The organism is Streptomyces sp. NPDC002734 (genome assembly GCF_040295685.1).
Taxonomy (GTDB): domain Bacteria; phylum Actinomycetota; class Actinomycetes; order Streptomycetales; family Streptomycetaceae; genus Streptomyces.
Genome location: NZ_JBEOVU010000018.1, coordinates 57,672 through 155,252 on the forward strand (window position 1 = coordinate 57,672; position 97,581 = coordinate 155,252).

Consider the following 97,581-nt stretch of genomic DNA (forward strand, 5'->3'; position numbering starts at 1 on the left):
AACTTGCACTTCCCGTGTCTGTCGTCAGGTCTGGCTGCCGATGGCTCACGACGAGGGGTGATCGGCGGCCAGACCCTTAACTGGAGATCGTTGCCGCATAGCAGACGAGATCCCATCCCGTCTGCTCTTTCCGCTGCCCTCCACCCGAAAGGGTGGCTATGCCCGTTCTGGCTGGAAATCCGGCGCGTCCTACTTCCACTCTCTTCCCGTCCCCGGTCAACCGTCGTCGCGGCCCGGGGGGAACAAGAACAAGATCAACGACAGACACGGGAAAGCACATGCAGATCATCAAGCCTCCTTGGTGGGGGCTGGGGCCGCAGACGCGATATGCGCTGCTGGCCCTCTCGCTGGGCGGGTGCGTTCTGGTCCAGCAGGCTGCTCCGGAGTGGAGCTCGGCCGCGGTGAAGACCCAGCTGGCGATCATCAGCTCCGCACTGATCCACGTCCTCTGGCTGATCATCCAGCGGTGCTGGACGGCCCTGCGGCTGCGCTGGGTGTCCCTGCAGCAGTTCTGGTCGGACCTCCGGCAACTGGCCGCCCGAGCACGCGACCCCCAGCATGAGCGGCCCGAGACCCTGCGGGGGACCAACGGCACTACGGATGACAGCGGCTCGTTTTAAGGACGGACAGCGGGGCGAGGTCGGCGGCGGTGAGGACACCTCCCCGGCCTCGCCGGCGTGTTTCGAGGCGTTCGCGCGAAGCGCCATTCCCGCACTCATACGGGTGGCGCGGCAATACGTCCCTGATCACACCGCTGAAGACGTCGCGCAGGCCGCTCTGGAGGTGGTCCTCCGAAAATGGGACCGGGTGCTGACGATGGACAACCCCATGGGCTACGCCATGACAGTCGCGAAGCACCGGTCAATCGACCTATGGCGAAAGCAACGGCGAGAGTTCCCTGTCGACAGCGAACTGCTCGCGCCGCTCCTTGAGCAACAGTCAGACGCAGCAGCGAACGACGACGCCGATGCCCGCATGGAACTGCTGGCCCTAGTGACGGCAATGTCAGGGCGAGCGGGAGAGGTCTTGCGCCTGAGTCTCGCCGGCTTTACGAACCAGGAGATCGCTGAGCTCCTCGGCATTTCACAGAGCACGGTCAGAGTGCTGATGCATCGCGCTCGGCTCCACATCGTGGCCTCCCTGACCCCCGCAGCTCGGACCAGAGAACCCGCCCCTCCGCCGACGAGGCGACACCCTTCAAAGCGACGGGCCTCATGACGACCCGATGCAACATCCCTGTTGCTTGGCTAGCCAGGGGTCCGAATACTTTGAGCAGAACAGAGGCTCAGCATGAGAGTGCAGCATCCACGGAACCCCTGGCAGACGGTCGCGCGATGGTCTCGCCGCGATGCCCTGTGGAGGGCTGCGGGCGGCGACTGGCTTACGAGGCGCTGCTTTCGACGATGAGGTCGGCGAGCGGCTGCTTCTCGAGGTAGCGCACGGCAGTATGCGGATCGGTGATGCCGTTGCGGACGAGTTCGTCACGGACGGCCGGAGCGACGGCCCCCAGTCCGCTCTGGGCGACCAGGTCACCGGCGGCGTGGAGGTTCAGCCAGTCGATGCCGTCGGGCAGTGCAAGGGCGCCGTCCTGGCCCAGCGAATGACGGATGGTGGGCCAGGCCAGGGGGGATCCGCAGGTGACGAGTGCGGTCAGGCCGTCAGGGCCGGGGCCGGTGTCCTCGCGGGTGAGCATGTCGAAGGCGATGACGCTGCCCAGGGAGTGTGCGATGACCAAGCGGGGCCCGGGGCGGTGCAGTTCGGTGCGGACCTCGGCGCGGATGCCCTCACCGATGTCGTGGTGCAGGTAGCGGTATACCTGACGGACGAAGACCAGCAGGCGCCGCCCCATGTCACGGCCGATCTTGTGGTCGACGGCGACCAGGGCCTGGGCGACGGGTCGGGGGATATAGGGGATGCCCGGGCCGAGGGTTTCGGTCTGGAGCTGCTCGGGATCGAGGCCGGGTGGGGCGTACAGGGCGAGAGTGTCGAGGACGAACGCCTCTTCCTGGTCGGTGAAGGGGTCGGTGTCATCGACGAGCGGGGTGGCGTCCTGTGCGCCCAGGCGTTTGCTCGGGGTGCGGAAGAGGTTGCCGTAGTAGGCCACCGTCAGCGGGGGGACGGGGCAGGCGGGCCCGTGGTGGGTGCGCAGGCCCTTGGTCAGGGCGCCAGCCCACTCAGCCGAGAGTTTCACGGCGTTGGTGTTGCCCTGCCAGATGCCGTGGATACCGACGATGTGCACGCTGATCCTTCCCCCTGGGCCTGCGCCCCGCAGGATGCGGGGCTGGTGGCTGCCGGGATCCTATCCGGCCGTGTCGCGGCCGCGGTCTGGCTGGGGTGGTTAGAGTTCTGGGCAACGTGTGCGTGAGGGGGCGTAGTTGAACGGGGTGACGCCGTGGCCTCGGCGGCTGGTGGTCGTGGCGGTCGACGAGTACTTCACCGAGGATGAGGCCTTCACCGCGGGGATCCAGCAGCAGGTGGAGACAATCACTGGCTGGCTGGCCGACCCCGCGATGGAGGCAGAGCGGCGGTTCGAGGTTGCACAGCCCAAGGAGCTGACGCAGCCGGAGGACTTGCGGCTGTTTTTGACCGAGCAGGAACTCGCGCAGGCGCAGTGGGACCAGGCGCTGGTCGTCTACATCACCGGGCACGGCCTGCGCGGCCAGACCCGGCGCCATTACCTGACCTTCGGCCACACCTCCCCCGACCGGCTGCTGGGCACCGCGTTTCCCACCAGCGAACTGATCACGCAGGTCATGGACAGCGAGGCGGAGCACGTGCTGGTGCTCGTCGACTCGTGCTTCGCCGGCAGCCTCAAAAGCGAACTGGGCGTGCTGTTTGAGGAGTTGTGCACGCAGCGGCGCGACCTGAAGACCCTCGCTGTGATCACCAGCGGTAATTTCGAGCAGGAGCCCCGCCAGGGCGAGTTCACGCAGCTGCTGAATCTTGCGCTGGACAAGGCCAGGGATGAGTCGGCCGGCTTCACTGCGCCCCATCTGTCGTTCGAGGAATGGGAGAAGCTCCTCAACACGGTCGGGGATGAAAACCCCGGCCTGCTGCGGGCGCTGTGGGTGTGGCCGGACTCGCGCCGCCATGAGCCGAGCCTGTGCCTGCCCAACCCGCACTATCAGCCGCGGGAACAGGTCGTGGAGGCGTCCCGGCAGCCGGTGTCGCTATCGGCATCCACTCTGGAGCAGTACTGGCTGGCCCGTGCCTCGGGCCGTACCGATGACGATGATCCGGGCTGGTATTTCAGCGGTCGCCAGACGCTGATGCAGGCCCTGGTGGAGTTCGTCCGCACAGGGGCTGGGGTGCTGGCGGTGACCGGGGCGGCCGGCTCGGGCAAGTCGGCACTGCTGGCCCGGCTGGTCACGCTGAGCGATCCGCTGTTCATCTCCCGGTTCGCGGACATGGTCGAGACGGTCCCCGCACCCCTGCGGCCGCGGCCGCGTGCGGTGGACGCGGCCGTGCTAGCGCGGGGAAAGTCGTCCCTGGCGTTGATCGAGGATCTTCTGGCTGCCCTCGGCACCGAAGGCGCTGGTGACGAACTCCCTCTGCAGGCACTGCTGGACCAGGTTGCCGCTGCCTGCGCCGATGCGCCGGAGCCGGTAACCCTCGTGGTCGACGGACTGGATGAGGCGCAGGAGCCCACCGCGTGCCTGTCCGACGTGATCGCCCCGCTGGCCCGGCTGCGTGCCGCGAACGGGGAGCCGGCGGTGCGGTTGGTGCTGGGGATGCGTAGTTCGGCCCAGGACGATGGGGACGGCACGCTGCAGGATGCGGCCGCCGACCAGTTGCTGGGGTTCCTGCACACCGTGTTGCAAGCGGGGCTGGGCGAGAGCCGCGTGCCGCTGGACCTGCTGCGCACGGACGGGCGGCAGACCGCCGCCGACATCACCGCCTATGTGGAGATGGTGCTGCAGGCGGTTGAGGACAGCCCGTATGCCGGCCACGGCGCGGCGGCAGCCGAGGTGGCGGCGGTGATCGCGCAGGCCGTGAAGCCGTCGTTCCTCGATGCTCGGTTGGCCGCCGCTCAGCTGAGGTCCGCAATCGGTCGGCAGGACGTACACGATCCCTTCTGGCGCGGCCGGTTGCAGGCCGGAACGACGGCACTGCTCAGCAACGACCTGCGGCAAGTGGCCAAGGACCAGGACATCAGCCTTGGGCTGCTGCTGGCGGTACTGCGTGCCACCGCGTTCGCCCAGGGCGCGGGGCTGCCGTGGGCGGAGGTATGGCCAGCGGTGGCGGCTGCGGTCATCGGCCCGGATGCACCGTCCGCCGGGGAAATCGATGCGGTGATCCGCATGGTGCGCCACAGCCGCCTCGTCGGTTACCTCGCCGTTGGCGAGGAGGACGGCCGGGTCACCTACCGGCCCGCCCACCAGCGGGTGGTGGAGGTGCTCCTCTCCGAACCCGAATCACTTCTCACGATTGAACCCCATGGAGGCGCAGCTATCTTGGATGCGCCTGCAGGAGGTGCCTTGCGGTCACCGGAGGAGGTCCATCGAGCGATCGCCGGGGCATGCGCCCAACTCGCCCGCGCGGCCGATCCCCTGACGCCGCACCCCTATGTCCGGCGTCACACCGCAGCCCACGCCCAAGCCGGTCACGCGCTCGACGACGCGATCATGCCGCTGTCCCTCGCCGCCCGGGAGACCTCCGGAACACTGCGCACCCGGCTGGGACTCCCACTCCCCGTGGACGATCCGTCCCGTCGTGTTCTGACCGCAGCGGGGCTCATCGAGCCGTACGTGGACGACTCTACGGACGTGGCCTCGCGCGCGGCCAGCATCCGCTTCCAGCTCGCCGCGCTCACCCGCCATGGGCTCTCCGACGGTGCTCGCGTGCCCCAGCCACCCGAGACGTGGGAGGAAGCCCCGGCGCTGACTGCGACGGCCGTCCTCTGGAGGCCAGGCGGCAATGTCGTGGGATTCCCCGCAGGACACGTGCACACACTGTGCACGTGGAACACCCGGGACGAGCGCGGGCTGATCGCGGCCGGCACCCGGCACGGCATCGACATTTGGGACAGCAGCGGGCAGCGACTGGTGCAGATCAGCTGCCCCAGCGTCTGGGATTTGACCGTTCTGGCCGGGAATAGCGGCCGGGCCTTCCTCGCTGCTGCCACCTCGCAAGGTGCAGGCATCTTCGACCCTGTCTCAGGACAGCGGCTGGCCTGGCTGCCCCTGGCGCAGGCCCGCGAAGTACACGTGCTGCGAGAGGGGTTCGACCGCTGGCTGCTGGCCATTGCCACCTCGCGCGAGATGCTGGCCTGGGCCCCGTCGGAGCAGACACACGAGCGTATTCGCCTGCCCGAAGACCGGCTCGTCTTCACGGGAGGTGCCTGGGTGCGGGACGCGGCTGGGGAAAGCTGGAGACTGTTCAGGCGGTTCAAGGGCGCCCCGCTCCTATTCAACCCACGCACCCGGCAGGCCCGGCCCGTCGCGCTCAAGCCCACAACCGTGCGTTCGCTGGCAGCCGTTGCCGGCCCAGAGGGGGGTGGTGACGTTCTTGCCGTGGTCCGCAAAACCCAGGAAGTCGATCTACTCGATCCCTTCGGCGGCAGGCTGATCTCCAGCGGGTTTTCCCCAGGAGGCAAGGTGCTGCAGGTCCCGGTTCCCGGTGGCCGGAGCCTCCTCGGAGTCTGGGACGGCGCAATGATCACCGTGTGGGATGCCTCGGGCCCACGGCCTCGGCAGGTATCGCAATTTCTCTCCCGCGCCGGATCTCGGGCGGCGGGCGTGCGCGTGCAGGGCGATTCCGTGGCGTTGGTCGCCAGTAGCGACGAAGGCATCCTCCTGCACCAGGTTGAGCCCACCTCCACGCGCCCGGACGTTTTCGGAGTTACGGTGACCACGCCCGGCATGGCGATCGCGCAGACGGCTGACGGCCGTCAGCTGGTGGCCGTTTCCACGCTCATGGACCTCACGCTCCTGGATCCGGTCAGTCATCAGCCGCTGTACCGTCTGGGAACACAAGGCCCTCTTGGCGTCTTGGAGGTCGTCCCCGGCCAGGGCGACATCCCCGCCCTCGTCTTCAGCCAGCGTGGCCGTATCTGCCGGTGGGAACCGCAGTTCGACACCGTCCAGCACATCGCGGACAACTCCCGCTACCACGCCAGTGTCACCGTGCGACTTCCCAATGGACAAACCTGTCTGGTCCTGGCCCACTCCCGGGGGATCAACACGCTCGCCCTGCAGTCGAAGCAGATCACCGCGCTGTCGACGAGCACTCCCGTCACACACCTGCTGATGCTGCCCTCTCCCCCAGGTCAATGCCTCGTGGCAGGTCTGGGGCGAGGGAAAGTCACCGTGTGGGACGTTGTCACCGGGAAGATCATGCAGGAAGTTCCTCTGATGGCGCCGACTGCCGTCGTGCGTGCCGTCTGCCTGCTTCCCCTGCCTTCCACTCCGACAGCGGTGGCCATCGCCACCTCCGGACGAGTGTCTGTGTGGGACTCGGGCAGCTGGGAGTGTCTGCATGAGTTCGAGGTTCCATCGACGTACGCCATGATTCCCCTCTCACGGGACAACGGTGCGAGTCTGCTGGTCACCGCGACCGCAACTGGCTTGCGCCTGTGGGAACCCGATACGGGACGACTTGCCCGCTCCCTCATCACAGCAGCACCGGTCACCAGCGTGGTGCACACCACCACGGCCGGCCACCGACTGCACATCGGCGGTCCCGCAGGACTGGCTGCCCTGACATGGTCGCCCAACGCACAATTCGATTGACGCCCCCAACGATCACCGGAGCCTCGCGCCATAGCCCATCAGACACCGCCATGCCGCACAGGCATCCAACGCAGACAGTTGGAACGAGTGCGCCGCGGTCGATGAACTGGGACATCGCCTGGCGGACGGCCCTGGTTCGTACAGGCACGGCGTTGGCGTTGAAAGCCAGGTAGCGGATTCCAGGCCGGGCGCTGGCGGGGCCGCCTCAGGCCGTCACGATGGCCGTTCAACGGCACCACGACCATCGGTGTCAGTGGCATCGACGACTTTGGCCCCACCCGGCACCACACCGCCCCTGGTCTGAGAGGAATCCGTGGCTCAATCCTTCACCGTGCACCTGGACTTCGGCAGCCACCACATCGAAAACGTCGCCTTGCACTGGGGACTTGGACCGGGCAGGGATACGCGAAGAGACGCTCCCAGCTCGGGCACTGACATCGAGGTCCCGGCCGTGGTTGAGCTCCTCGATCGGATTGCTGCTGGAGCGATCACTGCCGAGCAGGCCCGAGACAAGCTGAACCATCTGGCGGTCGCGATCAAGGAGCGGATGGATCGCGAGTATGAGGAAATGATCGAGCTGATGGAGCAGCCCCTGCCTCGTTCAGTGCGCCAAGAGGTTCGCTTCGATGACCGGTGGGTGTATGCCGTGTCGACCGACGCCATCCCCGACTCAATCAAGATCGGCGTTGCGAAGGACATAGCGCAGCGGATCAAGTCGTTGCAGTCAGGCTCCGCTACCACACTGGAACTTCGCTGGAGCGCTCGCGGCGGGTTCCCTCTCGAGCGCTACCTGCATGAGCAATTCGATGCCAGGCGCACTCACGGGGAGTGGTTCGACTTCCAGGGCCGCCCCGACCCCGTCCAAGATATCAACGAGGCCGCTCACGTCTTTCTCCAGCGGTACGCCGAGAGAGGGCCCACACACCTGTAAGGGTTGTGAACAAATGGCCCAGCCGCGGTGGTCGCCGCCGCCAACTGTCGCCATCCGGTTGTGGTCTTGGCCGTGAGCCGCTGCACCCCGGACGCCGTGCCGTCCGGCTCCACGACGGCTGGCGCCCGTGCTCCACACGGGCCGTTTCCAGCAGGCGCCGCCAGGAAGTGACCGTCGGCCGGCGCCGCAGCAGAGCCCGGCGCTCTCGCTCGGTCATGCCTCCCCACACACCGAATTCAATGCGCTGGTCCAGGGCGCAGGAGAGGCACTCGGTCCGGACGTTGCAGCCGCTGCACAGCGCTTTGGCGCGGTTTTGTGCGGCGCCTTCGACGAACAGGGCGTCGGGGTCAGCCGTCCTGCACAGCCCTTGCTCACTCCGGTCCGTCTCCGCCATCCCGTGATGCCGTCCTCTCGCCTGTTCTGCCCTGTGAGTTGCCCACTGCACAGGTCAAAAGGCATATGACACTACGTTGTTGAGGCAACCATTCCAGCATCTACCTCACGGCGTCACACCTTCGGGTGAGCGGTGCTTGCTTCCTGCGCGCGGTGGCGCTACGAGATGCCCTGAAGGCGGCGCCACCAGGAGGAAATCACCCGAAGCCTGGCAGGCGTCATGATCACAGGCCCTTTCGTGTCCATTCCACGGACCTGGACCGAGGCTAGCTCTGTGGCCTGGCTTCCTGTTGCTCAGCGGTCGGTGAGGGCGGGGTGCTCGGTTGACCCCACCGATGCACGCACCGCTTGTACTTGCGGCCGCTGCCGCACGGGCAGGTGTCACTGCGCTGGGGTGACCGGTCGCTGCCGCCGGCGTAGGAGAGGCGGTTAAGGCCGTGGATCTCTGCCGTCAGGCCGATGTCGTCCATGGTCCACTTCACGAGCGAAAGACTGCTGTCGACCACTTCGGCGGCCAGGACGAGGGCGTCGGCGGCGGCGTGGGCGACGGTCGGCTGCATGACGTAGCCGGAAGCGGCGAGCGGCTTCAAGGGGCGGCGTGCGTAGTGCTCGATTGCGTGGGTTTTGGGCCGGTCCGAGGCCCGTAGCACGGTGTGGGTGGTGGCGGAGCCGAAGCTGGGGTGGACTGCGTCGCACAGCCATTCGTACAGGTCGAGCACGTCGACGGTGGTGGTGTTCTTGGCCAGTTTGTTGATGTAGGTCATCACGTTGGTGCTCTGGAGCACGGGCGGCCGGCCGGCGCTTTGTCCGACGCGTGAGGCGTACTGGAGTTTGGCCAGGCGGTTGTTGAGGTCGGCGCTGAACCGCGTGAGGGAGTCGGTGGTGGGCGGGCCGGCTTTCTTGAACGTGTCCCATGCCTCGTGGAGGAGGGTCGTTTCGTGAGTGAGGGCGGCCGCGCCCTCCAGCAGGGAGCGGGAGCATGCGGCCGCGACGAGCAGCCGCCAGCGGCCCAGGGCTTCCACAGTCTGCTCGGCGAGTTCGGCGGCACGCCACAGCTGGGTCAGCCGCCAGGCCGCCATCCTCATGTGCAGGTCGGACAGGGCGAAATGGGCAATCCAGTCCCGTGAGCCGAGCGCGGTGGTGTCCTGCATGAACGGGCTCGCCTTGCCCGACCACGTGCCGTCGGGATGGGAGACGGTGACGAACGTCCAGGTCTCCTCCGGTGCGGCCGCGTTGAGCAGGTCGGTGAGCTCGGCTGTCGCGTCATGGGCATTGTGGGCGTGCAGCGGCACATTGATGTGGACCACGGCCTGCGTGCTTTGGGCATCGTCGTCGGCCAACGTCATCAACTGCCGGGCTGCCGCCTGAACACGGTCAGCCCGGTCCCTGCCGAGAGCCTGAACGACTTCTTCCTCGAAGCTCACACATCCCCCAACTGCACGCTCCATTGGCGGGGCGCCACGCGCCCAGAGTACTGGTGTACTCCCGAGGCGGTACCGCTGGTCAATGACCGGATGCCGAGCGTGGCGAACCGTTCGTTTCCTGCGTCATGGCGCGGCGCAAGGGTCGTTGATCGGTGGCGGAAAGAGCGCAGTTGGCGGGCGAGAGAATCGTCGGACGGCCGGCCAACCCCGGTGCGCCCGGTCCGCTCTCGCCTCACGGACGTGGCGCACCGGGCGCCGCCCTCCGGTCCGGGCCATCCCGGCGATGACCGACGCAGGCGGCAGCCGCACGGACTCGAGCCGCAAAGAGGCAGCGGCGTGCCGCGATGCTCACCTCGGACAAGGATGACCGCGTGGTCCGTAGCACGGTGGAGCGGGATATGCGGCCTGTTCGCGTCCAGGTGGCGCGCTGCGCACAGCTATCGATGTGCTCTGGAAAATCTGACGACTAGAGTGACGCAAGGAGCAGCATGTACGGGACCTCACACGGGTGTTGAACGGCGATGGACACGCCCGGGTGGGAGTGAGAACGGCAAGGACGGCACCGGTTGAAACTAGTTGAGCTCGGCGTGAAGGGCTTCCGTTCCCTTGTCGACATCCAGGGAATCCCCATCCGCAAGCAGACGGTTCTCACCGGGCACAACGACTGCGGTAAGACCGCTGTGCTGGATGCCATCGCCTTCCTTCTCGACGAGCCTGCGGTCGAGATCCACTTCGGCGACCTGTCGCATTTCGGGGACTGCGAAGCGGACGAGGTGCAGCCCCGTCCAGAAGCCCAGGAGATCTGCGTCGAAGGAGCCTTCGAGCTGTCCGACCAGGAGGCGCAACAGCACGCTCTCGCCTCGCCCCTGCTGATCCGGCGCCGCTTCACGCCGGACGGCAAGACCGGCCTGGAGGCCAAACTGCCGGTATGCGGGGATGCCCGTCTGCGGGCACTGGACTGCATGAACCTGGCCGACCTCAAGGAGCTCGCCTTGAGCGTGGGAGTGGAGGCCACGGGCCGAACCACCGCGAAGGCAAGCTGGCTTGAGCCCTTGCAGCAGTACGCGGCGGGCCTGGATACGGTGATGGAGTGGGTCTCCGCGCCGGCCGAGATCCAGGACATCATGCCCGGCATGGTCTACTTCCGCGGTGACGCGGCAGAGTCCCCCGAGACGGTCGTGCGCAGCATCCTCACCGCCAAGCTGCGCGACTACGCCAAGAACGAGTCCACGCTCAAGAAGATCACCGAGCTGGAGGACGAGTTCGGTGAGCTCCTCAAGGCGGATGCGGACAGACTGCGCCGGCAGGTCGAGAAGCGCTGCGGCCTGGACAGCCTGAGCCTGCAACCGCGCATCCAGTTCAAGCCCTCGGTGGGCGCCATCGAGATGACGGCGTCCATCAACGGGCAGCGGGAGGTACCGCTCAAGTCAGCGGGAGCGGGCCGCTCCCGGCGCATCGCCCTGGCACTGTGGGAGAGCACGCGAGATCTGCTGGAGACCGCGGAAGCCATCCCGAACGAGGAGGCTCCGCCCCGGCGCGACATCGTGATCGCCTACGACGAGCCGGACACCCATCTGGACTACGAGCACCAGCGGCGCATCATGAAGATGATCGAGACGTCGTCCCGGGCCTCCCACTCCTCGGTGATCGTGGCGACGCACTCGCTGAACCTGATCGACGGGGTGGACATCCAGGATGTGGTTCACCTCGGCAGCAGCGACGGGCAGGCAGAGATCCAGTCCTTGACGGCGCAGGGCACGGACAAGGAGGTGCGCCGTTTCATGTCCAACATGGCCGCCTCGCTCGGGTTCCGCAACAGCGTGCTGCTGCACGAGAAGTGCTTCATCGGCGTGGAGGGGCCCACCGAGTACGCGGCCTTCCCTCGTCTCTTCCGCATCGCGATGGGCTATCCGATCCAGTCCGCCGGCATCGCCTTGTGGTCCTGCGGCGGCAACGACGGTTCCCTCAAGTTCGCCAAGTTCCTCAAGGAACACAAGCGGACCGTTGCCTTCATCGTCGACCGGGACTCCAAGCGCGACAAGCAGAAGTTCTTCAACGACGACCGTCTCAGCATCAACGGCTTCCAGCCCGCCGAGTGCATCTACCTGGGGAACCCGAACGAGTTCGAGGACATCTTCAGCGGAGAACTGTGGGCACGCGTCGCCAACGACAAGTGGCCCCACAAGGAGGCCACGCAAGGCCGGGTGTGGACGGCGCAGGAGATCGACGCTCTGCGCAGGGAGCCCAAGTTCAGTCACAGCCTGCACGCCCTGTTCAGGAACGGGTCCGAGGATGCCCCGCCGAAGAAGGAGCAGCTTGTCGGCTTCCTGATGGAGTACATCGAGAAGCCTTCCGATGTCCCCGAAGCCCTGCACAGCGTATTCAAAAAGGCGATCTCCATCGCCGAAGACGCCGGCCCGCACCCGTGGGACGAGGACGACTGAAAGGTCAGGCCCGCGCCGCCGAACGCCGGGCCCGCATCCTTTGCAGACGCTGCTCCCGTGTGGGTTCGGCCCAGGTGTGCATGCCGACCGATGCGATCCACTGCGAGCCGTGGCTGTCCTGCGGGTCGCCGCACCAGCGGCAGCCGCTGGGCGGGGGTGAGGTGGCATGCCGAACGCGCACGATGGGGGTCCGCATCGCCTTCCGCCTTCCTATGTCCGACTCAGTGAACTCAGCCTCGCACACCCCTCTGACAATGCGGAATCAAGCATTCCGATCGCCCGTGAGGCACAGAGGCGGCGGGCTCGCCCTCGCCCCGTTCTCCAACCGCCAGTCTCCTTTGACACGGCCTGTTCCTGGCTTTCCCCCGGCCCGCAGGAACAACCCTGCCGAAATCCTGAGTGCAGGTCGCTCCAGTTGGCCACCAGGACGCCGCCACTGGACGCATCCGTCCCCCGCCCAGGCGAGGGGTGACGACTCTCGGGCCTCAGTCGCTCGGTGTCCAGCGTGGGGCAGCACGTGTGCGGGCCACGGAGGTGACAGTTCCAGCGGCCCTGCGAAGCCAGACGTCATATGTCCCGGCGGGCTCGTCCCCGCTCACTGGCCTATCGCCGCACTGACCCCACCCGCGACCACCTCGGCGCCGTGGGAACTGGTGTTCCTTCTGATCATCTGGCGGCTCGCAGACAGGGCTGCGGAGCATGTCGCTGTTGTGCCGACGGGCCGCGACATCACCATGGGGGGAGCAGGGCGCCGTCGGCGTCGAGGCCGTAGAGAACCTCATCCTCGTTCGGCGGTGTTCCCTGGTGCAGCGCTTGTAGGAGGGAGGGGAACATCTCGTAGTCGCCGACGTCGATGGCCTGGCGGTACCAGTCGGCGGCCTGCGTGTAGTTGTCCTCCTGCTCGGCCAGCCGACCCAGGAGACTGCGGGCTTCACGGTGGCCTGGGGCTGCTTGCCGCAGCAGTTGGTGCGCCTCGTCGCGTTTGCGGGCAATGAGGTCGTGGTGTGGTGTCTTCTCCCGTTCGAGTTCGTGCGCCTCGGCCAGCAGGGTTCGGGCGAGCTGGACCTGGGCGGGCTCGTAGCCGAGCCGGGCCAGCACGCGGATGGCGGTGATAGCGAAGCGGCGATCACGGGGAAGGCGTCCGCCGTAGGTCAGGGGCCGCAGCACAGTGAGGACGTTCAGGATGTGGCCCGCCTGCGCGGCCTCGGTGAGGACCTCCCGGGCGGTCCGGGGGCGGTGGGGCCACAGGCGGTGGAACAGGGTGTTGAGGGCGTAAATGTCGGTGGCGGAGACGGCACGGAGCACGTCATCAGCCTCATGGGTGCGTTCCTGGTCATCGAGGAGGCTCACCAGCCGTTGCCGGGCCTGCCGGTCGCCGCTGTCGGTCGCGGCGCGTAGCAGCGGTTCGACCAGTTCTGCGGCGCCCGCACGGGCGAGTTTGGTGGGCCAACTCCACAATGCGGGGCTGTCGGTGAAGGCGGCGGCCGCGATCTGGTGGAAAGTCTCGTTCCGTCTGTCCGCAACCTTCCGCAGTCGTTCCAGGGCGGTCGCGTCGCCTGCGGCAGCATCGTGCAGGAGCTGAGCGGGGTCGTGCGGTGCCGGGGGCTCGGGCGGCGGGCTGAGAGCTTCGGCTTCGCCGTGGCGGCCCTGGGCGTGCAGGAAGTGCTCCAGGGCCAGGTGGGCGTCTCGGTTGCCTTCGCGGCAGGACCGGGTCAGGAGTTCTTCGGTGAGCGGTTGGAGGGTGTCGGCGTACTCGACGGTTTCGCTGGCGAGGGCGAGTTGCATGAGGGCGGTGCCCAGGTCGGCGAGGCCGGTGCCGCCGTCGCAGAGGCGGTCGACCTGGTCGCACAGTTCCTTCAGGCCTTGGCTGGTGCGCATGCGTTGGGTCTCGGTGTAGGAGAAGCACAGGCCTTCGAAGGCGGAGAAGGTTCCGCGGTCGAGGGCGGCGACGTACAGGTCCCGGGCGATGCGGAAGCGGGCGAAGGCGAACGCCTGCAGGGCGAGGGCTTCGAGGTCACCGCCGTCGGTCAGGTCTGACTGGGCGGCCTGCCAGAGTGCGGCCGGGGGTTTTATGCCCCAGCGCTCGGGGGCGATCTGCTGCTCGATGATGTCGCTGAGGTCGACTAGGTCCGCTGCCTCGCCGATGCCGTCAGGCGCGAGGACGCCCTGCAGGCATGAGACGACGTCTTTGACCGGGGTCCGCGCCCAGGCGAGGGCGTCGGTGAACCAGGTCTGCCGGTCCAGCTTGCGGCGGTGGTCGGGGCTGAGATAGCCGAGGGCGGCGTGCTCGAGGAAGGCCAGGGGAAGCGGTCCGCGTACGCCCAGGCGGCGGGCTTCGACGGCTGCGGTCACCACCGCTTTGCCGGGTGTGTGGTCGGCATGGCGGTAGCGGTCCAGGAGTTCGGGGGCGGCCGCCAGGCGCTGGCACAGTTCACCGTTCGCGCGTGCCTGGGCGGCTGCCTGGGTCCACTGGCCGTCGCTGCGGGCCTGGGTCTCGAACCGGTCGAGCCCGAGGGTGTCGAAAGCGCTGGGCTGGTGGACGGTGCGGGCCAGATCGAACAGGGAGTGAATGTGCCGGGTCCGGCCCCTCTTCTTGGGGTTGGTTCCGGGGGCGTCGAGGGGGGTGGGCCACATGGTGGCCAGGACGATGACCGGGGCGGGCGGCTGTTCCAGCAGTGCGAGCAGGTCTTCGGCAGCGCGGTTGCCGTCCGCCTCGGCGAACAGATGGTGGGCGTTGTCCAGCCAGATCACCGTGGGACCGGTGAACACGTTGGTCTGCAGGCACGAGCGCAGTCCGGCGGCGGACTTCGGGTACAGCAGCTGCCAGTCGGGCACGCAGGCCGTGACCGCTTCCCAGGCCGAGCGGGTCTTGCCGGTGCAGGAGTCCCCGCGCACGACAACCATGCCTGTGCCCGCGCTGGCCACCATGTGCAAGTGGCGGCGCAGTACGCCGTCGTGGTCCCGTTCGATGTAAGGGGGCAGCTTCATGCCGTCGTGCTCCTGGACGGCCCGGTGCACGCCCATGCGGTCCGGCTGCCAGGCGGTGACCGGGCGGGGCCTTGCGATCAGCGCCTCGCCGCACCGGTGGGTGTCGGGCCCAGCCGAGCGACTGGCCAGCAGGCCGAATTCACTGACCGCCGCGCGGATGTCGGTGAGGGACAGCTCGCGCTTGCCGCCAATGACCTGCTGGGTGACCCACTGGATGCCGGTCATGATCGCCTGTTCGTCGTGCTGCAGGCTGGCGGCTTGCATCAGGCGGGAGACGAGGGTGCGCTGGAGCGGCTCGTCGCGCCCCAGATGGAACTCCAACACATCCAGGAGTTTGAGGAGTTGGGCCTCGTCGAGCCCGGCGTGAGCGGCCCAGCGGGCGCGCGCCTGTCCCCGCTCTGAGCGGGGTCCCTGCTGATCTGCCCGGGGCCGCAGCAGACCGGTTCGCGTGTCCCGGCCTTTGAACAGGACGTCTGCGGGATCCGGCGACCGATTGGTCAGCAGGGCCAGTTGGACCTGCTCCCCGTTCCGGGTCAGGGTCTGCCAGGAGCTGGTGATCTTTTGCAGGATCGACGGTCCGCCGTCGGCGCTCGGTTTGAACAGGTACTCCTCCCCCACCGCGGTCGACGCGTCCGCAGCGTACTTGACCTGCGCGTAGCGGGTCGGTTTCCCATCCGCGTAGTAGTAGACGACATCGTCCACATTGCCGGCGCCCGTGACCTCGACACCGACCGCCACCACCGCGCCCCGGGCACCGTCCATCGAGTCCTTGTAGGCCTGGACGCACCCCTCCCACACGTACAGCCACTGATAGGTGTCCCCAGCCACGCGCACACCCGTAGCGCTGGGAGGAGGAAGAGCCGGCACCCGCACCCCTTGTGAAGGAATCCGCCCCTACAGCGGAACCCTCAAAGCCTACGGGGCCGCACCGACATACGGCCTCAACTCACACCATCGCCCCTCCCCCGCAGCGACACCGCCGGACCGCCCTAGCAGCCTGGCCGCTGCCACCGTCCACGTTCCGCCGGCCGCCAAGGCTAACCCGCGCTCGCCACACCGCAGTTCCGCACCACCAACCGGACCGGGTACCCTCACAGTCTGGCTGCCACGTCTCTGACCAGCGCAAACTCTGCACCCGCTATAGCAGTCGGCGTGAAAATGACCTGGCCTTTCGTCACTCACGTCAGCAACAGGTGAGCATCACCCGTCAGTGCCAATCACCAGGTCGCTGAGGCAGCGCCACTGACACTCAGATGACGATGTCCACCTGACACTCTCCCGCCGACCATCAACATCACCGGCGAGCGGGGAGTCGACTCGATCTGCTTCGCGGACACCCGCGGGTCCCAGGTGGAGATCGTGCAGAACATCGGCCGGGCGCTCCGGCTGAACAAGGACGGTTCCACCAAGGTGGCCAGGATCATCGTGCCGGTGTTCCTGGAGCCCGGTGAGGACCCGACCGACATGGTCGCCAGCGCCTCGTTCCGCCCCCTTGTTGCGGTCCTCCAGGGTCTGCGCTCGCATGACGAACGACTCGTCGAGCAGCTCGCTTCCGGCGCGCTCACGAGCGGCAGGCGCAAGGTCCACGTACGGCGCGACGAGGACGGGCAGATCGTCGGGGCCGGCGGCAAGGGCGACGGCGAGGACCAGGAGAACGACACGCAGGCCGCCGCCGAAGCCGCCCTGCTCCACTTCTCCAGCCCGCGCGACGCCGCCACGATCGCCGCTTTCCTGCGCACCCGGGTCTACCGGCCCGAGTCCCTGGTGTGGCTGGAGGGCTACCAAGCCCTCATCCGGTGGCGGGCGGAGAACGAGATCACCGGGCTCTACGCCGTGCCCTACGACGTTGAGACCCCCGTGGGTACGACGAAGGATTTTCCCCTCGGGCGATGGGTCCACCAGCAGCGGAAGGCCCTGCGAGCAGGTGAGCTGGAGGATCGGCGCAAGAGCCTGCTGGATGCGCCGGAGGCCGGGATGGTCTGGGAGCCGGGCGAGGAAGCCTGGGAGAACAAACTCGCCGCACTCCGCTCCTACCGGCGGGCCACCGGGCACCTCGCGCCCCGCCAGGACACTGTGTGGGGCGAAGGCGAGGCGATGGTGCCCGTCGGACAGCACATGGCCAACCTGCGCCGCAAAGGCGGACTCGGCAAGAACGTGGAACGGGCGGAACGGCGCGCGCAGCAGCTGACCGCCATCGACCCCGACTGGAACTGCCCATGGCCCCTGGACTGGCAACGCCACTACCGCGTCCTCGCGGACCTCGTCGACGCTGACGGCGCCCTGCCCGACATCGCACCCGGCGTGCTGATGGACGGCGACGACATCGGGCGGTGGCTCCGACAACAACGCAAGCCGAGCATCTGGACGCAACTGTCGACCGAACAGCGGGAGCGGCTGACCGCGCTGGGCATCACACCGCTGGATGCCCCGTCTCCCGCACCGGTAGCCGCGCCTGCGAGAAAGGGACCGAACAAGGCGCAGCAGGCATTCCAGCGGGGCCTGGCGGCCCTCACGCAGTGGGTCGAGCGGGAAGGCGCGGACCGGCCCGTGCCGAGGGGCCATAGCGAACAGATCACGGTCGACGGCGAGGCGGAGCCGGTAGTCGTGAAGCTGGGCGTGTGGGTCTCGAACACTCGCGCCAGGCGAGACAGGCTGTCCGCGGAGCAGCTCGGCACGCTACGGGAGCTGGGCATGCAGTGGGCGAAGTGATCAGGCAGTAGGAGCCACTGTCAATCGGGGGGGGTGAGGGCTGCGAGTGCTGCCAGTCAGGGTTGCTCGTTGTGCACCGTCTTCACGAGCGCATCCAGGTGGCGAAGGCTTCGGTAAGGCCGGTGTGGAACTGCTCGCCCGGCACCGGTCCCGGGTTCTTGGTGGCGTCGTAGAGGGCGACGCATCCGGGCGTCGCCGCCAGCGGGTCGGATCTTGTGGAGGACACGGTCGTCGCGCTGGTCGTCAGGAGATGCGCACTCCCATGCAAGTCGGTCTGGCGCCGACGGCGAGCTCGGTGATGACGGCCAAGCCGTCGTCGCTGTGGGTGGTGGGGCTCTGGCCTCGGCTCGTATGTGCTAGCGGTTCGCTGCGAGAGTCTCACGGCATGCCTGGGCGTCGGCCATGTCAACCTGCCGCGAAGCCCGGACGTTGCTGATCTCTCAGGCGGACGCCATCTGCTGCTGCCCGTCACCGCCCACAGCGGCAAGGCCTGGTGCCCCGCCGACAACGAGGGCGATGCGGATGGGGGTGCTGGAGGCCTTTACCCTGGGGCGCTCCTGGCCGGACGACGTCGAGGTCTGCTACCGGGACTTGCGGGATTTCTGTGAGCGCTTCCTCTACGGCTACGGCGTACTGCGGGTCCAGCCCTGGGTGGGTGCCTTCCGCTCCTTGAGCGGGCCGGAGGAGGCGGTGGTGTCGGTCCGTGGCGGCTATCCGGTGGGGCTGGTCGTCCGGGCCGACGGCGATCCGATGGATTACTACGACGGCGGAGTCGCGGTGGCCGGCCGGTTCGGCCACCGGCTGTTGACGGTGGCCGACTCGGGCGATCACGAGGTCTTTGCGTTCGGCGGCGACAAGCAGCTGGATTTCCTGGTCGACCGGTACCTGGTGGAGGGCGGGCTGCCGCTGCCCGGTGCCGTCGTGCCGGGCACCGCCGCAGGACGGGGGTCTCAGTCGAGCTTTGCCGACCAGTACCGGGCCGGGTCCGGGATGTCGTGGCGCACGGTCCGGCGGCGGGTCAGCAGTTCGCCGTCGCGGCGCACCAGTTCGTCGTGGATGGTGGCGCTGGGTTCGAAGGTCACCTGTCCCTGCTCGTCGGTGACGCTCACCAGGGAGCGGAAGGCGACCGCCACGGTGCCGTCGGGGCGTTCCTCGATCACCAGTTTGTCGAACCAGTGGCGGAAGATGGAGGTGCCGTAGTGCGGCAGTGCCTTGCGCATTTCGGTGACCAGTTGCTCGCGTCCCGTCAGCTCCCAGCCGTCCTTGGCGTGCGCATAGACACCGTCCTCGGTGAAGGTGAGCGCGAACTCCTCCACCTTCCGGTCCTCCAGCAGCGGCAGTTGGTAGGCGTAGAACGCCTGCACCTCCACATAGAGTCCGGCCGGCACCCGGGGCCGGGTGGTACCCAATGTCTGTGACACGGTGACTCCTTTTGACCGCTCGTTGTCCGCTGCCGACGGGCGCGGGGCGCCCAGGATCCCGGGGCGGGCTCGACGGTGGATCGCGGTCGGCTGGATTCGGGCCGGCGGTGTCCGGTCGACCCGTGGTGCAGCGGACCTCGAGGGGAGCGCGCCACGCTGGCCACACCGGAAGTCTCGTCACCACAGGAGGCCACGAGGATGCCTGCCGACATGCAGCTGGACCCGGGTTTGGCGGGGGCCGCGGAGAGGGTCCGTATCCTCGCCTCGCGTCACGCGGGCGAGGCCGATCGAACGCGGAAGTTGTCGCCCGAGGTGGTGGCGGCGATCCGTGAGGCGGGATTCGCCCGCCATTTCGTGGCTGCCCGTTGGGGTGGTAGCGAGGGCTCCTTCGCCGAGCTCACCCGTGCGGTCATGGCGGTGGGCGAGGGCTGCCCGGCGACCGCCTGGTGCGCGTCGCTGAGCGCCTATTCCGCGCGCTTCGCCTCGCACCTGCCCGCCGAAGGGCACCATGCGCTCTGGGGCGCCGGGCCGGACGTGGTGGTGGCGACCGCGTTGATACCGTCGGGCAAGGCCGTGCGCACCGGCGGTGGCTGGCGGCTCAGCGGCACCTGGCACTATGTCAGCGGCGTCGATTTCGCCGACTGGACGCTGGTGTGCGCCGCCGTCCCGGGCCCCGAGGGCCCGCCGGAGCTGCGCTTCTTCGCGCTTCCCAGCGGCACCTATGGCGTCCAGGAGACCTGGGACAGCGTGGGCATGCGGGCGACCGGCAGCCACACCCTGGTGGCGGACGGCGTCCTGGTGCCCGAGCACCTGTCCTTCGCCCGCGCGGACATGCTGACCGGCCGCAACCGGGACTCCGACGTGCCCTCGCACAATGTGCCGTTCCAGGCGGTCGGCGGGCTGACTTTCGTGGCCCCGGTGGCCGGCGCGGCCGCCGGGGCGATGAACGCCGCGGTGGCGGTGCTGACCGGCAAGCGCCGCACCCACTCCGTGGAGCTCCAGGTGACCCGGGCGGCGGCGATGGTGGACGCGGCCCGGCATCTGGTCGAGCAGAACGCGCGCACCATCGACGAGCGGGGTCTGACTGCGGAGCTGATGGCCCGCAACGAGCGCAATGCGGTCTTCGCCGCGGAGCTGCTGGTGGAGTCGGTCGGCCTGGCGGTCGCCGCGTCCGGCTCGGGGGGTTTGGGTGAGGGCCTGCCGCTGCAGCGGTTCTGGCGCGATGTCACGTCGGCGGCCAGCCATGTGGCGCTCAAGTACGACACGGCTGCCCGGAAGAACTACGCCGCCGTCCTGCTCGGCCCGGAGGCATGACCATGGTCCCCATCGAGGCGCCCGCGGCGGAGGCCGAGGTGCAGGCGTTCCCCTTCAGTGGCTCCAGCTACCGCGGTCCCGCGCCGGGTTACGACCGGCTGCGCGTCGAGGAGCCGGTGGCGCGGGTCCCGGTCCGCGGCGGCGGTCACACCTGGGTGGTCACCGGCTACGAGGAGGCGCGGGAGGCGCTGACCCACCCGGGCCTCAGCCGGGCGGCCATGTACGGGCCGGGTGCCCCGGAGTTCGAGGGGTTCCTGAAGGCGCCGCCGGAGATGATCGCCTCCATGGACCCGCCGGAGCACACCCGGCTGCGCAAGTTGGTGACCAAGGCGTTCACGGTGCGGCGGATCGAGCTGATGCGGCCGCGGATCCAGGAGTTGGTGGACGGGCTGCTGGACCGGATGGCTGCCGGCGGCACATCCGCCGATCTGGTGGCGGACTTCGCGTCGCCGCTGCCGCTCACGGTGATCTGCGAGCTGCTCGGCGTGCCTGTGGGCGACCAGGAGAAGTTTCATCTGTGGGCCCGTCAGTTCGCCTCCGTCTCCGGGCCGCCCGAGGTGGCCCGGGAGGGGGCCGCGATGTTGGGGATGTACATGACCCAGCTGATCGCCGCCAAGCGCGAGGAGCCCTCCGACGACCTGCTGTCGGCGCTGATCGCGGCCCGGGACGAGGACGACCGTCTCACCGAGCAGGAGCTGGTCGTCTTCGGCTATGCCCTGCTGGGCGCCGGTTTCGACACCACCGCCTGCCAGCTCGCCAACTCGGTGCTGGCCCTGGTCGAGCACCACCCCGGGCAGTGGCGGCGGCTGGGCGAGCACCCGGAGGAGGTCCCCGACGCGGTGGAGGAGCTGTTGCGCGGCGTCAATCTCTTCGCCACGGACACCTCCGGCTTCCCCCGGCTCGCTGTCGAGGACGTGACGATCGGCGAGGTGACCGTCCCCAAGGGTGACCCGGTCTTCATCATCCTGTCGTCGGCCAATCACGACCGTACGGTCTTCGTCGACCCTGGGCGGCTGGACTTCGACCGGCAGAAGGGCGACCGTGAGGACCGCCGCGGCCATATCGCCTTCGGTCACGGCATCCACCGTTGCCTGGGTGCCCCGCTGGCCCGGTTGGAGCTGGCCGTGGCCATCGGCGGGCTGGCCCGGCGGTTTCCGTCGCTGCGGCTGTCGGTGCCGGAGAGCGCGCTGGGCTGGCATCCGGGCGATGTGAACCACAGTCTGACGGCGCTGCCGGTGCGCTGGGACGACCCCAGCTGACCGCTTGGCCGCAGCAGCCGGCGCACAGTGACGGCCCGGACCTCCGCGGGGGTCCGGGCCGTCGTGGTCTCCGGGCGGGCACCCCGGTCCCCGGGGGCGCGAGGGTCCGCGTCGTACGGGTGTCAGGCCGTCTGCGGGCGGCGGGCGCGGGCCTTGAGGCCGAAGGCGGGGGCGGCGGCCTCCTCGGGGGTCAGGTCCGCGTCGCCCGCCGGCAGCCGGCGGCTGATCATGTGGTCGGCGGGCCGGTTCACCGACTCCACCGCGACCAGCCGGCCGGCGCGGAAGCAGAACACCGCGCCCCGCGTGCGGGCTGGGGAAGCGGGCGCAGTCACCGATCGCGTGGATGGCGCTGTCGCTGGTGCGCAGGTACTCGTCGGCCACGATGCTGTCCCCGACCGCAGCCCGGCGGCGACCGCCAGTTCGGCGTTGGGTAGTACGCCGACGCCGACCGCGACCAGGTCGGCGGGCAGCCGCTCCCCGGCGTCCAGCTCGACCACTCGCGCCTGGCCGCGCCCGTCGCCGCGCAGGGCCACCAGCTTGCGCTGGAGGTCCACCCTGACCCCCTGGTCGCGGTGGGCCGCGACCAGGGGGTCGGACATCTCGGGGGTGGCCGCTCGGGCCATCACCCGGGGCAGCGCCTCCACCACGGTGACGCGGTGGCCCGCCTCCCGGGCGGTGGCGGCCAGCTCCATGCCGATGAACCCGGCGCCGACCACCACCACGTCGAGCGGGCCGCGGGCAGGGGCCGGGCGCCGGGCGCCGGTACCGCGTGGTCGTAGCGGAGTCGGCGGGCGGATGCCGGGCCGAGGCTTCTGCCTTCGCGGTCCAGCTGCACGGTGCGGTCGGCGCGCACCGGCTCGATCTGCTGGTCGGTGAGCCACGAGGCGGGGTGCGGTTCCAGCTGGGTCGCCTCCAGCCGGGCGGCCAGGAAGGCCTTGGACAGTGGCGGCCGCTGGTGGGGCAGGTCGGGCTCGTCGGCGGACGGGGGTGATCCGGCCGTTGAAGCCATGGGTGGGCAGGGCGGGCGCGGTGTCGGTGCCGGCCTGCCCGGTACCGACGACGACCGCGGTCGGGGCGGCCGTCAGACCTGGGTCTGCGGCAGATGGACCAGCAGTCCGTCGATCTCGTCCGAGATCGGGATCTGGCAGCTGAGCCTGCTGGTCCAGGGGGTCTCGAAACGGCAGGGGGCGCCCCGGTCACCCGGGGCGCCTCCTGCTCGGTCGTACGGTGTCAGCTGAGGTCCATGCCGCCGTCGAGGGTAATGATCTGACCGGTCACCAGTTCGCTGGCCGGTTCGGCGAGGTGGGTGATCCAGGGGGTGATGTCGGCGACGTCCCCGACCCGGCCGAGCGGGATCTCGCTCTTCACGTGTTCGAAGAGCCCGGCGACCTGCTCCGGGCCCAGTCCGTTGGCCGCATAGGCGTCGGTGCGGACGAAGCCCGGGGCGACCGCGTTGACGCGGATGCCCCGGGGGGCGAGCTCCGCCGCCCAGCTGCGGGTCAGGCTGTGCACCGCGGCCTTGCTGGCCGCGTACACCGAGCTGCCGGGTGACGGGTTGTGGCCCGCCCGGCTGGAGACCAGCACGATGGAGCCGCCGGGTGCCCGCAGCAGTGGCAGCAGCCGCCCGGTGAGCAGGAGCGGACCGGTCAGGTTGATGTCCAGTACCTCGCGGACGACGTCCGCGTCCAGCGCGTCCAGCGGGCTGAAGCGGAAGACGCCGGCGTTGTGCACCAGGACGTCCAGGGTGCCGCCGTGGGCCTGGACGGCCTCGGCGACCGCGTCGGCGCCGGCGGCCAGGGTGACGTCCGCGGTCACCGGGACCACGGCGGGGTGCAGCGCGGCGACCTCGGCCAGCCGCTCGGGGCGGCGGCCGGTGACGATCACGGTGGAGGCGCCGAGTTCGGCGAAGGCCAGGGCGGTGGCCCGGCCGATGCCGGTGCCGCCGCCGGTGACCACCACGGTCTGCTCGGCGAAGGTCTTGTCGGACATGGGGGAACGCCTCTCTGTCAGGTCAGCCGGGCGACGACGGTGCCGCTGAAGCGGCGGTCGAGCAGGGCCAGGAAGTTGTCGGGCAGGGCGGCCGTGCCGCCTTCGACGGCGGTGTGCGGGAAGACGATGCGCTCCTCACGCAGCCAGCGGCCGAAGTGCTCGTTCCAGTCGGCGATCTGCTCGGGGGTGTGCAGGGTGGCGAAGGGGCGGAGCACCAGTTCCTTGGGGAAGGCCGCCATCAGGTCCAGCCGGGGCCGGCCGCCGTCCCCGGTGCCGAGCTGTCCGGACAGCGCCCCGCAGAGCGCGAACCGGGCGCCGGGGGCGGCTGCCTTGACCGCTCCTTCGAACTGCTCGCCGCCGACGTTGTCGAAGAAGACGTCGATGCCGTCGGGGGCCAGTTCCTTGAGCTGCTCCGCCACGGGGCCCTCGTGGTAGTCGAAGGCGGCGTCGAAGCCCAGGTCCTGCACCAGGTAGTCGATCTTCTCCTTGGAGCCGGTGCTGCCGATCACTCGTTTGGCGCCGCGCAGCCGGGCGATCTGGCCGGCCAGCGAGCCGACGCCGCTGGTGGCCCCGGAGACGAAGACGGTGTCTCCGTCTCCGACGTGGGCCATGTCCACCATGCCGCGCCAGGCGGTGGGGCCCTGGGAGAGGAAGTACTCCGGGGAGGGCAGCAGTTCGCGGTCGCGGCGGAAGAAGGCCTGCGCGTAGTTGACGGCGTAGTCCCGCCAGCCGAAGAAGTGTTCCACCAGGTCACCGACGGCCAGGTCGGGGCTCTGTGAGGCGACCACGGTGCCGACGGTGCGGCCCCACATGGCCTCGCCGGGCTGGAAGACGGGGATCGGCAGGTCGGTGCCGGGGATCATCTGGTCGCGGTAGACGGCGCCCAGCGACATCCACTCGTTGCGGACGACCACCTGGCCGCCGGTGGGCTCCGGCAGTTCGGCCTCGGCCACGGTGAAGTGCTCCGGCCCCACCTTGTCGTCCGGGTAGGAGGCGAGCCGCACCTCGCGGCTCACGGCGGGGATGGACTCATGGGTCATGGGTGACTCCTCGGTTGTCTCGGGCGGTTCACCAGACGACGGGCAGGGCGAGCAGGCCGGTGTTGACGTCGCCGGTCCGCCAGCGCAGGTCGCTCTCCGGTACGGCGAGGCGTAGCCCCGGGAGCCGGCGTGCCAGGCCCTCGAGGGCGGCGGCGATCTCCAGGCGCGCCAGGGGCGCGCCCATGCAGTGGTGGATGCCGGCGCCGAAGGCCAGATGGGGGTTGTCGGCGCGGGTGAAGTCCAGTTGGTCGGGGTCGGTGAAGACTTCGGTGTCGTGGTTGGCGGAGGCGAAGGCCAGGAACACGGCGTCCCCGGCGGGGATGGTGACCCCGCCGACGGTGACGTCCTGGGTGGCGATGCGGGGCAGGCCCGAGGTGTCGGTGGCGAAGAGGTTCACTGCCCGCAGCAGTTCCTCCATGGCGGTGGGGACCAGCGACGGGTCCTGCCCCAGCGCGCGCCAGGTGTCGGGGTGGTCGGTGATCAGGGTGAGCACGGAGAGGGCCAGCTGGCTGGCGGTGGAGTCGAAGCCCGCGCCGAGCAGGGTGTAGCCGAAGACCACCAGTTCCTGTTCGTCGAGCCGGTCGTCGCCGATGCGGGCGGCGATCAGTGCGGAGAGGACGTCGTCGGCGGGGTGCTCGCGTTTGTCCGCGACCAGGCCGGCGATGTAGCCGCCGAGCTGCTCACGGGCGGCGATCGCCTCCTCTTCCGGGCCGCCTACGGCGGCGAACTGCCGTACCCAGGCGTGGAAGCGGTCGCGGTCGGTCTGCGGGACGCCGAGCAGTTCGCAGATCACGGTGAGCGCCAGGGGGGTGGCGAAGCCGTCCAGCAGGTCGGCGGGGGCTGTGTCGGATGCCCCCTTGGCGACCAGCTCGTCCAGCAGCCCGTCGACCAGCTCGGTCACCCGGGGTCCGATGGAGCGTACCCGCGCGGCGTCGAACGCCTGCTCCGCGAGGCGGCGCAGCCGGGTGTGGTCCGGCGGGTCCAGCGAGACGATCATTCCGGGTGGCGCCTGGAACAGGCCGCCGAACTGCGGTGCCCCGGGGGCGTACACCGCTGCCCGGCTGAAGCGGTGGTCGGCGGCCACCGACCGGATGTCCTCGTACCTGGTGACCAGCCAGGCGGAGCCGCCCCCCGCCACCGCGACCCGGGCGACCGGCCGTTGCGCCCGCAGCTGGGCGAACCGGGGGTCGGGTCCTCGGAAGGTCGAACCGGGGAAGGGGAAGGGGGAGGGATCCTCAGCGGGCACGGTGCCACCTTCGCGTCGCGGGCCGTCGGTGTCTGCAGGTCCGCGGCCGGGGGGATGCGGACCTGCCGCACGCTAGGCGGGCGGACTCGAAGCCTGATCGCCTCAGCCTCGAAGCGGGCCGCCGGGCCGTAGTGCCAGCTCGGCGAAGCGCTCGCCGATGAGCCGGTGGGTGGCGGCGTCGGGGTGCAGGGCGTCGGGCAGCGGCAGTTCGGCGGCGTCCTTCTCGCCGTAGAGGGTGCGCCCGTCCAGGTAGTGCAGCTGGTGGTCCTGCGCCGCGCGTTCGGCCACGATGCGGGCGAGTTCGGCGCGGACGACCTGGAGGGTGAGCCGGCCGGCGGGCACCTCGGCGGGGTCGCCCAGGGCGCGGAAGCCGAAGGAGCCGGATTCCCAGGAGGGCACCAGTGGTCCGGGGCGCTCCTCGGCCTCGGGGCACAGGATCGGCGAGACCACCAGCAGCGGAGTGTCCGGGTGGCCTTCGCGGACGGTGTCCAGGAAGCCGTGCACGGCGGGGGTGAAGGTCCGCAGCCGCATGCTGTCGGTCCCCACGATGTTGATGCCGACCTTGATGCTGATCAGGTCGGCGGGGGTGTCGCGGATGGCCCGGGCGGTGAAGGGGTCGAGCATGCAGTGGCCGGCGAGCCCCAGGTTGACCGGCCGGACGCCCGCCCGGGCCGCGGCCACGCTGGGCCAGATGCCGGTGGGGCTGAGCTGGTCGGCGCCATGGCTGATGGAGCTGCCGTGGTGCAGCCAGACCGGTTGCCGGGACGGGGCGGGCGGCTCCACCGGCGCGTCGCTGCGCAGGGCCAGCAGCTCGGTCATCTCCCCTTGGGGGAGCCACAGTTCGATGTCCTTGTGGCGGTCCGGCAGGTTGTCGAAGCGCACGGTGCCGGGCCGCCCGGGGACGGTGCGGGCCTGCCCGGTGGCGGGGTCGACATGGATCCGGTTCCCGTCGCGGACGACGGTCCAGCCGGCCGGCGCTCCGTCGACCAGCAGCTCGTAGCGCCCGTCGGGGAAGGCGGCGTCGCCCGGCAGCACGGTCTTGGTGGCCCGCACGTCCAGCTCCAGTACGGTGGCCGCGGTGCGGAACGCCAGCCGTACGCCGGCCGGCTGGGCGACCACCATGCGGAAGTGGGCGTCGTCCAGTTGCGCCCGGGCGCCGGCGGGGAGCCGCTGCGGGCGCAGCCCGGTGGCGGTCCGCTCCAGCTCCAGGGCGCCGAGGATCGCCACCGGGCCGCCGTCGAGGGGGACGGGCGTCAGTTCCGTCATGGTTCACTTCCTGTGGGGGTGGGGGTGGAGAGCCGGACGTCGTGGTCGGCGTCGGGTTCGGCGAACGCCAGCAGCCGGGCGGCTTCCGCGGAGACCGCCGACCGCTCGGCCCGGTTCAGCGGGCGGAAGGGGTCCACCAGCAGGGTTGCGGTGGAGCGCTGCCGGGTGAGTTTCCAGGCGCCGCGCACCGCGCCGTCGACCATGAAGGTGGGCCGCATCCCGTTGCGGGTCATCACCAGGCGGCGGTCCTCGTCGGAGATCACCCGGGTGCGGTCGGCGTGCGAGGCCAGCAGGTTGTCGTACTCGGGCAGGAAGCGCACCGGGGCGGGGGTGTCCGGGTCCGGGCGGGGGGCGTCGGGCAGGTCGAACAGTTCGCGGCCGCCCTCGGTGCGGAAGGTGCGCAGCTGGGGTCGCAGCCGCTCCAGGAGCGGGCGCAGCCGGACCAGCCCGGCCCAGGTCTGGATGTCCTGTACGGACGCGGGGCCGAAGGCCGCCAGATAGCGCAGTACCAGTGTCTCGGGGGTCGGTAGCGCGTCGGGGTCGGGGCCGGGGCCGGCCCAGGAGTCGGCGGTGGCGTAGCGGGTGGTGCCGCCGACGCCCCAGATCGCTCGTGGTGGGACCTGTACCAGGGGCACCAGGTTGCGGACCACGTAGGTGAGGGCCCGGGCGTCGCGGTCGGGCCACAGTTTGTGCAGCCGCTCGCCCAGTTCTTTGGTGGTGAGCGCCTCGGTGTCGAGGAGTTCCCGGCCGGCGGCGGCCACTGCGGCCCGGTCCAGTCCGTGGGTGGCCTGGCGGAAGGCGGTGTCCAGTTCCCGGTCGAGGGCGGGCTGCACCCAGGGGCGCAGTGCCCGGCTGTCGTGCGGGGTGACCAGGTGGATGGTGCTGCGCATCAGTCCGATGCGTAGCAGCCGCCGTTCGTTGAGCGCGTCGGCCAGGTGCTCGGTGCGGAAGTCCCGCAGCCGCGTCCAGAGTCCGAAGTAGGGGGCGTACGGTGCTTGGGCCTGCATGCCCACCAGCAGTTCGACCGCGGGTACCACGCCCAGCTCGGCCCGGGAGAGCAGCAGTTGGCGGGCCAGGGTGGCGCGCCCCAGGGCGCGGGGGCCGAGTACGGGCTGGTCCGGCATGTGGCTCCTTGGTGGTTCCGTGTTCGTCCGGTCGAGTCTGTCAGCGCAGCTCGCGGAAGAACGAACGGAGTTCACCGGCGAGCAGTTCCGGCTGCTCCATGGCGGGGAAGTGGCCGCCGTGTTCGTGGTCGGTCCAGCGGCGCAGGTCGGTGAAGCGCCGCTCGATCCACGGTCGGGGCATCCGTCCGTCCTTGGGGAAGATGGAGATCCCGGTGGGGACGTCGACCTGACCCAGTGCCATCTTGTTCTGGCTCTCCCAGTAGAGCCGGCCGGAGGAGGCGGCGGTGGCGGCGAACCAGCCCACGGAGACGGCGTCCAGCAGGCGGTCGCGGGAGATTGCCTTCTCCAGTTCCCCGTCGTGGTCGCTCCAGGACCAGTACTTCTCCGCCATCCAGGCCAGTTGCCCGGCCGGTGAGTCGGTGAGGCCGTAGGCGAGGGTCTGCGGGCGGGTGGTCTGGATCACGGAGTAGCCGCCCTCGGTCTGCTGGAACTCCTTGAGGGCGGCCAGGCCCGCCAGGTCCCGCTGGGACAGTTCGACCTGTTCCTGCGGTGGGCGGGCGAAGGGCATCGCCAGGTAGATGCCGGCGAGGCGTCCGGTGTCGGTCTCGCCGAGGATGCCGGTGATGAACGAGCCCCAGTCCACGCCGTGGGCGCCGTAGCGGTGGTAGCCCAGCCTGGTCATCAGCTCCGTCCAGGCCGCGGCGGTGCGCTCGGCCGTCCAGCCGGTGCCGGACGGCTTGTCGCTGAATCCGTAGCCGGGCAGCGAGGGGCAGACCACGTGGAAGGCGTCGGCGGGGTCCTCGGGGTGGGTCAGTGTCCCGATGAGGTCCAGGAACTCCACCACCGAGCCGGGCCAGCCGTGGGTGATCAGCAGCGGCAGTGCGTCCGGGTGCGGGGAGCGGGCGTGCAGGAAGTGGATGCCGAGGCCGTCGATCTCGGTGCGGAACTGCGGCACGGCGTTCAGCCGGGCTTCGGCGGCCCGCCAGTCGTAGCCGGTGGCCCAGTACTCGCACAGCTCCTGTGCCCAGGCCAGCGGGACGCCCTGGGACCAGTCGGCGACGGTCTCGGCCTCGGGCCAGCGGGTCATGGCCAGGCGCCGCCGCAGGTCGTCGAGGTCCGCCTGGGGGATCTCCACCTGGAAGGGCGTGATCGCGGTGCTCATGCGACGTTCCTCCTGAAGCGCTGCGGCGTTGCGGTCTGGGCCGACGCTACGGGCGGCCTCTGGAGCGGAGGTCGAGCAGCCGTGGTGCGGTCAGAGGTTCGAGTCCGCTTCCGGTTCGTCTCCAGAGCGCGGTGCCACCCTTCCCGCGAAGGACGAGAAAGGGAGTCGTCGTGACATCAAGCATCAGCGAGGCCGCACCGAGCGGGCTCGACTCACCGTTCCCCTGGGACCGGAAGTGCCCGTTCTCGCCGCCGGACCAGTACGCGCAGCTGGTGGCGGAGCAGCCGATCGGCAAGACCATGCTGGCCACCGGCCGTGAGGCCTGGCTGGTCACCGGGTACCACAACATCCGGCAGCTGCTCACCGATCCCCGGGTCAGCTCTTCCCGCCGGGAGGAGAACTTCCCGTTCTACTTCCCGATCCCCGAGGTTTTCCGCACCGAGACCTCGTTCATCGGGTACGACCCGCCGGAGCACACCCGGACCCGCCGCAAGGCGGCCATCACCTTCACCAACCGCCAGACCCAGAAGCTCCGCCCGCAGATCGAGAAGATCGTGGACGAGACCATCGACCGGCTGATCGCCAAGGGCTCCCCGGTCGACCTGCACCACGAGTTGTCGCTGCCGATTCCGATGACCGTCATCTGCCTGCTGCTGGGTATCCCCTACGAGGATCACGAGTTCTTCCAGAAGCACGGTGCGGTGCTGCTGGCCGGCGACAGCACGACGCAGCAGCGGCAGGCCGCCATGGTGGAGGTGGGGGCGTACCTGGAGAACCTCATCGCCGTCAAGGAGAAGACCCCGGGCGACGATCTGCTGAGCCGGGCCATCGACGAGTACCGCAGCTCCGGCGAGGAGTACGAGACCCGCGACCTGGTCAACCTGTGCCGGCTGCTGATGAACGGCGGCCACGAGACCACCGCCAGCATGATCTCCATCGGTACCGCCTGTCTGCTGGAGCACCCCGAGGAGCTGGCCAAGCTCAAGGCCGACCCGTCGCTGGTGCCCACGGCGCTCGAGGAGGTGATCCGCTTCCTGACCATCGGGGACGCGGCCATCGCCCGGGTCGCCATGGAGGACATCGAGATCGGCGGGGTGACCATCCCCAAGGGTGACGGCATCCTCTGCGTGGCTTTCACCGGCAACCGCGACCCGGAGGTCTACGAGAACCCGGACCAGCTGATCCTGGAGCGCGGCAACCGCAAGCACCTGGGCTTCGGCTACGGACTGCACCACTGCATCGGTGCGGACCTGGCCCGTCTGGAGCTGGAGATCGTCTGGAGCAAGCTCTTCCAGCGGCTGCCGAACCTGCGGCTCGCCATCCCCTACAAGGACATCAGGACCAAGGAGGGCGCGGTCATCTACGGCGTGTGGGAGCTGCCGGTCGAGTTCTGAGCCGTCCGCGGCGGCCGGGAGGGGTGGGTCTCATGGGCCCTGCGCGGGGTCTGTGGGTCGTGGAGCCGGCGGCGATCGGGCCGGTGCCGTTCGCCTGCATGATGCCGGCCGGCCTCGGCGCCGACGTGGTGCGGGTGGACCGCGCCGAGCGCGCCCGTCCGTTCGCGCCCGGGCACCGGGTGCTGGATCGGGGGCGCCGGTCGGTCGCCCTGGACCTGAGGTCGGGGCCGGTCGTCGAGGCGCTGCTGCGTCTGGTCGAGCGGTCCGACGTCCTGGTCGGGGGTTTCCGGCCGGGCGTCGCCGAACGGCTCGGGGTCGGCCCCGAGCAGTGCGCGGCGCGCAATCCGGGTCTGGTCCATGTCCGGGTGACCGGCTGGGGGCAGGACGGTCCGCTGTCCGGCGCCCGCGGACACGACATCAATGACATCGCCCTGTCCGGTGCGTTGCACGCGTTCGGCGGGGTGGGCGGGCCCCTGGTGGGGCCGGTCGATCTGCTGGGTGACTTCGCCGGCGGCGGGCTGCTGCTCGTCGTCGGCGTCTTCGTGGTGCTCCACGAGGGGCAGCGGTCCGGGCTCGGGCAGGTCGTCGACGCGGCCGTCGCGGACGGTTCGGCGGCCGTGTTCGGCATGCTCATGGGCATGGCCGGGGCCGGGCAGTGGCCCGAGGGGCGCGGCCGCAACCTGCTGGACGGCGGCGCCCTTTTCTACGGCGTCTGCGCCTGCGCGGACGGCGGTCATGTGGCCGTGGGTGCGCTGGAGGAGCGCTTCTCCCGGGCGCTGCTGGCCGGGCTGGGCCTGGACGGCGAGGCGCTGGGCGACCGCGGCGACCCGGCGCGGTGGCCGGGGCTGCGGGCGCGGTTCGCCGAGCGCTTCGCGTCCCGGACCCGCGACCGGTGGGCGGAGGCCCTTCGCGGGCACCGAGGCCTGTGTGTCCCCGGTGCTCACCACCGCGGAGGCCGCCGCCCATGCGCACCACGTGGCGCGGGGCACCTACCGCCGGGTGGGGAGTGTGCTGGGGCCCGCCCCGCACCAAGGTTCACCCGGACCGCGGCCGTGTTCCCGGGGCCTGCGCCGCAGCCGGGCGGCCACGCCCGGGAGGTGCCGGCCGGGTGCGGGCGGGCGCCGGAGGAGATCGTCGGCCGGCCCCGCGGCCTGCTGACGGCGGCCGGCTGACCCCGGCCGCCGCGCACCACGGCACCACGGAGCCCCTGCACATCCGGCGTGCAGGGGCTCCGTGGTGTGTGTGCCGGGTCGCGGCTCAGGCGACCTTGACCAGTCTGGACTCCACCGCGGGCTCGACGACGGCCTGCCGGGCGTCTCGGGGGCTGCCCCAGCGCTTCATGATGGGGCGCTCCACATAGGTGTACAGCACCCAGGAGACGGCCAGGCTGACCACCAGGTTCAGCGCGATCAGTCCGGTGGTCGCCCAGCTGCCCAGGGCGCCCTGGGTGATCAGCCTGCCGAACGCGGCCATCACCACGCTGTGCACCATGTAGAAGGCGAAGGAGATCTCGCCCAGCAGCACCAGCACCCGGTTCTGCAGGAAGGAGCTCCGGCCGCCGATGTCCAGGGCCGCCGTCGCCGGGATCACCAGCGCCACCGGGACGATGGTGACGGCCACCAGGCTGAAGCCGTAGGGGGCGTGCAGCGCACCGGCGTACGCGCCGGCGGCCAGCACCAGCGGCACCCAGAGCGGCAGCCGCACCCAGCGGCCGTTGAGCACGATCAGCGCCATCAGGATGCCGAGCACGAACTCCAGCATGCGCACCGGCGGGAAGGCGTAGACGAACCAGGTCTCCCACTGCGAGACCGGGTTGCCGACCGGGCCGCCGATCGGCGGCATCAGCGGGGCGCCGGGGAGCAGCCGTGCTGCCAGCGGCACCAGGGCGATCGCCGCGGTCACGCCGATGGCCCAGCGCCACAGGTGCTGGGCGCGGATCCGGCGCAGCCCGCTGAAGAGCAGCGGGAAGGAGAGGTAGAAGAAGAGCTCGCAGGACAGCGACCAGCTGGGGATGTTGACCATGTTGGCGATGTCCGCGCGGGGCAGCCAGGTCTGCACCAGGAACAGGTTGAGCAGCGAGGTGTCCCAGGCCGCGGTGGCCCAGGCGGTGATCGCCATGGCCAGAGCGAAGGTGACCAGGTGCATCGGGTAGATCTTGAACAGCCGGCGGCGCCAGAACCGTGGCGTGGTGTCGTCCCGGCGGGCCGACCAGGCCAGGACGAAGCCGCTGAGGACGAAGAAGAAGGAGACGCCGACGGCGCCGGACTTGTTGACGAGCGAGGTGAAGTCGTCGCGGTACGAGGGCTGGTTGAAGAAGGCCACGAAGCCCGCGTGGCAGAAGAAGACGAGCAGGGCGGCGAAGAATCTCATGCTGGTGAGCGAGGAGAGCCGGGCGCGTGGGCCTCTGGACTCCTGGATCTGGGTCGGCGCGGGCATCGCGCTCCTCCCTTGGCAGGCGGGCTGGCAGGACTTGGCGGACGGCTCCGCTGTGTCGCGGAGCACCGTGGAGCGTCGGGGATCGGGCTGGAGCTGCGATCGCGGGCCGCTGGACCGTGGCCGCGAGGGGGAGTCGACCGGTGCTCCAGACCGCGCGGCCACGGTGGCCGGGCACACGCGATCCCGCGCTCGCTTTCCGAGAGGAACGCCTATGTCCAGCCCGCTCGCTCTCGACACCGCCGCCCAGGACCTGCTGTTCCGGGATGCCCGCACCGCCAACACCTTCACCGACGAGCCGGTCTCCGACGAGACCGTGCAGGCCGTCTACGACCTGGTGAAGTACGCCCCCACCGCGTTCAACCTGCAGTCCCTGCGGGTGCTGCTGGTCCGCAGCGACGACGCCCGGGCGCGCCTGGTCTCTCACATGGCCGAGCCCAACCGGGAGAAGACCCAGGCCGCCCCGCTGGTCGCGGTGCTCGCCGCGGACCTGGACTTCCACGAGGAGCTGCCGCGGATCTTCCCGGTCTTCCCCGAGCTGAAGGACGCCGTCTTCTCCGACTTCGAGATCCGGGAGCGGGCGGCCAAGTCCAACGCCACCCTGCAGCTGGGCTACTTCATCCTCGGTCTGCGCGCGGCGGGGCTGTCCGCCGGCCCGATGGTCGGCTTCGACGGCGAGGCCATCGACAAGGAGTTCTTCGGGGACGGCAAGCACAACGTCATCGCCGTGGTGAACATCGGCAAGCCGGGCAAGGACGCCTGGTTCCCGCGACTGCCGCGTCTCGAGTACGACGAGGTCTTCACCACCGTCTGATACCGGGCCCCGTCCGCGGGGGCGCCGCCTGCCGAGGAGATGGTTCATGAAAGCCCTGGTGTTGTCCGGAGGCGCGGGTACCCGGCTGCGTCCGTTCAGCTATTCCATGCCCAAGCAGCTCATCCCGATCGCCAACCGGCCGGTGCTGGTCCATGTCGTGGACAACCTCCGCGCCGTGGGCATCAGCGAGATCGGCATCGTGGTCGGTGACCGCGCCGAGGAGATCCGCAGCGTCCTGGGGGACGGCTCGTCCCTGGGGGTGCGGATCACCTACGTCCAGCAGGACTCCCCCCGTGGTCTCGCCCACTGCGTCGTCATCGCCCGGGAGTTCCTGGGCGACGACGACTTCGTGATGTACCTGGGCGACAACATGCTGCCCGGCGGCATCGCGGAGGTGGCCGCCGCGTTCCAGGCCCGCCGTCCGGCGGCTGAGGTGGTGGTCCACAAGGTCGCCGACCCGCGTGCCTTCGGCGTCGCCGAGGTGGACGCCGAGGGCCGGGTGACCGCGCTGGTCGAGAAGCCCCAGACGCCGGTCAGCGACCTGGCACTGATCGGGGTGTACATCTTCACTCCCGCCATCCACGAGGCGGTCGCGGCGGTCGGCCCCAGCGCCCGCGGCGAACTGGAGATCACCGACGCTCTCCAGTGGCTGGTGGCGCGGGACGCCGAGGTGCACGCCCATCTGCACACCGGCTACTGGAAGGACACCGGCCAGGTCGAGGACGTCCTGGAGTGCAACCGGGAGCTCCTGAAGGCGGTCCACCCGCGGATCGACGGCGAGGTGGACGGGCAGAGCGAGCTGATCGGCCCGGTGGTGATCGAGGAGGGGGCACGGATCGTCAGGTCCCGCATCATCGGCCCGGTCATCGTCGGCGCCGGCACCCTGGTCGAGGACAGCTATGTGGGCCCCCACACCTCGCTGGGCGCCGACTGCGTACTGCGCACGGCCCAGGTGGAGGACTCCATCGCGCTGTCCGGGGCGACCGTGCAGCAGGTCCGGGTCCGCGCCTCGCTGATCGGCCGGTCCGCCGCCGTCAGCCTGGCCGCCCCGGAGGGACTCAACCGGCTGGTGGTCGGCGACCACACCCGGGTGGAGGTGGCGGCAGGATGAGGGTTCTGGTGACGGGCGCGGCCGGGTTCATCGGCTCGGAGTACGTCCGCGCGATGCTGGCGGGCGAGTATCCGGGCTACGAGGACGCCCAGGTGACCGTGCTCGACCTGCTCACCTATGCCGGCAACCGGGCCAACCTGCCCGAGCGCCATCCGCGGCTGACCTTCGTCCGCGGCGACATCTGCGACCTGCCGCTGCTGCTCGACCTGCTGCCGGGCCACGACGCCGTGGTCCACTTCGCCGCCGAGTCGCATGTGGACCGGTCCCTGGAGGCCGCCGCCGACTTCGTCCGCACCAATGTGGCCGGCACGCAGGCGCTGCTGGAGGCCTGTGTGCGCGGCGGCGTCCCCCGGGTGGTGCACGTGTCCACCGACGAGACCTACGGCTCGATCGAGACCGGCTCGTGGACCGAGGAGTGGCCGCTGCTGCCCAACTCCCCCTATGCGGCGTCCAAGGCGGCCAGCGACCTGATGGCCCGCGCCTACTGGCGCAGCCACGGCCTGGACGTGTCGGTGACGCGCTGCTCGAACAACTACGGCCCGTACCAGCACGTCGAGAAGCTGATCCCCCACTTCGTCACCCGGCTGCTGGAGGGGAGGACCGTGCCGCTCTACGGCGACGGCTCCAACATCCGCGAGTGGGTGCACGTCTCGGACCACTGCCGGGCGATCCAGCTGGTGCTCACCCGCGGCGCGGCGGGTGAGATCTACAACGTCGGCGGCGGCAACGAGATGAGCAACCGCCGGATCACCGAGCTGCTGCTCGACCTCTGTGACGCCTCACCCGACCTGGTGCGCCGGGTCGCCGACCGCCGGGGGCACGACATGCGGTACGCGCTCGACGACACCAAGATCCGCAGGCAGCTCGGCTACAGCGCGGCGGTGCCCTTCGAGTCCGGTCTGGCCGCCACCGTCGCGTGGTACCGGGACAACCGGGCGTGGTGGGAGCCGATGCGGACCGAGCCTGCCCTCGTCCTGGGAGGGACCGTATGACCAGCGCCGTACGGGAGGCGCCGCCGGTGCTCAGCCCGCGGGAGGACACCGGGCTGCCGGCCAGACTGGCCGTGTCGGCGGCGGCCCGCGAGGGCGGGCTGCTGTCCGGCGGGGGGTTCGACGCCTGGCTGGCGGAGCGCCGCCGGGCGCACCCCTTCGAGGTGAGCCGGATCCCGTTCGCGGCCATGGAGGGATGGCACTTCGCGGCGGAGACCGGCAACCTGGTCCACCGCAGCGGCCGGTTCTTCAGCGTCGAGGGACTGCATGTGAGCGGCACGGGGCCGTTCCCGGAGTGGTACCAGCCCATCATCAAGCAGCCCGAGGTCGGCATCCTGGGTATCGCCGTCAAGGAGTTCGACGGGGTGCTGCACTTCCTGATGCAGGCGAAGATGGAGCCGGGCAACCCCAATCTGCTGCAGCTCTCCCCCACGGTGCAGGCCACCCGGAGCAACTACACCCGGGTCCACAAGGGTGCTCCGGTGCGGTACCTGGAGTACTTCGCCGGGGCGCAGCGGGGGCGGGTGATCGCCGACGTCCTCCAGTCGGAGCACGGCTGGTGGTTCTACCGCAAGAGCAACCGCAACATGGTGGTGGAGCTGGACCCGTCGGTGGACGTGCCGCTGCACGACGATTTCCGCTGGCTGACGCTGGGTGAGATCAACGAGCTGATGAGCAGGGACAATCTCATCAACATGGACTCTCGTACCGTGCTGTCCTGCCTCCCGCCGCCGTCCGTCCTGGGGGTGGCGCAGGAGGGTTTCCGGGGTGCGCTGGCCGCGTCGTTCGATCCCGCGGCCGGTGCTGTCACCAGCACTCCCGAGGTGTTGAGCTGGTTCACCGGGCTGCGTTCCGACCACGACCTGGAGATCGCCCGGGTGCCGCTGCGGGACGTGCCCGGCTGGCACCGGACGAAGGACGAGATCGTCCGGGACGACGGCCGGCACTTCCGGGTGGTCGCGGTCTCGGTGCGGGCCGGCAGCCGGGAGGTGGGCGGGTGGTCGCAGCCGCTGCTGGAGCCCAACGGGCGGGGTGTGGCGGCCTGTGTGGTGAAGGAGTTCGGCGGGGTGCTGCACATGCTGCTGCATGCCAAGGTGGAGGGCGGCTTCCTCAACGCGGTGGAGCTGGGCCCGACCGTCCAGTGCCGCCCCGGCAACTACGATCATGCCGACCGGCCGCTGTTCTACGACTATGTGACGAAGGCCGGACCCGACCGGATCCGCTATGACGCCGTCCATTCCGAGGAGGGCGGCAGGTTCCTCAACGCGGAGAGCCGCTATTTGGTGGTGGAGGGCGACGAGAGCCTGGGCCGGGACGTCCCTGCGGACTACGCCTGGGTCGCCGTGGGGCAGCTCGTGGAGCTGCTGAAGCACGGCCAGTATGTGAACATGCACGCCCGTACCCTGGTCGCCTGCTTGAACGCGATGCGATGAGGCCCCTGAGGGTCGGGGTGCTCGGGTGCGCGGGGATCGCCGTGCGGCGGGTGCTGCCGGCACTCGCCGCCGGCCCCGCCACCGAGCTGGTCGCGGTGGCCAGCCGCGATGCGGGCAAGGCCGCCCGCACCGCCGCCCCCTACGGCTGTGCGGCGGTCACCGGCTACCGGGGCCTGCTGGAGCGGGCGGACGTCGAGGCGGTGTATGTGCCGCTGCCCGCGGCGTTGCACGCCGACTGGGTGGAACGTGCCCTGCTGTCGGGCCGTCACGTCCTCGCGGAGAAGCCGCTGACCACCACTGCGGCGCGGACCGCGGAGATCACCGCGCTGGCCGCCGCGCGGGGCCTGGTGGTGATGGAGAACATCATGTTCCTCCAGCATCCGGTGCACCGCCGGGTGCTGGAGCTGCTGGCCGGCGGCCGGATCGGCGAACTGCGCTGCTTCGAGGCGGCGTTCGCCGTCCCTCCGCTGCCGGTGGACGACATCCGCTACCAGGCCGGCCTCGGCGGTGGCGCACTGCTGGACATGGGTGTGTACCCGCTGCGCGCCGCCCAGCTCTTCCTGGGGGCGGACACGGCGGTCCTCGGCGCCGACCTGCGCCACGACCCCGAGCGCGGTGTCGAGGTGGCCGGGAGCGCCCTGCTGCGCGCCCGCGGCGGGGTGACCGCCCAGCTGGCCTTCGGCATGGAGCACTCCTACCGGTCGTGCTACGCCCTGTGGGGCAGTGCGGGCCGGATCCAGGTCGACCGCGCCTTCACGCCGCCCGCCGACCACCGGCCGGTGGTACGGGTGGAGCGGCCGGACGGCGTCGAGGAGATCACGCTGGAGCCCTACGACCAGTGTGCGGCCACCGTACGGCGCTTCGCGGAGGCGGCGCGCGGGCGGCGGCCGGCCGACGCGGCGGCCGGTGACGCGGTCTCGTTGGCGGAGCTGGTGGACAGCGTGCGCCGGGTGGCCCGAGGCTGAGTCGAGTGGCCCTCATGACGCGGTTCCTACTGTTGTGGTCATGAGAATTCTGGTGAGCACCAGCCCATCCTTCGGGCTCTACTTCCCGGTCGTTCCGCTGGCCTGGGCCCTGCGGTCGGCAGGCCATGAAGTAGTCGTCGCCTCCCCGGAGAACATGGCGGAGACGGTCAACGGCTCCGGCCTGCCCTTCGTCCCCAACTGCGGTCCGCTGCCGATGCGGGACATCATGCTCTTCGACCGGGCGGGCGAGCCGATCGTGCTGCCGGACACCGAGGAGGAGCTGCTCGCTCACACAGGCCGGGCGTTCGGCCGGCTGGGGGCGCGGACCCTCGACGGGATGCTCAGGATCACCGGTGAGTGGAAGCCGGACGTCGTCGTCGGTGAGCCGCACTCCTATGCCGCGGCGGCGGCCGCGGCCGTGCACGGGGTGCCCTTCGTCGAGCACGGGATCGGTCTCGGCTACCTGGCCGTCATCGACGAGCACGGCCACCGGGAGTTCGCCCCCGAGCTCGCCGGGCTCGGCCTGCCGCGGCTGCCGGATCCGGCGCTGGTCGTCGACACCTGCCTGCCGGGGGTCCACCCGGGGACGACGCGGCCGAACACGGCGCCGATGGGCTATGTGCCGTTCAGTACGCCGGGCACCGTGCCTCCGTGGGTCTTCGGGAAGCCTGAGCGGCCCCGGCTGCTGCTGACCCTGGGGACGGTACCCGTCCCCGGCCGCGTCGAGCTGTTCGCGGCCCTGCTGAAGATGCTCTCCACCCTGGATGTGGACCTGCTGCTGGCGGTCGAGGACGCGGTGGTCCAGCAGCTCTCCCCGCTGCCCCCCTCGGTGCTCGCGGCCGGCTGGCTCTCCCTGGACTCGGTGCTGCCCGCCTGCGACCTGGTGGTGCACCACTGCGGCGCCGGGACCGTGATGGCCGCGCTGCGCGAGGGCCTGCCCCAGGTGCTCATCCCGCACACCGTCGAGCAGTACGACAGCGCGCGGCGTCTGGAGGAGTTCGGCGCCGCGCGCCGGATCGCCCTGGAGGACCTCGACCCGGAGCAGGTGCTGGACGCCTGCCGGGCACTGCTGGAGGACCCCTCCTACGGCGACCGCGCCCGTGAACTGCGCGACCAGCTCCTCGAACTGCCCTCACCCGGCCGACTGGTGGCCGCCATCGAGGGCCTGACCGCGGAACGGGGTACCCGATGAGCGACGAAGCCAAGGCCCTGCTGCTGGAGCAGGTCCGCAAGTACCACCATCTGCGCAGCGCCCCGGTGGAGTTCGTGCCGGGGATCACCCCGATCTGGCCGTCCGGCGCGGTGCTGGACGAGGAGGACCGCGCGGCCCTGGTGGAGGCCGCCCTGGACCTGCGGATCGCCGCGGGTGTCAGTTCGCGGAAGTTCGAGTCGGCCTTCGCCCGCCGGCTCAAGCGGCGCAAGGCGCATCTGGTCAACTCGGGTTCTTCGGCGAACCTGCTGGCGCTGTCCGCGCTCACCTCGCCGTTGCTGGAGGACCGCCGGCTGCGGCCGGGCGACGAGGTGATCACCGCCGCGGTCGGCTGGACCACCACGGTCAGCCCCATCCTGCAGAACGGCCTGGTGCCGGTCTACGTCGATGTGGATCTGGGAACCTACAACCCCACCGCGGCGGCCATTGCGGCCGCCATCACCCCGCGCACCAAGGCGATCATGATCGCCCACACTCTGGGCAACCCCTTCGAGGTGGCCGAGGTGGCGGCGCTGGCCGACGAGCACGACCTTTTCCTGATCGAGGACAACTGCGACGCGGTCGGCTCCCTCTACGACGGCCGGCTGACGGGGACGTTCGGCGACCTGACGACGGTCAGCTTCTACCCCGCCCACCACATGGCGATGGGCGAGGGCGGCTGTGTGCTCAGCTCCAACCTGATGCTGGCACGGATCGTGGAATCGATGCGCGACTGGGGACGCGACTGCTGGTGCGAGCCCGGCGAGGACGACAAGTGCCTCAAGCGGTTCAACTACCAGCTGGGGACGCTGCCGCACGGCTACGACCACAAATACATCTTCTCCCACCTGGGCTGGAACCTGAAGGCCACCGACCTCCAGGCCTCCCTGGGGCTGAGCCAGCTGAAGAAGCTGGACGGCTTCATCGAGGCCCGCCGGGCCAACTGGGCGCGGCTGCGGGAGGGGCTGGAGGGCGTCCCCGGGCTGCTGCTGCCGGAGGCCACCCCGCGCAGTGAGCCCAGCTGGTTCGGCTTCCTGATCACGGTGGCGCCCGACGCCCCGTTCCGCCGGGCGGAGCTCTGCGACTTCCTGGAGAGCCGCAAGATCGGCACCCGGCGGCTGTTCGGCGGCAACCTCACACGCCAGCCGGCCTATGTGGACCAGCCCCACCGCATCGTGGGCGACCTGCGGAACGCGGACCTGATCACCGAGGCCACGTTCTGGGTCGGCGTCTACCCCGCGCTGACCAACGAGATGCTCGACTACGTGATCGCCTCGATACGCGAGTTCGTCCGCGACCACAGCTGACCCGGCGCTCCGCCCGAACCGCCCCCTGCACCCCGCACCACCGCACCACCGCACCACCGCACCACCGCACCACCGCACCACCGCGTCACCGCTCCGCCGCGTCATCCAGAGGAGAACTCATGTCGTCCGACACCCACGCCGCGCCGGCCAACGGCGCGTCCGCCGCGCCGGGGGACGCGCCGGTGCCGTTCCGCTGGCGGTGGTGCGCCTTCGCCGTCATCCTCCTCGCCACCATGATGGACATCCTGGACTCCCTGGTGACCACGGTCGCCGGGCCGTCCATCCGGGCGGACCTCGGCGGCAGTACCACCGTGATCCAGTGGCTCACCGCCGGCTACACGCTGGCGATGGCCTCGGGACTCATCATCGGCGGCCGGCTCGGCGACCTCTTCGGCCGTAAACGGATGTTCCTGGTGGGTGTGGCCGGCTTCGTCATCTGCTCGGTGCTCTGCGGGGCCGCCCAGGATCCGGCCATGCTGGTCGGCTTCCGGGTGGTGCAGGGCCTCTTCGGGGCGGTGATGATCCCCCAGGGACTGGGGCTGATCAAGGAACTCTTCCCGCCCGCGGAGCTCCCGCTCGCCTTCGGCTCCATCGGACCGGTGGTGGGGCTGGCCAACATCTCCGGGCCGCTGGTCGGCGGCTGGCTGGTCGACGCGGACTTCTTCGGCACCGGATGGCGGATGATCTTCCTGATCAACCTGCCGCTGGGGCTGGTCTGCCTGATCGCCGGAGCTCGGCTGCTGCCCACCGCCGCCCGGACGGTGTCGCGGCTGGACCTGGTCGGCGCCGCGACCGTGGCCGTGGCCGCACTGCTGATGGTCTTTCCGCTGGTGCAGGGACGTGAGCTGGGCTGGCCCGCCTGGACCTTCGCCTCGATCGCCGCCTCGGTCGCCCTGTTCGCCTTCTTCGGCTGGTACGAGGCCCGGCGGCAGCGCTCCGGCGGCGACCCCTTGGTGCTGCCCTCGCTGTTCCGCAAGAGGGCCTTCTCCGGGGCGCTGGTCTCCGGGGCGCTGATGTTCTGCGCGTTGATCGGGTTCTCCCTGGTCTTCACCCTCTATCTGCAGCTGGGACTCGGCTACTCGCCGCTGCGGGCGGCCCTCGCCACCCTCCCCCAGGTGATCGGCTCCGCCGTGACCGCCCTGGTGGCCGGCCGCACCGGACTGGCCGTCAGGTACGGCCGCCGGCTGATCCACCTGGGCGTCGCGGCCATGGCCGCCGGCGTCGGCCTGCTGTACCTCGCCGTACGCCTCCAGGGCGACCACGTCCACGCGCTCTGGTTCGCCCCGGCGCTGCTGCTCATCGGCGTCGGCATGGGCCTGGCGATGTCCTCGCTCTACTTCACCGTCAACACCACCGCGCAGCCGCACGAGTCCGGCTCCGCCTCCGGCACCTTCACCGCCGTCCAGCAGCTGTCGGGCGCACTGGGCGTCGCCGTCATCGGCACCGTCTTCTTCGGGGTGCTGGGCGGCCAGGTCGCGGCGCGGGCCGCCGACCAGGCGCCGCACTTGCGCACCCAACTGGCCGCGGCGGGGATCTCCCCCGCCGGGCAGGAGCAGATCACCGCTGTGCTGCGGGACTGCGAACGGGACCGCGCGGTCGCCGAGGACGCCGCCGACCTGCCGCCGAGCTGCGGGCGGCTGCGCACCGCGCTGGAGGGGACACCGGCGGCCGCCGCCGCGGTCGACCGGGCCGGCGCCCAGGCCGCCCAGCGGGGCTTCGCCGACTCCTTCGAGCGGGTGCTGGCGGTCCTGGCGGGGCTGCTGGCGCTCGCCTTCGCGGTGGCCTTCGCCCTGCCGCGGGCCCGCCCCTCCGGCACCTTCGCCGGCTCCCCCGAATAACGCGCCTGCCCCACCCCGGCCCTACCACCTCTGCGGAGAGACCATGTCGCAACAGTTCGCCAGACGCTCGGTGATCAGACTCGCCGGAGCCGGGGTGATCGCGGCCGTGGGCGCCCAGTCGGCCTCCGTCGCCCTGGGCGGCGGCCTGGTGCAGACGGCCGCGGCCGCCGGATCGCCGGCGCTGCTGCTGCCCGGCGATCCGGGGTTCGACGCCGAGCGGTCCGGCTTCAACCCGATCGTCGAGCACCATCCGCGGGCGATCTCGGTGCCCACCGGGCCGGCCGATGTCGCGGCCGCGGTGGGCTACGCGCGCGACCGCGACTGGCCGATCGCGGTGCAGACGACCGGCCACGGGATCAGTGTGGCCGCCGACGGCGCGCTGCTGGTCAACACCCGTCTGATGGACGGCGTGCAGATCGACCGGCAGACCCGCACCGCCCGGATCGGGGCCGGGGTGCGCTGGGGCGCCGTGGTGGCGGCCGCCGCCCCCTACGGGCTCGCCCCGCTCAGCGGCTCCTCCACGGACGTGGGCGTGGTCGGCTACGTCCTCGGCGGCGGCCTCGGCCTGCTGGGCCGTACCTTCGGCTATGCCGCGGACCGGGTGCGCTCGCTCCAGATCGTCACCGCCGACGGCCGTATACGCACCGCCTCCCCGACGTGCAACCCGGAACTGTTCTGGGGCGCCCGGGGAGGCAAGAGCAACTTCGGGGTGGTCACCGGGATCGAGATCGAGCTGATGCCGGTCGCCCGCGTCTACGGTGGCGCACTGAACTTCGCCGGCGCCCAGGCCGCCGACGTGCTGGAGGCCTACCGGCAGTGGTCCGCGGGGCTCTCGGAGCAAACCACCACCTCGCTCCAGCTGCTGCGACTGCCCGACGACCCGGTGCTGCCGCCGCCGCTGCGCGGCCAGTTCATCGTCAGCGTCGTGGTGGGCCACCTCGGCGACTCCGTCGAGGGCGACGCCCTGCTGCGGCCGCTGCGCGCGCTGGCCCCGTTCCTGGACACCGTCCAGGACCTGCCCTTCGCCGACTTCGCCGCCATGTTCACCGAGGGCACCAGCTCGCCGCAGCCCCTGCACGAGCGGACCGGGCTGATCCGCACACTGGACGCGCGGACGACCGACCTGCTGGTCGCCCTGGCCGGACCCGATGCGACCCTGCCCGCAGGCGTCGTCTCGCTGCGGCAGCTGGGCGGTGCCCTGGGCCGTCCGGCCGCGGTGCGCAACGCGGTGGGCCTGCGCGACGCGGACTTCGCGCTCTACCTCGCGCACAGCGCCCCGGCCGAGGAGTCGGCGGCGATAGACGCCGTGCAGCAGGGCCTGATGGACGGCCTGCGACCGGCCCTGACCGGCGGGGCGTTCCCCAACTTCCTGGGTCACAGCGACACCGCCCCCGAGCGGGTCCGGGCCGCCTACCGGCCCGCGGACTACCGCCGGCTGGTCGCCCTCAAGCGGCTCTGCGACCCGGGCAACCTCTTCCGGATCAACCACAACATCCCGCCCCGCTGAGGCCCTCGTCCCTCCTGCCCGGTGCCCGGCGGTGCCGGTGCTTCACCGGTACCGCCGGGCACGGCCGCCGGGCCGCCCGCGGGCGGCCCGGCGCCCTGGCCGCGGGCCGGTCAGAAGAGGGCCTGCTGGGTCGGGCCCGGGTTCTCGGGCGGGGGCGGCGGGGCCGACCAGTTCGGCGGACGGCCGGTGTGGAAGGTCTGCGGCGGCCGGCAGCCGTACTCCTCGGCCAGCTTCCACACCTGGTCCAGTACCCGCTGCCGGTACCAGCGGGGGGCCTGGACGGCGTCCCCGTACAGCGCCCGGTAGCGGCCCACCAGGCCGGGGTGGTGCTCACCCAGCCATCGCATGAACCACTCGCGAGACCCGGGCCGCAGGTACATCACCTCGGGTGCGATCGAGACGGCCCCGGACCGGGCCACCGCTTGGACCGTCGCCCGCAGCTGGTCCGGTGAGTCGCTGAGGTAGGGCACGATGGGCGACATCAGCACGGCGCACGGCACCCCCGCCTCGTTGAGTTTGCGGCAGACCTCGAGTCGGGCCTGCGGCGAGGGCGTCCCCGGTTCCAGGGCGCGCCACAGGGCGGGGTCGGTGAAGCCCACCGAGACGGCGGTCTCCACCCGGGCCCGTTCGGCGGCCTGCTGGAGCAACGGCAGGTCACGCAGGATCAGCGTGCCCTTGGTGAGGACCGAGAAGGACACCCGGTAGTCGCGGAGCGCGGCGAGGATGCCGGGCATCAGCCGGTAGCGGCCCTCGGCCCGCTGGTAGCAGTCGACGTTGGTGCCCATCGCGACGTGGTCGCCGGGTCTGCCGCGGGCGGCGATCTCGCGCCGGACCACCTCGGGGGCGTTGACCTTCACCACCACCCGGGTGTCGAAGTCGCGCCCGGGGTCGAGGTCCAGATAGCGGTGGCTGTTGCGGGCGAAGCAGTAGACGCAGGCGTGTGTGCAGCCGCGGTAGGGGTTGAGCGTCCAGCCGGCGGGCATCCCCGGTCCGGCCGGCACCCGGTTGAGGACCGAACGGGCCCGGACCTCGTAGAAGGTCATGTCTTTGAAGTCGGGGGTGTCGAAGGTCCTCGTCACGGCGCCCTTCTCGATCAGCGGCAGAGCTGCCGCCTCACGGTCGTCGTCGCCGTCGAGGCTCAGGTTGTCCCAGCGCATGCGGTACTTTCGAATCGGCCGTGCCCTCGCGCGGCACCCTGTCAGAGTTCGGGTGCGAGTACTTCACCGGTGGTGAGGCTCCGCACCGTGATGGCCTCCATCGGGCAGGTCTCGGCGGCGTCCACGACCGCCTGGTCCGGCTCCACCACCTCCCTGACCGGGCGGGCCCGGCCGGCGTCCAGCCGGAGCCGGCCGGCGGCCGTACCGACGCACAGGCCGGTACCCGCACACAGCTCCCGGTCGACGTCGATCCGCCACTGCTGTGCGTCCATTGTCGTTCCTTCCACTGACAACTGCGGTTGTTACCAGGTGATCAGGAGTTCCCGGGGGGCGCGCTGCAGGGTGACGACGCGCCAGGGCACCTCCGTGGCGGGGACCGCGAGCCGCAGGTGCGGGAAGCGCCGCAGCAGCGCCCCGAGGGCGATCTGCAGTTCCATCTTGGCCAGTTGCGCGCCCAGGCAGCGGTGCACTCCGTGGCCGAAGCCGAAGTGCGGGTTGTGCTCGCGGTGGAAGTCCAGCTCGTCGGGGTCGGTGAAGACGGCCTCGTCGCGGTTGGCGGACATCATGGCGGGCAGCACCGCCTCGCCGGCGCGCACCAGGCCGCCGCTGAGGAGCACGTCCTCGGTGGCGACGCGGGGGAAGGAGGTGCCGCGCAGCAGCGGGACGAAGCGCAGCATCTCCTCCACCGCCTGCGGGATCAGTTCCGGGTCGGCACGCAGCTGCTGGAGGTGGTCCGGCCTGGTGAGCAGCAGATACGCGAAGTTGGAGATCTGGTCGGCCGTGGTCTCGTAGCCGGTGATCAGCACTCCGGTGGCCAGGTCCAGCAGTTCCTTCTCGGAGAGCCGGTCCTCCTCGTCGCGGGCCGCCACCAGCACGCTCAGCAGGTCGTCGGCGGGTTTGCGGCGGCGCTCCTCCAGGAGGTCCGCCATGTACGCGCGGAGGCTGTCCAGCGCCTGGAAGACGTCCTGCAGGGTGTAGCGGTCGCCGGTGGCGGTGAGGGTGGTCTCGGCCCACTCCTGGAGCTTTTTGCGGTCCTCGCCCGGCACGCCGAAGAGTTCGAAGATGACCAGGGCGGGCTGCGGCCGGGCGAACTCCGCGACCAGGTCCACCGGCCCGCCCTGCGCCTGCATGGCGTCCAGCAGGTCCTCGATGATCTGCTGGACCCGGGGCCGGAGCTGCTCGATACGCCGCATGGTGAAGGCCTTGGCGACCACCCGGCGGAGCCTGGTGTGGTCGGGGGGGTCCATGGAGACCATGGCGTCGGGCCCGGGACCGATGGGGGTGTGCGCGGGCTGGTCCCCGGCGACCGCGCGGGCGCGGCTGAAGCGGGGGTCGCCGAGCACCAGCTTCACGTCCTCGTAGCGGGTGGCCAGCAGCGCCGGGGTGCCGTAGGGGCACTGGACGCGGGCCAGTCCGCCTTCGGCGCGGATCTGCGCGTAGGCGGCATCCAGCTCCAGCCGGTCGGGTTCGCTGAACGGGTACGGCCTGGGCTGCTGCTCGGTGGTCATGCGTGCAGTTCCTCTCGCTGGGTGCGGCGGGAGGACCAGCGGCGCACCAGCGGACGCTCGACCGCCACCGACAGGCCCCAGGCCAGCAGGAGCGAGACCAGGAGGCAGCCGGTCAGGAAGGCCGCGCCGCCGGGGGTGCTCCAGGCCGGTCCGGACACGCCGCCCATGTGGTTGGGGATGCGGCCGAACGCGAGGTGTCCGAACTGGAGTACCAGCTTGTGCACCATGTAGAAGGCGAAGGAGATCTCTCCCAGCCACACCATCGGGCGGGTACTCAGTAGCGTCCGGCGGCCTGCCACGTCGGCCGAGGCGGCGGCGGCGATCAGGATCCCCAGCGGGATCACGGTGACCGCGGCGAACCGGAAGAGGAACGGCGCGTGCAGCGATCCGATGTAGGCGCCGGCGGCCAGCACCGCGGCGGGCAGGACACCGACCCGCACCCAGCGGCCGGTGAGGACGATACGGGCGAGCAGCATGCCGAGGACGAACTCCAGGGACCGGGAGACCGGGAACTCGTAGACGGACCAGATCTGGGTGAAGGAGGCGGGCCCCCAGATGAAGTGCGGGGTGTCCGGCAGCAGGGCCTGCGCCGCCAGCGGCAGCAGCACCACGGCTGCGGCCGTGCCTCCGGCCCAGTACCAGAGCCGGTTCGGGCGGATCCGGCGGACGAGGACGAACAGCAGCGGGAAGGAGAGGTAGAACAGCGCCTCCGCCGAGAGCGACCAGCTGACGTCGTTGCCGGAGCCCACATAGGTGATGTCGGGCACCCAGGACTGCAGCAGGACCAGGTTGGTCAGCGCCTGCGGGAGCCCGCTGGCCTGGCCCGCCCAGGCGAGGAGCACCAGCGCGGCGGCGAAGGTCACCACGTGGTTGGGCAGGATCCTGACGAACCGCCGCCGCCAGAAGGCCGCGGCACCGCCGCCGGGCCGGGCCGACCAGGTGAGGACGAACCCGCTGAGGACGAAGAAGAACGAGACGCCCACGAAGCCCGCGGTGGCGACGTCCGTCATGTACCGCATCTGCACCGACGGGTCGCGGAAGACGAACAGCAGGCTGCCGTGGAAGGCGAAGACCATGAGGGCGGCGATGAAGCGCAGCCCGGTCAGGGAGGGCAGACGGCCCGTCTGCGATGTGGCTGCGGGTGGGGACGGTGCCGGGACCTCGCCGATGGTTCTCTCTGCCTGGATGCTGGTCATCTGGATCACTCTCCTGCTCGGGCGCCCTGGGGGCGACAGTGCGCGCAGTGTGCGGACACCGCCTCGTGCCGGGCTCGAACGCCGGGCGCGAACGCCGGGCGACGGCACCGGTCGAGCCGTTTGCGAGCGGGGATCGAGCCGGGCCCGGCAGGGTGGGGACCGAATGCGCTTGGCCCGTACCTGAGCTCCAGCCGGACGGCTGGACCGGCCGCCAAGGTTTCAGGAGATTTCCATGGCTCATCTGCTTCACATCGACTCGTCCGCCGTATCCGAGGGTTCCGTCTCCAGAGAGCTCGCGGGCGCCTTCCGCAGCGCCTGGTCCCAGGCGCACCCGGACGGCACGGTCAGCCACCGCGACCTGGGGGCGACGGCGGTTCCGCACCTGGACGAGGCCGGCATCGTCTCCCAGTTCCTCCCGGCCGAGGTGCAGAGCGCCGAGCAGCGCAAGGCCGGTGCGCTGCGGGACGAGCTGGTCGAGGAACTGCTGGCCGCCGACGCGCTGGTGATCAGCGCTCCGATGTACAACTGGAACATCCCCTCGACCCTGAAGGCATGGATCGACCAGGTTCTGGTGGCCGGTCGTACCCTCGCCTTCGGCGAGGCCAAGCCGCTGGCCGGCCGTCCGGCGACGCTGTTGCTGAGCTTCGGCGGTGGCTACACGCCCGGTGCCCCGCAGGCTCCCCGCAACCATGTGGAGCCCTACCTGCGGACCGTTTTCAAGGACGAGCTGGAGATGGACCTGGTGATCATCTCCGCGCAGCTCACCCTCGCCGGCAAGGTGCCCGGCATGGAGGATCTGGTCGACCTCGCGCAGAAGTCCCGCTCGGACGCGCTGGCCGCCGCCGAGGAGCGCGCCCGGAAGACCGCCGGCGCCCTGGCGTGAGCGCGCTCGACCGCGCTCGACCGCGCTCGACCGCGATCGGCCGCGATCAGGCGGCATGATCCCCGCGATCGGGCGCGATCGGGCGGCATGACCGCGCAGCGGTGACCGCACGGCATCGAGGGCGGCTCCTCCCCCACCGGGAAGAGCCGCCCTTGCCGTGGTCGGGGCGGGTGCGGGGCTCAGCGGGCAGCCTCCAGGGTCACCGTGAAGGCGCCGGCGACACTGCCGTCGGCACGGTGCAGCACCGCGGTACCCGAGGAGGTGTGGCTGTTGCCGGACACCCACACCTGCTGGATGCTGTGGATGGTCCCCGGTGCCCCTCCCTCCGGGTCCGGCAGCGGGTGCGCCACGTGGTAGACGAACGAGCCGTCGGGCCGCGGGATCCAGTGTCCCGGGCCGCCGAAGGCCGGCCTGCCGTCCGGGCCGCAAGGGCCGAGCGCCTCCATGGTGTGGTCGCTGCGGAAGACGAACGTGGTGGGGTAGGGGGAGGGCACCCCGTCGACCGCGGAGGTGGCGGTCCAGGTCCCCACCAGTCCGGCCACTGGCGTATCGGTGGATGCAGTCATGCCTGCGAGCCTGCGTCCGCCCGCTCGGGCCCGCCTCGGCGCCCACTCGGGCCGTCCTCGAGCCCGGGCCGCCCTGGACCGGCGCCCGCTCGGGCCCGCCTCGGCGCCCGGGCCGCCTCGACCGGCGGTCCAGCCCCCCTGTTTCTCGAGCCGGCCACCGTCCGGTGGCCGGCTCGAGAAAGAGGGAGGGAGGGGACATGGCAGAGCGGCGCTTCCAGCTGTACGACACGACCCTGCACGACGGCACCCAACAGAAGAGCATGCTGCTGACAAGTCGAGGACAAGCCCGCCGTCGCACGCCGACCGGATGCCTTCTAAGTCGGCTTCATTGAGGGCGGGTGGCCTGGTGCGGTCCCCCGCGACACCGAGTTCTTCCGCCGCGCCCGTACCGAACTCGACCTTGGCTCGGCGCAGTTGGCAGCGTTCGGGGCCACCCGCAATGTGATGTTCCACGGCCATGAGTCTGCGGCCCTCACGTCACGCGAGGGTCAAGCGCGTGCGTGGGCGCCGTGCGCCGTGCGCCGTGCGGTCAGGAGTCCTCGACCAGGAAGCTGATGTTGTCGACAACGTATTCGCCGTACCGCATCGCCGAGCCGATCGCTTCAAGCCGCGTGTACTGCGCCGCAGGCAGAGAGGCTTGCGGGACGTTCGTCATCGCTCGCAGCAGGATCCGTAGTGCCAGGTCCGGGGTGCAGTGGCGTGCGCAGTCGGTGAGCGCCGACCGTACCTCGGTGGTGAGGAACGTGATCTGTTCGATCTCGGTGACGACCGCGTCGAGGCAGGCGGAGCCGTCCTCGGCGTCCGCGCCTCTGAGTTCGCGGACGGTGGCCTTCGCCAGGCGGGCGTCGCACAGGTCGACGACCGTGCGGGTCCATTCGCTTCCGCCTCCGAGGCGGTCGATGGGCGGTAGTCGTTCGGCGGCGGCCTCCCACAGCACCTCGAGCGTCGGGGAGGGGAGCCGTCGGAGGATGCGTGCGTCACGGCGCACGGCCAGCGCCAGGCGGTGCTCCGGGTTGATGTCGAGGTACCGGGCGACGACGTCAGGCGCCGTGTCCCCGTCGTGGGTCCAGTCCTGGTGGAAGAGGCCCATGACGGTCGACACTCCGAAGTCGAACGGGGTGTAGCGAGGGTCGCGTCGCCGTCGGCGCGGGCGTCGGCTCATGGACGGCTCGACGTCAGTGGGCTGCGGAGCGCTGCGACGAGGCTGGTGGGTGTGTCTTCTGCTGCGTCCATCCGCCGACCCTGGCAGAAGCGGGGCGCCGCGTCACGCGGGTTTGGGTTTCGGGGACGCTCGTTTCCGGGCGGCCGGTCCCCGCCCTGGAGGCGGAGCGGTCCGGCGAGACCGGCGTGCTCACCCCATATGCTGCGGTGCGTGCTCTCGCCGTACTCCCGCACGACATGGTCGAAGCATCGGATCACTGTGCGGGCGACCACGTCGATGTCCTGCCGGCTGGACCAGATCTCGGTCCCGCAGCTGGGCCATCTCATCGCCCCTTCCTTCGGGCACAGGTTTCCCGCACTGAGCGCGGGGAGGTCTCGCATACCTCCACGTCGCAGGGATGCCAGGAGCGTTCCCCTCGGGCGACACGGTCATGGATCGACAGCCCCGGGCCGCTTGCCGCGCTCCGCGTTGCCGCCACCACCGGAAAGCCGGCCACCCGGAACAGGCACAGCAGTGACGCGCCCCGGCCCGCCAGACGGACGATCGCACCACCCACCGCGGATTCCTCCTGTGCCACCACCGATCGGAACAGAGGCGGGTACGGACAATCCCCGTCCCTTCCTGCGATGCCCTCGAGCCGGACAGCGCGAGTCGGCGCCGTGCGAGCGGGCGGTCGCGGGTAGTGGTGCTGCTGCGGCGGCGAGGAGCAGGCTGGGTCGCTGGACCGGCGGAGCAGCGGGTGGCAGCCGACCGCCTGCAGCGCCGGCTGTGGCTGCAGGCGGCATGCGGGAGTCGCGCGGCGGGCGCGGAGGGCGCCTACGGGGTGCGCGCCATGACCACCGTCTCCGACACCGCCTCCACCGCCTGGTCGATCACGGTCCGCTCCCAGGCCGGCGGCACCGGGCTCGCCGGCACTGGTGCCTTCGATACGGCGCCGTACATCGTGGGCGGCACCGCGTTCCTCGGTGCGGGGGCGGCGTGCGTGGCGTACTGGGTGCGGCGGGAGCGCGTGGGGCTGCAGGGCCGGCCGTCGGGCCTGCGCGGAACGCCCTTGACCGTTTGCGCGGGACACCTCATAGTCCGACGGTGAACAACTCCTCGTGGGCGCGTCCGGGTGCCCTCACTTGTGTCTGCGCGCTGTCCCTGGCCTTGCTGACGGGCTGCGCCGACGGCACGGCCGCGAAGCCGTCCCGCACCGCGTCGCCCTCCGTGTCCGCGACCCCTGAGGTGAGGGCCCTCAGCCAGAAGAAGCTCGCCACGCTCGCCCTGGCGGACGGCGATCTGCCGATGTACAAGGTCCGGGAAGCGCCCACGGATCAGCTGTTCCACGGTTCCTGGGACGACGTGCAGATCCGCGGGAACAAGGAGTGCAAGCCGCTCGTACAGGTGCTCAGCCTGGCACCGGTGGGCGACGCGAAGGCACACGTCATCCGCACCGCCGTGGAGATCCCCGACGTCGAGCCCGCGGCCGGCGGAGGAGCGCCGGACCTCAGCCTCAAGGACATGATGGCGCTCGACAGCACCGCGGTCACCGTTGCCACCTACAGCGACAACGACGCCGAGCAGGCCATGAAGAACGTGGCCGACGCAGTGGAGAACTGCACGAAGGGGTACGGGGGGTTCCGCTACACCCTGCCCGGCAAGGAGGAGGCATCCATCTACAAGGTCAGGATCGAGAAGGACGCTCAGGCGGAGGGCTCCGAGGAGACCATCGCCTTCGCCGTGGCCTCGGACTTGATCAAGCAGACGGGTCCCGTGGCCGTGACGCACTGCCAGGTGGTGCGCCACGGGAACAACGTGGTCTCCTACGTGACCATGAACATGGCGAGGATGCGGGACGGCAAGCCGTACAAGCTCGATGCCGCGGTCGTGGCCTTCCAGTCCAAGAAGGTGACCGACCGGCTGGGCTGGCTCTGACGCGCGCCGCGCGCCGCGTGACGCGTGAGGCGTGACGCGTGAGGCGTGACGCGTGACGCGTGAGGCGGCCACCGGCCGGTGAGGGGTGGATGGCCGGCCCGGTGGCGGCGGCGTCACGTCAACGGGCGGGTGAGCTTCACGGCCGCGCGGACGACGCCGGCATCGCGGACAACCCGCGCCGCCGACGACCCGTGCCGGCCGCCCACGCCTCGGCCGCCACGAGGCCGGGGGCCAGGCAGCGGTCCGGAGCGGGGTGCCCGCGGCGCCGGCCGCGCGGGCGGCCTCGACGACCACCCGGGTGGCAGGCGCGGCGGCAAGCCCCGCGGCGACGCGGCGCGGCGCAGCGCCAGCGGGCGGGAGGCGGCCACCAGCTCCACGGCGACGAACCGGGCCAGGTTGTCCTTGCGCAGCAGCGGCTCGGTATCCGCGAAGAGCCGGAAGCAGCCTTCGTGTATCCCAGGTGTGTGCGGGGCGACATGCCGGAACGGTTTCGCCCGCTCAGCGGTCCGGGGAACATGGCCCCGGATGCTGAAGGCCGCGCCGTTATGGGGGGACGCGGCCGGGACACGTCATCGGGGGATGTCATGGACACAGCCGTACGTACACGAACGGCGGACAAAGGACGCGGAGTGCTGGAGGGGGCGTTCGCGCTGCTGGAAGCCCTGCGGCAGCACGGCGACGAGGCAGGGGTCACCGAACTGGCGGTGGCTTGCGCAGTGCCCAAGAGCACAACCCACCGGCTGCTGGAGCAGTTGACGGCCCTGGGGGCCGTGGAGCGCCGTGGCGCGCGCTACCGGCTGGGCGCACAGCTCTACCGGCTCGGCCAGGCATGGCAGCCGCACCCGGGACTGCGCATGGCGGGACGCCTGCCGCTGCACCGGCTGAGAGCCGCCACCGGAGGCAGTGCGGTGCTGGCGGTAATGCACGAGGAACAGGCTATGACGGTCTGCTCGGTACCCGGCCGCACGGAGCCACTCGTGCCGGTCCGCAACGGCGAGGCCTTCTCGCTGGACACGGCGCTGGGCAAAGCCCTGCGAGGCCCCGTGCGCGGCGGTGCCGTCCTGGACCGGGAGGACGTGGTGGCCGGGGTCTGCTGCGCCGCGCTGCCGGTGCGGCTGGTGACGGGAGCCGTGGTGGGGGCGGTGGCCGTGATGGTCGACACCGGCCAGCGGCTGGAAGGTGTGGCGGACCGGGTCGCCGAAGCAGCCGGCGCCGTCACCCGTGCGCTGGGCCGCTCCGGGACCCTGATCCGTCCGTGAGGACGTCCGGCCCCGTCCCGCTCAGCGGGACGCGCGTAGATACGAGGCGGTGACGGCGGGCAGGGTGGATGCGTGCCAAGGAAACGGCACAGGCCCCGCAGGACCACGCGGGGCCACCACAGCATCCAAGGGGGAACCACATCATGCGTGCAATCGCTCGAGTGGCCACGGCCGCCGTCCTCTCGCTGGGCAGCGTCACCGGACTCGCCGCGACGGCCCAGGCCGAGCCGATCGACTACGTCCGCATCGAACTGCTGGAACTGACCTGCCACCAGCAGAGCGAAGGCGATCACGACGAGGCCTACCTGAAGATCACCGACGCCAACGCCAACGCCGTCAAGGTGTGGCCGGGAAGCCTCAAGTACCAGACGATGGGCCCCGGTTACGTCCGCTCCATGACCGACGGCAACAACAACACCGCCCTCGTCCTGGGCAAGGAACAGGCGCGCACCATGACGCTGTGGGACTACGACACGACCAGCGGCGACGACAAGCTCGGCGCGACGCTGGTGACCGGCAGTGAAGCGGGCGCCGAGATCCAGTACCGCTCACTCGAGGGATCCGGCGGCGTCTACACCATCGCCTACCGCGTCATCGACATCTAACGGCCCCCCGACACCCCCCCCCACCCGCCCGCCAGGCAGGTGCAGGGGCATCCCACCCACCCCACACCCGACACACACACCGTCGGCGCTGGGGCGGGGGCCGGGGGGCCTGGGGCGGGGGGCGGTCCGTGGCGCAGACCATACGGTGACGGATAACCCCTGGCGCCGACAGTTCGTGTGGGGGGCCGCACACCTGCGTCAGCCGGAAAGCAGCAACGGGGCCGGGCAGGATGATCCCGCCCGGCCCCACTCGCGTCACATCAACCCACCGGAGGCGCCGGTGGCCTGGTTACATTCCTGGCAGCAAATGCCGTCGGAGGGAAGGGCCGTTAATGGGGGGCGATGTAGTGCAGAGGCTGGTCTCAGCCTGGGAAGACTTCGATCTTTCCCTGAGGATGTGCGAGGGCTTCAGCCAAGGTGCCTTCAATTCTCTGCGGAGAGCTCTTCGAGACTGCGCGGAGGAATGGGAAGGGCTCGACTCGGTCCCACGACTGGCCGTGAACGTCATGGTCGATGTGTTCGCTGCGACCGAGGCGAACGCCAGTCTCTACGAGGGGGAAGTGGCTGCTCAAGTGATGGATGCCGCCTACGAGCTTCAGACACTGATCGGGAAGTGCGTAGCGATCTGAGGGACCTTCCTCAAGGGGCGGCTGGTCTGCGACCTGCGACGGCTTCGGGCGCAGTCGTGGTTGAGGACGAGGGTGATGTTCAGGGCGCGGGACGTGGACGGCGCCGCCATCGCGGACGCCTGCCTCACCACGGGGCTGTCCCTGGCGACGATGGACATCGCCCGGAACAGGGTCAGCGTCGAGCACCGCGGGGCGGTGTCGGGTGGAGCCCGCAGGCGGTGGGTGGCCTGTGCCGAGAGTTCCGGGGGCACGCGTCGGAGTGCGGGCGGGGAGGCCTTGGGGGCGCTCGGGGTGGGGCGCTGTGAGCAGCGCGCCGCGTCCGGGGCCTACTCGTGCGCGTCCATCGTGGGCCGGCGCGGCACTCGGCCGGGCGCCGACACGGCGCGGTAAGAAGGCGGCGCCAGCCGGGACAGCGACAGGGATCCTGCCAGGGTCACGGTACGGCGGTCAGCAGGGCGCAGAACGCTAGTGGTGTTGAGGGGAGTTGGTGGTGGCCGAGCGTACTTCGGTGGTGTTCCTGCTGGTGGGGCTCACCGGTTCGGGGAAGACCACCTATGCCAATCGGAAGCTGGAACCTCAGGGAGCTGTGCGGCTGTCGGTGGACGAGGTCGTCTTCGAGCGGCACGGCCGGTATGGCATCGATTACCCGGAGGACACCTATTTCGAGAGGGAGTCTCCGGTCGTCGCCGAGCTGCACGAGCGGCTCGCTGAGCTGGTCGCGGAGGGCCGGGACGTGGTGTGGGACCACGGGCTGTGGCCGCGTCAGGACCGGGACGCGATGAAGGAGCTGGTGAAGTCGGCCGGCGGACGGTGGCGGCTGCTGTACTTCCCGGTGGAGCGCGAGGAACTGCTGCGCAGGCTGGCGGAGCGCAACGAGCGAAAGGACGCGAACGCGCTCGTCGTCACTCCGGAGGCACTGGACGACTTCTTCAGCCGCTTCGAGGAGCCTCAGGGCGAGGGCCAGGAGATCGTAGAGCCGGACTGGTTCTGAGCCGTGTGCGGGAAAGCCGGGTGGTGGCGATCTTGGTAGCTCCGGCGGCCCAGCCATCCGGCAGACGGTCGAGGGTGACGTGGCGGAAGGCCGGACGGGGATCGGCGAGGTCGGCGGCACCAGGCGCGTTCGGAAGCGATGGTACGGGCGTACGGGCCAGGCAGCCGGCCCGCCGAGGCGGTTGCAGGCCCGCGCGGCGTCCTCTGGGCCCTGGCCACGGTCGAGATCGGGCCTGAGCAGGCCGACGCCACCATGGCGCAGGTGGAAGCGGGAGCGGTAAAGCGGACCCGTATCCGGGTCTGTGGGAGCAGTTCGCGGGCCGGGCCCGGGGAGCGTTTCGAGGACGGCTGGTTCGCCGGCGTGCACGACGTCGCAAGCCGGCTGCTGTGCGTCGCGGACACCGCCGCGGCGCAGACCGGGCGGGCCAGAGCCGCCGGCCACGTCGTCGGCCGGAGCGGGCCGCCTCGTTCGTCGTAGCGCTCGCTGCGGGCTCCGCGAGGGCTCTAGGGGGCGGTGGATTCTTCCCGCGTGTCGAACATTTCGCGTGCGTGGTCGATGGCGGGCAGGTTCTGCGAGGCCCAGGCCAGCAGCACGTCGATGGGGTGCCGAAGAGACTTGCCGAGAGGGGTGATCCGGTAGCGGACCGCCACGGGCCGGGTGGAGACGACCTCGCGCTCGATCACGCCGTTGCGTTCGAGTCGCCGAAGTGTCGCGGTCAGCGACTTCTGCGTGACCTGAGGAATGGCGCGGCGCAGCTCGTTGAAACGGCACGGGCGTTCGCAGAGCTCGTTGAGGACGCTGAGCGACCACTTGTCGAGGATCTGGTCGAGCAGTTCGCGATGCGGTGCGTCGATGCGAACCTCGTCGGCGGTATCCATGGAGAAACCTGGTCTCGTTGAAGTGTCCTTCTTCCACTAAGTAGCTTACAGATACCTACTTCTGGAGGAGCGAGCCATGACTGTTCGACACTTCACCCCGCACGGCATGCTGCAGCCGGCCCCGTACCACCACGTCGCCGTGGGGACCGGAACCAGGCACGTCCACGTCAGCGGCCAGATCGCACGCCAGGCCGACGGGACACCGGTCGCACCGGGTGATCTGGCCGGCCAGGTCGCCCAGGCGCTGCGCAACACCTCCATCGGCCTGGCAGGGGCGGGAGCGTCGTTCGCGGACGTACTGCGTCTGACGTTCTACGTGACCGGGTGGAGCCCGGAGAAGATCACCGCGTTCATGGCAGGCGTCGAATCCGTCGCCGACGAGATCGGACTGCACCTCCCCATGCCCCCGGCCTCCCTCATCGGCGTCGCCGACCTCTTCGAGCCGGACGTACTCGTCGAGGTCGAGGCGACCGCCCTCCTCGACTGACGCCCCGACCGCCACGGCAACCCTGCCGCGATCCCGGGCGGGACGACATCGACACGCGAGGCCCCGTTCGAGCAGGACACACAGGACGCCAGCATGCGGTTCTCCGGCAGCATCTAGTCGCCCGCCCGGCAAGGTCGTGCAGACCCGAACGTGACGGCCCACGAGTTGTTGAGGTGGGCTGTCCACGCATCCCGTACGGTGTGATCGCTCGTTCCATCGACGGAAGGCGGTTCTCCGTGGCCTTGTTCGACCTCTCCCTCGAGGAACTGCGCGAGTATCACAGCGATTCGGTCGCCCCCGGGGACTTCGACGCCTTCTGGGCCACGACGCTTCAGGAGGCAAGGGTCTTCGACCTGGCCGCCCGGTTCGAACCGGTCGATGCGGGACTGTCGACGATCACGGTGTTCGACGTGACGTTCGCCGGGTACGGCGGTCACCCGGTCAAGGGCTGGCTGCGCCTCCCGGCCGGGACCATGGAACCGGTGCCGCTGGTGGTGGAGTTCAAGGGGTACGGCGGTGGACGCGGCCTTCCTCACGAGGACCTCCTCTGGGCGTCCAGCGGTCGGGCCCACTTCGTGATGGACACCCGAGGACAGGGCAGCGGCTGGGGCGGCGGAGGCGGCACCGCCGACCCGGTGGGAAGCGCGCCGGCGTACCCCGGATTCATGACCCGGGGCATCGACGCCCCGGAGAACTACTACTACCGGCGTGTGTTCACCGACGCCGTGCGTGCGGTGGAGGCCGCCCGCTCGCACCCGCTGACGGACGCGTCGCGGACCGTGGCGCTCGGCGGGAGCCAGGGCGGCGGAATCAGTATCGCCGTGGGCGGCCTGGTGCCGGACCTGGCGGCTGTGGCACCGGACGTACCGTTCCTGTGCGACTACCCCCGCGCCACGACGCTGACGGACCGGGACCCCTACCGTGAGGTGGGCCTCTACCTCAGGACGCACCGTGGCCGCACCAAGGAGGTCCTGCGTACGTTGTCCTACTTCGACGCCGTCCACTTCGCCGCCCGCGGCTGCGCGCCCGCGCTCTTCTCGGCGGCGCTGGAGGACCAGACCTGTCCTCCGTCGACCGTATTCGCCGCGTTCAACGCCTGGGCCGGAGCCGACAAGACCATCGAGGTCTACGAGTTCAACGATCACGAGGGCGGTGGCCCCTATCAGGATGCGGCCAGGTTGCGCTGGCTACGGCGATACGCCTGACCGTGCGGACGCAGCCACACCCTGCTCCCGCGCGAGCTACCTCTGCTCCGGTCCCCTTCACCAGGGCGATGACATTCCGCCATGCCCTCGACATCTCAGTCTTCTAGATCCCCGACGTCGCCACCCGCGATCAGCTCCGCGCCTCCCCACGGCGTCCGATCGCGGCCGCATCAGGCACGAGGAGCAGCTTGCCGGTGGTACGCCGGGCCTCCAGATCGCTGTGGGCCTGGGCGGCCTCGGACAGCGCGTAGCGGCCCGTCACGTTGACCTCGAGCGCCTTGGAGCGCACCCACTCAAACACATCGGCTGCCCGGCGGAGCAGTTCGGACCGATCGGCGATGTAGTCACCGAGGCTGGGCCGGATCAGGGTCAGCGAACCTCCGTGGGCGAGCCGCATCGGATCGAACGGCGGCACGGCACCACTTGCCGCGCCGAAGAGCACGAGATGGCCGCGGGTGCGCAGGCTGGCGAGGCTCGCGTCGAAGGTGTGCGCGCCGACGCCGTCGAAGACCACCGGCAGTCCCTGACCGCCGTTGAGCCGCCTCACCTCGGCAGCGAGATCGTCGACCGCAGACGAAAGGATCACCTCGGCGGCCCCGGCGCGCTTCGCAAGCTCGGCCTTCGTCGTGGTCGACGTCGTGCCGATCACCCTGCCGCCGAGATGGGTGATGAGCTGGGTCAGAAGCAGCCCCATGCCACCGGCAGCCGCATGCAGGAGCACCGTGTCGCCCGCCTGAACCGGGTAGGCGTCCTTGACGAGATAGTGCGCGGTCATGCCTTGAAGGAGCACGGCGGCGGCTGTCTCGAAGCCGATGTCGTCGGGCAGCGGCACCAGCCGGGAGGAGTCCACGACGGCCCGCTCGGCATACGTGCCGGGAACCTCCACCCAACCGACCCGGTCCCCGACTGCGACGTCGGTGACGCCGGGTCCAACTTCGACGACCGTGCCGGCGCCCTCGGCGCCCGGGGTGAAGGGCAGCGGGAGGCTGTACCGGCCTTCGCGGTGGTAGACGTCGAGGAAATTGACCCCGGACGCTGCTACCTCCACAACCGCCTCGCCCGGACCCGGCCGCGGCTGGTCCACCTCGGCCTCCCGCAGCACCTCGGGACCGCCCACCTCAGACACCTGAATCGCTCTCATGCCCCACCAACACCGCTGACCGCGACCCGAATTCCCGACAAGCACACCAACCCACCGCACCGCCGAGAAGCAGCTCGAGCCCTCGCCGCTCCGGGAGTGAGGTGGGCTCGCACCGCAGCGTCGCAGACCACCTCTTCGGGGCAGCAGCCCGGCACCTGACCACTGGCCGCAGCCACTTCAGGGTCCGCCTTCACTGGGGGGCCTGGGTGTGTGTCGGCGGGAAGCGATCACCCCGATGCTCACGCCACACAGTTCTGAGCGCCTCCAGTTCTGTGCGAGGGAAGTGCTCACCCCACCTAATGCGGTAGGCGCTCTCGCCGTGCTCCCACACGACCTGGTCGAAGCATCGGATCACTGCTCGTGCGACGACGTCGACGTCCTGCCGGCTGGACCAGATCTCGGTCCCCCTGTTGTCGTGGTCGCTGCCGCGGGCCAGTTGCAGCAGGCGGATCGACACGTCGGTGCCGTCGCGGTGGAAGATCCAGCGGAAGGCGGTGGGTTCGGCATCGAACTGTGCCCGGCACTCGCTCTGACCGGCAAGCAGACGTGCCACCGCCGTCAAAAGATCTTCAGGAGCGGTGGTGATGTACGAGGCCAGGATTACGGCTTCACCCTGGTCGTCGCTGACCGTGCAATCCGCCCACCCCTGTCCGGACAGGACCCAAGCCAGACGCAGTTGGCCCAACTTCCTTCTCCTCCCCCGGTCGCGGGTTCCCCTTGTCGAGCTTGGAAGGACCTCTCACCCCTTCAAGGGTGAGGGGATCGCAGCCGAGCCGGGCAGCCATACGGTGATCGGCATGCCAGCCGTCCCTCGATCATAGGAGCAGGTCCAGCGCACGCCACCGGGGTTGTCCGGTCGTCGGTCGGCACGGAGGAGCGTGCGCGGGGGCGTTCATGAGCGGGGCGATGTGCGGCCGTACGGTCCGGCCCCGCCCAAGGTCCCGGCTCGTCAGCGACTGCCGCGGGCGCAGCACATGCAGGTGCGCACGTGCCTGTGGGGGCATGCCGCCCGCGGTAGCGGTCAGTGCGTGCGGTCTGCCGGGCGTGGGGGTCTCGGGGAGCAGGCCGCCGTGCTGCCGGGCAGCCGGGAACGGTTGTTCGCCACCCACCGGTACACGAGATGGGCGACCCACCGCACCGGGGGCAGCATGAGCAGCGCTCCCAGCACGGGCCAGGCGCCTCGTGCGCTCAGGAGGAGCTTGGCGACGGTTTGGGAGCCGCCGTATACGGTGCCCGTCGGGGTCACCCACAGGGCTTCGTGCTCGGCGCGTTCCTGGGTGACGCCGAGGGCGTCCAGATCCGCGGACTGCCACGGGGTGGTGGTGCACCGGGGGTGGAGCAGTCGCTCGGCGAGGCCGACCGAGGAGCTGCCGAAACCGCAGTCTGCGTCGTAGACCAGCACAGGCCGGCTCCGCACGGGTTCCTCACCTCTCATGCTGTGCTGCCACATCACCGAAAAGCTGACATGTCGACGCTACCTCGGATACGTCACTGCGGGCCCTCGGACACCTCGGCTGCAGGGTCGCGCAGCTCGATCTCACGCGCCCAGGGAACGTGGTGACGTCGCCGCGCTGTCCGCGACGGAGATGACAGGACCGGTGCGTTCCAGGCGGGTCGGACGGGGCTCGGTGGTCCGCTGCCCCGTGGGACAGCGGACCAGCAGCGGGTTTCGGTCGGCCGGCTGCCTGGGGTGGGCCCCGGCGGGTGGCGGAGGGAGCAGCCGGGTCGGGGGGTCAGGCGCGTACCGGGTCGATCCTCACGCCGCCCGCGGATCCGGCTCCGCCGCGTCTCGGGGGTGAGGCGTCGCCGTCGCCGTCCGCCGAGGACCCGCTTCCTCCGACCAGCATCCGGTAACCGCCGGGCGGCACTCCCTCGCGCCTGCGGAAGGCGCGGCTGAACTCCGAGGAGCGCGGGAAGCCCCAGCGGGCTCCGATCGCATGCACCGGGACCGACAGGAGCGCCGGGTCCGCCAGGTCGCGGCGGCAGCGTGCGAGGCGGCGTTCGAGGATGAAGGTCGACGGCGTCGTGCCCTGGTCCTGGAAGACCAGTTGCAGGTAGCGCAGTGAGATGCCCAGTGCCCGCGCCACCGCGGCCGGGGAGAGCGACGGGTCGGCGAGGTGCCGCTCCACCAGGGCGGCGCACTTGATGAAGAGCACCCTGCGCTGCGAATCCGGCTCCAACCGGGCGTCCGTGTCGGTGAAGTGGCCCAGCACGGCGCCGGCCAGGTCCACCGCGCTCTGGCCCGTGCGGGTCACGTCGTGGGGTGAGAGGGAGGTGTACTCGTCCACCAGGCCGCGGAGCAGGCCGGCGAGGACCTTGCCCAGTCCGGAGGTCACGGGCAGCGGCACCGCCAGCAGGTCCCTCAGCCGGGACCGCGGAAGCCGGACGAGCTGATGGGGAAGGCGCAGTACCAGCGCACCCGAGAGGCTCGACGTGACGGCGGTGCGGGCCGTGAACGGCAGGGAGGAGTCGCACAGCACCATTTCGCCGGGCCTCACCTGGGCCTGCCTGCGCTGCTGCTCGACGCCCTGGCCGCCGTGTGTGACCAGGACCAGTTCGTACACCTCCGGATCGTCGCGCCGGATCAGGCGCCGGCAACGCCCCACCGTCATCGCGCTGTAGGTGGCCTCGGTCAGTTCCCCGCAGCCCAGCGGCATGGAGGTCAGGCGGCCCCGGTGGTCCTCCGGGTCGAGGAAGCGGCAGGTCACCGGAAGTACGGTCCGGCTGACGGCCTCCTGCCATGCGTCCGCCCGTTCAGGGCAGGCAAAGCCTCGAGATCGAACATGGTGCGCACAACGTCCCCCTTGTGGTCCCCCGATGGCGATGCACCCCACGCCTTGCGCTGTCCCGCCATTACATCCGTATGACGCTCGTCAGGGAAACAACGGTTCGCCCTCCGCCAATCACTGTGCGCCGACGGCACATGCGTCACGTCCGTCGCGCCCAGCAAAGTGGCCTCGCTCGCCCATCCGGTCCGCCCGGGGTCACTCACTCGGGCCAAAGATCCGGCGGGGCGGCGACCCATCCGTCACACCACAGGAGACAGACATGAGCCTGAGCCTGCGCAAGAAGCTGGCGTTCGGCGCCGCCACGGCCGCCCTGGCGGCCTCTGCGGGAATGCTCACCGCCGCCCCTGCCTCGGCCGGCCCGAACTGCGCCTCCGGGTACCACTGCATCTTCTACCTGGGCATCAACAACTCCGCGCGCCACTCGTACTACAACTCCGACAGCAACTTCGCGGGTGACACGTTCAACCAGCTCACCTCCCGCGCGGGTGCCGGTCTCAGCGCGAACGACAACACGGTGTCCGCGAGCAACTCCTCCAGCTCCGGTCTGGAGAGCCACTACTACAACGGCACCGGCTACAGCGGCTCGTGTTCTGCGTGAACCCGGGCTCGTACGTGGACTACCTGCCCACCGCCCACCAGAACCAGGCCAGCTCGCTCCAGCTGCGGGGCACCACGACCATCTCCTGCTACTGACGGTCAGCCGCCCGGCGGGAGCGGCGGCGGGCCGACAGGCCGCCGCTGCTCCCGCCGGGCCTGCACCGCAGCACGGCCCCGTTCCATCCGCACGACCGGACCCGCACGTCGTCAGCACGCCCGGAGGACGCCTCATGCCACCGACGAGTTCACCCACCGAACCGTCCGACCAGCAGCCGCCGGGACCGCGTGCGCGTTCACGCCGCAAGGCCGGCGTCTTTCTCCTCGTGCTCGCTCCGGTGGTGCTGGCGGCGACGATCGGCTGGAGCCTCGGTCACGACGAGGACGCCGGGGCGACGCGTCCCGCGGACGCCGCCGAGCTGACCGCGCTGCGGAACTCACTGCCGCTGCAGGCGTTGCTGAACTCCTCCCCCGACGCGGCCCGCAGGGCCCATCGCGCGGAGCAGTCGCTGATCGCCGCCTGCATGACCGATCGGGGCGTCCGGTACGACAAGGCTCCCGACCCGGCGCCGGCCGGTTCGGAGACGGCCGGCACCACCCAGCTGCACTTCGGCATCGAGTCCGTCGGCCCCACCGACGGGGAGGCCGCGGCGGGCTCGCAACGTCCCCCGGCCGAGCGCCGGCGTGACAAGGCCTTCGACCTGGCCCTCTACGGCGACCCGGAGAAACGGATCTCCGCCAGGAACAAGGCCATCCGCGTCACGCGCCCGGCCACCGGCTGCCTCGCCGAGGCCCAGACCCGTCTCCTCGGCGGCAAGGACGCACGCCGACGCGACCTCGACCTCCGCCTCGTCCTCGACCAGGGCGAACGTGACGCGTCGGCGGCGCTGGCCGACGATCCCGGTCTCCGCACCGCCGACGCGGACTGGAGCGCGTGCATGGCCGACCAGGGCGTCAAGGCCGCCACCCCGGCGCGGTTCGCGCAGCGGCTCCCCGAGGGCACCGACCTCGCCACGGATCCGTCGGTCGCCGCCGACCTCGACTGCAAGCGGCGCACCGACTACCTGGAGCGCGCCTACGGCCGTCTGGCCGCGCTCCAGCGGAACTGGCTCGACCGGCATGCGGAGGACGCGGACGCCTGGCGTTCCCTTCGCGTCCGGGAGGCGAAGGAGGCCGACGAGGTGCTGGGGAGCCGCGCGGGGTAGGTCGTCCTGCCCGGGGGCGAGGTCAGCTTCCCGCGGCGGTGGGGGTCGAGGTGCGGGCGAACCACGCCCGCGTCTCGTCGGCGGAGAGGACGGCGGTCAGTTCGGCCGTGCCCGGGAGGGCGGGGAAGAACCGGTCGGCGTTCCAACTGCGCTTGTACGAGGGCTCGTCGAGGACGAGGAGGCGGTTTCCGTCCACCACGGGTATGTCGGTGGGCAGGCCTTCGTTCCAGATCCGCTCGCCGTCGGGGGCGAGGAGCTCGAAGGCCCCGGTCGCAACGGTGTCGGTGACCCCCTGGGCGGGCGCCGGATCCGTGGCCAGGCGGACGCTCGCGGCGGACGGCGCGGTGCCGGGCACGTGGCCGCCGCCGATGAGCACGTGGGCCAGCAGCGTGTGCAGCTGGAAGTTGTCGCCGATGCCACCGATGCGGACCACGAAGCCCTTGCCGGTGGGCCGGTGCAGCACGACCAGCGGCTCGTCGTCCAGGACGGCCAGCGCGTGGTGCAGGCACTTGAGGTCGTGCCGCTGGAGCTCCGCCAGTTCGAGGCAGACGGGGAGCAGCGCGGGCGCGTACCGCCGGCGCACCTCCGCGTCGCGGAGCAGCACGGCCAGGGCGGGCGGCTGCCAGTTCTCGGCGGCGCACCAGGCCAGGGTCAGCCGCAGCGCCTCGTAGTGCTCGTCCTCGTCGTCCTTGCCGTCGCCGTTCCCGCGCACCCTGGCGAGGAGCGCGTCGTCGATGCTTTCCTCGTCGGGCGCCGGGAGTTCGTCGCCTGCTCCCCCGGCAGCGGTCCAGCGCCGGGCGAACTCCAGGGCGTCCGCCAGGTCCCTGCGGACGGCGTCGAGTATCGGCTCCGCGCAGGCGAGTGGTTCGGCGCCGCGTTCCACGCAGAAGCCGGCGGCGTGCGCCAGGTAGGGGCGCGGCCCGACGGGCGGGAACGCGGGCAGCAGCGCGGCCAATCGCGGGCCCGCGGCGATGAGTTCGCTCTGCGCGGCCTGCTGCAGAGCGCCACCCATGACGGCGGCGAACGCCTGCTCGGTGCGGGACCCGTCACGGGCGCCGACGGCCTGCTCGAGCTCGGACACGAGTGCGCCGAGATCGGCGCCCTTCTTCTTCCTGTTGAAGATCACCGGCACACCATAGGGGGGTGGTCGGACATACGGTCCACCACCCCGGTGTCCGGGCCCGGGCCGGGGCGGGCCCGACGGGGGCGTCCGGTGACTCAGGGGCGCCCTGCTGCACCCCGCGCGGTCAGGGTGGGGTGCGCAGCTGGAGGAGGTAGGTGGCGGTCAGGGCCACTGCGGGGTCCTGGTCGTGGGCGAGGGTGGTGAGGGCGCGGGACGCGGTGGGGCCGGGGATGGCGGCCAGGGCCTGGGTGAGGCGGCCGCGGGCGGGGGGTTCGGTGGTGGGGTGGGTGAGGCGGTCGACAAGGGCGCTGGCGATGGGGTCGGTGTGGCGGGGGTCGTCGGCCAGGGTGGTGAGGGCGTCGGCGGCCTCGGTGTCGTTGCGTCCCGCGGTGATCAGGTCGAGGAGGACGGGGACCGCGTCCGCCACGCCGCGTGTGCCGAGGGCCAGGGCCGCGCGGCCGCGGACCGCGGTGTCGGGGTGGGTGAGGGCATCGCGCAGCAGGGTGGTGGCGGTGTCGCCGGGCAGGGCGGCGAGGCACTGGGCGGCTCGTTCCCGCACGGCGGCCGTCGGGGAGGCCAGGCCCTCGGCGAGCAGGGGGGCCGCGCTGTAGCCCGAGCGGGCCAGGGCCCAGCGCAGGGCGCCGGCGACGTGGGGGTCCGTCTCGTGCAGGGCCGCCTCGACCAGGGCCTCGGTCGGGACGGGGGAGCCGGTGCCCGAGGCGAGGGCGGCGCGTTGCCGGGTGTGGGCGCTCTGGGAGCCGAGGGCCTGCAGGAGGGAGACGACCTGGAGGACGTCCTGCCAGTCGGCGGCGTCCGCGGCCTCGATCCGGCGCAGGCGGGTGAGCAGCTCGGTCTCGGCGGCGATGCGGTCGCGGGTGCGGCGGATGAGGTCGCCGACCAGGGCGGTGGGCCGGAAGGCGGGGTCGTCGAGGGCGCGCCCGATGTCGCGGAGGGGCAGGCCGAGGGAACGCAGACTCTCGATGTGGAAGATGCGCCGGATGTCCTCCTCGGAGTACTCGCGGTAGCCGGAGTTCGTGCGGGCCGAGGGCCGGACGAGGCCGAGTGACTCGTAGTGCCGGAGCATGCGGGCACTGACGCCGGATCTTTTGGAGACGTCACCGATCAGCACGGTGCTCATCGTCCGTCATGGGGGCGCCGGTGAGGGCGTTGACGCGCTTGGCCTCCTCGATCGCCGAGGCGAAACCGGTGTCGGGGTCGTGCAGCAGTCGTTGTGCGGCGAGCGCGTGTGCGCGGACGTGGGGGGCGCCGGCGGACGTCGCGGTGTGCAGGACCGGTACGGCCGCGTCGCCCAGGGCGGCCAGGGCCTGGCTGAGGCTCAGTTGGGTGTCGTGTCCGCCGCGGCCGAGTTGGGTGGCCAGCGCGGTGGCCAGGTGGGGCTCCTCCCCCGGGGGCACGAGGACGACGGCGGCGCGCCACGCGCTGGTGGCGACCTCGTCGTCGGGGTCGCACAGCAGGGCGCGGGTGATCGCGGGCCATGCCTGGCGGTCGCCGATCTTGGAGAGGGTGTGCAGGGCCTGGCCGCGGGCCTGCGGGCGCTCGGAGCCGACCTCGCGGAGCAGGGCGGGGAGGGTCAGGTGCGCCGGGTGGCGGGTGAGCGCCCAGGTGAGCATGTCGCGGACGAAGAACTCGGTCTCGACGGCGCACCGCTCGACCATGGCGTCGACGGTGCGGGGGTCGGGGGTCGTGCCGAGCGTCAGGGCGGCCCGGAGCCGGACGGAGGTGCGGTGGTCCGCCAGTGCGCGGAGCGCCCGCGTGGTGTGCGGGTCGTGGTCTGTCGTGGTCATGGGGACCGGCTCCTCGGGGACGGAAAGGGTCGGGGACGGGACAGGGGCGTCGCGGGGCTTCTCGGGACAGTGAAGGGCTTGTCAGCGTGTCAAGGTCAAGCGGTGCGGGGCGAGCCAGGGGCGGGCCGGCGCTGGTGGCGGGGGTTGGTGTGAAAGGTGGGGGGTGTGGGCGCGTGATGCCGCCGGGGGGTGGGGGGCGGAGGGAGACTGGGCCGGTGATCTGGAACTCGCCACGTCGTCGGATCGCCTCGCAGGGGAGGCGCGAGCCTTTGCTGACGCGCTTCGACCGGGCCGCGTGGGTGATTCCCACAAGCGCCCTGGTCGTCATCGTCGTCGTCGGTGAGCTCGGCCCGTCCATCCGCATCGTGAACTGGCTGCTGATGGTGCCCCTGCTGGCGGCGGGGGTCTGCTCACCCACCATCACCCTGATGTTCGGGGTGTTCGTGGTGCTGCTCAACCGCTACATCGACGTCACCCACCCCGATGTGTCCATCCGGACGGAGGACTTCGTCCTGGAGATCACGGCGTCGTTGCTGGCGCTGCTGATCGCGGTGCTCAGGTCGCAGGCCCATGCCTATGTGCGACATCTGCAGAGTTCCGCGGAGGCCACCCGGGAGGTCGTCCTGCGCCCCATTCCGCCCGACTGGGGCGGGGTGGAGTCCGCGGCCCGCTACCGGGCGGCGGACGTCGAGGCCCGGGTCGGCGGCGACTTCTACGACGTGCTGGCCACCCCGTTCGGGGCGCGTGTGGTGCTGGGCGACGTGCAGGGCAAGGGTTTGCCGGCGGTGTCGACGGCCGGTGCGGTCACGGGTGCCTTCCGCGAGGCCGGCTACTACGAGCAGGACCTGGACGTCGTCGCGCAGCGCATGGAGAACGGGTTGCGGCGGCACAACCTGCTGCGGCAGGCCGTCGGCGACGAGGGCGAGCGGTTCGCGACCGCCGTCGTCCTCGCCTTCCCGGACACGGAACCGAACACGGTCGAGGTGGTCAACTTCGGGCATGACGGGCCCTACGTGATCGGCCCGCGCGGTGTGTGGCAGTTGCCGCAGCAGGAGGGCGCCCCGGTCGGCATGGCCGGACTGGTCGGCGGCACCCCCGCCGTCCGCCGGCTGCCGCTGGAGCCGCGGGAGACGGTGCTGCTGGTGACCGACGGCGTGACCGAGGCGCGCAACGGGGCCGGCGAGTTCTTCCCCCTGCGGTCCTGGCTGGAGGGCCTCGCCGCCCGGCGTCCGGAGGGCGTCGCTCCCGCCGACCTCCTCGGTCTGCTGCTCGACGCCCTGAGTGAGCACACCCACGGTCATGTCACCGACGACGTCGCCCTCCTGGCCGTGCGGCAGCGGTCCCTGGCGGATCTCCTGCCCGGTGGCAGTCACGTCGCCTGAGGCCCGGCGGCCGGCCGGTGCGCCGGCGGGTCAGACGTGCCGCATCCACACGTTCGGCTCCTGGTACAGGCCCTGGTCCGCCGACCGGTCGATGTGCAGCGGGGCGAGGCCGTCGGGGATGACGTACGCGCCGGAGGCGGGGAAGGCCATGCCGGTCCAGTCCTCCCAGTCCGCGACCGTGCCGGTCATCGTCTGGGAGACCTCCGCCGGCTGGAGGACGACGGCGCCCAGGCGCTGGTGCGTGCGGATCCACGGGTCCAGGGCCAGGCCGTCCTCCCGGGACCACGTGACGAAGGTTCCGATCGGCGTGAGCGGATAGCGGGCCTTGAGCGTCGGGCGGACCGGGGCGATCACCCGGGTCAGGCCCGCCTCCCCGGCCGCGGTGCGCAGTGCCGTCAGCACCTGTCCGGCGAGGCCCCGGCCCGTGAGGGAGGGGGTGACGATCGCGCCGCAGATCACCAGGGTGTCGGGCTCCTCCCCCGCCTCGTGCCCCTCGACGGCGCGCACCAGGGACTGCGAGTAGCCGCCGGGGAGGTCCTGCGGGCTCCCGTCCCAGCGCACGGGCACGCCCCAGCCGCAGGCGACGGGGACGTCACTCTCGTCCACCAGCATCAGGTCGAAGGCGGGGAAGAACTCCCGGACCCTGCCGATGTACTGCTTCACCAGGTGGTCCGCGGTGATGAACTGCGGGAATCCCTCGCTGAACAGCTCCCGCAGGTGGTCGTCGTGCCAGGAGCGCGCGTCCGCCCGTACGGCCTTCAAGATCATTCGATGTGTTTAGCACATCGTCGGGAGCGGGGCGACGAGTTTCGGTGTCCGGGGCGGTCCTCCTTCCGTCGCCGCGGCCGCGGTCGACCGGTTCTCCCGGAAGGAGCACGGTGATGACCACCGTCCACACACTCGACGTCCCCGGCGCACGCCTGCGCTACGAGGTCCGCGGCAGCGGGCCGCTGCTGCTGGTGATGGGGTCGCCGATGGACGCGGCGGCCTTCGCGCCGCTGGCCGACGCCCTGGCGGACGACCACACGGTGGTCACCCACGATCCGCGGGGCATCTCCGGCAGCACCCTCGACGACCCCGCCCAGGAGTCCACGCCGCAGGTGCGGGCGGACGACGTGGCCGCGCTCCTGGACGCGCTCGGGGCGCCGGACGCGGACGTCTTCGGCAGCAGCGGCGGCGCGGTCACGGGGCTCGCCCTGGCCGAGCGGCATCCCGGGCGGGTGCGCACGCTCGTCGCCCACGAGCCTCCGCTGCTCGAGCTGCATCCGGAGGCCGAGGCGCAGCGGGCGGCGACCGACGACATCGTCGCCACGTTCCACGAGCACGGTGTGGGGGCGGCGTGGACGAAGTTCATGGTCACCGCCGGTTTCGACCTCGGCGGTGAGGACGACGGGGCGCAGGGCCCGCAGCAGCAGCCCTCGGAGCGGGACCTCGCCAACAGTGCCCGTTTCTTCGCGCACGAGCTGCGTCACACCACCCGCTACCTGCCCGACGTGGCCGCGCTGAGGGCCGGCGGGGCCGGCGTGGTGGTCGGTGTCGGCGCCGGCTCCCGGGGACTGAGCACGTACCCCACCTCGCTCGCACTGGCCCGGCTTCTGGACACCGCGCCGGTCGAGTTCCCCGGTGACCACGGGGGCTTCCTCGCCCGGCCCTCGGAGTTCGCCGAGACCTTGCGCAAGGCGCTGGCAGGGCAGGGTCGGCAACCGGGCCGGTAGGCCCGGAGCGCGCCGCGTCCCGCCCGGAAACACTCCGGGCGGGGCGCGGCGCGCGGTCGGCGGCCGGGGGTCAGCCGCAGGCGGCTCCGTCACGGGTGAACGCCGTGGGCGTGCCGTTGGAACCCGTCGAGGTTCCGGTGAGGCCGACGGTGACCGAGCCGCCGGGGGCGACGCGTCCGTTGTAGGAGACGTTGGTGACCGTGACCTGGGCGCCGCTCTGGGTGAAGGCGCCGTTCCAGAGCTGCGTGACGCGCTGGCCGTCGGCGTAGGACCAGCCGAGCTTCCACGCCTGCCAGGCGCTGTCACCGGTGTTCGTCAGCTTGACCTCGGCCTGGAAGCCGCCCTGCCACTGGTTGGTGACGCGGTAGTCGACCGTGCAGGCGCCCTTCGGGTCACCGGGGTCCGGCGGATCCGTGGGGTCCGGGGGATCCGTCGGATCGGTCGGGTCCGTGGGGTCGGTCGGGCCGGTCGGCGAGGGGATGTCCGCGGTGTCGGCGTAGACGATGCCGCGGCCGTTGGTGGAGACGTAGACCCTGCCGTACACGCGCGGGTCGCCGGTGATCGTGGAGCCGGTCCAGCCCCACTGGTGCTTGTCGTCGTTGACGCGTACCCAGTTCGCGCCGGCGTCGGTGGAGCGGAAGACGCCGCGCACGCCGCCGATCTTCGCGCTGGTGTAGAGGGTCTGGTAGGTGGCGCCGGGGGCGGGTTTGCCGAAGCCGACGGTGTCGGCCTCCTGGACGCCTGCCACCTTGGAGAACGTGGCGCCGGAGTCGGTGGAGTGCCACAGCCCGTAGGTCTTGTCCTCGGCGCCTCCGGCCAGCCAGATGTCGCCGCCGCGGCCGGGCACCGCCTTGAAGCGCACGCTCGTCCCGTCGGGCAGGCCGGTGGAGGCGCGTTTGGTGAAGGTGACGCCGCCGTCGGTGCTGACGTAGAAGGCGCCGTCCTTGAAGCCGTAGAACTTCTTGGCGTCGACGCGGTCGGACTCGACGAGGGCGCCGGCCGGGATGCCGGACGACGCCGTCCAGGAGGAGCCGGAGCCGGTGTGCACGCCCGCGCCCTCCGGGCTCCACACGTAGCGTCCGCCGTCCGCCGACACGGCGACCGTGCCGCCGCCCGTCACCCCGGAGGGGTCCGAACCGGCCCACCAGTTGGCGCCGTTGTCGGAGGAGAAGGCGATGTGGGCGCCGCTGTCCACGTTGCCGGCCCGCACCACGGTGTTCGGGTTCGACTCGGCGTAGTCCAGGCTGGTGGTGGAGGTGAAGTTGGGCGACTGGAACATCTTGGCCGGCACCGCGTTCAGGTCGGTGTGCCGGAAGCCGCCGATGTCGCCGAGGCCGCTGATGAGGGTGGCGCCGGAGGGCGGGGCCACCAGATCGAGGACGGCCGTCTCCTCCAGTCCCTTCACCATCGGCTTGATGACGGGCTTTCCGCCCTTGTCCCACTGGGTGAGGTTCTCGGTGCCGAAGATGGTCGCCCCGGTGCCGTACATCATCCGGTCGGAGTCGAACGGGTCGATCTCCAGCGCCTCGGTCATCCAGCCGAGCTTGGGGGTCTCCTCGGGCGGTGTGGGGTTGGCGCCCCAGTTGAGCCAGGGGACGGCGGTGATGTCCATGGTGTAGCGGTTCGAACGGTTCGGGTAGGAGGTGTACTCCCAGGCCCTGGTCCACTTCGCGCCGCTGTCGGTGGTGCGGAAGATCTGCGTGTCCGGCCACCAGGAGCTGTAGCCGGTGACCATCACCGTGCCGGGGTTCTGCCGGTCGACGGTCAGGCCGCTGTAGCCGAAGTAGGTGTCGGCCGCGGGCATCGGGCTGATGTCGGTCCAGGTGCCGTCGCCTGTGTCGTAGCGCCAGACCTGTCCGGTGGAGCCGTCGTAGGGGCCGCCGGTGTCGCTGTAGGCGAGGTACAGGTAGCCGTTCTCGGCGTCCAGGACGCCCTTGTGGGCGAGCAGTCCGGTCGGCTGACCGGCCACGCGGGACCAGGTGGCGCCCGCGTCGGTGGAGCGGTAGACGTTGTTCTCCTTGTCGGCGACCCCGACGTAGATGGTCCGGGTGGCGGCGCCGGCGCTGCCGGTCGACTCGTCGAAGGTGACCCAGGAGATGCCCTGGATGTCGCCGTTGTAGCCGCCGGCGTCGTCCGGGTCGGCGACGTAGGTGCCGGGGTTGGGGAACGAGGTGACCTTCGCCCAGGTGGCGCCGCTGTCGGTGGAGCGCCACAGGCCGTTGCCGCTGGGGGCGCCCAGGTACAGGACGCTGTTGCGGTGGGGGTCGACGGCCAGGCGCTCGCCCATGCCGCGGCCGGGCATGTTGCCGCCCAGCTTGAAGGGCAGGTCCGCCTTGGCCCAGGTCCCGCCCCGGTCCGAGGAGCGCAGGACGGCTCCCTTCCCGGGGTCCCAGTCGTTGGTGTAGGTGCCGACCGCGGCGTACACCTTGTTAGGGTCGACGCTGTCGGAGGCGAGGCCGATCACTCCGGTGTGGCCCCAGTCGTCCCAGCCGACGTGGTCGAGCAGGGGCTTCCAGCTCTTGGTCGACTCCACCCAGCGGTAGGCGCCGCCGATGTCGGTGCGGGCGTAGGCGAGGTCGGGTTCGCTGCGGTTGAAGACGATGCCGGGGACGAAGCCGCCGCCGTCGATGCGGACGTTCTTCCAGTCGACGGAGGCAGCCGCGGCGGCGGCCTCGGTACGCGCGGGGCTGTCCTTCGGTTCGTCGGGCCTGGCCGCGGCGGCGGGTAACAGGGCGGCGCACAGCAGGCCGAAGGCGGTGGCCAGCACGAGGCCGGCTCTCGGCACGCCGCGCCGCGGCCTGGGGGCGGCCGGCGGTGTGGTGGACCGGGTGCGACCGGGCAGCGGTCTGCCTCTGGGGGGAGGGGACTCGTGCACAGCTCTTCCTTCCTCGTCGCCCCGGCCGCGCGGGCAAGGTGCGGCCCGTGGGGCGCCGGGGCAGGGTCGGGGGTGCGGGCGTGGTCGTCGGGTCCGGCTCGCTGGCTCTGCGCACGCGACGGGGTACGCCCGACTGGGGGCGGGGGAACTCCGTGGAGCCTCGGGCCGGTACACGCCCGAGTGGGAGCGCTCCCACTTTCGATCGGTCGCCGACCCGGCGTCAAGACGCGTGCGGAGTCGAAGAAATTCGACACAGTCGAAGCGCTTCGACGACTCTGGACACGCGTGCCCGCCGGGGTTAGTGTCCTACCACCCTCGCTTCCCGCTGAGCCGTTCCGCCCTCGGCGTCGAAGCGCTTCACAGAGCTTGGAGAGCCGGATGGTCACCCTCGCCGAGGTCGCCCAGCACGCCGGAGTCTCGGCCAGCACCGTCAGCTACGTCCTCAGCGGCAAGCGCTCCATTTCCGCCGGCACCCGCGAGCGGGTCGAGCACAGCATCCGGGAGCTGGGATACCACCCCAATGCCGGTGCGCGCGCGCTGGCCAGCAACCGGTCGAACATCATCGCGCTGATGGTGCCGCTGCGGACCGACATGTACGTGCCGGTGATGATGGAGATAGCGATCGCGGTGGCCACCACGGCCCGCACCCACGGCTACGACGTGCTGCTGCTCACCGGCGAGGAGGGTCCCGACGCGGTGCGCCGGGTCACCAGCAGCGGACTGGCCGACGGCATGATCCTGATGGACGTCGAACTCGACGACGAGCGGCTGCCGTTGCTGCGCGGCGGCGCCGCCGGCCAGGGGCGGCCGGGCGGGGAGCAGGAGCAGCCCGCGGTGCTGATCGGGCTCCCGTCCGACACCAGTGGCCTGACCTGCGTCGACCTCGACTTCCGGGCCACCGGCGCGCTGTGCGTGGATCACCTGGCGGCGCTGGGGCACCGGGACGTCGCGGTGATCGGCGAGGCGCCCGCGGTGTACGAGCGGCACACCGGCTTCGCCGAGCGCACCCTGGAGGGGCTGCGGTCGCGAGGCCGGGAGCTGGGTCTGCGGCTGCTGCACCGGCCGTGCGCGGGCGGGTACGACGCGACCGCGGTGACGCTCGCCCGGATCCTGGACGAACGCCCGGACACCACCGGTTTCGTGGTGCAGAACGAGTCGGCGGTCGAGCCCCTGCTCGCGCTGCTGCGCCAGCGGGGCCGGGCCGTGCCCGAGGACGTCTCGGTGGTCGCCGTCTGCCCCGAGCAGGTCGCCGTGCAGGCGTCGGTGGCGCTCACCTCCGTCGCCCTGCCGGCCCAGGAGCTGGGCCGGGGCGCCGTGGACCGTCTGGTCGCCAAGCTCGAGGGGCGGGGCGGTGACGAGGTCGTGCTGCTCGCGCCGGAGCTGACGGTGCGGGCGAGTTCGGGGCCGGCTCCCGCCCGGCCGTAGCCCGTCCCCGAGGGTCCCGCCTGGTGGGCGGCCACTCCCCCGGCCGCGGTCCTGCCCGCCCACCACCGCCGCGCCACGGTTCCTGCCCACTTCCGTCCTCCCCCAGGAGCATGCCTCGTGTCCCAGACCTCCGAGCCGCAGCCCAAGATCAGCCTCGCCCAGTCCTCGCCCACGGTGGGCGCGCTCCGGGAGCGGGACGGGGCCCTGGAGTGGAGCGGACGCCAGGAGACCGTGCGGATCGAGCCGTGGGGACCCGACGCGGTCAGGGTGCGGGCCCGTCTGGGCGGCCCGGTGCTCCAGGACCTTCCCGGGGCGCTGCTTCCGGAGGCGCCCGGCGCGGACGGCGCGGTGAAGATCGAAAGCGGGCGGGGCCGGGTCACGGTCGGCTCGCTCACCGCCGAGATCGACGCCGAGGGCCTGGTCCGTTTCCTGCGTACCGACGACGGCGGGGAGCTGCTGGCCGAGGAGCGCGCCCACTTCTGGTGGCCCGGGCCCCGGCTGTACACGGCGGTCGGGGGCGGGCACCACCGGCTCGAGCAGCGGTTCGCCGCCTACGACGACGAGCGGCTGTACGGCCTGGGGCAGCACCAGCACGGCCGGCTGGACCAGAAGGGCCTGGTCGTCGACCTGGTGCAGCGCAACGCCGAGGTCGCCGTCCCGGTGCTCACCTCCAGCCGCGGCTACACGCTGCTGTGGAACAACCCGGCGATCGGCCGGGTCGAGCTCGCGTACAACGGGACCCGGTGGGTGGCGGACTCGGCCCGCCAGATCGACTACTGGATCACCGCGGGCGATCCGGCGGCGGGGCAGCGCCGCTACAGCGCGGTGACGGGGCGCACCCCGATGCTTCCCGAGTGGGCGGCCGGCTTCTGGCAGAGCAAGCTGCGGTACCGCACGCAGGAGGAGCTGCTGGAGGTGGCACGGGAGTACCGGCGCCGGGGTCTGCCGCTGTCGGCGATCGTCTGCGACTTCTTCCACTGGACGCATCTGGGCGAGTGGAGGTTCGACCCGAAGGAGTGGCCGGATCCCGCCGCGATGGTGCGGGAGCTGGAGGAGCTCGGCGTGAAGCTGGTCGTGTCGGTGTGGCCGTCGGTGTCGCCGCTGAGCGAGAACCATCCGGTGATGGAGCAGCGCGGCCTGTTCATCGGCACGCAGTACGGGCCGCTGGCGCACGCGGACTGGCCGGACAAGGAGGTCGCGAGCACGGTGCAGGTGGCGTTCTACGACGCCACCAACCCCGAGGCGCGGGAGTTCGTCTGGTCGCGGGTCAAGGAGAACTACCTGGACCCCTACGGCATCACCGCCTTCTGGCTGGACGCGTGCGAGCCGGAGCTGAAGCCGGGATTCCCGGAGAACCTGCGGTACTGGGCGGGACCGGGCCTGGAGGTCGGCAACCTGTACCCGGCGGAGAACTCGCGGGCCTTCCACGAAGGGCTCCTGGCCGCCGGCGAGCGGGAGGTGATCACCCTCAACCGCTCGGCGTGGGCGGGCAGTCAGCGGCACGGCGCAGCCCTGTGGTCCGGTGACATCGGCACGGACTTCGCCACGCTGCGGCGTCAGATCGCGGCGGGTCTCAACACGTCGCTGTCGGGGATCCCGTGGTGGAACACGGACATCGGCGGCTTCCACGGGGGCGATCCGCAGGACGCCGCGTACCGCGAGGTGATGGTGCGCTGGTTCCAGTTCGGCGCGCTGTCGCCGCTGATGCGGCTGCACGGGTTCCGCGAGCCCGGCATGCCGCTGGGTCCGCGGATGACGGGCGGCCCGAACGAGGTGTGGGCGTACGGGGAGGAGGCCGGGGCGGTCCTGGAGCGGTACCTGCGTCTGCGGGAGCGGCTGCGGCCGTACGTCCTGGAGGTCATGCGGGAGGCGCACGAGGAGGGGCTGCCGGTGATGCGGCCGCTGTTCCTGGAGTTCCCCGGTGACGGGGCCTGCTGGTCGGTGGACGACGCGTACCTCCTCGGACGTGATCTGCTGGTCGCGCCGGTCCTGGAGGCCGGGGCCACGGACCGGACGGTGTATCTGCCGGAGGGCGCGCGCTGGACGGACGCGTGGACGGGCGCGGTGTACGAGGGCGGTGGGGCGGTGACCGTGGACGCGCCGCTGGAGCGCATTCCGCTGTTCCTGCGCGACGGTGCGGTCCTGCCGGTCCGGGAGCAGTAGGGCACGCCGCCGCCGGCTCTTCGAGTACCGGCCTTCGAGCACCGCCCGGTCCAACGGGTCCCGGACCGGGCGGTAGGGGCCGCCCGTGGGGTGCGGGCGGCCCCGTCCCTTCCTGTCAGCCGGCCGTGACGGTCAGGTTGTCGGTGCGGAAGTCCATGCCGCCCGAGGACGAGGTGATCTCGTAGCCGAACTGGACGTCGCCGATGGTCTCGTCGCCCATCCAGCGCTTGGTGTCCTTGATCCAGCGGAGGATGGGCAGCATGTCGACCGTTCCGGAGGTGGAGCGGGAGGTGCGCAGGAACGAGAAGACCTGGTTGGAGCCGTTGTCGCCCTTGTAGACGTTCCAGGTGTGGCCGCCGAGGGTGACGGTGCCCTGGGAGCTGCCGAGCGGGCCGACCGGGCCGTACTGGTTGACCCAGAGCATGATCTCGTAGTCGTGGTCGGTGTCCCAGATGTCGTACGAGGTGTTGTAGGCCCCCGCGGACGGCACGCTGACGCTGTAGCTGCTGGTGAGGGTGCGCAGCGAGGAGATGCTGCGGTTCACGACCTTCTTGGAGTTCGGGTAGGACTTGATGCCGCCGGTGTCGGGGTGGTTGGCCCACACGCCCCAGTTGGTGCCGGAGTTGGCCCAGACGCACTGGGCGCCGGGGCCGGAGCCCCAGATGTTGTTGTAGAGGGTGTAGCCGCCCAGGTTGGTGTTGCCCCACTGGTCGCAGGTGTTCCAGACGGCGGCCTGGGCGGGGGCGGTGGCGAGGCCGGCGGTGACGCCCAGGGCGAGCGCGGGGGCCAGCAGGGCCTTGACGACGGTGCGGAGGGTGCGTGTTGCCATGGTGGTCCTTCCATGGGTGGGGGGGCACAAGGTCACCGCGTCCTCAGGGTCAGGACGCGGTCCTCGCCGGCGGCCAGGTCGAGGACCCGGGCGCCGGCCGAAGTCCTGAGTTCGATGCGGTGGGTGCGGGTGGGGCGCAGGACGGCGGTGGCGCCGTCGGGGGTCCAGGTGAGGTCGAGGCCGGCGCCGAAGCGGGTGCGGATGCCGCGCAGTGCGCCGCGGGGGTGGGCCGGGGGCGGCGCGGGGAGCAGGACGAGGCGGTCGGGGGTGGACCGGACGAGGGCCTCGATGAGCACGGCGGGCAGGGTGTGGGCGGCGTCGGCGTTGTAGACGTCGCGGCGGGGGTAGTGCGAGCTCATCAGGGAGTCGTGGAAATGGTCGCCGTGCAGGACCTGGTGGAGGGCGTGGCCGACGCGGTCGCCGTCGTGGAGGCGGGCCGCGACCAGGGCGTGGTGGAGGTGGCCGTGGGCGGAGTCGTTCTCGGCGCCGCGCAGGCACAGGGCGCGGTGTGCGGCGGCGGCGAGTTCGGGGGTGTCGTGGGGGGTGATCTCCTCGAGCGGCCAGACGCCGTAGAGGTGGCTGAGGTGGCGGTGGTCGTAGACGTCCTCGAGGCCGGGCCAGGCCCATTCGGCGAGTGCTCCGTCGGCGTTGATCCGGTGCGGCGGGAGGGTCGCGGCCAGGGCGCGCCAGCGGTCGGCGTGCTCCGGGTGGTAGGTGGCGGCGGTGAGCAGGGCGTGGCGGGCGGCGGAGAGGTCCATGGCGGCGTTGAGGGCGCCCCAGCTGCCGCCGGTGGGGCGGTTCTCGGGTGAGTAGGAGGGGACGACGGCGAGGCGGCCCTCGCTGTCCGTGCGGGTGAGGAAGTCCTCGTAGAACGCGGCGACCTCGGCGAGGGCGGCGGCGGTGCGCGGGTCGCGGCGGCCGTAGGTCTCGTCGTGGTCGACGAGTGGTTTGAGCAGCCAGTCGGCGCCGGCGGTCCACAGGTGGAGGGGGTATGCGCGGTCGAAGTGGTAGGCGTGGCCGGTGGCGCCGTCGGTGTGGGCGGGGGCGACCACGCCTCGGGCGCCGAAGACGGCTCGGGCGTTGTCGCGCCAGTCGGGCAGCTGTCGGTGGACGAGGGAGGCGAGGGCCTCGGTGACCTCGGGGAGGGCGGCGGCGGTGGCGGAGGCGGTCTGGAGGTTGAGGTTGGCGTCGGTGGTGAAGGCTCCGGACCAGGCGGTGTCCCAGTCCCCGGTCCACAGGCCGGTGAGGCGGGGCGGGTTGAGGCCGCTGGAGGACAGCAGGTGGTAGCGGCCGGCGGCGAAGAGCCGTTCGGTGAGGGCGGGGCTGTCCGGCCGGGTGAGCAGCGCGGAGCCCGGCAGGGCGCGTTCGGCGGGGTCGGCGGCGAGGTCGAGGGTGACGCGGTCGTAGGCGGTGCGGTGGTGGGGCAGGTGGCGGGCGAGGAGGGCGTCGAAGGAGCCGCCCGCGAGGTGGAGCAGGTCGCGCAGGGCGCGGCCTTCGGCGAGGGTGTCGCTCTCGCCGGTGTGCCGACGGATCCGGGTGAGCAGCAGGACGGACCGGGCGTCCTCCACGCGTGCTCCGCGGGGGGCGGGCGCGGTCGCGTCGTCGGTGGCGGCGACGAGGGTGACGCCGGTGTAGCCGCGGGTGCTGCCCGGGTAGCGCACGCGCAGGCCGAGCAGGGCGCCGTCGGGGGTGGGGACGGTGTCGTGGCGGACGTCGAGTGTCCCGGGGGCGCCGGGGAGGCGGTGGTCCAGGGCGATGTCGAGGGCGGCGGCGGGGGCGGTGACGTGCTGGACGAGGACGTCGTCGGCGCGGGAGACGAAGAGCCGCGCGGTGCGGCCGGCGCAGTGGGTCGCGGCCACGCCGGTGCGGAAGTCGAGGGTGCGGCGGTGGTCGTCGAGGTCGCCGGGCGAAAGGCGCAGGCGGATCCGGAAGGCGGGGTGGAAGGGCCGGACCCAGCGCAGCGGGCGGCCGTCGGTGAGGTCCTCGGCGGCGGCCAGGTCTCCGGCGAGCAGGCGGTCCTGGATCTCGCGGAGGCGGTGGGCGAGGCGGGGAGGGTGCCGGTCGTGGTCGTCCTGGCCGTCGGGGTCGGGGCGGACCAGGGTGTGGTGGGTGACGATCACCTGTTCGTCGTGGGGGTGGCCGAAGGCCATGGCGCCGTGCCGGCCGTTGCCGCTGAGGTAGGCGTCCTCCCAGCGGGCGGCGGGGCGTGGCTCCCAGGTGCCGTGGACGGGGGTCGCGCTCATGGCCGCAGGACCGCGGCGCCGCGGTGGGCGAGGGTGACCCGGTCGGTGCGGGTTGCGCCCGTCAGGAGGTCGTGGTGGGTGCCGGGGACGTCGACGGTGACCGGTTCGGGGCCGTGGTTGAGGAGGAAGAGCAGGGCGCCGCGGCGTACCGCCTCGACGTGGTCGGGCAGGCCGTCGAGGGGTGGCCGGATGCCCGCGGCGGCTGCCGCCCTGGTCAGCAGGGCGCGCAGCGGTTCGGGTTCGGGGAGGGTGGAGAGGTACCAGGCGCGGCCCTTGCGCAGGACGGCGGGCAGGCCGTCGAGTTCGCCGCCCTGGTAGGGCGTGGTCTCGTCGGCGGTGCCGTCGGTCTCCAGTTCCTCGGACCACAGGGTGCCGCGGAAGCCGGCGCAGCGGACGCTCTCGCCCTCCTCCAGCGGCCACCACTCGTGGAGGGTGCGGATGCCGAACAGGTCGCGCAGCCGGGCGTCCATGCCGCCGGGGCGGATCCGGTCGTCCCCGTCGGCGAGCCCGGTCAGGAAGCCGCAGACGAGGGTGCCGCCGCGGGCGACGTGGGCGAGGAGGTTGTCGACGGCGGCGTCGGTGAGCAGGTAGAGCTGGGGGACGACGACCATCCGGTAGGCGGACAGGTCGTGTTCGGGGTGGGCGAAGTCGGTGGTGAGGTGGGCCTGCCACAGGGCGCGGTGCCAGGCGCCGAGGGTGTGCGGGTAGTCGGTGGCGCGTGAGGGGCGGGCTTCCTGGTCGCCCGCCCACCAGGAGTGCCAATCGTGCAGCACGGCGATGTCGGCGGTGACGCGGCCGCCGTGGACGTGCGGGGCGATGCGGGCCAGGTCGGCGCCGAGCTGCCTGATCTCCTGGTGGGTGCGGCCCTGCGGTCCCGCGTGGCCGAGCATGCCGGAGTGGAACTTCTCGGCTCCCTGGCGCGACTGGCGCCACTGGAAGTAGCAGACGGCATCGGCGCCGCGGGCCACCGCCTGCAGGGTCCACAGGCGGTTGAGTCCTCGGGGCTTGGGGTGGTTGACGCCGCGCCAGTTGACCGCGCCGGTGGCCTGTTCCATGAGCATCCACGGGCCGCGGGCCTGCGAGCGGGTCATGTCCTGCACGAGGGCGCCGCTCTGCACGCCGAGGGGGTCGCGGGGGTCGGGGTAGAGGTCGACGGAGACGACGTCCTCCTCCTCGGCCCAGCGCCAGGCGTCCTGTCCCGCCCACAGCGGCATGAAGTTGGTGGTGACCGGTAGGTGCGGGGTGTGGCGGCGGACGATGTCGCGTTCGGCCGTGAAGCACTCGAGGAGCATGTCGGAGGTGAAGCGCCGGAAGTCGAGCACCTGGGCGGGGTTCTTCAGGTAGTGGGCGCGGCGGGGCGGCAGCACCTGTTCCCAGTCCCCGTAGGCCTGGCTCCAGAAGGCTGTTCCCCAGGCCTCGTTGAGGGCGGCGAGGGTGCCGTGGCGGTGGCGCAGCCAGTCGCGGAAGCGGGCCGCGGCCTCGTCGCCCCAGTCGTAGGTGCAGTACTCGTTGTTGATGTGCCACATGGTCAGGGCGGGGTGGCGGGCGTAGCGGGCCGCGAGGTCCTCGGTGATCGCGGCGGCGTGCCGGCGGTAGGCGGCGCTGGAGTGGGAGAAGTGCTGGCGGCCGCCCCACCACTCGACGTGTCCGTCCTCGTCGCGCGGCAGGGTCTCGGGGTGGAGGTGGCCGAGCCAGGGCGGCGGGGAGGCGGTCGGGGTGGCGAGGACGACGCCGACGCCGGCCTCGTGCAGGAGGTCCATCAGCCGGTCGAGCCAGTCGAAGTCCCGTCGGCCCGGCGCCGGTTCGAGACGGGACCAGGAGAAGACACCGACGGTGACGGAGTTGACGCCGGCCGCCCGCATCAGGCGGACGTCCTCGTGCCAGGTCTCCTCCGGCCACTGTTCCGGGTTGTAGTCGCCGCCGAAGAGGATGCGGCCGCGGGTGACGTCGGCGAGGGTGGGACGGTTCGTGGGGGACGCGTCCATGTGCGGTGACCCCGTTCGCAGGAATGGCGGGCAGGGAGGCGGGCGGTGGCGGGGCGTGTGTCAGCCCTTGACGGCGCCGGTGAGCATGCCCTCCTTGAAGTGCTTCTGGACGAAGGGCGACAGCACGGCGACGGGCAGCAGCGCCATCACCATCACGGCCATCTGGATGGCCAACGGGGAGAGTTCGCCGGTGTTGATCTGGGCGGACAGGCCCACCGGCCGCTGCTCGCGCTGGACGAGCTGGATCATGACGTTCTGCAGCGGCATCATGTCCTGGTCCGTCAGGTAGATCGACGCGTTGAACCAGGCGCTCCAGTAGCCCACCGCGTAGAAGAGGGCGATGACCGCGATCACGGCCCGGGAGAGCGGCACGACGATGCGGAAGAGGATGCGCCACTCCCCCGCTCCGTCGATGCGGGCACTGTCGATCAGTTCCTGGGAGATGTTCATGAAGAAGGCGCGCAGGACCAGGATGTTGAAGACGCTGACGGCGCTGGGCAGGATCAGCGCCAGGTAGGTGTCGGTGAGGCCGAGGGCCTGCACCAGCAGATAGGTGGGGATGAGGCCCGCGCCGAAGAATATGGTGGCGAGCAGGGTCATCAGGATCCAGCGGTGGCCGAGGGAGCCGCTGCGGGAGAGGCCGTAGGCGCAGAGCACCGAGACACTCATGCTGAAGAGGGTTCCGACCAGCGTCACGCCGACGCTGACCAGGGTGGCGCGCTGCACCTGCCCTCCGCCGAGGAGTTCCTGGTAGGCGACGAAGGTGATGCTCTTCGGGATCACGACCAGGCCGCCGGCCTCGTCGATGGTCTTCTTCGTCTGGAGGCTGGTGACGACGACGATCCACAGCGGGAAGAGGATCGACAGGCAGGCCAGTCCGAGGGCGAAGCCCTTGCCCGCCTGTCCGGCCGGGGAGGGCTCCTCCTCCCACGCGGGGCGGGGCGGGGCGGCCCACCGGCCGGGCCCCGGGCCGGTTCCGGCGGGGCGCTGCCCGCTGTGGGCCGGCGCGTCGTCCGCCGGGGCGCGGTCGGCCGACGGGCCGCCGGCCGGTGTGCCGGTGACGGTGGTCATTTGCGGTAGACCCCCTGTTCGCCCATCAGGTGGGCAACCTTGTTGGCGCCGAGCACCAGGGACAGCCCGACCAGGCCCTTGATCAGTCCCGCCGCGGCGGCGTAGCCGAAGTCCTGGTTGCGGATGCCGTTCCACCAGACGTAGGTGTCGAGGACCTCGGAGGCCTCGATCCCCACGGCCTGCCGCTGGAGCAGGAGTTGCTCGAATCCGACGGTGAGGGCGTCGCCCACCCGCAGGACCAGGAGGAGGGCGATCACCGGGCGCAGGGCGGGCAGGGTGACGTGCCACATGCGGCGCAGGCGTCCGGCGCCGTCCATGGCGGCGGCCTCGTACAGCTCGCCGGGGACGGCGGAGAGCGCGGCGAGGAAGACGATGATGCCCCAGCCGGCGTCCTTCCAGACGGCCTGCAGGGTGACCAGGTATTTGAAGATCTCCGGGTCGGTCATCAGGTCGAAGCCCTCGTAGCCGTGCTGGCGGAGGGTCTGCGCGATGATGCCCGCGCCGCCGAAGATCTGCAGGAAGACGGTGACGACGAGGACCCAGGAGAAGAAGTGCGGGAGGTACATGATCGCCTGGGCGACGGCCCGTACCCGGGGGCGGACCACGCTGTTGATGAGCAGGGCGAGTACGACGGGGATGGGGAAGAACAGCACCAGCTGAAGGAAGAACAGCACGAAGGTGTTGCGCACGGCGTGCCAGAACGCGGAGTCCGCGAAGATCCGCTCGAACTGCTCGAACCCGATCCAGGGGCTCTCCAGGACGGCGACGAACCCGTTCTCGCTGAGGTAGGGGTCGTAGTCCTGGAAGGCGACCACGTTGCCGAGGATGGGCACGTAGTTGAAGACCAGGACCAGCAGCAGCGCCGGCAGGGTCATCAGGACGAGGGTGCGGTCGCGCCGCCACCGGGTGCGCAGGGTCTTCGCGCCCTCGCGCCCCGGGGTCCTCGTCGTGGCCCGCCTCGCCGCCCGGCCCCGGCCGGCCGGGCGCTTCTTTTCGGGGCCGGACCCGGGGTCGGGCGTCCCGGCCGGGCTCCGGGGCACCGTGCTGTGCGACACCGGCTACTCCTCGCGTCCTGTCGGGCTCACTTGGCGGTGCCGCTGTCGTCGAGCAGCTTGCGGTACCAGTCGCGCAGGCCGTCGCCGCCCTTGGAGCGCCAGTCGGACACGGCCTGCTGCACGTCGCTGATCTTCTTGCGGCCGCGCACCACGTCGTCCTCGAGCTGCTCGAAGTCGTCGGCGAGGTTGGACCAGCGGTTGGGTTCGGTGACGGTGAGGCCGAAGAAGGAGGACTTCTTGGTGAAGGCGCCCATGCGCTGCTGCCACTCGACCATGCCGCGGGTGACGTCGGGCAGGTCGGGATAGGCGATGTAGGGGGCGGGGTTGCCGGTGTAGTCGTAGGCGCCGTTGACCTCGTTGACGCCCTGCGTGGTCTTGACCGGCAGCCCGTCCTTGATCTCGTAGTCGGTTCCCTCGACGCCGTAGGCGGTGAGCATGAACTCCTTGGTGCCGTAGGGCGCGGCGCAGAAGTTGCACAGGGCGAGGAAGTCCTTGACCTGCTGCTCGGTGGCCTTGCGGGAGATGAAGGTGAAGATGTTGGCGGGCTGGACCGCCCAGAGGGTCGGGTCGCCGCCGTCGGCGCCGAAGATGTCGAACGCCGCCATCTCGAAGTCGTCGCGCTGGGTGCGCTGTTCGGCGGTCTTGCCCCACCAGTCGGAGATGTTCTGGTTGTAGACCAGCACCTCGCCGGCGGTGAAGCGGTTGCCGGCCTCGCCGCCGGTCTTGCCCTGCACGGCGTCGGGGTGGACCACCTTGGCGGCGTAGAGCTTGCGCGTCCACTCCAGGGCCTCGAGGTAGGCGTCCGTCTCGACGCGGTTGACGAGCTTGCCGTCCTCCAGGTTCCACCACAGGGCCTTGTCGCTGCCGGAGAGGGTGCCGAAGATGTTGAAGGCCGTCCACTTCATGTCGTCGCAGGCCCAGCGCTTGGAGCGGGCGTCGGTGGCCTCCTTGGCCCAGGACAGGAACTCGTCCGGGCTGGTGGGCGGCGTCCAGCCCTCGTCGTCGAACACGTCCTTGCGGTACAGGGGTGCGATGTCGGTGATGTACGGCGCGGGCATGGGTACCGCCCGCAGCTGCCCGCCGAAGATGCCGCGCTGCCAGGCCTCGGTGGGCACGGCGGCGAGGTTGGGGTAGTCCTTTACCTTGTCCCCGGACAGGTAGGGGCCGAGGTCGGCGAACTTGGCGTTGATGGCGCTGGGTATGCGGCCCATCAGGTTCCAGCCGGGGACGACCACGACGTCGGGGATGGTGCTGGAGGCGAGGACGGCGCCGAGCTTCTGGTCGTAGGTGTTGCCGTCCTGGTTCTGCCAGGTGACCTTGACGCCGACGGCCTCGTCCATCGCCTTGTAGTACGGGTTGTCGCCCTTGGGCGGGGTCCCCCAGAAGGGCGACATGACGGTGAGGGCTCCGCCGCTGCCCAGCTTGCTCGGGACCGAGGTCTTCAGTTCGGCCGCGGGGATCGCCTTGGTGAAGCCGGCCGCCGATCCGTTCTTCGTCGGCAGGTCCGGCGTGACGACGTTCGACGCCACGAAGGCCGGGAGGAGTTTGCGTGCCTCCTTGCCGGAGGTGGCGCCCTCCTTGCGGTCCTCCTGTTCACCGCCGCAGGCGGCGAGCAGCGGCAACCCGCCCGCCACCGCGGCGGTGACGACCGCGGTGGAGGCGAGGAAGCTCCTCCGGCTGGGGCCGGCGGAGGTGGGGGCGGCGTTCGGCGTCATTGCGTCAACCCTTCGTGGCGCACCAGGACACTCGGCGGTGGCCGGTCGGCTGCGGTGTCTACGGCGGAGCTGGCTGAACTGGCTGAGCGGGAACGGTGGTCGACGACGGGACGCCGGGTGCGACCTGTCGAAGCGCTTCGATGTGCAGCGAGGTTAGGTGAACACCATGAGGCGCACAAGACTCGTTTCGAAACTTCCTCGGAGCGGGAACCGGCCGCCCCGGACGTATGCGGCGCGGGGCTTGTCGGTGCGAGGAGGGATTGGGGGCACCGGCCGCCTTGACACCCGCGGGGGGCGACGCCGAGCATCGAAGCGCTTCGAAAGCAGCCCGCCCTTCCAGCGCCAGGGGGACCATCCGTGACCGCAGCGCCGCCGTCCCTGCTTCCGTTCCGTGATCCTCGGCTCCCGTTCGCCCGGCGTGTGGAGGACCTGCTGTCACGTCTCACGGTGGAGGAGAAGGCGGCGTTCCTGCACCAGTTCGTCCCGGCCGTCGAGCGCCTCGGTGTCGCCGCCTTCCGCACCGGTCAGGAGGCGCTGCACGGCGTCGCGTGGATGGGACCGGCCACCGTGTTCCCCCAGGCGGTGGGACTGGGGGCGACCTGGAACCCCGGCCTGGTGCGCCGGGTGGGCGAGGCGGTGTCCCGGGAGCTGAGGGCGATGCGCGCCCGTGACGAGCGGGTGGGACTCAACGTGTGGGCGCCGGTGGTCAATCCGCTGCGGCATCCACTGTGGGGCCGCAACGAGGAGGGCTACTCCGAGGACGCCCGGCTCACCTCGGTGCTCGCCGCCGCGTACACCCGTGGCCTGCGGGGCGACCACCCGGTGTACTGGCGCTCGGCACCGGTGCTCAAGCACTGGCTGGCGCACAACAACGAGACGGACCGCGACACCGCGTCCAGCTCCGTGCGTCCGCGCGTGCTGCACGAGTACGACCTGCGCGCCTTCCGCGGCGCGGTGGAGGCGGGCGCGGTCGCCGGGGTGATGCCCGCGTACAACCTGGTCAACGGCCGCCCCAACCATGTCTCGCCGTACCTGCGGGACCCGTTGCGCACCTGGACCGACCAGGAGCTGCTGGTCTGCTCGGACGCGGGGGCGCCGTCGAACCTGGTCGACTCCGAGCACTACTTCGACACCCACGAGCAGGCGCTTGCGGCCTCCTTGCGGGCGGGCGTGGACAGTTTCACCGATCACGGTGAGGACAGCGCGACGACGGTGGGGCGGATCCGCAAGGCCCTGGACGAGGGGCTGCTGGAGGAGGCGGACCTGGACCGTGCCGTGGCCCGGCAGTTGTCGGTGCGTCTGCGGCTGGGCGAGTTCGACCCGGACGGGGGGCCGCACGCGCGCGACCATGCCTTCGACACGCCGGAGCACCAGGCGCTCGCCGAGGAGGCCGCCGAGCAGGCGGTCGTGCTGCTGAAGAACGACGAGGGCGTGCTGCCGCTCGCGCCCGGCGCACGGGTGGCGGTGGTCGGACTGCTCGCCGACGAGTGCAAGGTCGACTGGTACAGCGGGGCCCTGATCCGCGGCCGCACACCGCTGGCGGGACTGCGGGAGCGGTTCGGCGCGGAGCGGGTGGAGTTCGCCAAGGGGGTGGACCGCGCCTTGCTGCGGACCGCCGCGGGCTCCTTCCTGCGGGTGCCGCGGGCGGCCGGGGCCCTTGGTTCGGCCCGCGACGCCGAGGGCGCCCTGGACCCGGCGCTGCTGACGGGCCGCACCGACCTGCCGCCGCTGACGACCGGGGAGACGGGCACCGAGTTCGCCGTCGTCGACTGGGGCGAGGGAGTGCTGACGCTGCGTGCGCCGGACGGCCGTCATCTCTCGGTCGCGGAGGACGGCTACGTGCGCGCGTCGGCCGACCGCCCGGGAGGGTGGGTGGTGCAGGAGACCTTCCGCCTGGAGCCTCACGAGGACGGTCATCTGCTGCGGCACCTGGGCACCGGACGGTACGTGACGGTCGGCGCCGACGGTGTGCGGGTCGCGGAGGACGGCGGGGCCGGGGAGGTCTTCCGCACGGTCCGGACCGCGCGCGGCGAGGAGGCGGTGGCCGCGGTCGCGGCTGGTGCGGACGTGGTCGTGGTGGTCGCCGGCAACGACCCGCACATCAACGGCCGCGAGACCGAGGACCGCGGGACGCTGCTGCTGCCCGCGCACCAGGAGCGGCTGCTGCGCGCCGCCCGCGCCGCGAACCCGCGGACGGTGCTGGCGCTGGTGTCGTCCTACCCGTACGCGGTCGACGTCGAGGACGTCCCCGCGGTGCTGTGGAGCGCGCACGGCGGCCAGGCCGCGGGAACCGCCCTGGCCCGGGTACTCGCCGGTGACGTCTCCCCCTCGGGGCGGCTTCCGCAGACCTGGTACGCGGACGACGCCGACCTGCCCTCGCTGCTCGACTACGACCTGATCGCCTCCCGGCAGACGTACCTGTACTTCGAGGGCCGGCCACTGTTCCCCTTCGGGCACGGTCTGTCGTACGCCGCGTTCGCCTACCGGGACCTGTCGGTGCGGATCGAGGGGGACGCGGTGCGGGTCTCCTTCTCGCTCACCAACGTGGGCGGCGTCGCCGCGGCAGAGGTGGCGCAGCTCTACGTGCGGGCGGTGGCGCCGTCCGTTCCGCGTCCGCGGCGTGAGCTGGTCGCGCACCGGCGTGCGGTGCTGGAGCCGGGGCGGACCTCGGTCGTCTCCTTCGACGTCCCGCGGGCGCAGCTCGCCTTCTGGGACGTGGCGCTGGACCGGCCCCGGGTGGAGGCGGGCGCCTACGAGTTCCTGGTCGGCGCCTCCAGCGAGGACGTCCGACTGCGGGCGACGGTGACGGTGGACGGTGAGCCCGCGGTTCCCCGGCCGGTACCGGAGCGCGGGATCGACGCGGCCTCGTTCGACGAGCAGAGCGGTGTCGAGATCGTCGACCGGACCAAGGTGGACGGTGACGCGGTCACTCCCGTGGGCGGGGAGCGGGGTGAACTGCTGTACCGGAGCTGCGACTTCGGGTCGGGGGTGACCGGGGTGGTCGTGGAGGTGTCGGGGGCGGGGAGTGTGGAGCTGTTTCTCGGCGACGGCTCCCCCGCGGTCCGGCTCGGCCCGGAGGGCCCCACGGCCGGTCCGTACGACTACGCCGTCCTGAGCGCGCCCTTGGCCGCGCGTGGCGTGCACGACCTGCGGGTACGGCTGCGCGGGGCGTTGCGGCTGGCGCGGATCGGGTTCACGGGCTGAGGCCGCGGGGCGGTTTTCGCGGCCGGTGTGCCCGCGCGGGTCGGCGTCCGCGCGGGCAGGGGCCGGGTTCGGGTTCGGGTTCAGGTTCGGGTGACGGCGGGCCGCGCGAGGGCGGCCGCCTTCGGTCCGCGCTCCGTGCGGGTCGGCGTCCGCACGGCTCGGAGTCCGCGTGAACACGTCCGCACGGAGCGGTCCGCGCGGGCGTGTTCACGCAGCGGCGGGCCTGGTGAGGGCCGTGCTGTGCACGGGGCGGTCGGGGTGCGGTGGTGCGCGGGGCGGTGGCGGTGCGCCGGCCGCCCCGGTGCGGTCACCGGCCCGCACGGGCCCGCCTGCGGCGTCCTCGCCGGGGTGAGGGAACACCCGGGCGGGGCCTGGCCCGCTGCGGCCGTACGTCGTCGACCCGGCTCTGCGTGCCCGGGAGCCTTCCCAGGTGGTAGAGCCAGGCCGCTCCTCCGGCGGAGAGGAGGCCGACGACCACGCAGCATGCCCACGGCAGCCACAGTTGTCCGGTGCGTTCCCCGACGTCCATCGCCCAGCCGACCGCACTGGTGCAGCCGGAGGCGGCGACCCCCGAGATGACGTAGAAGAACCCGAAGTACGTGCCGATCAGTCCGTCGGCGGCGTGCCGTGACACCAGCTCGAGCGTGGACGGCTGGGTGGCCATCTGGCCGAGTGCCAGCAGGAAGGCGCCGGCCGCGAGCGGGAGCAGGAGGAGTACGACGTCCGGCCGTCCCACGCTCTCGTTCTCGGGCACGTGGAGCAGGAGCAGCAGCGGGGGGAGGAAGGCCAGCCCCATGACGGCCAGGCCGGGCGCGATCCACGCGGCCGGGCCGCCCTTGGCGCGTACCAGCCGCGTCACGCGCAGCTGGAGGGCGAGGCTGGCCAGGGCTCCGACCATCGGTATCACCGCCGCGGCCGCGGGCGCGCCCGACACGTGCTGCGCCGCGTTCACGAACAGCAGGTACACCTGGTTCTCCAGCGCCGTCAGGGCCGTCATGGTGAGGGAGAAGGTCAGGAAGTGCCGGTCGCGCAGGACGTGGAGACAGCCGCGGAGGATCGAGCAGTTGCGGCTCCGGCGCTCGGCCCGGCCGACGCGGGCGTGGGCCGGCAGCATGAAGAGCTGAAGCATCGTCATCGCCGCGAGCACGACCGCGGCGGTGACCGCCGTGGCCCGGAAGTCGATCATGCACAGCACGCTGCCCAGGGCCAGGCCGATCAGCCCGCCGGTGGCGGTGAAGACGTTGAGCATGGCGAAGACCTCGGCCCGGCGGTCCGGCGGGGCGGCCTGGGCGGCACACGTCCGCAAGGCCGGATAGAGCATGGCCCCGGCGACGCCGGTGAGGACGGATGCGGCGAACACCGCGCGGACGTCGTCCACGACGGCGAACAGCGCGAAGCCCGACAGGCGCAGGAGACAGCCGATCGGGATGACGCGGTGCCCTCCGATCCGGTCCGAGGCGGTGCCCCCCAGCACGACCAGGCCCTGATGGCTCAGCTGGATGGTGCCCAGGACGGCTCCCACGGTCGCCGCGGACATGCCGAGACTGCCGCCGAGGTGTCCGGCGAGGAAGGGGAACAGCAGGAAGGTCCCGATGTCGATGCCGAGTTGGTTCACCATCAGGAACCGGACGGTCGGCGGGAAGCTGCGGACCGTGCGGAAAGTGTCCATGGGGCGTCCTTGCGCACGGCCCGTCGGACTGGCCCGGTGCGCAGGGAGGTCCGTGCATATGCCATTCACCATAGGGAATGGCATGTGTCGCTCGACTCGGATTGCGCAGACATCTACCCCATCGAGCGACGGGGTTCATATGGCCGCACGATCAGGTGGTCCGACGCTCGTGCGCGGGCTCACCGCAATCACCCCGAGTGGTGAGAATGTGCGCCCCCACCTCGGCAAACATCCGGGCGACACGGTAGCCGCCGCGCCTTCCGGCTGGTGGGAGGCGGAGTGACCGGTACGGCGGGAGGGCGCACGCGCGACACCTCAGGGCAGCACCTCACGGTGCGCTGCGAACGGGAAGGTCTGCGGGTGCGAACGCCCCGTGCTGTCACACGGGGCGTGAGGGCGGCGCTGCCGGACGGCGTGATTCGCGCCCGTCGGGCCGAGTTGCGGCACGCTCGGCGGACGCAACGGCAGCCGTGGGGCGTGCGGCGTTCCGGAGTCTCGGACCAACGGGGCGGATACGCACCGTGCGTGGTTCGCCGGGTTCGGCGCGGATCGGCTGCCCGCCGGGAGGCGGCCGCGCGACCACCTCCCGGCGACCTCCGGTCAGACCACGACGCGGTAGTGCGTGGTCAGGCGTCCGTCGTCGTCCAGCACGTGGAAGGCCAGGCCCGGGGGCTGGTCGCGGTCGGCGGGCGCGTCGCCCTCCCACGGGAGCCGGAGGGTCCAGGTGACGGCCGGGCCTACGATCACGGGGCGGCCGGCGAAGGTGGAGGCGGCCGCCGTGTGCGCGTGGCCGGTGAGGACGGCGACCACGGCGGGGTGCGCGTCCAGCAGGGCGGCGAGGTCCTGGGGCCGCTGGAGCCTGCAGGAGTCGGGCAGCGGGTGGTGGAGGTCCACCGGCGGCTGGTGGAAGGCGAGGAGCGCGGGGACGCCCTCGGGCAGGGCGGCGAGCTGGGCGTGGGCCCAGTCGAGGGTCTCGCCGTCGAGCAGGCCTTCGTCACGGCCGGGGACGGTCGCGTCGATCATCAGGACGGCGGCCCCGGCGACGTGGTGGACACGGTTGACGGGACCGGGAGCGGGCTCCTCGCCGAGCAGGGCCTTGCGGTAGGCCCCCCGCGCGTCGTGGTTGCCGGGGCAGGTGAGGACGGGGAACGGGGCCTGGAGGATGCGGGCCGCCTCCTCGTACTCCGCCTCCGTGCCGTGGTCGGCGATGTCTCCGGTGACCAGCACCGCGTCGACCGGGCGGGGCAGTGCCCGCAGGTGCTCCATCACACGTTCGGCACGCCGGGTGGCCCGCTCGCTGCCGTCCAGGTGTAGGTCGCTGATCTGCGCCAGCAGCACCGTCATCCCGCGCCTCCTTCGGCGGCCCTGCCGCCGGTCGTCGCCGGGACGCCTCGCCCGGCTTGCCGCACTAACGGAAAAGTTCATGTTTGCCGTTAGGGACACTAGAGTGTGCCCGGTGCTGTCGGCAACCGGCCGGCGGAACGGCGGAAGGGGACCCCGGTGGGGCGGTGGCTGGCGCTGGAACTGGCGAGCACGATCCGCCACGACGGGGACGGCGGCGTCGCGGACGATCTGGCCACCGTGGCGGGCGCCGCCCGCTGGCTCCACGGGTGCGCGGATCTGTTGTCCGGGGACCTGCCGGAGAGCGGGGTCGTGGCGGACGAGGCGCTGCGGGAGGAGATCGTCGGGGTACGGCGGGCGGTCCGGGCCCTCTTCGCGCGGGCGGTCGCCCCCGGTCCGCCGAGCCCCGCCGACTCCGCCCGTCCGATGCCCTTCGACGAGGCGCTGGCCCTGCTGAACACGGCCGCCGCGCGTGCGGCGGTGACGCCGCGGCTGGAGTGGCCCGAGGAGGGCGCGCCGGTCGTCCGCATGCTGCCCGCGCAGGAGCCCCCCGCCGTGCGGCTGGTGGCGGCGCTGGCCCGCGACGCGATCGGTTTCCTGGCCGGGCCGCAGCGCGAACTGCTGCGGGCCTGCACCGCGCCGCGCTGCGTGCGGTACTTCGTGAAGAGCCACGGCCGGCAGGAGTGGTGCAAGGTCTCCTGCGGGAACCGCGCCCGGGCGGCCCGGCACTACCGGCGTCACCGCACGGAGGCGCAGGACGGCCCGGACGGCCCCGCCCCGTCCTGAGAGGTGGGCGAGGCCGTCCGGGCGGTGGGATCATCCGGCGGTGTAGGCCGCCAGGTGCTCGGCGGTGACGGTCGCGCCGGAGGCGACCAGGTCGGCGGGGGTGCCCTCGAAGACGACGCGGCCGCCTTCGCGGCCCGCGCCCGGACCGAGGTCGACGATCCAGTCCGCGTGCGCCATCACCGCGAGGTGGTGCTCGACGACGACCACGGACTTGCCCGAGTCCACCAGCCGGTCCAGGAGGGTGAGGAGCTGTCCGACGTCGGCGAGGTGGAGGCCGGTGGTCGGTTCGTCGAGGACGTAGACGCCTCCCGGATCGCCCATGTGCGTGGCGAGCTTCAGGCGCTGTCGTTCGCCGCCTGAGAGGGTCGTCAGGGGCTGTCCCAGGGTGAGGTAGCCGAGGCCGACCTCCTCGAGCCGGGTGAGGACACGGTGCGCGGCGGGCGTGCGGGCCTCTCCGGCGGCGAAGAACTCCAGCGCCCGGGACACCGGCATCGCGAGGACCTCGCTGATGTCGCGGCCGCCGAGGCGGTACTCGAGGACGGCCGGCTGGAAGCGCTTGCCCTCGCAGTCCTCACAGGGCGTGGAGACCCCCGCCATCATGGCCAGGTCGGTGTAGATGACGCCGGCGCCGTTGCAGACCGGGCAGGCGCCCTCGGAGTTGGCGCTGAACAGGGCGGGCTTGACGCCGTTGGCCTTGGCGAAGGCCTTGCGGATCGGCTCCAGCAGCCCCGTGTAGGTGGCCGGGTTGCTGCGCCGCGAGCCGCGGATCGCGCCCTGGCCGACGGAGACCACGCCCGCCTCGGCGGCGAGCGGGCCGCCCACCAGGGAGCCGTGCACCAGTGAGCTCTTGCCGGAGCCGGCGACGCCGGTCACCACGACGAGGACGCCGAGCGGGATGTCGACGTCCACGTCATGGAGGTTGTGGGTGCGCGCGCCGCGGATCTCGAGCTGCCCGGTGGGGGTGCGCACCTTCTCCTTGAGGGTGGTGCGGTCCTCCAGGTGGCGCCCGGTGACGGTGGCCGAGGTGCGCAGGCCCTGGACGGTGCCCTCGAAGCAGACGGTGCCGCCCTCGGTGCCGGCGCCCGGACCGAGGTCGACGACGTGGTCGGCGATCGCGATCGTCTGCGGCTTGTGCTCGACGACCAGCACCGTGTTGCCCTTGTCGCGCAGGCGCAGCAGCAGGTTGTTGACCCGCCGGATGTCGTGGGGGTGCAGGCCGACGGTGGGCTCGTCGAAGACGTACGTGACGTCGGTGAGACTGGAGCCGAGGTGGCGGATCATCTTGACGCGCTGGGCCTCCCCGCCGGACAGGCTGCCGGTGGGGCGCTCCAGGGCGAGGTAGCCGAGGCCGATCTCGACGAAGGAGTCGAGGACGCCGCGCAGGGCGGTGAGCAGCGGGGCCACCGAGGGCTCGTCGAGTTCGCGGATCCAGGCGGCGAGTTCGCCGATCTCCTGGGAGCAGAGGTCGGCGATGCTGCGGCCGCGGATGCGGGAGGAGCGGGCCGCCTCGTTGAGGCGCGTGCCCTCGCACTCCGGGCAGGTGACGAAGGTGACGGCCCGGTCGACGAACTCGCGGATGTGGGGCTGCATCGCGTCGCGGTCCTTGGAGAGGATCGACTTACGCAGCTTGGGGATGAGCCCTTCGTAGGTGAGGTTGGCGCCCTCCACCTTGACCTTGACGGGTTCGTGGTGGAGGAAGTCCTCCATCTCCTGCTCGGTGAAGTCGCGGATGGGCTTGTCGGGGTCGAAGAAGCCGGACGCCGCGTAGATCCTGGCGGTCCACCAACTGTCGGACTTCCAGCCGGGGATGGTGAAGGCTCCCTCGCTGATCGACTTGCTGTCGTCGTAGAGCTGGGAGAGGTCGATGTCCGAGACGGCTCCCCGTCCCTCGCAGCGCGTGCACATGCCGCCCGCGCGGGAGAAGGTCTGCTTGACGGTCTTCTGGTTGCCGCGCTCGACGGTGATGGCTCCGCTGGCCCGCACGGAGGGCGTGTTGAACGAGAAGGCGTTGGGCGGGCCGATGTGGGGGTCGCCGAGACGGCTGAACAGGATGCGCAGCATGGCGTTGACGTCGGTGACGGTGCCGACGGTGGAGCGGGGGTCGGCGCCGATGCGTTCCTGGTCGACGACGATGGCCGTCGTCAGGCCTTCGAGGACGTCGACGTCGGGCCGGGCGAGGGTCGGCATGAACCCCTGGACGAATGCGCTGTAGGTCTCGTTGATCAGGCGCTGGGACTCGGCGGCGACGGTCTCGAACACCAGGGAACTCTTGCCGGAGCCGGAGACGCCGGTGAAGACCGTCAGGCGGCGCTTGGGGATGTCGACGCTGACGTCTCGGAGGTTGTTGACGCGGGCGCCGTGCACCCGGATCACGTCGTGAGTGGCCGAGGCGGGTACGTGTCTGCCGTCCGTGGTCGGGGTCCCGGCTTCGCTCATGACGTCCTCCAACGTGGCGGGGAAGAGGGGGAAGGGGTGGTCCGGCGGCTGCGCAGGGGCGGTCGGCGTCCGCGTTCCGCGGTCGCCTCCACCCCAAGATCGGCCACGCCGGCAACACTAGACGCCCGCACCGACAACGCGGGGTGTTTCCCCTGTCCAGGCCCGACCTGCCCTGAATCGGCTCCTTCGGGGTATTCGCGTGCTCACGCGACGGGCGGTGCGCCGCCCGTCGTCCTGGACGACGAGCGAGGACGGGAGGTGATCGTCGTGTCGACCATGCAGCAACCCCCGGCCGGCGGCGGCCGCGGCGGTGCCGACGAGCCGATGGGCGAGTTGGTGCAGCGCGCGTCGCAGCAGCTGACGGAGCTGGTACGCGGCGAGATGAAGCTGGCGCAGGCGGAGATGAAGGAGAAGGGCCGGCGCTACGGCAAGGGCGGCGGACTGTTCGGCGGCGCCGGCGTGGTCGGCTTCCTGACGCTGCAGGCGCTGGTGGCCACCGCGATCGCCGGCCTGGCGGTGCCGCTGCCGGTGTGGGCCGCCGCGCTGATCGTCACCGTGGTGCTCGGCGCGATCGCCGCGGCGATGGCCCTGAGCGGCAGGAAGCAGATCAAGGAAGGCGCACCGCCGACGCCCGAGGAGACGGTGCGGAGCGTGAAGGCCGACGTGGCCGAGATCAAGGAGAGCGTGAAGCGATGACCCAGCCGTCGAACGACGAGTCCACCACGGCCGGCGAGGAGGAACTGCGGGACCACGTGGAGGCGACCCGCCAGGAGCTCGGGAAGACGGTCGAGGCGCTCGCGGCCAAGGCGGACGTCAAGTCCCGCGCCCAGGAGAAGGCCGCCGAGGTCAAGGGGCAGGCCGCCGCCAAGGCCGGCGAGTTGAAGGTCAAGGCGGCGCAGGGAGCCCGGGCGGCACGGGACCACCGTGCCCTGCTGCTGACGGCAGCGGGCGTGGTCGTCCTGGTGTGGCTGGCGCGCCGTCGCTCGAAGGGGTGAGCGGAAGAGGGTGCCGGACTCCGGCCGGGCCATGGTCGGGCCGGAGTCCGACGTGAGACGGGGGTGCCGGCGCGGCTGTGGACGCCGGCACCCCCGAGGCCGTTCCGGTCGCCACCCTCCTGCTGGCGCGGGCCCGTCCTCCTGGGCGCCCGGCCTGCACCGGGCCCTCGTCCGTCGGGGCGAAGGCGACCTTCGTCCCGGCCCCTGCGTCGAGGACCGCCTCGGCGACCTCTTCGGGCGTGCGTCCGTCGGTGGCGACCACCACGCGGGCCACCTCGGTGTACAGGTGGCGGCGGGCCTCCATCAGCTCACGCCACTGCTTGTGCGGGTTGACGGTGAGCAGCGGGCGGGCGACGTTCAGCCCGGTGCGCCGGACCGCCTCGTCGACGTCCATCGAGAGGTGGACGACCGGGTGGGCGGCCAGCAGGGCCCGCGAGCCGGCGTCGAGGATCGCGCCGCCGCCGAGGGCGAGGACGCCCTCGTGCTCGGCGAGCGCGGTGGCGACGGCCGCCTTCTCCAGGGCCCGGAAGTGCTCCTCGCCGTCGTCGACGAAGATCTCCGAGATGGCACGGCCCTCGGCGGCGACGATGTCCTCGTCGGTGTCCCGGTAGGCGACGCCCAGGCGCGCCGCGAGCAGGGTGCCGACGGTGGACTTGCCGACACCCATCGGGCCGACCAGGACCAGCCGGGGCCCGGCGCCCGCCGGACTCTCCGATCCCGCCACGGCCGGTCCCTCCGGGGGTTGCGCGTTCATCGGACGGTCAGGCTGTCGAGGTACGACCGGACGTTGCGACGGGTCTCGGGGACGCTGTCGCCGCCGAACTTCTCCGCCACCGCGTCGGCCAGCACCAGCGCCACCATGGCCTCCGCGACGATGCCGGCCGCGGGCACGGCGCAGACGTCGGAGCGCTGGTGGTGGGCCTGCGCGGCCTCGCCGGTGGTGACGTCGACGGTGCGCAGGGCGCGCGGAACGGTGGCGATGGGCTTCATCGCGGCCCGCACCCGCAGCAGCTCACCGGTGCTCAGGCCGCCCTCGGTGCCGCCGGCGCGGCCGCTGGCGCGGCGGATGCCCTCCTCGGTGGGCACGATCTCGTCGTGCGCCTGGGAACCGGGCACCCGGGCCAGGTCGAAGCCGTCGCCGACCTCGACGCCCTTGATGGCCTGGATGCCC

77 protein-coding genes and 4 pseudogenes are annotated in these 97,581 nt (G+C 71.4%); 40 read left to right on the forward strand and 41 right to left on the reverse strand.

The window, feature by feature from the left end:
* Nucleotides 1-278: 278 nt before the first annotated feature.
* Nucleotides 279-620: a hypothetical protein gene (locus tag ABT026_RS17920; RefSeq protein WP_258782967.1), complete on the forward strand. Its 342-nt coding sequence runs from the start codon at nt 279-281 to the stop codon at nt 618-620.
* Nucleotides 601-1,218, forward strand: a complete 618-nt coding sequence (locus ABT026_RS17925) for an RNA polymerase sigma factor (RefSeq protein WP_258782968.1) — start codon at nt 601-603, stop codon at nt 1,216-1,218. The genes ABT026_RS17920 and ABT026_RS17925 overlap by 20 nt, the downstream gene beginning before the upstream one ends.
* 163 nt (nt 1,219-1,381) lie before the next feature.
* Here the strand turns inward: ABT026_RS17925 and ABT026_RS17930 are convergent, their stop codons facing one another.
* A complete protein-coding gene (locus tag ABT026_RS17930) occupies nt 1,382-2,239 on the reverse strand; it encodes a hypothetical protein (protein WP_351115487.1) in 858 nt (285 codons plus the stop codon).
* A 175-nt stretch (nt 2,240-2,414) separates the two neighbouring features.
* Between ABT026_RS17930 and ABT026_RS17935 the strand changes: the two genes are divergently transcribed.
* Together ABT026_RS17935 and ABT026_RS17940 are read left to right on the forward strand one after the other, a co-directional pair.
* Nucleotides 2,415-6,731 (forward strand): nSTAND1 domain-containing NTPase, encoded by a 4,317-nt coding sequence (locus ABT026_RS17935; protein ID WP_351115488.1) that lies wholly within the window; start codon nt 2,415-2,417, stop codon nt 6,729-6,731.
* Nucleotides 6,732-7,044: 313 nt separating this feature from the next.
* Entirely contained in the window at nt 7,045-7,662 is a 618-nt protein-coding gene (locus tag ABT026_RS17940; protein WP_258782976.1) for a GIY-YIG nuclease family protein, read from the forward strand.
* On the opposite strand, the gene ABT026_RS17945 is transcribed toward ABT026_RS17940, so the two are convergent.
* Together ABT026_RS17945 and ABT026_RS17950 are read right to left on the reverse strand one after the other, a co-directional pair.
* Nucleotides 7,601-8,056, reverse strand: a complete 456-nt coding sequence (locus tag ABT026_RS17945) for a WhiB family transcriptional regulator (protein WP_258782977.1) — start codon at nt 8,054-8,056, stop codon at nt 7,601-7,603. The two genes, ABT026_RS17940 and ABT026_RS17945, sit on opposite strands and share 62 nt — an antisense overlap.
* Nucleotides 8,057-8,321: 265 nt before the next feature.
* Nucleotides 8,322-9,479, reverse strand: coding sequence for an SEC-C domain-containing protein (locus tag ABT026_RS17950; RefSeq protein WP_351115489.1), 1,158 nt, complete (start codon nt 9,477-9,479; stop codon nt 8,322-8,324).
* A gap of 587 nt (nt 9,480-10,066) precedes the next feature.
* Between ABT026_RS17950 and ABT026_RS17955 the strand changes: the two genes are divergently transcribed.
* The gene (locus ABT026_RS17955) at nt 10,067-11,923 is read left to right on the forward strand and encodes an AAA family ATPase (protein ID WP_351115490.1); all 1,857 of its coding nucleotides are present in this window, start codon (nt 10,067-10,069) and stop codon (nt 11,921-11,923) included.
* A gap of 729 nt (nt 11,924-12,652) precedes the next feature.
* Here the strand turns inward: ABT026_RS17955 and ABT026_RS17960 are convergent.
* A complete protein-coding gene (locus ABT026_RS17960) occupies nt 12,653-15,739 on the reverse strand; it encodes a tetratricopeptide repeat protein (RefSeq protein ID WP_351115491.1) in 3,087 nt (1,028 codons plus the stop codon).
* A 459-nt stretch (nt 15,740-16,198) separates the two neighbouring features.
* On the opposite strand from ABT026_RS17960, the pseudogene ABT026_RS17965 reads away from it, so the two are divergent.
* Nucleotides 16,199-17,620 (forward strand): annotated as a pseudogene (locus tag ABT026_RS17965) (helicase associated domain-containing protein); the annotation flags it as partial.
* A gap of 82 nt (nt 17,621-17,702) precedes the next feature.
* Here the strand turns inward: ABT026_RS17965 and ABT026_RS17970 are convergent.
* The gene (locus ABT026_RS17970) at nt 17,703-17,846 is read right to left on the reverse strand and encodes a hypothetical protein (protein WP_351115493.1); all 144 of its coding nucleotides are present in this window, start codon (nt 17,844-17,846) and stop codon (nt 17,703-17,705) included.
* A 296-nt stretch (nt 17,847-18,142) separates the two neighbouring features.
* Between ABT026_RS17970 and ABT026_RS17975 the strand changes: the two are divergent.
* Nucleotides 18,143-18,523 (forward strand): annotated as a pseudogene (locus ABT026_RS17975) (alpha/beta hydrolase); the annotation flags it as partial.
* A gap of 47 nt (nt 18,524-18,570) precedes the next feature.
* Here the strand turns inward: ABT026_RS17975 and ABT026_RS17980 are convergent.
* Complete coding sequence (locus tag ABT026_RS17980) at nt 18,571-19,041, reverse strand: nuclear transport factor 2 family protein (protein ID WP_351115494.1); 471 nt, start codon at nt 19,039-19,041, stop codon at nt 18,571-18,573.
* Between the two features lie 198 nt (nt 19,042-19,239).
* Here ABT026_RS17980 and ABT026_RS17985 point away from each other — a divergent pair, with 198 nt between their 5' ends.
* Entirely contained in the window at nt 19,240-20,355 is a 1,116-nt protein-coding gene (locus ABT026_RS17985; RefSeq protein WP_351115495.1) for an acyl-CoA dehydrogenase family protein, read from the forward strand.
* Complete coding sequence (locus ABT026_RS17990) at nt 20,352-21,614, forward strand: cytochrome P450 (RefSeq protein ID WP_351115496.1); 1,263 nt, start codon at nt 20,352-20,354, stop codon at nt 21,612-21,614. The genes ABT026_RS17985 and ABT026_RS17990 overlap by 4 nt, the downstream gene beginning before the upstream one ends.
* A 122-nt stretch (nt 21,615-21,736) precedes the next feature.
* On the opposite strand, the gene ABT026_RS17995 is transcribed toward ABT026_RS17990, so the two are convergent.
* The 7 genes from ABT026_RS17995 to ABT026_RS18025 form a co-directional block, all read right to left on the reverse strand.
* On the reverse strand, nt 21,737-22,495 hold the full coding sequence (locus ABT026_RS17995; protein WP_351115497.1) for an FAD-dependent oxidoreductase: 759 nt from the start codon (nt 22,493-22,495) through the stop codon (nt 21,737-21,739).
* A gap of 349 nt (nt 22,496-22,844) precedes the next feature.
* On the reverse strand, nt 22,845-23,603 hold the full coding sequence (locus tag ABT026_RS18000) for an SDR family NAD(P)-dependent oxidoreductase (protein ID WP_351115499.1): 759 nt from the start codon (nt 23,601-23,603) through the stop codon (nt 22,845-22,847).
* A gap of 17 nt (nt 23,604-23,620) precedes the next feature.
* Nucleotides 23,621-24,643, reverse strand: coding sequence for an MDR family NADP-dependent oxidoreductase (locus ABT026_RS18005; RefSeq protein ID WP_351115501.1), 1,023 nt, complete (start codon nt 24,641-24,643; stop codon nt 23,621-23,623).
* Between the two features lie 28 nt (nt 24,644-24,671).
* Nucleotides 24,672-25,889 carry a cytochrome P450 gene (locus ABT026_RS18010; protein ID WP_351115502.1) on the reverse strand — a complete coding sequence of 406 codons (1,218 nt, stop codon included), beginning with the start codon at nt 25,887-25,889 and terminating at the stop codon, nt 24,672-24,674.
* A gap of 102 nt (nt 25,890-25,991) precedes the next feature.
* Nucleotides 25,992-27,155 (reverse strand): GDSL-type esterase/lipase family protein, encoded by a 1,164-nt coding sequence (locus ABT026_RS18015; RefSeq protein WP_351115503.1) that lies wholly within the window; start codon nt 27,153-27,155, stop codon nt 25,992-25,994.
* A complete protein-coding gene (locus ABT026_RS18020; protein WP_351115504.1) occupies nt 27,152-28,279 on the reverse strand; it encodes a winged helix DNA-binding domain-containing protein in 1,128 nt (375 codons plus the stop codon). Before ABT026_RS18020 ends, ABT026_RS18015 begins: the two co-directional genes overlap by 4 nt.
* Before the next feature lie 40 nt (nt 28,280-28,319).
* Nucleotides 28,320-29,441, reverse strand: a complete 1,122-nt coding sequence (locus ABT026_RS18025) for an epoxide hydrolase family protein (RefSeq protein WP_351115506.1) — start codon at nt 29,439-29,441, stop codon at nt 28,320-28,322.
* A 170-nt stretch (nt 29,442-29,611) separates the two neighbouring features.
* Here ABT026_RS18025 and ABT026_RS18030 point away from each other — a divergent pair, with 170 nt between their 5' ends.
* Complete coding sequence (locus ABT026_RS18030) at nt 29,612-30,835, forward strand: cytochrome P450 (protein WP_351115508.1); 1,224 nt, start codon at nt 29,612-29,614, stop codon at nt 30,833-30,835.
* Between the two features lie 32 nt (nt 30,836-30,867).
* Nucleotides 30,868-32,007, forward strand: a complete 1,140-nt coding sequence (locus ABT026_RS18035) for a CoA transferase (RefSeq protein ID WP_351115509.1) — start codon at nt 30,868-30,870, stop codon at nt 32,005-32,007.
* Nucleotides 32,008-32,092: 85 nt separating this feature from the next.
* Here ABT026_RS18035 and ABT026_RS18040 read toward each other — a convergent pair whose 3' ends face one another.
* The gene (locus ABT026_RS18040; protein ID WP_351115510.1) at nt 32,093-33,271 is read right to left on the reverse strand and encodes an acyltransferase family protein; all 1,179 of its coding nucleotides are present in this window, start codon (nt 33,269-33,271) and stop codon (nt 32,093-32,095) included.
* 211 nt (nt 33,272-33,482) lie between these two features.
* Here ABT026_RS18040 and ABT026_RS18045 point away from each other — a divergent pair, with 211 nt between their 5' ends.
* From ABT026_RS18045 to ABT026_RS18085, 9 genes are all read left to right on the forward strand, one after another.
* Nucleotides 33,483-34,082 carry a malonic semialdehyde reductase gene (locus ABT026_RS18045; protein ID WP_351115511.1) on the forward strand — a complete coding sequence of 200 codons (600 nt, stop codon included), beginning with the start codon at nt 33,483-33,485 and terminating at the stop codon, nt 34,080-34,082.
* Nucleotides 34,083-34,128: 46 nt separating this feature from the next.
* Nucleotides 34,129-35,193, forward strand: coding sequence for a glucose-1-phosphate thymidylyltransferase (locus ABT026_RS18050; RefSeq protein ID WP_351115513.1), 1,065 nt, complete (start codon nt 34,129-34,131; stop codon nt 35,191-35,193).
* Entirely contained in the window at nt 35,190-36,185 is a 996-nt protein-coding gene (gene rfbB / locus ABT026_RS18055; RefSeq protein ID WP_351115514.1) for a dTDP-glucose 4,6-dehydratase, read from the forward strand. The genes ABT026_RS18050 and rfbB overlap by 4 nt, the downstream gene beginning before the upstream one ends.
* Nucleotides 36,182-37,615 (forward strand): NDP-hexose 2,3-dehydratase family protein, encoded by a 1,434-nt coding sequence (locus ABT026_RS18060; RefSeq protein WP_351115516.1) that lies wholly within the window; start codon nt 36,182-36,184, stop codon nt 37,613-37,615. Before rfbB ends, ABT026_RS18060 begins: the two co-directional genes overlap by 4 nt.
* On the forward strand, nt 37,612-38,580 hold the full coding sequence (locus ABT026_RS18065) for a Gfo/Idh/MocA family protein (RefSeq protein ID WP_351115517.1): 969 nt from the start codon (nt 37,612-37,614) through the stop codon (nt 38,578-38,580). The genes ABT026_RS18060 and ABT026_RS18065 overlap by 4 nt, the downstream gene beginning before the upstream one ends.
* Nucleotides 38,581-38,620: 40 nt before the next feature.
* Nucleotides 38,621-39,772, forward strand: a complete 1,152-nt coding sequence (locus tag ABT026_RS18070; protein WP_351115518.1) for a nucleotide disphospho-sugar-binding domain-containing protein — start codon at nt 38,621-38,623, stop codon at nt 39,770-39,772.
* Nucleotides 39,769-41,076, forward strand: a complete 1,308-nt coding sequence (rfbH, locus tag ABT026_RS18075; protein ID WP_351115520.1) for a lipopolysaccharide biosynthesis protein RfbH — start codon at nt 39,769-39,771, stop codon at nt 41,074-41,076. Before ABT026_RS18070 ends, rfbH begins: the two co-directional genes overlap by 4 nt.
* 119 nt (nt 41,077-41,195) lie before the next feature.
* A complete protein-coding gene (locus tag ABT026_RS18080; protein WP_351115521.1) occupies nt 41,196-42,914 on the forward strand; it encodes an MFS transporter in 1,719 nt (572 codons plus the stop codon).
* Nucleotides 42,915-42,957: 43 nt separating this feature from the next.
* Nucleotides 42,958-44,421 (forward strand): FAD-binding oxidoreductase, encoded by a 1,464-nt coding sequence (locus ABT026_RS18085; protein WP_351115523.1) that lies wholly within the window; start codon nt 42,958-42,960, stop codon nt 44,419-44,421.
* Between the two features lie 110 nt (nt 44,422-44,531).
* Here the strand turns inward: ABT026_RS18085 and ABT026_RS18090 are convergent, their stop codons facing one another.
* From ABT026_RS18090 to ABT026_RS18105, 4 genes are read right to left on the reverse strand one after another with little or no spacing between them, the layout of a single operon-like run.
* On the reverse strand, nt 44,532-45,578 hold the full coding sequence (locus ABT026_RS18090; protein WP_351115524.1) for an Rv2578c family radical SAM protein: 1,047 nt from the start codon (nt 45,576-45,578) through the stop codon (nt 44,532-44,534).
* Between the two features lie 41 nt (nt 45,579-45,619).
* The gene (locus tag ABT026_RS18095) at nt 45,620-45,850 is read right to left on the reverse strand and encodes a ferredoxin (protein ID WP_351115526.1); all 231 of its coding nucleotides are present in this window, start codon (nt 45,848-45,850) and stop codon (nt 45,620-45,622) included.
* A 30-nt stretch (nt 45,851-45,880) separates the two neighbouring features.
* Nucleotides 45,881-47,086, reverse strand: coding sequence for a cytochrome P450 (locus tag ABT026_RS18100; protein WP_351115527.1), 1,206 nt, complete (start codon nt 47,084-47,086; stop codon nt 45,881-45,883).
* Complete coding sequence (locus ABT026_RS18105) at nt 47,083-48,282, reverse strand: acyltransferase family protein (protein ID WP_351115528.1); 1,200 nt, start codon at nt 48,280-48,282, stop codon at nt 47,083-47,085. Before ABT026_RS18105 ends, ABT026_RS18100 begins: the two co-directional genes overlap by 4 nt.
* A gap of 232 nt (nt 48,283-48,514) precedes the next feature.
* Between ABT026_RS18105 and ABT026_RS18110 the strand changes: the two genes are divergently transcribed.
* The gene (locus ABT026_RS18110) at nt 48,515-49,165 is read left to right on the forward strand and encodes an FMN-dependent NADH-azoreductase (RefSeq protein ID WP_351115530.1); all 651 of its coding nucleotides are present in this window, start codon (nt 48,515-48,517) and stop codon (nt 49,163-49,165) included.
* A gap of 179 nt (nt 49,166-49,344) precedes the next feature.
* Here the strand turns inward: ABT026_RS18110 and ABT026_RS18115 are convergent, their stop codons facing one another.
* The gene (locus ABT026_RS18115; RefSeq protein ID WP_351115532.1) at nt 49,345-49,731 is read right to left on the reverse strand and encodes a hypothetical protein; all 387 of its coding nucleotides are present in this window, start codon (nt 49,729-49,731) and stop codon (nt 49,345-49,347) included.
* 197 nt (nt 49,732-49,928) lie between these two features.
* Here ABT026_RS18115 and ABT026_RS18120 point away from each other — a divergent pair.
* Nucleotides 49,929-50,169: pseudogene (locus ABT026_RS18120) on the forward strand (hydroxymethylglutaryl-CoA lyase-like TIM-barrel protein); the annotation flags it as partial.
* 91 nt (nt 50,170-50,260) lie between these two features.
* Here ABT026_RS18120 and ABT026_RS18125 read toward each other — a convergent pair.
* Nucleotides 50,261-50,893 carry a hypothetical protein gene (locus tag ABT026_RS18125; protein ID WP_351115533.1) on the reverse strand — a complete coding sequence of 211 codons (633 nt, stop codon included), beginning with the start codon at nt 50,891-50,893 and terminating at the stop codon, nt 50,261-50,263.
* A gap of 739 nt (nt 50,894-51,632) precedes the next feature.
* Here ABT026_RS18125 and ABT026_RS18130 point away from each other — a divergent pair.
* The 6 genes from ABT026_RS18130 to ABT026_RS18155 all read left to right on the forward strand — a co-directional run bounded on the left by ABT026_RS18130 (nt 51,633) and on the right by ABT026_RS18155 (nt 56,294).
* Nucleotides 51,633-51,983, forward strand: coding sequence for a hypothetical protein (locus tag ABT026_RS18130; protein ID WP_351115534.1), 351 nt, complete (start codon nt 51,633-51,635; stop codon nt 51,981-51,983).
* The gene (locus tag ABT026_RS18135; protein ID WP_351115536.1) at nt 51,980-52,810 is read left to right on the forward strand and encodes a hypothetical protein; all 831 of its coding nucleotides are present in this window, start codon (nt 51,980-51,982) and stop codon (nt 52,808-52,810) included. The genes ABT026_RS18130 and ABT026_RS18135 overlap by 4 nt, the downstream gene beginning before the upstream one ends.
* Before the next feature lie 629 nt (nt 52,811-53,439).
* Nucleotides 53,440-54,069, forward strand: a complete 630-nt coding sequence (locus ABT026_RS18140; protein WP_351115538.1) for a helix-turn-helix domain-containing protein — start codon at nt 53,440-53,442, stop codon at nt 54,067-54,069.
* Nucleotides 54,070-54,212: 143 nt separating this feature from the next.
* On the forward strand, nt 54,213-54,674 hold the full coding sequence (locus ABT026_RS18145; RefSeq protein WP_351115539.1) for a hypothetical protein: 462 nt from the start codon (nt 54,213-54,215) through the stop codon (nt 54,672-54,674).
* Between the two features lie 497 nt (nt 54,675-55,171).
* On the forward strand, nt 55,172-55,303 hold the full coding sequence (locus ABT026_RS18150; protein ID WP_351115541.1) for a hypothetical protein: 132 nt from the start codon (nt 55,172-55,174) through the stop codon (nt 55,301-55,303).
* Between the two features lie 490 nt (nt 55,304-55,793).
* Nucleotides 55,794-56,294: a P-loop nucleotide/nucleoside kinase family protein gene (locus ABT026_RS18155; protein ID WP_351115542.1), complete on the forward strand. Its 501-nt coding sequence runs from the start codon at nt 55,794-55,796 to the stop codon at nt 56,292-56,294.
* 503 nt (nt 56,295-56,797) lie between these two features.
* Here the strand turns inward: ABT026_RS18155 and ABT026_RS18160 are convergent.
* Nucleotides 56,798-57,172: a winged helix-turn-helix transcriptional regulator gene (locus ABT026_RS18160; RefSeq protein ID WP_351115543.1), complete on the reverse strand. Its 375-nt coding sequence runs from the start codon at nt 57,170-57,172 to the stop codon at nt 56,798-56,800.
* A 76-nt stretch (nt 57,173-57,248) separates the two neighbouring features.
* On the opposite strand from ABT026_RS18160, the gene ABT026_RS18165 reads away from it, so the two are divergent.
* Nucleotides 57,249-57,659: a Rid family hydrolase gene (locus ABT026_RS18165; RefSeq protein WP_351115544.1), complete on the forward strand. Its 411-nt coding sequence runs from the start codon at nt 57,249-57,251 to the stop codon at nt 57,657-57,659.
* Between the two features lie 236 nt (nt 57,660-57,895).
* Nucleotides 57,896-58,864, forward strand: a complete 969-nt coding sequence (locus ABT026_RS18170) for an acetylxylan esterase (RefSeq protein WP_351115546.1) — start codon at nt 57,896-57,898, stop codon at nt 58,862-58,864.
* Between the two features lie 130 nt (nt 58,865-58,994).
* Here the strand turns inward: ABT026_RS18170 and ABT026_RS18175 are convergent, their stop codons facing one another.
* From ABT026_RS18175 to ABT026_RS18190, 4 genes are all read right to left on the reverse strand, one after another.
* Nucleotides 58,995-60,005 carry a quinone oxidoreductase family protein gene (locus ABT026_RS18175; protein ID WP_351115547.1) on the reverse strand — a complete coding sequence of 337 codons (1,011 nt, stop codon included), beginning with the start codon at nt 60,003-60,005 and terminating at the stop codon, nt 58,995-58,997.
* Nucleotides 60,006-60,195: 190 nt separating this feature from the next.
* Nucleotides 60,196-60,690, reverse strand: a complete 495-nt coding sequence (locus tag ABT026_RS18180) for a hypothetical protein (RefSeq protein WP_351115548.1) — start codon at nt 60,688-60,690, stop codon at nt 60,196-60,198.
* A gap of 336 nt (nt 60,691-61,026) precedes the next feature.
* On the reverse strand, nt 61,027-61,422 hold the full coding sequence (locus tag ABT026_RS18185; protein ID WP_351115549.1) for a thiol-disulfide oxidoreductase DCC family protein: 396 nt from the start codon (nt 61,420-61,422) through the stop codon (nt 61,027-61,029).
* A 316-nt stretch (nt 61,423-61,738) separates the two neighbouring features.
* The gene (locus ABT026_RS18190; RefSeq protein WP_351115551.1) at nt 61,739-62,839 is read right to left on the reverse strand and encodes an AraC-like ligand-binding domain-containing protein; all 1,101 of its coding nucleotides are present in this window, start codon (nt 62,837-62,839) and stop codon (nt 61,739-61,741) included.
* 214 nt (nt 62,840-63,053) lie between these two features.
* Here ABT026_RS18190 and ABT026_RS18195 point away from each other — a divergent pair, with 214 nt between their 5' ends.
* Complete coding sequence (locus ABT026_RS18195) at nt 63,054-63,392, forward strand: hypothetical protein (protein WP_351115552.1); 339 nt, start codon at nt 63,054-63,056, stop codon at nt 63,390-63,392.
* 229 nt (nt 63,393-63,621) lie between these two features.
* Nucleotides 63,622-64,593, forward strand: coding sequence for a hypothetical protein (locus ABT026_RS18200; protein WP_351115554.1), 972 nt, complete (start codon nt 63,622-63,624; stop codon nt 64,591-64,593).
* A gap of 22 nt (nt 64,594-64,615) precedes the next feature.
* On the opposite strand, the gene ABT026_RS18205 is transcribed toward ABT026_RS18200, so the two are convergent.
* From ABT026_RS18205 to ABT026_RS18215, 3 genes are all read right to left on the reverse strand, one after another.
* The gene (locus ABT026_RS18205) at nt 64,616-65,719 is read right to left on the reverse strand and encodes a hypothetical protein (RefSeq protein ID WP_351115555.1); all 1,104 of its coding nucleotides are present in this window, start codon (nt 65,717-65,719) and stop codon (nt 64,616-64,618) included.
* Nucleotides 65,720-65,840: 121 nt separating this feature from the next.
* Complete coding sequence (locus ABT026_RS18210; protein WP_351115582.1) at nt 65,841-66,845, reverse strand: HEAT repeat domain-containing protein; 1,005 nt, start codon at nt 66,843-66,845, stop codon at nt 65,841-65,843.
* Nucleotides 66,832-67,521 (reverse strand): HEAT repeat domain-containing protein, encoded by a 690-nt coding sequence (locus ABT026_RS18215; protein ID WP_351115556.1) that lies wholly within the window; start codon nt 67,519-67,521, stop codon nt 66,832-66,834. Before ABT026_RS18215 ends, ABT026_RS18210 begins: the two co-directional genes overlap by 14 nt.
* Nucleotides 67,522-67,736: 215 nt before the next feature.
* On the opposite strand from ABT026_RS18215, the gene ABT026_RS18220 reads away from it, so the two are divergent.
* Complete coding sequence (locus ABT026_RS18220) at nt 67,737-68,903, forward strand: PP2C family protein-serine/threonine phosphatase (RefSeq protein WP_351115557.1); 1,167 nt, start codon at nt 67,737-67,739, stop codon at nt 68,901-68,903.
* A 30-nt stretch (nt 68,904-68,933) separates the two neighbouring features.
* Here ABT026_RS18220 and ABT026_RS18225 read toward each other — a convergent pair whose 3' ends face one another.
* On the reverse strand, nt 68,934-69,671 hold the full coding sequence (locus ABT026_RS18225) for a hypothetical protein (protein WP_351115558.1): 738 nt from the start codon (nt 69,669-69,671) through the stop codon (nt 68,934-68,936).
* 113 nt (nt 69,672-69,784) lie between these two features.
* Here ABT026_RS18225 and ABT026_RS18230 point away from each other — a divergent pair, with 113 nt between their 5' ends.
* Complete coding sequence (locus ABT026_RS18230; RefSeq protein ID WP_351115559.1) at nt 69,785-70,618, forward strand: alpha/beta fold hydrolase; 834 nt, start codon at nt 69,785-69,787, stop codon at nt 70,616-70,618.
* 70 nt (nt 70,619-70,688) lie between these two features.
* On the opposite strand, the gene ABT026_RS18235 is transcribed toward ABT026_RS18230, so the two are convergent.
* Entirely contained in the window at nt 70,689-73,403 is a 2,715-nt protein-coding gene (locus tag ABT026_RS18235) for a cellulose binding domain-containing protein (RefSeq protein WP_351115561.1), read from the reverse strand.
* A 468-nt stretch (nt 73,404-73,871) separates the two neighbouring features.
* Between ABT026_RS18235 and ABT026_RS18240 the strand changes: the two genes are divergently transcribed.
* Together ABT026_RS18240 and ABT026_RS18245 are read left to right on the forward strand one after the other, a co-directional pair.
* A complete protein-coding gene (locus tag ABT026_RS18240; RefSeq protein ID WP_351115562.1) occupies nt 73,872-74,918 on the forward strand; it encodes a LacI family DNA-binding transcriptional regulator in 1,047 nt (348 codons plus the stop codon).
* 117 nt (nt 74,919-75,035) lie between these two features.
* Nucleotides 75,036-77,081 (forward strand): glycoside hydrolase family 31 protein, encoded by a 2,046-nt coding sequence (locus ABT026_RS18245; RefSeq protein ID WP_351115563.1) that lies wholly within the window; start codon nt 75,036-75,038, stop codon nt 77,079-77,081.
* A 115-nt stretch (nt 77,082-77,196) separates the two neighbouring features.
* Here ABT026_RS18245 and ABT026_RS18250 read toward each other — a convergent pair whose 3' ends face one another.
* From ABT026_RS18250 to ABT026_RS18275, 6 genes are read right to left on the reverse strand one after another with little or no spacing between them, the layout of a single operon-like run.
* Entirely contained in the window at nt 77,197-77,910 is a 714-nt protein-coding gene (locus ABT026_RS18250; RefSeq protein ID WP_351115564.1) for a glycoside hydrolase family 12 protein, read from the reverse strand.
* Nucleotides 77,911-77,942: 32 nt separating this feature from the next.
* Nucleotides 77,943-80,153 (reverse strand): glycosyl hydrolase family 95 catalytic domain-containing protein, encoded by a 2,211-nt coding sequence (locus ABT026_RS18255; RefSeq protein WP_351115566.1) that lies wholly within the window; start codon nt 80,151-80,153, stop codon nt 77,943-77,945.
* The gene (locus tag ABT026_RS18260) at nt 80,150-82,138 is read right to left on the reverse strand and encodes a beta-galactosidase (protein WP_351115567.1); all 1,989 of its coding nucleotides are present in this window, start codon (nt 82,136-82,138) and stop codon (nt 80,150-80,152) included. The genes ABT026_RS18255 and ABT026_RS18260 overlap by 4 nt, the downstream gene beginning before the upstream one ends.
* 60 nt (nt 82,139-82,198) lie before the next feature.
* Nucleotides 82,199-83,209, reverse strand: coding sequence for a carbohydrate ABC transporter permease (locus ABT026_RS18265; protein ID WP_351115568.1), 1,011 nt, complete (start codon nt 83,207-83,209; stop codon nt 82,199-82,201).
* Nucleotides 83,206-84,264: an ABC transporter permease gene (locus ABT026_RS18270; RefSeq protein ID WP_351115569.1), complete on the reverse strand. Its 1,059-nt coding sequence runs from the start codon at nt 84,262-84,264 to the stop codon at nt 83,206-83,208. The genes ABT026_RS18265 and ABT026_RS18270 overlap by 4 nt, the downstream gene beginning before the upstream one ends.
* A gap of 26 nt (nt 84,265-84,290) precedes the next feature.
* Entirely contained in the window at nt 84,291-85,979 is a 1,689-nt protein-coding gene (locus ABT026_RS18275) for an extracellular solute-binding protein (protein WP_351115570.1), read from the reverse strand.
* 357 nt (nt 85,980-86,336) lie between these two features.
* Between ABT026_RS18275 and ABT026_RS18280 the strand changes: the two genes are divergently transcribed.
* On the forward strand, nt 86,337-89,183 hold the full coding sequence (locus ABT026_RS18280) for a glycoside hydrolase family 3 C-terminal domain-containing protein (protein ID WP_351115572.1): 2,847 nt from the start codon (nt 86,337-86,339) through the stop codon (nt 89,181-89,183).
* Nucleotides 89,184-89,490: 307 nt separating this feature from the next.
* Here the strand turns inward: ABT026_RS18280 and ABT026_RS18285 are convergent, their stop codons facing one another.
* Nucleotides 89,491-90,852: an MFS transporter gene (locus ABT026_RS18285; protein WP_351115574.1), complete on the reverse strand. Its 1,362-nt coding sequence runs from the start codon at nt 90,850-90,852 to the stop codon at nt 89,491-89,493.
* A gap of 600 nt (nt 90,853-91,452) precedes the next feature.
* Nucleotides 91,453-92,196: a metallophosphoesterase gene (locus ABT026_RS18290; protein ID WP_351115575.1), complete on the reverse strand. Its 744-nt coding sequence runs from the start codon at nt 92,194-92,196 to the stop codon at nt 91,453-91,455.
* A 156-nt stretch (nt 92,197-92,352) separates the two neighbouring features.
* Between ABT026_RS18290 and ABT026_RS18295 the strand changes: the two genes are divergently transcribed.
* Nucleotides 92,353-92,979, forward strand: a complete 627-nt coding sequence (locus ABT026_RS18295; RefSeq protein WP_351115576.1) for a CGNR zinc finger domain-containing protein — start codon at nt 92,353-92,355, stop codon at nt 92,977-92,979.
* A 30-nt stretch (nt 92,980-93,009) separates the two neighbouring features.
* On the opposite strand, the gene ABT026_RS18300 is transcribed toward ABT026_RS18295, so the two are convergent.
* Nucleotides 93,010-95,415 carry an ATP-binding cassette domain-containing protein gene (locus ABT026_RS18300; protein WP_351115578.1) on the reverse strand — a complete coding sequence of 802 codons (2,406 nt, stop codon included), beginning with the start codon at nt 95,413-95,415 and terminating at the stop codon, nt 93,010-93,012.
* 276 nt (nt 95,416-95,691) lie between these two features.
* Here ABT026_RS18300 and ABT026_RS18305 point away from each other — a divergent pair, with 276 nt between their 5' ends.
* Both ABT026_RS18305 and ABT026_RS18310 read left to right on the forward strand, forming a co-directional pair.
* Nucleotides 95,692-96,111, forward strand: coding sequence for a phage holin family protein (locus ABT026_RS18305; protein WP_502968002.1), 420 nt, complete (start codon nt 95,692-95,694; stop codon nt 96,109-96,111).
* Nucleotides 96,108-96,410, forward strand: coding sequence for a DUF3618 domain-containing protein (locus ABT026_RS18310; RefSeq protein ID WP_351115579.1), 303 nt, complete (start codon nt 96,108-96,110; stop codon nt 96,408-96,410). The genes ABT026_RS18305 and ABT026_RS18310 overlap by 4 nt, the downstream gene beginning before the upstream one ends.
* 205 nt (nt 96,411-96,615) lie before the next feature.
* Here ABT026_RS18310 and ABT026_RS18315 read toward each other — a convergent pair.
* Nucleotides 96,616-97,164: pseudogene (locus tag ABT026_RS18315) on the reverse strand (shikimate kinase); the annotation flags it as partial.
* On the reverse strand, nt 97,161-97,581 hold a 421-nt coding region (locus tag ABT026_RS18320), incomplete at its 5' end, for a chorismate synthase (protein ID WP_351115581.1). The gene ABT026_RS18320 and the pseudogene ABT026_RS18315, both read right to left, overlap by 4 nt.

Coding starts and splice junctions, on each gene's coding strand:
- ABT026_RS17920 (WP_258782967.1), top strand. CDS start 279: ATGCAGATCATCAAGCCTCCTTGGTGGGGGCTGGGGCCGCAGACGCGA.
- ABT026_RS18225 (WP_351115558.1), bottom strand. CDS start 69,671: ATGATCTTGAAGGCCGTACGGGCGGACGCGCGCTCCTGGCACGACGAC.
- ABT026_RS18100 (WP_351115527.1), bottom strand. CDS start 47,086: ATGACCACCGAGCAGCAGCCCAGGCCGTACCCGTTCAGCGAACCCGAC.
- ABT026_RS17990 (WP_351115496.1), top strand. CDS start 20,352: ATGACCATGGTCCCCATCGAGGCGCCCGCGGCGGAGGCCGAGGTGCAG.
- ABT026_RS18275 (WP_351115570.1), bottom strand. CDS start 85,979: ATGACGCCGAACGCCGCCCCCACCTCCGCCGGCCCCAGCCGGAGGAGC.
- rfbH (WP_351115520.1), top strand. CDS start 39,769: ATGAGCGACGAAGCCAAGGCCCTGCTGCTGGAGCAGGTCCGCAAGTAC.
- ABT026_RS18035 (WP_351115509.1), top strand. CDS start 30,868: ATGGGCCCTGCGCGGGGTCTGTGGGTCGTGGAGCCGGCGGCGATCGGG.
- ABT026_RS18305 (WP_502968002.1), top strand. CDS start 95,692: ATGCAGCAACCCCCGGCCGGCGGCGGCCGCGGCGGTGCCGACGAGCCG.
- ABT026_RS18085 (WP_351115523.1), top strand. CDS start 42,958: ATGTCGCAACAGTTCGCCAGACGCTCGGTGATCAGACTCGCCGGAGCC.
- ABT026_RS18175 (WP_351115547.1), bottom strand. CDS start 60,005: ATGAGAGCGATTCAGGTGTCTGAGGTGGGCGGTCCCGAGGTGCTGCGG.
- ABT026_RS18125 (WP_351115533.1), bottom strand. CDS start 50,893: ATGAGCCGACGCCCGCGCCGACGGCGACGCGACCCTCGCTACACCCCG.
- ABT026_RS17925 (WP_258782968.1), top strand. CDS start 601: ATGACAGCGGCTCGTTTTAAGGACGGACAGCGGGGCGAGGTCGGCGGC.
- ABT026_RS18160 (WP_351115543.1), bottom strand. CDS start 57,172: ATGGATACCGCCGACGAGGTTCGCATCGACGCACCGCATCGCGAACTG.
- ABT026_RS18065 (WP_351115517.1), top strand. CDS start 37,612: ATGAGGCCCCTGAGGGTCGGGGTGCTCGGGTGCGCGGGGATCGCCGTG.
- ABT026_RS18090 (WP_351115524.1), bottom strand. CDS start 45,578: ATGCGCTGGGACAACCTGAGCCTCGACGGCGACGACGACCGTGAGGCG.
- ABT026_RS18145 (WP_351115539.1), top strand. CDS start 54,213: ATGCGTGCAATCGCTCGAGTGGCCACGGCCGCCGTCCTCTCGCTGGGC.
- ABT026_RS18020 (WP_351115504.1), bottom strand. CDS start 28,279: ATGCCGGACCAGCCCGTACTCGGCCCCCGCGCCCTGGGGCGCGCCACC.
- ABT026_RS18240 (WP_351115562.1), top strand. CDS start 73,872: ATGGTCACCCTCGCCGAGGTCGCCCAGCACGCCGGAGTCTCGGCCAGC.
- ABT026_RS17985 (WP_351115495.1), top strand. CDS start 19,240: ATGCCTGCCGACATGCAGCTGGACCCGGGTTTGGCGGGGGCCGCGGAG.
- ABT026_RS18105 (WP_351115528.1), bottom strand. CDS start 48,282: ATGACCAGCATCCAGGCAGAGAGAACCATCGGCGAGGTCCCGGCACCG.
- rfbB (WP_351115514.1), top strand. CDS start 35,190: ATGAGGGTTCTGGTGACGGGCGCGGCCGGGTTCATCGGCTCGGAGTAC.
- ABT026_RS18025 (WP_351115506.1), bottom strand. CDS start 29,441: ATGAGCACCGCGATCACGCCCTTCCAGGTGGAGATCCCCCAGGCGGAC.
- ABT026_RS18255 (WP_351115566.1), bottom strand. CDS start 80,153: ATGAGCGCGACCCCCGTCCACGGCACCTGGGAGCCACGCCCCGCCGCC.
- ABT026_RS18260 (WP_351115567.1), bottom strand. CDS start 82,138: ATGGACGCGTCCCCCACGAACCGTCCCACCCTCGCCGACGTCACCCGC.
- ABT026_RS18310 (WP_351115579.1), top strand. CDS start 96,108: ATGACCCAGCCGTCGAACGACGAGTCCACCACGGCCGGCGAGGAGGAA.
- ABT026_RS18110 (WP_351115530.1), top strand. CDS start 48,515: ATGGCTCATCTGCTTCACATCGACTCGTCCGCCGTATCCGAGGGTTCC.
- ABT026_RS18200 (WP_351115554.1), top strand. CDS start 63,622: ATGCCACCGACGAGTTCACCCACCGAACCGTCCGACCAGCAGCCGCCG.
- ABT026_RS18290 (WP_351115575.1), bottom strand. CDS start 92,196: ATGACGGTGCTGCTGGCGCAGATCAGCGACCTACACCTGGACGGCAGC.
- ABT026_RS18070 (WP_351115518.1), top strand. CDS start 38,621: ATGAGAATTCTGGTGAGCACCAGCCCATCCTTCGGGCTCTACTTCCCG.
- ABT026_RS18195 (WP_351115552.1), top strand. CDS start 63,054: ATGAGCCTGAGCCTGCGCAAGAAGCTGGCGTTCGGCGCCGCCACGGCC.
- ABT026_RS18095 (WP_351115526.1), bottom strand. CDS start 45,850: ATGGACGCACAGCAGTGGCGGATCGACGTCGACCGGGAGCTGTGTGCG.
- ABT026_RS18250 (WP_351115564.1), bottom strand. CDS start 77,910: ATGGCAACACGCACCCTCCGCACCGTCGTCAAGGCCCTGCTGGCCCCC.
- ABT026_RS18045 (WP_351115511.1), top strand. CDS start 33,483: ATGTCCAGCCCGCTCGCTCTCGACACCGCCGCCCAGGACCTGCTGTTC.
- ABT026_RS17945 (WP_258782977.1), bottom strand. CDS start 8,056: ATGGCGGAGACGGACCGGAGTGAGCAAGGGCTGTGCAGGACGGCTGAC.
- ABT026_RS18015 (WP_351115503.1), bottom strand. CDS start 27,155: ATGACGGAACTGACGCCCGTCCCCCTCGACGGCGGCCCGGTGGCGATC.
- ABT026_RS18005 (WP_351115501.1), bottom strand. CDS start 24,643: ATGACCCATGAGTCCATCCCCGCCGTGAGCCGCGAGGTGCGGCTCGCC.
- ABT026_RS18165 (WP_351115544.1), top strand. CDS start 57,249: ATGACTGTTCGACACTTCACCCCGCACGGCATGCTGCAGCCGGCCCCG.
- ABT026_RS18080 (WP_351115521.1), top strand. CDS start 41,196: ATGTCGTCCGACACCCACGCCGCGCCGGCCAACGGCGCGTCCGCCGCG.
- ABT026_RS18040 (WP_351115510.1), bottom strand. CDS start 33,271: ATGCCCGCGCCGACCCAGATCCAGGAGTCCAGAGGCCCACGCGCCCGG.
- ABT026_RS18300 (WP_351115578.1), bottom strand. CDS start 95,415: ATGAGCGAAGCCGGGACCCCGACCACGGACGGCAGACACGTACCCGCC.
- ABT026_RS18115 (WP_351115532.1), bottom strand. CDS start 49,731: ATGACTGCATCCACCGATACGCCAGTGGCCGGACTGGTGGGGACCTGG.
- ABT026_RS18050 (WP_351115513.1), top strand. CDS start 34,129: ATGAAAGCCCTGGTGTTGTCCGGAGGCGCGGGTACCCGGCTGCGTCCG.
- ABT026_RS18285 (WP_351115574.1), bottom strand. CDS start 90,852: ATGGACACTTTCCGCACGGTCCGCAGCTTCCCGCCGACCGTCCGGTTC.
- ABT026_RS18215 (WP_351115556.1), bottom strand. CDS start 67,521: ATGACCACGACAGACCACGACCCGCACACCACGCGGGCGCTCCGCGCA.
- ABT026_RS18265 (WP_351115568.1), bottom strand. CDS start 83,209: ATGACCACCGTCACCGGCACACCGGCCGGCGGCCCGTCGGCCGACCGC.
- ABT026_RS18000 (WP_351115499.1), bottom strand. CDS start 23,603: ATGTCCGACAAGACCTTCGCCGAGCAGACCGTGGTGGTCACCGGCGGC.
- ABT026_RS18230 (WP_351115559.1), top strand. CDS start 69,785: ATGACCACCGTCCACACACTCGACGTCCCCGGCGCACGCCTGCGCTAC.
- ABT026_RS18060 (WP_351115516.1), top strand. CDS start 36,182: ATGACCAGCGCCGTACGGGAGGCGCCGCCGGTGCTCAGCCCGCGGGAG.